The sequence below is a fragment of the Aliikangiella marina genome (assembly GCF_007004765.1).
GTDB classification, from domain to species: Bacteria; Pseudomonadota; Gammaproteobacteria; order Enterobacterales; family Kangiellaceae; genus Aliikangiella; species Aliikangiella marina.
Genome location: NZ_VIKR01000002.1, coordinates 806,252 through 921,594 on the forward strand (window position 1 = coordinate 806,252; position 115,343 = coordinate 921,594).

100 protein-coding genes (2 of these 100 running past the window's edge) are annotated in these 115,343 nt (G+C 42.0%); 72 read left to right on the top strand and 28 right to left on the bottom strand.

Features of this window, described 5'->3' with window-relative positions; translation table 11 throughout:
• A protein-coding gene (locus FLL45_RS09875; protein ID WP_142941850.1) for a hypothetical protein crosses the window boundary here: on the top strand, nucleotides 1-21 show its end. The gene continues 231 nt to the left of window position 1, outside the view; 21 of the gene's 252 nt are visible here — the last part of the coding sequence; its start codon lies off the left edge, out of view; its stop codon occupies nucleotides 19-21.
• 295 nt (nucleotides 22-316) lie between these two features.
• The gene (locus FLL45_RS09880) at nucleotides 317-622 is read left to right on the top strand and encodes a hypothetical protein (RefSeq protein ID WP_142941851.1); all 306 of its coding nucleotides are present in this window, start codon (nucleotides 317-319) and stop codon (nucleotides 620-622) included.
• A gap of 181 nt (nucleotides 623-803) precedes the next feature.
• On the opposite strand, the gene FLL45_RS09885 is transcribed toward FLL45_RS09880, so the two are convergent.
• Nucleotides 804-1,778, bottom strand: a complete 975-nt coding sequence (locus tag FLL45_RS09885) for a transposase (protein WP_142941852.1) — start codon at nucleotides 1,776-1,778, stop codon at nucleotides 804-806.
• A gap of 847 nt (nucleotides 1,779-2,625) precedes the next feature.
• Between FLL45_RS09885 and FLL45_RS09890 the strand changes: the two genes are divergently transcribed.
• The 7 genes from FLL45_RS09890 to dinB all read left to right on the top strand — a co-directional run bounded on the left by FLL45_RS09890 (nucleotide 2,626) and on the right by dinB (nucleotide 8,231).
• Entirely contained in the window at nucleotides 2,626-3,009 is a 384-nt protein-coding gene (locus FLL45_RS09890; RefSeq protein ID WP_185964399.1) for a DUF2750 domain-containing protein, read from the top strand.
• Nucleotides 3,010-3,310: 301 nt separating this feature from the next.
• Nucleotides 3,311-3,838 carry a hypothetical protein gene (locus FLL45_RS09895; RefSeq protein ID WP_142941854.1) on the top strand — a complete coding sequence of 176 codons (528 nt, stop codon included), beginning with the start codon at nucleotides 3,311-3,313 and terminating at the stop codon, nucleotides 3,836-3,838.
• A gap of 332 nt (nucleotides 3,839-4,170) precedes the next feature.
• Nucleotides 4,171-4,542, top strand: a complete 372-nt coding sequence (locus FLL45_RS09900; RefSeq protein WP_142941855.1) for a hypothetical protein — start codon at nucleotides 4,171-4,173, stop codon at nucleotides 4,540-4,542.
• 57 nt (nucleotides 4,543-4,599) lie between these two features.
• Nucleotides 4,600-4,812 carry a hypothetical protein gene (locus tag FLL45_RS09905; RefSeq protein WP_142941856.1) on the top strand — a complete coding sequence of 71 codons (213 nt, stop codon included), beginning with the start codon at nucleotides 4,600-4,602 and terminating at the stop codon, nucleotides 4,810-4,812.
• 198 nt (nucleotides 4,813-5,010) lie between these two features.
• The gene (locus FLL45_RS09910) at nucleotides 5,011-5,766 is read left to right on the top strand and encodes a DUF2306 domain-containing protein (protein ID WP_185964400.1); all 756 of its coding nucleotides are present in this window, start codon (nucleotides 5,011-5,013) and stop codon (nucleotides 5,764-5,766) included.
• A gap of 98 nt (nucleotides 5,767-5,864) precedes the next feature.
• Entirely contained in the window at nucleotides 5,865-6,968 is a 1,104-nt protein-coding gene (locus tag FLL45_RS09915) for a tetratricopeptide repeat protein (RefSeq protein ID WP_142941858.1), read from the top strand.
• A 204-nt stretch (nucleotides 6,969-7,172) separates the two neighbouring features.
• A complete protein-coding gene (gene dinB / locus FLL45_RS09920) occupies nucleotides 7,173-8,231 on the top strand; it encodes a DNA polymerase IV (RefSeq protein WP_185964401.1) in 1,059 nt (352 codons plus the stop codon).
• 47 nt (nucleotides 8,232-8,278) lie between these two features.
• On the opposite strand, the gene FLL45_RS09925 is transcribed toward dinB, so the two are convergent.
• The 3 genes from FLL45_RS09925 to FLL45_RS09935 form a co-directional block, all read right to left on the bottom strand.
• Entirely contained in the window at nucleotides 8,279-9,037 is a 759-nt protein-coding gene (locus tag FLL45_RS09925) for an SDR family NAD(P)-dependent oxidoreductase (protein ID WP_142941860.1), read from the bottom strand.
• A gap of 179 nt (nucleotides 9,038-9,216) precedes the next feature.
• On the bottom strand, nucleotides 9,217-9,603 hold the full coding sequence (locus FLL45_RS09930; RefSeq protein WP_142941861.1) for a hypothetical protein: 387 nt from the start codon (nucleotides 9,601-9,603) through the stop codon (nucleotides 9,217-9,219).
• Between the two features lie 474 nt (nucleotides 9,604-10,077).
• Nucleotides 10,078-11,079 (bottom strand): isoaspartyl peptidase/L-asparaginase family protein, encoded by a 1,002-nt coding sequence (locus tag FLL45_RS09935; protein WP_142941862.1) that lies wholly within the window; start codon nucleotides 11,077-11,079, stop codon nucleotides 10,078-10,080.
• Between the two features lie 407 nt (nucleotides 11,080-11,486).
• Here FLL45_RS09935 and FLL45_RS09940 point away from each other — a divergent pair, with 407 nt between their 5' ends.
• The 7 genes from FLL45_RS09940 to FLL45_RS09970 all read left to right on the top strand — a co-directional run bounded on the left by FLL45_RS09940 (nucleotide 11,487) and on the right by FLL45_RS09970 (nucleotide 22,053).
• On the top strand, nucleotides 11,487-12,887 hold the full coding sequence (locus FLL45_RS09940; RefSeq protein WP_142941863.1) for a sodium-dependent transporter: 1,401 nt from the start codon (nucleotides 11,487-11,489) through the stop codon (nucleotides 12,885-12,887).
• Between the two features lie 29 nt (nucleotides 12,888-12,916).
• On the top strand, nucleotides 12,917-14,317 hold the full coding sequence (locus tag FLL45_RS09945; RefSeq protein WP_142941864.1) for an amidohydrolase: 1,401 nt from the start codon (nucleotides 12,917-12,919) through the stop codon (nucleotides 14,315-14,317).
• Nucleotides 14,314-15,588, top strand: a complete 1,275-nt coding sequence (locus FLL45_RS09950; RefSeq protein ID WP_142941865.1) for an amidohydrolase family protein — start codon at nucleotides 14,314-14,316, stop codon at nucleotides 15,586-15,588. The genes FLL45_RS09945 and FLL45_RS09950 overlap by 4 nt, the downstream gene beginning before the upstream one ends.
• Before the next feature lie 29 nt (nucleotides 15,589-15,617).
• A complete protein-coding gene (locus FLL45_RS23005) occupies nucleotides 15,618-17,339 on the top strand; it encodes a Na+/H+ antiporter NhaC family protein (protein ID WP_246075805.1) in 1,722 nt (573 codons plus the stop codon).
• Entirely contained in the window at nucleotides 17,317-18,180 is an 864-nt protein-coding gene (locus tag FLL45_RS09960) for an MBL fold metallo-hydrolase (protein WP_142941866.1), read from the top strand. The genes FLL45_RS23005 and FLL45_RS09960 overlap by 23 nt, the downstream gene beginning before the upstream one ends.
• 405 nt (nucleotides 18,181-18,585) lie before the next feature.
• Nucleotides 18,586-19,401: a DUF4097 family beta strand repeat-containing protein gene (locus FLL45_RS09965; RefSeq protein WP_142941867.1), complete on the top strand. Its 816-nt coding sequence runs from the start codon at nucleotides 18,586-18,588 to the stop codon at nucleotides 19,399-19,401.
• 303 nt (nucleotides 19,402-19,704) lie between these two features.
• Nucleotides 19,705-22,053: a response regulator gene (locus FLL45_RS09970; protein WP_142941868.1), complete on the top strand. Its 2,349-nt coding sequence runs from the start codon at nucleotides 19,705-19,707 to the stop codon at nucleotides 22,051-22,053.
• A 3-nt stretch (nucleotides 22,054-22,056) separates the two neighbouring features.
• Here FLL45_RS09970 and ppsR read toward each other — a convergent pair whose 3' ends face one another.
• Nucleotides 22,057-22,875 carry a posphoenolpyruvate synthetase regulatory kinase/phosphorylase PpsR gene (gene ppsR / locus FLL45_RS09975; protein ID WP_142941869.1) on the bottom strand — a complete coding sequence of 273 codons (819 nt, stop codon included), beginning with the start codon at nucleotides 22,873-22,875 and terminating at the stop codon, nucleotides 22,057-22,059.
• 152 nt (nucleotides 22,876-23,027) lie between these two features.
• Here ppsR and ppsA point away from each other — a divergent pair, with 152 nt between their 5' ends.
• On the top strand, nucleotides 23,028-25,406 hold the full coding sequence (gene ppsA, locus FLL45_RS09980) for a phosphoenolpyruvate synthase (RefSeq protein WP_142941870.1): 2,379 nt from the start codon (nucleotides 23,028-23,030) through the stop codon (nucleotides 25,404-25,406).
• 230 nt (nucleotides 25,407-25,636) lie between these two features.
• Nucleotides 25,637-30,196, top strand: a complete 4,560-nt coding sequence (locus tag FLL45_RS09985) for a hybrid sensor histidine kinase/response regulator (RefSeq protein ID WP_142941871.1) — start codon at nucleotides 25,637-25,639, stop codon at nucleotides 30,194-30,196.
• A gap of 62 nt (nucleotides 30,197-30,258) precedes the next feature.
• On the opposite strand, the gene FLL45_RS09990 is transcribed toward FLL45_RS09985, so the two are convergent.
• Nucleotides 30,259-31,509: a DUF418 domain-containing protein gene (locus FLL45_RS09990; protein WP_142941872.1), complete on the bottom strand. Its 1,251-nt coding sequence runs from the start codon at nucleotides 31,507-31,509 to the stop codon at nucleotides 30,259-30,261.
• 527 nt (nucleotides 31,510-32,036) lie between these two features.
• Between FLL45_RS09990 and FLL45_RS09995 the strand changes: the two genes are divergently transcribed.
• The 5 genes from FLL45_RS09995 to FLL45_RS10015 all read left to right on the top strand — a co-directional run bounded on the left by FLL45_RS09995 (nucleotide 32,037) and on the right by FLL45_RS10015 (nucleotide 36,961).
• Nucleotides 32,037-32,957, top strand: coding sequence for a MerR family transcriptional regulator (locus tag FLL45_RS09995; protein WP_142941873.1), 921 nt, complete (start codon nucleotides 32,037-32,039; stop codon nucleotides 32,955-32,957).
• A 261-nt stretch (nucleotides 32,958-33,218) separates the two neighbouring features.
• Nucleotides 33,219-33,662, top strand: a complete 444-nt coding sequence (locus FLL45_RS10000) for a GNAT family N-acetyltransferase (RefSeq protein ID WP_142941874.1) — start codon at nucleotides 33,219-33,221, stop codon at nucleotides 33,660-33,662.
• 184 nt (nucleotides 33,663-33,846) lie between these two features.
• Nucleotides 33,847-34,683, top strand: coding sequence for a response regulator (locus FLL45_RS10005; protein WP_142941875.1), 837 nt, complete (start codon nucleotides 33,847-33,849; stop codon nucleotides 34,681-34,683).
• A gap of 336 nt (nucleotides 34,684-35,019) precedes the next feature.
• On the top strand, nucleotides 35,020-36,036 hold the full coding sequence (locus tag FLL45_RS10010) for a DsbA family protein (RefSeq protein ID WP_142941876.1): 1,017 nt from the start codon (nucleotides 35,020-35,022) through the stop codon (nucleotides 36,034-36,036).
• Between the two features lie 700 nt (nucleotides 36,037-36,736).
• The gene (locus FLL45_RS10015; protein WP_142941877.1) at nucleotides 36,737-36,961 is read left to right on the top strand and encodes a DUF6316 family protein; all 225 of its coding nucleotides are present in this window, start codon (nucleotides 36,737-36,739) and stop codon (nucleotides 36,959-36,961) included.
• 112 nt (nucleotides 36,962-37,073) lie between these two features.
• On the opposite strand, the gene FLL45_RS10020 is transcribed toward FLL45_RS10015, so the two are convergent.
• Together FLL45_RS10020 and FLL45_RS10025 are read right to left on the bottom strand one after the other, a co-directional pair.
• Nucleotides 37,074-38,033: a DMT family transporter gene (locus FLL45_RS10020; RefSeq protein ID WP_142941878.1), complete on the bottom strand. Its 960-nt coding sequence runs from the start codon at nucleotides 38,031-38,033 to the stop codon at nucleotides 37,074-37,076.
• A 146-nt stretch (nucleotides 38,034-38,179) separates the two neighbouring features.
• Entirely contained in the window at nucleotides 38,180-39,364 is a 1,185-nt protein-coding gene (locus tag FLL45_RS10025; protein ID WP_142941879.1) for an aminotransferase class V-fold PLP-dependent enzyme, read from the bottom strand.
• Nucleotides 39,365-39,675: 311 nt separating this feature from the next.
• Between FLL45_RS10025 and secA the strand changes: the two genes are divergently transcribed.
• Both secA and mutT read left to right on the top strand, forming a co-directional pair.
• Nucleotides 39,676-42,384: a preprotein translocase subunit SecA gene (secA, locus tag FLL45_RS10030; protein ID WP_142941880.1), complete on the top strand. Its 2,709-nt coding sequence runs from the start codon at nucleotides 39,676-39,678 to the stop codon at nucleotides 42,382-42,384.
• Nucleotides 42,385-42,474: 90 nt separating this feature from the next.
• Nucleotides 42,475-42,876, top strand: coding sequence for an 8-oxo-dGTP diphosphatase MutT (mutT, locus tag FLL45_RS10035; protein WP_142941881.1), 402 nt, complete (start codon nucleotides 42,475-42,477; stop codon nucleotides 42,874-42,876).
• 53 nt (nucleotides 42,877-42,929) lie between these two features.
• On the opposite strand, the gene FLL45_RS10040 is transcribed toward mutT, so the two are convergent.
• A complete protein-coding gene (locus FLL45_RS10040; protein ID WP_142941882.1) occupies nucleotides 42,930-43,367 on the bottom strand; it encodes a hypothetical protein in 438 nt (145 codons plus the stop codon).
• A 133-nt stretch (nucleotides 43,368-43,500) separates the two neighbouring features.
• Here FLL45_RS10040 and prfB point away from each other — a divergent pair.
• The 3 genes from prfB (at nucleotide 43,501) to FLL45_RS10055 (ending at nucleotide 47,267) form a co-directional block, all read left to right on the top strand.
• A protein-coding gene (gene prfB / locus FLL45_RS10045; protein WP_142941883.1) for a peptide chain release factor 2 occupies nucleotides 43,501-44,599 on the top strand; the annotation gives its coding sequence in 2 pieces (ribosomal slippage) (nucleotides 43,501-43,575 and nucleotides 43,577-44,599; 1,098 coding nt in all).
• Nucleotides 44,600-44,731: 132 nt separating this feature from the next.
• A complete protein-coding gene (gene lysS, locus FLL45_RS10050; RefSeq protein ID WP_142941884.1) occupies nucleotides 44,732-46,291 on the top strand; it encodes a lysine--tRNA ligase in 1,560 nt (519 codons plus the stop codon).
• Between the two features lie 175 nt (nucleotides 46,292-46,466).
• Nucleotides 46,467-47,267 (top strand): substrate-binding periplasmic protein, encoded by an 801-nt coding sequence (locus FLL45_RS10055; RefSeq protein WP_142941885.1) that lies wholly within the window; start codon nucleotides 46,467-46,469, stop codon nucleotides 47,265-47,267.
• Nucleotides 47,268-47,347: 80 nt separating this feature from the next.
• Here the strand turns inward: FLL45_RS10055 and FLL45_RS10060 are convergent, their stop codons facing one another.
• A complete protein-coding gene (locus tag FLL45_RS10060; RefSeq protein WP_142941886.1) occupies nucleotides 47,348-47,881 on the bottom strand; it encodes a hypothetical protein in 534 nt (177 codons plus the stop codon).
• Nucleotides 47,882-48,518: 637 nt separating this feature from the next.
• On the opposite strand from FLL45_RS10060, the gene FLL45_RS10065 reads away from it, so the two are divergent.
• The 18 genes from FLL45_RS10065 to lpxC all read left to right on the top strand — a co-directional run bounded on the left by FLL45_RS10065 (nucleotide 48,519) and on the right by lpxC (nucleotide 68,708).
• Nucleotides 48,519-49,235 carry a hypothetical protein gene (locus FLL45_RS10065; RefSeq protein ID WP_142941887.1) on the top strand — a complete coding sequence of 239 codons (717 nt, stop codon included), beginning with the start codon at nucleotides 48,519-48,521 and terminating at the stop codon, nucleotides 49,233-49,235.
• Between the two features lie 34 nt (nucleotides 49,236-49,269).
• Complete coding sequence (locus FLL45_RS10070; RefSeq protein WP_142941888.1) at nucleotides 49,270-50,016, top strand: zinc-dependent metalloprotease family protein; 747 nt, start codon at nucleotides 49,270-49,272, stop codon at nucleotides 50,014-50,016.
• A 468-nt stretch (nucleotides 50,017-50,484) separates the two neighbouring features.
• Nucleotides 50,485-50,940 (top strand): division/cell wall cluster transcriptional repressor MraZ, encoded by a 456-nt coding sequence (gene mraZ, locus FLL45_RS10075; RefSeq protein ID WP_142941889.1) that lies wholly within the window; start codon nucleotides 50,485-50,487, stop codon nucleotides 50,938-50,940.
• A gap of 3 nt (nucleotides 50,941-50,943) precedes the next feature.
• Nucleotides 50,944-51,885 (top strand): 16S rRNA (cytosine(1402)-N(4))-methyltransferase RsmH, encoded by a 942-nt coding sequence (gene rsmH, locus FLL45_RS10080; RefSeq protein WP_142941890.1) that lies wholly within the window; start codon nucleotides 50,944-50,946, stop codon nucleotides 51,883-51,885.
• Nucleotides 51,886-51,921: 36 nt separating this feature from the next.
• Nucleotides 51,922-52,260, top strand: a complete 339-nt coding sequence (ftsL, locus tag FLL45_RS10085; protein WP_142941891.1) for a cell division protein FtsL — start codon at nucleotides 51,922-51,924, stop codon at nucleotides 52,258-52,260.
• Nucleotides 52,257-53,993, top strand: a complete 1,737-nt coding sequence (locus tag FLL45_RS10090) for a peptidoglycan D,D-transpeptidase FtsI family protein (protein ID WP_142941892.1) — start codon at nucleotides 52,257-52,259, stop codon at nucleotides 53,991-53,993. Before ftsL ends, FLL45_RS10090 begins: the two co-directional genes overlap by 4 nt.
• Nucleotides 53,986-55,506: a UDP-N-acetylmuramoyl-L-alanyl-D-glutamate--2,6-diaminopimelate ligase gene (locus FLL45_RS10095; protein WP_142941893.1), complete on the top strand. Its 1,521-nt coding sequence runs from the start codon at nucleotides 53,986-53,988 to the stop codon at nucleotides 55,504-55,506. Before FLL45_RS10090 ends, FLL45_RS10095 begins: the two co-directional genes overlap by 8 nt.
• Nucleotides 55,503-56,891, top strand: coding sequence for a UDP-N-acetylmuramoyl-tripeptide--D-alanyl-D-alanine ligase (locus FLL45_RS10100; RefSeq protein ID WP_142941894.1), 1,389 nt, complete (start codon nucleotides 55,503-55,505; stop codon nucleotides 56,889-56,891). The genes FLL45_RS10095 and FLL45_RS10100 overlap by 4 nt, the downstream gene beginning before the upstream one ends.
• A 1-nt stretch (nucleotide 56,892) precedes the next feature.
• The gene (gene mraY, locus FLL45_RS10105; RefSeq protein WP_142941895.1) at nucleotides 56,893-57,975 is read left to right on the top strand and encodes a phospho-N-acetylmuramoyl-pentapeptide-transferase; all 1,083 of its coding nucleotides are present in this window, start codon (nucleotides 56,893-56,895) and stop codon (nucleotides 57,973-57,975) included.
• Nucleotides 57,976-57,998: 23 nt separating this feature from the next.
• Nucleotides 57,999-59,372, top strand: a complete 1,374-nt coding sequence (gene murD, locus FLL45_RS10110; RefSeq protein ID WP_142941896.1) for a UDP-N-acetylmuramoyl-L-alanine--D-glutamate ligase — start codon at nucleotides 57,999-58,001, stop codon at nucleotides 59,370-59,372.
• Nucleotides 59,369-60,541, top strand: coding sequence for a putative lipid II flippase FtsW (gene ftsW / locus FLL45_RS10115; RefSeq protein WP_142941897.1), 1,173 nt, complete (start codon nucleotides 59,369-59,371; stop codon nucleotides 60,539-60,541). Before murD ends, ftsW begins: the two co-directional genes overlap by 4 nt.
• The gene (gene murG / locus FLL45_RS10120; RefSeq protein WP_246075806.1) at nucleotides 60,538-61,647 is read left to right on the top strand and encodes an undecaprenyldiphospho-muramoylpentapeptide beta-N-acetylglucosaminyltransferase; all 1,110 of its coding nucleotides are present in this window, start codon (nucleotides 60,538-60,540) and stop codon (nucleotides 61,645-61,647) included. The genes ftsW and murG overlap by 4 nt, the downstream gene beginning before the upstream one ends.
• A complete protein-coding gene (murC, locus tag FLL45_RS10125; RefSeq protein WP_142941898.1) occupies nucleotides 61,644-63,104 on the top strand; it encodes a UDP-N-acetylmuramate--L-alanine ligase in 1,461 nt (486 codons plus the stop codon). Before murG ends, murC begins: the two co-directional genes overlap by 4 nt.
• Before the next feature lie 34 nt (nucleotides 63,105-63,138).
• Nucleotides 63,139-64,104 (top strand): D-alanine--D-alanine ligase, encoded by a 966-nt coding sequence (locus FLL45_RS10130; RefSeq protein WP_142941899.1) that lies wholly within the window; start codon nucleotides 63,139-63,141, stop codon nucleotides 64,102-64,104.
• Between the two features lie 21 nt (nucleotides 64,105-64,125).
• Nucleotides 64,126-64,920, top strand: a complete 795-nt coding sequence (locus tag FLL45_RS10135) for a cell division protein FtsQ/DivIB (RefSeq protein ID WP_142941900.1) — start codon at nucleotides 64,126-64,128, stop codon at nucleotides 64,918-64,920.
• A 30-nt stretch (nucleotides 64,921-64,950) separates the two neighbouring features.
• Entirely contained in the window at nucleotides 64,951-66,183 is a 1,233-nt protein-coding gene (gene ftsA, locus FLL45_RS10140; RefSeq protein WP_142941901.1) for a cell division protein FtsA, read from the top strand.
• A gap of 86 nt (nucleotides 66,184-66,269) precedes the next feature.
• A complete protein-coding gene (gene ftsZ / locus FLL45_RS10145) occupies nucleotides 66,270-67,403 on the top strand; it encodes a cell division protein FtsZ (protein ID WP_142942255.1) in 1,134 nt (377 codons plus the stop codon).
• Nucleotides 67,404-67,793: 390 nt separating this feature from the next.
• Entirely contained in the window at nucleotides 67,794-68,708 is a 915-nt protein-coding gene (lpxC, locus tag FLL45_RS10150; protein ID WP_142941902.1) for a UDP-3-O-acyl-N-acetylglucosamine deacetylase, read from the top strand.
• Nucleotides 68,709-68,853: 145 nt separating this feature from the next.
• On the opposite strand, the gene FLL45_RS10155 is transcribed toward lpxC, so the two are convergent.
• On the bottom strand, nucleotides 68,854-69,159 hold the full coding sequence (locus tag FLL45_RS10155) for a DciA family protein (RefSeq protein WP_142941903.1): 306 nt from the start codon (nucleotides 69,157-69,159) through the stop codon (nucleotides 68,854-68,856).
• Nucleotides 69,160-69,312: 153 nt separating this feature from the next.
• Here FLL45_RS10155 and FLL45_RS10160 point away from each other — a divergent pair, with 153 nt between their 5' ends.
• A complete protein-coding gene (locus tag FLL45_RS10160; RefSeq protein ID WP_142941904.1) occupies nucleotides 69,313-70,248 on the top strand; it encodes a M23 family metallopeptidase in 936 nt (311 codons plus the stop codon).
• Between the two features lie 251 nt (nucleotides 70,249-70,499).
• Nucleotides 70,500-71,606 (top strand): NAD(P)-dependent alcohol dehydrogenase, encoded by a 1,107-nt coding sequence (locus FLL45_RS10165; protein ID WP_210247153.1) that lies wholly within the window; start codon nucleotides 70,500-70,502, stop codon nucleotides 71,604-71,606.
• Between the two features lie 28 nt (nucleotides 71,607-71,634).
• On the opposite strand, the gene FLL45_RS10170 is transcribed toward FLL45_RS10165, so the two are convergent.
• Complete coding sequence (locus tag FLL45_RS10170) at nucleotides 71,635-73,347, bottom strand: GGDEF domain-containing protein (RefSeq protein ID WP_185964402.1); 1,713 nt, start codon at nucleotides 73,345-73,347, stop codon at nucleotides 71,635-71,637.
• A gap of 547 nt (nucleotides 73,348-73,894) precedes the next feature.
• Here FLL45_RS10170 and FLL45_RS10175 point away from each other — a divergent pair.
• From FLL45_RS10175 to leuB, 4 genes are read left to right on the top strand one after another with little or no spacing between them, the layout of a single operon-like run.
• On the top strand, nucleotides 73,895-75,106 hold the full coding sequence (locus tag FLL45_RS10175; RefSeq protein WP_142941906.1) for a 2-isopropylmalate synthase: 1,212 nt from the start codon (nucleotides 73,895-73,897) through the stop codon (nucleotides 75,104-75,106).
• Entirely contained in the window at nucleotides 75,100-76,503 is a 1,404-nt protein-coding gene (leuC, locus tag FLL45_RS10180) for a 3-isopropylmalate dehydratase large subunit (protein WP_142941907.1), read from the top strand. The genes FLL45_RS10175 and leuC overlap by 7 nt, the downstream gene beginning before the upstream one ends.
• Nucleotides 76,503-77,084 (top strand): 3-isopropylmalate dehydratase small subunit, encoded by a 582-nt coding sequence (gene leuD / locus FLL45_RS10185; protein ID WP_142941908.1) that lies wholly within the window; start codon nucleotides 76,503-76,505, stop codon nucleotides 77,082-77,084. Before leuC ends, leuD begins: the two co-directional genes overlap by 1 nt.
• Complete coding sequence (gene leuB / locus FLL45_RS10190) at nucleotides 77,084-78,139, top strand: 3-isopropylmalate dehydrogenase (protein WP_142941909.1); 1,056 nt, start codon at nucleotides 77,084-77,086, stop codon at nucleotides 78,137-78,139. Before leuD ends, leuB begins: the two co-directional genes overlap by 1 nt.
• Before the next feature lie 252 nt (nucleotides 78,140-78,391).
• On the opposite strand, the gene FLL45_RS10195 is transcribed toward leuB, so the two are convergent.
• The gene (locus FLL45_RS10195) at nucleotides 78,392-79,270 is read right to left on the bottom strand and encodes a flagellar protein MotY (protein WP_142941910.1); all 879 of its coding nucleotides are present in this window, start codon (nucleotides 79,268-79,270) and stop codon (nucleotides 78,392-78,394) included.
• Nucleotides 79,271-79,569: 299 nt separating this feature from the next.
• Between FLL45_RS10195 and rnt the strand changes: the two genes are divergently transcribed.
• Together rnt and FLL45_RS10205 are read left to right on the top strand one after the other, a co-directional pair.
• Nucleotides 79,570-80,178 (top strand): ribonuclease T, encoded by a 609-nt coding sequence (gene rnt, locus FLL45_RS10200; protein WP_246075818.1) that lies wholly within the window; start codon nucleotides 79,570-79,572, stop codon nucleotides 80,176-80,178.
• A 111-nt stretch (nucleotides 80,179-80,289) separates the two neighbouring features.
• Nucleotides 80,290-80,670, top strand: coding sequence for a hypothetical protein (locus FLL45_RS10205; RefSeq protein ID WP_142941912.1), 381 nt, complete (start codon nucleotides 80,290-80,292; stop codon nucleotides 80,668-80,670).
• 174 nt (nucleotides 80,671-80,844) lie between these two features.
• Here the strand turns inward: FLL45_RS10205 and FLL45_RS10210 are convergent, their stop codons facing one another.
• The 3 genes from FLL45_RS10210 to flgA all read right to left on the bottom strand — a co-directional run bounded on the left by FLL45_RS10210 (nucleotide 80,845) and on the right by flgA (nucleotide 82,469).
• Nucleotides 80,845-81,306, bottom strand: a complete 462-nt coding sequence (locus tag FLL45_RS10210; RefSeq protein ID WP_142941913.1) for a flagella synthesis protein FlgN — start codon at nucleotides 81,304-81,306, stop codon at nucleotides 80,845-80,847.
• Between the two features lie 80 nt (nucleotides 81,307-81,386).
• The gene (flgM, locus tag FLL45_RS10215; protein ID WP_185964403.1) at nucleotides 81,387-81,692 is read right to left on the bottom strand and encodes a flagellar biosynthesis anti-sigma factor FlgM; all 306 of its coding nucleotides are present in this window, start codon (nucleotides 81,690-81,692) and stop codon (nucleotides 81,387-81,389) included.
• 9 nt (nucleotides 81,693-81,701) lie between these two features.
• Nucleotides 81,702-82,469, bottom strand: coding sequence for a flagellar basal body P-ring formation chaperone FlgA (gene flgA, locus FLL45_RS10220; protein ID WP_142941915.1), 768 nt, complete (start codon nucleotides 82,467-82,469; stop codon nucleotides 81,702-81,704).
• A 180-nt stretch (nucleotides 82,470-82,649) separates the two neighbouring features.
• On the opposite strand from flgA, the gene FLL45_RS10225 reads away from it, so the two are divergent.
• The 13 genes from FLL45_RS10225 to flgL all read left to right on the top strand — a co-directional run bounded on the left by FLL45_RS10225 (nucleotide 82,650) and on the right by flgL (nucleotide 95,733).
• Nucleotides 82,650-83,576: a chemotaxis protein CheV gene (locus tag FLL45_RS10225; RefSeq protein ID WP_142941916.1), complete on the top strand. Its 927-nt coding sequence runs from the start codon at nucleotides 82,650-82,652 to the stop codon at nucleotides 83,574-83,576.
• Between the two features lie 15 nt (nucleotides 83,577-83,591).
• Nucleotides 83,592-84,398 (top strand): CheR family methyltransferase, encoded by an 807-nt coding sequence (locus FLL45_RS10230; RefSeq protein ID WP_142941917.1) that lies wholly within the window; start codon nucleotides 83,592-83,594, stop codon nucleotides 84,396-84,398.
• 426 nt (nucleotides 84,399-84,824) lie between these two features.
• On the top strand, nucleotides 84,825-85,223 hold the full coding sequence (gene flgB, locus FLL45_RS10235) for a flagellar basal body rod protein FlgB (RefSeq protein WP_142941918.1): 399 nt from the start codon (nucleotides 84,825-84,827) through the stop codon (nucleotides 85,221-85,223).
• Nucleotides 85,224-85,252: 29 nt separating this feature from the next.
• Nucleotides 85,253-85,672, top strand: a complete 420-nt coding sequence (gene flgC / locus FLL45_RS10240) for a flagellar basal body rod protein FlgC (RefSeq protein ID WP_142941919.1) — start codon at nucleotides 85,253-85,255, stop codon at nucleotides 85,670-85,672.
• An 18-nt stretch (nucleotides 85,673-85,690) separates the two neighbouring features.
• The gene (locus FLL45_RS10245) at nucleotides 85,691-86,371 is read left to right on the top strand and encodes a flagellar hook assembly protein FlgD (protein ID WP_142941920.1); all 681 of its coding nucleotides are present in this window, start codon (nucleotides 85,691-85,693) and stop codon (nucleotides 86,369-86,371) included.
• Between the two features lie 102 nt (nucleotides 86,372-86,473).
• Nucleotides 86,474-87,763: a flagellar hook protein FlgE gene (gene flgE, locus FLL45_RS10250; RefSeq protein ID WP_142941921.1), complete on the top strand. Its 1,290-nt coding sequence runs from the start codon at nucleotides 86,474-86,476 to the stop codon at nucleotides 87,761-87,763.
• A gap of 66 nt (nucleotides 87,764-87,829) precedes the next feature.
• Entirely contained in the window at nucleotides 87,830-88,567 is a 738-nt protein-coding gene (gene flgF / locus FLL45_RS10255) for a flagellar basal-body rod protein FlgF (RefSeq protein ID WP_142941922.1), read from the top strand.
• Nucleotides 88,568-88,623: 56 nt separating this feature from the next.
• On the top strand, nucleotides 88,624-89,412 hold the full coding sequence (gene flgG / locus FLL45_RS10260) for a flagellar basal-body rod protein FlgG (protein WP_142941923.1): 789 nt from the start codon (nucleotides 88,624-88,626) through the stop codon (nucleotides 89,410-89,412).
• 19 nt (nucleotides 89,413-89,431) lie between these two features.
• Complete coding sequence (flgH, locus tag FLL45_RS10265; RefSeq protein ID WP_142941924.1) at nucleotides 89,432-90,148, top strand: flagellar basal body L-ring protein FlgH; 717 nt, start codon at nucleotides 89,432-89,434, stop codon at nucleotides 90,146-90,148.
• Nucleotides 90,149-90,255: 107 nt separating this feature from the next.
• Complete coding sequence (locus FLL45_RS10270) at nucleotides 90,256-91,353, top strand: flagellar basal body P-ring protein FlgI (protein WP_142941925.1); 1,098 nt, start codon at nucleotides 90,256-90,258, stop codon at nucleotides 91,351-91,353.
• A 9-nt stretch (nucleotides 91,354-91,362) separates the two neighbouring features.
• Nucleotides 91,363-92,502 carry a flagellar assembly peptidoglycan hydrolase FlgJ gene (gene flgJ, locus FLL45_RS10275; protein ID WP_142941926.1) on the top strand — a complete coding sequence of 380 codons (1,140 nt, stop codon included), beginning with the start codon at nucleotides 91,363-91,365 and terminating at the stop codon, nucleotides 92,500-92,502.
• A gap of 22 nt (nucleotides 92,503-92,524) precedes the next feature.
• Nucleotides 92,525-94,513, top strand: coding sequence for a flagellar hook-associated protein FlgK (flgK, locus tag FLL45_RS10280; protein ID WP_142941927.1), 1,989 nt, complete (start codon nucleotides 92,525-92,527; stop codon nucleotides 94,511-94,513).
• Between the two features lie 5 nt (nucleotides 94,514-94,518).
• On the top strand, nucleotides 94,519-95,733 hold the full coding sequence (gene flgL, locus FLL45_RS10285; protein ID WP_142941928.1) for a flagellar hook-associated protein FlgL: 1,215 nt from the start codon (nucleotides 94,519-94,521) through the stop codon (nucleotides 95,731-95,733).
• A 17-nt stretch (nucleotides 95,734-95,750) separates the two neighbouring features.
• On the opposite strand, the gene FLL45_RS10290 is transcribed toward flgL, so the two are convergent.
• The 7 genes from FLL45_RS10290 to FLL45_RS10320 all read right to left on the bottom strand — a co-directional run bounded on the left by FLL45_RS10290 (nucleotide 95,751) and on the right by FLL45_RS10320 (nucleotide 101,224).
• Nucleotides 95,751-96,239, bottom strand: a complete 489-nt coding sequence (locus tag FLL45_RS10290) for a GNAT family N-acetyltransferase (protein ID WP_185964404.1) — start codon at nucleotides 96,237-96,239, stop codon at nucleotides 95,751-95,753.
• Nucleotides 96,226-96,555 (bottom strand): flagellar protein FliT, encoded by a 330-nt coding sequence (locus FLL45_RS10295; protein ID WP_142941930.1) that lies wholly within the window; start codon nucleotides 96,553-96,555, stop codon nucleotides 96,226-96,228. The genes FLL45_RS10290 and FLL45_RS10295 overlap by 14 nt, the downstream gene beginning before the upstream one ends.
• A gap of 8 nt (nucleotides 96,556-96,563) precedes the next feature.
• The gene (gene fliS / locus FLL45_RS10300) at nucleotides 96,564-96,986 is read right to left on the bottom strand and encodes a flagellar export chaperone FliS (protein ID WP_142941931.1); all 423 of its coding nucleotides are present in this window, start codon (nucleotides 96,984-96,986) and stop codon (nucleotides 96,564-96,566) included.
• Between the two features lie 29 nt (nucleotides 96,987-97,015).
• Complete coding sequence (fliD, locus tag FLL45_RS10305; RefSeq protein WP_142941932.1) at nucleotides 97,016-98,374, bottom strand: flagellar filament capping protein FliD; 1,359 nt, start codon at nucleotides 98,372-98,374, stop codon at nucleotides 97,016-97,018.
• Between the two features lie 255 nt (nucleotides 98,375-98,629).
• Nucleotides 98,630-99,058 carry a flagellar protein FlaG gene (locus FLL45_RS10310; RefSeq protein WP_142941933.1) on the bottom strand — a complete coding sequence of 143 codons (429 nt, stop codon included), beginning with the start codon at nucleotides 99,056-99,058 and terminating at the stop codon, nucleotides 98,630-98,632.
• Between the two features lie 95 nt (nucleotides 99,059-99,153).
• Nucleotides 99,154-99,942, bottom strand: coding sequence for a flagellin N-terminal helical domain-containing protein (locus FLL45_RS10315; RefSeq protein WP_142941934.1), 789 nt, complete (start codon nucleotides 99,940-99,942; stop codon nucleotides 99,154-99,156).
• A 457-nt stretch (nucleotides 99,943-100,399) separates the two neighbouring features.
• Nucleotides 100,400-101,224 (bottom strand): flagellin N-terminal helical domain-containing protein, encoded by an 825-nt coding sequence (locus tag FLL45_RS10320; RefSeq protein ID WP_142941935.1) that lies wholly within the window; start codon nucleotides 101,222-101,224, stop codon nucleotides 100,400-100,402.
• 489 nt (nucleotides 101,225-101,713) lie between these two features.
• Here FLL45_RS10320 and FLL45_RS10325 point away from each other — a divergent pair, with 489 nt between their 5' ends.
• Nucleotides 101,714-103,648 (top strand): hypothetical protein, encoded by a 1,935-nt coding sequence (locus FLL45_RS10325; RefSeq protein ID WP_142941936.1) that lies wholly within the window; start codon nucleotides 101,714-101,716, stop codon nucleotides 103,646-103,648.
• Nucleotides 103,649-103,658: 10 nt separating this feature from the next.
• Entirely contained in the window at nucleotides 103,659-104,672 is a 1,014-nt protein-coding gene (locus tag FLL45_RS10330) for a sulfotransferase (protein ID WP_142941937.1), read from the top strand.
• 27 nt (nucleotides 104,673-104,699) lie between these two features.
• Here the strand turns inward: FLL45_RS10330 and FLL45_RS10335 are convergent, their stop codons facing one another.
• From FLL45_RS10335 to FLL45_RS10355, 5 genes are all read right to left on the bottom strand, one after another.
• Entirely contained in the window at nucleotides 104,700-105,377 is a 678-nt protein-coding gene (locus FLL45_RS10335) for a cupin domain-containing protein (protein ID WP_142941938.1), read from the bottom strand.
• A gap of 77 nt (nucleotides 105,378-105,454) precedes the next feature.
• A complete protein-coding gene (locus FLL45_RS10340) occupies nucleotides 105,455-106,078 on the bottom strand; it encodes an acetyltransferase (protein WP_142941939.1) in 624 nt (207 codons plus the stop codon).
• Nucleotides 106,071-107,996 (bottom strand): class I adenylate-forming enzyme family protein, encoded by a 1,926-nt coding sequence (locus FLL45_RS10345; protein WP_185964405.1) that lies wholly within the window; start codon nucleotides 107,994-107,996, stop codon nucleotides 106,071-106,073. The genes FLL45_RS10340 and FLL45_RS10345 overlap by 8 nt, the downstream gene beginning before the upstream one ends.
• 70 nt (nucleotides 107,997-108,066) lie before the next feature.
• Nucleotides 108,067-109,161 carry a class I SAM-dependent methyltransferase gene (locus FLL45_RS10350; protein WP_142941941.1) on the bottom strand — a complete coding sequence of 365 codons (1,095 nt, stop codon included), beginning with the start codon at nucleotides 109,159-109,161 and terminating at the stop codon, nucleotides 108,067-108,069.
• A gap of 38 nt (nucleotides 109,162-109,199) precedes the next feature.
• Entirely contained in the window at nucleotides 109,200-110,321 is a 1,122-nt protein-coding gene (locus FLL45_RS10355; protein WP_185964406.1) for a DegT/DnrJ/EryC1/StrS family aminotransferase, read from the bottom strand.
• Nucleotides 110,322-111,373: 1,052 nt separating this feature from the next.
• Here FLL45_RS10355 and FLL45_RS10360 point away from each other — a divergent pair.
• The 3 genes from FLL45_RS10360 to FLL45_RS10370 form a co-directional block, all read left to right on the top strand.
• Entirely contained in the window at nucleotides 111,374-112,822 is a 1,449-nt protein-coding gene (locus FLL45_RS10360; protein ID WP_142941943.1) for a sigma-54 dependent transcriptional regulator, read from the top strand.
• 237 nt (nucleotides 112,823-113,059) lie between these two features.
• Entirely contained in the window at nucleotides 113,060-114,421 is a 1,362-nt protein-coding gene (locus FLL45_RS10365) for a sensor histidine kinase (protein WP_142941944.1), read from the top strand.
• Nucleotides 114,411-115,343, top strand: the 5' portion of a protein-coding gene (locus FLL45_RS10370) for a sigma-54-dependent transcriptional regulator (protein WP_142941945.1). The gene runs 420 nt beyond the window's last position; the window shows 933 of its 1,353 coding nt (coding positions 1-933); it begins with the start codon at nucleotides 114,411-114,413; its stop codon lies beyond the right edge, outside the window. Before FLL45_RS10365 ends, FLL45_RS10370 begins: the two co-directional genes overlap by 11 nt.

Consider the following 115,343-nt stretch of genomic DNA (forward strand, 5'->3'; position numbering starts at 1 on the left):
GGAGAGCGAGCATTCAATTGATTTAAAGAGTTGTTGTTTGAATACCTTGAGTCTGAGAAACCTAAATGGTTTTTAGAGTTTAATCTAGAGATACAGCCAAGTGCTTGGTGGGGTTTAGAAGGAAGTGGGGATGACTACTCAAAGTATAAATCCGTACCTAAAAAAGCTGATATAAGGATAGAGAAACATGTTCATCTCGCTAGTTAGTTTTATTGGTTGTAGAATTTTAAGGTAGTTTACATCACAAAAGCGACGTTCACCTTGATAAAATAGAGTAGTAAAAGCTGTCACTAAGATTGATTGAAAGGTTAGATAATTGGGAAGCATTAAAGAAAAGAATGAAATTGCTAAACGAGGCCTTTCTCTAGCTTCGGAGCTCGACAAACTCTCGAAAAAGTATCATGTTAAATCTGATATACATGAAATGCTAGCTTGGGAAGCTGATATTCTTAGAGCGAAGTCTCGTAATTTAGTAGAAGATTGCGGAGTCAAGGAGAACTTAAGACTCTCGGCTTTTCCAATTAATAGTGATTCGAATGCCGATAAAGAGCTATCGGATATTTCAGTAAAGGTAAAAAAATTTCATGATGACTATAGAATAATTAAAGACAGTCACTATTAGGCAAATGACTTATACAAATTTGCGAATATCGCCTGGTCGACAGTATCAAGGTGATTTAAATTAAACTACTCAAGTGAAAAACTTATTGGTTTAAAGCTTGAATTAGCGAATTGGTCGATTTTCAGGTAATCGATAACCTTCTCGTTTAAGAATAAATCCAAGGTTATGTTATCGTTGGTACTTAGGTAGTGGATAGATACAAATGCCGTATGCTCGATACACCTTTAACCCATTTTGATTTCAGTTTATCAGCAAACGATTGAATGAGATGAAGGGGCCCAACAGCGCGGTAGTAATTACGACCATAGTGATTAACTTGATTAAGCCAATTATCTTGGTTGATATTGAGCCGTTGAAATATCGGCTTTAAGTGAGTGGGAATTGTGGCTTTATCCGGATGAATGATTGATTGGCCGGTCCATTCAACCAGTTCAATATAGTCTTTTAGCGGCATTACCATGGTTCTTTGTCTGACCTTACCTGCAAGTGACTCTACTACTTGGTTTAATGTTTCTTCGGTCATCGAGCATACTCGTGATTGAATGCTGGTATAGTCACTCTCTTCCAGTTTATCGGTTATCCCTGCTCTAATGGGGTTAAGGTCGACATAGGCCATACACGTCAAAGCAGCCGATTCGTCTAACAAGGCTTGAGAGGTAAACCGAGACTCCCAGAAGTGTCCTTTGACAAAGTCTTCTTGATTACTGCGTTTAGCAATAGGCTCATTAATACAGCGCATGAGCCATGAGATTGAGCCCAAGCGTTGTCGATACTCAGCTAACAGTGTTTCATCATTGGCTATTGCTTGTAGTCTGAGTTCTCGCTGGAGTTTAAATTGAGGGTTATCTAGTTTACCAGGAAACAGTTGTAGCCAGCGCTCTGCGACTTCTAAATCACTCCACTGACACGGTCCGAGAGGGTCAGAATAAATCACTAGATGATAATGGTTATGCATCACGGCATAACTGTAAACTTCGATAGAAAAGATAGTAGCGAGTTGTAATATTCGATGTTCAATCCAAGCGCGGCGATGTTCATAGGATATCCCGGTCTCATCATCCACACCACATAAGAAAGCCCGTCGAACACAACGGGATATCAGGTGATAGTAACCGGCGTTTTGAGAATCAATCAGGTCACTGCGCTTGATGGCCATTATTGCTCCTTAATCAATGAATTCACATTATCAGGAAAAGAACCTCATAAAAGAAGGCGAGAATAACACCGAGACAACTCAGAGATTGAAGATTGATAGCGTGAGTGATTGTCGATATAGTGACTGTCAGTGATTGTTTTCTGTTGCATTTGGATTTCCTTCGGCCTCAGTCGCGATTACTGGGTCTAAATTTGTGTTAATTCTACCTGTCATATTAGGGATGCTATCTATAGTATTGGCAACACATATAGTAACTAAAAAACTGAGAGTTTTTTAAAAGAGTTGGCTAAGCGCAAAAGACTGCTTTGACAGGCTCTGTTCATCACAATATGCACAGAAACAATAAGTAGCGATTACTGTGGGGTGACATAAAAACTGTCACTTGATAATTAAGAGTTAGAAAAGGGAGTCCAGTTTTGGATGGAGCTGTTCCAATATTGATCGTATTCGCAATTGTAATTTTTATTATTAATTTTATAACTAATCTTGCGCAATTAGCCGTTTCAGTTCGTAGAACATTTAAAACGAATAAAGCATATAAAGTCTCGATGGCTAATGTTATGCTCATGGCTAGTGGGTGCATGGTTGGATTTCTTCTGTTAAATTCTATTGCAGAATACAAAATAGCAACATTGTCCATAGCGATGTTCTTTATATCGATATTGGTCTCCGTAAGAATATCGAAAACAACAGATAAATCATTGAAAGGGTAACCATAAGTAAGGAGCGTGGTGGATCACAACATCACGAAGGGGCCAGTTGTGCAGAAAAGTGATATTTGGAAAAGCGGTCAGTCAAAATACAAGTGATTCGTTTTTTAGTCGAGGGAAGTTAAATGCCATATAGGATGAATGATAAACAGTATGAAGCTGTATTGGCGCTGGACAGTGCCGAGCGATTTGAGCATTTTATTAGTAAGGTTGCAGATTGGGAACAATTGTGGGGTGTAAAAAGCGAAGAAGGCTGGCTTGTGCCAATTGCTCCAGAAGAGTTCGAGTATTTTCCATTATGGCCTCATCCTGAGTACGCGCAAAAAATAACTGATGAAAACTTCCCTGGTCATCAAGCTGTTGAGATTAGCCTAAATGAATTGTTAAGCCATTGGCTTCCACTTTTTGAAGAAGATAAAGTAAAAGTTGCTGTATTCCCGAACAAAGAATGGATGTTTTGGTGTATCGAACCACAGGGTCTGAAAGAAGAGTTATTAAATGAATTGGCAAAATATGAATAAAAAAGTGATAGAGTACAAAGCTAATTGTGCAGCATGAATTATCACTGACCTTTTCAAATGAGATTGACAGGCAAAGTGCATCACATTGCTGCCTTTAAGTGATTAATCTTGAATAAAATAATCCACCACTCGCTAACATTAGTAATCTAACACTTATACTTAAATGAAGTTGATGTATATGTGAGTATAAATAGCTGATTACTTGATTTTTTTTTCTTTATAAACATAACAAGTTGAAGCTAGGATAGTTTTATTCAGAGGCGTTAGTCATCATATTTAATACAGTAGAAAAGGACAAATAATGTCATCAAGGGAAGAAAGTTATTTCATTAGAGAAGCCAAATCTATTCTAGCTCGAGATGAGCTGATATTGACTTTTGGCTATTTTCGAAGTGCAGTGGCGAGATACGGTGCTGCTTCAATCATTAGTGCTGTTAAAGCAAATGGATATTTCCTAGCACAAACAGAATCGAATCTACTTGTGATTGAAACGCGAGCGCCTGCGTTTAGAAAACCTTTGATGGAGAATAATAGGAGTTATGTGATACCTATTTCAAAAATTAATAAAATCATTACAACTCCCGAATATTGTCAAGTAGAATATTTCGATGGCGATGTTTTGGTAATTCAGCCATTCACTTCAACAAAATACTTGTCTAAGCAGAGTGATTTTATAAATTGGCTTATCAAATCTGGCGGACAGGAGTGTTCTTTAGAAGAGGTAGAGAAGTTTGGCAGTAGAGAACACAATAGAGACAAGTTTGCCCTTTGGTTCATATTTGCAATTTGTAGCTTTATTCTTTTGTCTATCTTGTTGATACCGGTTTGATCGAAACACCCCTAATATGCAGAGTCGTCCATGCAACTACTAAGCATGAGTTGAGCAGCCGCTTTCAGGAAGCAAAATCAATATCAAATTCTAAAATTTCAACGTCTCCTTTATGGCAATTTTTGTCTAACGCCCCCCGTTAATATTCCTCTTTCCAAGTTGTGGCTCATACCATCAGTGTTAAACGTTCTTAACGTTAATATGTCAGATCGAGTCTGGGCTAAAACGACTAATAATATGTGAATAAGACACAAAACCCGGAATGTTGTTGTTTGTGCTCGTCACTCATTTTAAGATGTCGTGTTAGTTTGAAAAGAAGGTAGACTAAACGCGTGGCATTTAAAATTCATCAGCATCGGAAGTACTTTTTATTAAAGTATTCGGGCCGGGTTGATAAAGACTTGATTATCCAGTCCTATTCAGGTTTGTTTAATGAGCCCAACTTTAACAGTGAAAGCCATACGATATGGGATTTTACTCAATCCGTCCTTGATATGTCGCTGGAAGATATTAGAAATGTCGCGGAGGCGGTTGTTTCTGTATCAAATAAACGGTCAAATTCTGCGCGCTCGGCATTTATTGTTACCGATCCGAGTGACAAAGCGATTATTGAAACTTATATCACTGAAACATCACGATTCCCCGTTGAGTTTGAAATATTCGAGGATATTCGAGAAGGCGAAAGTTGGTTGATTGAATCATAGCGCTCATTCCATCGAATAGTTTTTAAGCTGAAGGGATAAGCCCCAAAATAGAATGCAATGAAACAAGTAACTAATGAAAAAGACGGCAAGAATGTCGACACCTCACAAACAAGGCTTTCTCCGGTCATTAATGCGCTTTTTATTGGCTTTCTCGTTGGAATAGTGACCTACAGCATATTCAACAATGCATTAAGCTTGTTGACCTTGATTCCACTCTATTTTATCTACAGTTTGGTAAAATCATCAAAAAACAATCGCGACCAATCTTAGTAACAATACTATTAGTTCTCGGATTCACGAACGATCCAACCAGATAAATAACCAATACGCTGAATACTGAATGTGCAATCTCAGTCAGCCGGTGTCATATTTTAAAATAAACCCAAATTTATACTCTCAAAAGGCGTCTTAGGAGGTTTTATCGCCTGAAAAGCGCAAAATCAGTTGTTTTTCACAATAGGATTAATGATGGAAAACACAAGTAGCGTTAAATTGTTTGGGGTAGTTTCTTTAGCGAGTGTGTCGGTTATAGCAACGTTGGTTGGCTTAAGCGATTTTCGTGTGGTTAATGCAATGATTGTCGTTCATGTACTTCTGGGAGGCCTGGCATTCTTAGTCGGCAGTATTGCTTTCATATCAACCAAAGGAAAATCAATTCACAAATTGACCGGGCGAATATTTTACATCGTAATGACTACCTCAGTCGCTTTTTCACTTATAGTTTCGATGCAACCCAATCACGTGAGTCCATCATTATTTCAAATAGGGGTGTTGACGCTTTACTTTTTGATTGGCGGAAATCGAAGCCTTAGTTACAAAAACGCAAACCATTGCTTATTAATTGATCAACTGCTCGCTATCACAGTAGTTTTAGTTAGTGTGATTGTCATGTTTTATTCGGTTGTTCTCGACGGAGTCTTTTTTCCTTTGCGAACGGTATTTGGCTCAATCGGAATCGTTTTCGGCGTTTTAGACTTGGTTGTTTTCAGCAGGCCCCAAGTAGCTGAGAAAAATTGGTTAATCTTACATCTCTCTAAAATGGTCGGTGGATATACCGCAGCAGTGACTGCATTTTTTGTTGCTCAGAATCTTTTAACCGGTTACTACAATTGGTTTGTCCCGACAGTATTTGGTTTGAGTTACATCGGTTATTGGTTGGTGAAGTTAAAAAGTAAGCGACCAATGACTAATCGAGTAATGAAAAAGATTAAATTAGCAAAATAAGTCAATTAGTTACTTGCAATACGTTTATTGAGAGGTTTTATGGAAACCATCAATGGAAAATACAACGCTGTTTCAATGTGTTCAGAGGTTAACAATTTATGCTACAAATTCAATACGGTTGGTCCACGAAATTGGCTTCTTGGGTTAAATTTTCGATACATTATTTACTCATGCCTTGTTTGGCTTCTCTTTGTTTCAACGCGACCGCGAGCGCTAGTGTCGAAGCCGCAGGTATCTATCAACAAGCTGAACAAGCATTGCTTGATAAGCAGTACCAAACTGCAGCGGCACTCTTTACAAAATTAGAGACTGATAGTCAGTTTAGCCGTAAGGCACAATTTGGAATAGCCAAAGCAGCTTTCTACCTTAATGAGCTTGATCGGGCAGAGGAAAAGATCGAAGCGCTTTTAACTCAGTCCAATAACAATCCTGAATATTTATTTATCGCTGGAAGAATTGCGGGTAAGCAAACTCAATCAGCAAGCATATTTACCAAGTTGGGTTATGCGAAAGATACCAAAAGATATTTTACCCAAGCGCTAAAAATAAATCCTCATCACCAAGCGTCATTGATTGGGTTGATTCGATTTCACCAACAAGCACCAGTGATGGCAGGTGGAGATAAGGCGGCGATCCCGCAGCTGATTGAACGATTAAATGCAGTAGATAAACGGGCTGCATTCCCTTTTCAAGCGCCCGAACTACTCGAGAACAATAAAATTAGCGATCTTAAGCTATTGTATGATAAGGCGTTAGACACAAAATCAACAGTCGATGTCGGCGTGTTTAAGTATGACTTTGCTTTGTTGTTATCAAGTTACAAAAATTATCGGTGGGCCTGCGATGCGCTGAATTCAATTGATCTGAATCGTTATGATGAGAAACCTGACTTTGCAGCGATGAGACTTTATCAAATCGCTAAATGTGCAGCAGAGTCTAATACGACTCTCGAGTTAGGGCTGGATAAAATTGTTGAGTATTCAAAACTGCCGAAAGACCAGCGTACAATTCCTAGCGACTGGATTCAATTTAGACAGGCACAGTTGACGTTTTTAATAAATAGTACTGTGGAAAACAAGCGAACGCTTCAATCGATCGGTAAAAAAACATCCGATAAAGACTTAAAAAAGAAAATAAACCAATTTTTAAAATCTGCTAGTGTCTCCGTTACCGCAAAGGCAGCACTCCGCGAAACGGGTTAACTGGGGATATTTGAGCGATGTCACGGTCAAGGTTTAATCCGAAACCTTGGCCGCCGTGATAGTTTTTTGCCATGAAAAGCATGGATTGTCATGGAAAACATCGATGGTTGCTTATTAAATTTGGTGACAAATTCATGCTGTTTTGCGCAATTAACTGTGTTAATATAACTACTTATACAAATAGTGTTTCGCAAAGCGTAGGTGATGCGCAAAATCATCCATATCGATATGGATTGTTTCTATGCTGCGATTGAGCAAAGAGATGATCCGGACCTAGCCAATATGCCTGTTGCCGTAGGGGGAAGTCCCGACGGCCGCGGTGTTGTTTCGACTTGTAATTATGCAGCGAGACGATTTGGAGTGCACTCAGCAATGCCGGCTGCACAAGCACGTCGGCTCTGCCCAGAGTTAATTTTTGTTAAAACGAATATGGTAAAATACAAAGCCGAATCAACCAAGATAAGGGAAATATTTCATCGTTATACCGAGCTTGTTGAGCCGCTTTCTCTTGATGAAGCTTATTTGGACGTGACTGATTCTCCGCATTGTCATGGTAGTGCAACTTGGATAGCACAATCCATTTGCAAAGACATTGCCGATGAAACGCGGCTGACGGCTTCAGCCGGTGTGGCGACGACAAAATTCTTGGCTAAGGTTGCAAGCGACTGGAACAAGCCTAACGGAATTAAAGTCGTTTTACCCGAAGAGCAAATGTCATTTATCGATCAGTTGCCAGTAAAAAAGCTTTATGGTGTTGGTAAAGTGATGACGGCAAAACTTGAATCGATGGATATTTTCGACTGTAAAGAATTACGCCAAGTTGAACTTAACGTGCTAATCAAAAAATTTGGCAAAACGGGCAAATATTTATATGACCTTTGCCGTGGGGTAGATAAGCGCCAAGTTAAGCCACGCTCTGATCGAAAGTCATTGAGTGTTGAAACCACGTTTAGTGAAAATTTAAGCGAATGGCAAGATTGCGAAAACACGTTACATCGATTAATTTCAAATTTATCGAGAAGGCTTGGCAAAACCGATAAGATTGAAAAAATCCGCAAGGTATATGTGAAAGTTAAATCTGAGAAATTTGAAATTCATTCTGCAGAATCGATTTCAATCGGCTTGGATATTCCGCTTTTGGTAAGACTATTGAAACGCTTACGAGAACAATACCCAGAGCCGATTCGATTGATGGGGATCGGCGTTCGTTTTCCACAAACGCCGCCCAAAGACCAATACCAACAAATCGATATTCCTTTTTAGGAGAATCGCATCAAGCAAGTACTTTTTTGCTGGCTCTAACTAATCTTTTATCGCATTCGTTGAGCGCCATCAATCCGAATGACCGTACCATTTAGCATTTGGTTTTCATTGATATGTTGGACTAAGCTGGCAAATTCGTCGGCATCACCAAAACGCGGTGGAAATGGAATTTCCGCGGCAAGTTGCTGGCGAATTTCGTCGGGAACTTGCGCCATCATTTGCGTATCAAATGTTCCTGGAGCGATGGCCATACATCGAATTCCAGAACGAGCGAACTCTCTCGCTAAAGGAAGCATCATACCGACGATGGCGGATTTAGTTGCGGAGTATGCGACTTGTCCGAGTTGACCCTCAAACGCTGCGATGGAGGCGGTATGAATGATAACGCCTCGCTCATTGTTGACCGGATCATTATTTTGCATGTGGCGTGCAGCAGCTCTGGTGAGTAAGAACGAGCCGACAAGATTGATATTGACGACTTTTTGAAAGTAGTCAGCAGGCATCGGGCCTTTTTTACTAATGACACGACCAGCGCCCAAAATTCCGGCACAGCCAACCGCCAAATTGACTTTGCCAAAATGCTCGGCTGCCTTATCAACTGCTGCGTCAACTTGCGCTTCATTGCTGATATCCGTCTGGATAAATAACAGTTGTTCAGGGGCTTGAGCAGCGATCGCTTCGCCTTGTTCTGCGTTTAAATCAAGTATTGCTGCTTTTCCACCTTGGTCAACGATTCGTTTAGCCACGCCTAGGCCGAGGCCTGATGCACCACCACTGATAACCGCGACCGTATTTTCAAAAGACATAAGTAATCCCCATTGTGAATGTTGGCCGCTATTGTACCAAGATGATTAGCCTTGACTAGGGCGAAAGGTCGGACTTTAGTTGGATTTTAGCTGATGATTAGGATTTTCTTGGATGCGAAGCAAGCACCTCCTTTTCAAAAAGGTGCTTCGCAAAAGTTTTCCAGGTTAGCGGTTGTTGGCTAGCCGAAAATACTCATAATTTGCATTCTGTCATCATGACGATTTCTTCCAGGCATCGAACCTTTGTTGGTCCTTTGGAAAATATCGTTAATATCATCAATGGTGTCTTCAAGACGACAGTAATTATTTTCTTTGAGTGCTTGCATCATACTCGATGCGAAGTAATCAAATTCTGTGTGCCACAAATGCGGTGTATTCGGCTGCTTCATTCGCCGGTTGATTCGTCCGAGAATACCATAAAGCCTCGGCGCATCATGTGAACGACAGTACTCTTGAATGACTTCCTTCATCATATTGAATTGTGACGAAGTAATTTTGATGGCTTCTTGATGACCAAACTGGGGGTGCATGGTCTTCAGTATCGTTGGAATTTGCTGAACTGACATATTCAACTCCGTGTTAATTGCTCCCAAAACTGGCTATTGAGGAACTCAATACAGTTGTTTTCCCTAGTTCCAGACTACCATTTGACTATAGGTAAACCTTTCTACAATCACAACATTTATAATCAAACAGTCTCACCGAGGACCGTTAATAGCTTTAGTTGGTCTAACTTCTCATAACTAAACACCATTAAACATCTCGATTATAAATGAGTTGTGTAAACACCATTTACGAATCTTGTAAACCGTGTGTAATTAACCATTAGTCGAAAAGACCTTATTTCACAAGGGCTCTAGGTATATTTAATTTATACGTAGTTGGTTGAAATTCGATCAATATTGCCAAGAATGTAGCAAAAGCCGCTGATTTAAGGGGCTTATGCTACTGACGAAGAGAGTAAATCGCTTGATACTTTGGGAAAGTAACAATTTGTAAATCGTCGCTTTAATTAACCGGTGGCGACTTATAGCGTGTGGTTATTTGGGGCCATAGATTCCGGTAAATACGCTGCCGCTTTTGTCGATATATCCGCGATACATGCCTGGGGTGTTAAATGAAAACACAGGGTCGCCTTGTGGGGACATGCCGACAATTCCGCCATCTCCACCCATATTTTTGAGTTTGTCAAAAATCACTGCGTCTGCCGCCGCTTGGAGTGAAACACCCTGATAAAGTACTCTCGCACAAATATCGTGGGCGACTGCAGCGCGTATAAAATATTCTCCATGCCCGGTTGCTGAAATAGCGCATGCCTTATTGTCTGCATAAGTTCCTGCGCCGATGATCGGTGAGTCGCCAATTCGTCCGAATTTTTTATTGGTCATTCCACCAGTCGAAGTGCCTGCCGCGAGATTGCCATGCTTGTCCAGCGCCACCGCGCCAACGGTACCGTATTTAAAATTTGGGTTAGTTGGTGCTTCAATACGCGCATTTTTTTCTTTGGTAAGGAGGTTGTCAATCTGCTTTAAACGGCGAGGTGTGTGAAAGTACTCCGGAGCCACAAATTCTAGCTGCTGCTGTTTGGCAAAAGTTTCCGCGCCTTCGCCGCTCAGCATTACATGCTTTGATTCGGTCATAACTTTTGCGGCGAGTAAAATCGGGTTTTTTACTCGGGTAACGCCAGAAATCGCGCCAGCATTTAATGTTTTACCTTCCATGATCGATGCATCGAGCTCGTTGGTTTTGTGATGCGTAAATACCGCGCCTTTGCCCGCGTTAAACAAGGGAGAATTTTCGAGAACGATAATTGTCGCTTGAATTGCATCAATACTTGAGCCGCCTGATTCGAGGATTTGGTAACCTGCCCGCAGAGATTCCTCGAGTTTAGCGTGATACTGAGCCTCGATCTCTGGAGTAAGGTTTTTCTTTAATATTGTCCCTGCACCGCCGTGAATAGCGATTGCAATGGGGGAATCTTTGGCGAGCAAATGGGAATTCATGCCAAAAAATATGAGAGTAAAGAAGAGTAGAAATTTCATTATTTGAGTGCTTTTGGATGATTTTGAGCCCAAAATTAACGTCTGTGTGGTTGAAAATCAAACGATTTACATAAAGTTCTTGGACACACGTTGGTCGGAGCTGTTGTTGAATTGAAAATAATTGCTTTTTAAACTTGTCGGCTACCCTCAATCTATGGTTTTATGCTGTGTTTAGGGCGGTCGATGCACGGTTAATCAGTAAAATGGCTGCTAATTACAAAAATAAATCAGCGACACGCAGCTAAACAGCCGTAAATCGGTTTTTCTGAGGGTGTTACCTTTATAAAATCGAGCTTCTAACATCCTGTCTTAGCGCTGGCTCAGCAGTCAATCCCCCTGAGCGAGCATCGTCGCAGAAATGAAAAAATTAATATAACAACATAACGATTAATACAACAGGAAACAACATGGCAACTCAACGCGGTGGTTTTAGTACCAGACTTGGTTTTATATTGGCTGCGGCAGGCTCAGCCGTCGGTTTAGGAAATATCTGGAAGTTCCCTTTTGAAGTCGGTGAAGGAGGCGGTGCCGCATTCGTCGTAATGTATTTGGCGTTTTGCTTTATTCTTTGCTTTCCGGTAATGGTTGCGGAAATTTCGATTGGACGAAAAACACGGCGCAACGCAGTCGGCGCGTTTGAGGCTTTAGGTCATAAAAAGTGGTCAATCATCGGTTATATGGGACTGGCAAGCGGCGTATTAATCTTATCTTTTTACAACGTCGTCGCAGCGTGGGCATTCGGCTATTTTGTCGACATCGTGATGGGGACTTTCTCGGTTGGCCCAGAAGCATTTGGCGCATTTGTTGGTGATTGGGTGAAAGTTGGTGCTTACGGACTGTTATTTATGGGTTCTACAGCCTACGTCGTGTCTCATGGTATTGCTGGAGGTATTGAAAAAGCTGCACGCATTTTAATGCCGACATTATTTGTCATGATAGTTGCGCTTATTGTTTATTCATTAACTCTGCCTAATGCAATGAAAGGGTTAGAGTTTTATTTGGTTCCAGATTTTAGCGAAATTAACGGTAATGTTATTTACTCTGCGCTGGGACAAGCATTCTTTTCACTTTCATTGGGGATGGGAGCATTAATTACCTATGGTAGTTATTTATCTCGCGATTCCAATATCGTTAAATCAGCAGCCCAAATTACCTTAATGGATGTCGGTGTGGCATTCTTGGCTGGGTTTATGATCTTTCCATTTGTTTTTTCTCAAGGTATTCAGACTGATGGTGGACCCGGTCTTATCTTTATGACGCTACCGGGAGTTTTTGAGTCGTTAGGGTCGGTCCTTGGAATTGTCGTTGGTGCTTTCTTCTTCTTATTGCTTTCATTTGCTGCATTCACTTCGACGATTTCCTTGCTAGAAGTTCCGACAGCTTACATGGTAGATGAACATAAAGTTGAGCGCTCTAAAGCAACTTGGCTAATCGCTTTAGTCATTTTTATTGTCGGTATTCCGTCTTTGTTATCAAATGGAGCGGTTGAGGCTCTTACCAACTTTATTAAACTGCCAGGTAGCGAGGGTTATACCAACTTCATGGATTTTGTTGGTGTGATTGCGAACGATACGTTCTTACCGCTTGGTGGATTTTTAATCGCGATTTTCGTGGCTTATATCTGGCGTAAAGAAAACTTTGATGCTGAATTATCTGAGGGCGATGTTGAGATCAAGGGAAGCTGGTTGCAATCTTATGTGAATTTTGCGGTCAGTTATGTTTGTCCGGTGCTACTGTTCTTAATTTTTATGGTCACAGTGCTGGATAAATTCTTTGGCGTTCAAATTCTCACTATGTTGTTCGGTTAGGAATACATTTATTTAACTCGGAGAATCCTTTGAATATTAAATTGATTGTCGGCTTAACAGCGAGTTTATCGCTGTTAGGCTGTGAACAAAAAGTTGAAAAAAAGCCGATTGAGTTAGAGCCAGAAAAGCCCCTCTATCAATCAACTTACCAACCGTTACCTTCAGAAGAATTTGTAATTGTTAATGCAACGATTCTGGACGGTTCCGGTAAGCAATTTGATAATGCAACCTTGTGGGTGAAAGCGGGCAAGATTCAAGCGGTTGGTAACGATGTAAAAATACCAAGCGGTATCAAGTCGTATGATGGTAAAGGAAAATGGGTGACTCCGGGTTTAATTGATGTTCATTCACACTTGGGTGTATACCCATCACCCAGCCATGAAGCAAATGCAGATGGGAACGAAATGACAGGACCAAACACAGCAGGCGTTTGGGCTGAACATGCTGTGTGGACTCAAGATCCGGGGTTTGATTTAGCTTTGGCGGGTGGAGTGACTTCGCTACAAGTTTTACCAGGATCGGCCAACCTCTTTGGTGGACGGACCGTCACCTTAAAAAATGTTCCCTCGATTACCATGCAGGGAATGAAGTTTCCTGGCGCGCCTCATGGATTAAAAATGGCGTGTGGTGAAAACCCGAAGCGAGTATATGGTAGTAAGCGACAAAAGCCGATGACTCGGATGGGGAATGTTCTTGGTTATCGAAATGCTTGGATTAAAGCCGCGGAATACAAAAAGAAATGGGATGATTATTATCAAGCAGCTAAAGAGGGCGAAGAAAAAGATAAACCCAAAAAAGATCTTCAACTTGAAACCTTGGCTGAAGTTTTAAATGGCAATATCTTGATCCACAACCATTGCTATCGTGCCGAAGAAATGGCCATCATGATCGATATTGCCAATGAGTTTGATTACCAAATATCGACCTTCCATCATGCGGTAGAGTCATACAAGATTGCCGATTTGTTAGCAGAGAAAGATATCTGTTCTGCGATGTGGGCTGACTGGTGGGGATTCAAGCATGAGGCATATGATTCGGTCAGAGAAAATATCGCCATGGTTGATAAGGCCAATGCTTGCGCAATAGTTCACTCCGATTCAGCGATAGGTATTCAGCACTTAAATCAAGAGTCAGCAAAGGCCATGGCGGCCGGTAACAAGAGAGGTTTAAAGTTAACCGCAAAAGATGCCATTCGATGGACGACGAGTAATGCGGCCAAGTCTTTGGGTATTGAAGACAAGGTTGGAACCTTACAATCGAATATGATGGCTGATGTTGTCCTTTGGTCTCAGAATCCTTTTAGCGTTTATGCCAAAGCGGAGAAAGTTTTTATTGATGGTGCTTTAGTCTTTGATCGCGACAATAAAAGCGCCAACGCAGTGAGCGATTTTGATTTGGGGGTAACAGACCCTGCAGGAGAAAGATTATGAGGTTGATTAAATCAAGTCTTGCGTTAAGTTTGCTTGCTTCGTTATTCACTTTTCAGGCAAATGCCGAAAACTATCTAATTAAAAATGCGACAGTTCACACTGCGACTGCAAAAGGTACGCTGAAAAATGTCGATGTTTTGGTGCAAAATGGACGTATCGTTAAAGTAGGTCAAGAGCTGGCGGTGGCAGGCAAAGCTACCGTTGTGGATGGAACTGGCAAACATGTTACGCCTGGATTGATCAACGCAGCGACCAGAATGGGATTGGTCGAAATAAGTGCCGTCGCGAATACGGTAGATGCTTCGACGAAACTTGAGAATATGGGGGCGTCTTTTAATATTTCTCCCGCAATAAATTTTCGATCGACACTGATTCCACAAAATCGTATTAATGGTTTAACTCGGGCAATTGTTTTGCCGGGTAACGGCAAGTCGATTTTCGCCGGTCAGGGTGCAGCGATAAAACTAACGGATACGCTAGAAGGACTGCTCAGTGATAACGTTGCACAAGTTGCAGCTTATGGCGAGAGTGGTGCGGGTCAAGCTGGTGGTTCGCGCGCCTCAGCGATGAAGCAACTCGATCAAGCACTGTCCGATGCAGACTATTATCGTAAAAATCAAACGCGGTTTATGCCCGGTACAGACTTTAAACTTAGTCAGTCCACTAACGATTTAAAAGCCTTGTTTCCTGTTCTCGATAGAAAAACACCACTCGTTATTTCTGCACATCGCGCGGACGATATCCAACGGTTAATAGCCCTGGCTAACAAACACAATATTAAAATTGTAATTTCTGGTGGCGGCGAAGCTTGGCTGGTTGCCGATGACTTAGCGAAAGCAAAAGTGCCCGTTATTATGGACCCGATGCAAAATTTACCACGCTTTGAAAGTTTGGCAGTAAGACTCGATGGAGCGGCAAAGCTCTATCGTGCTGGAGTAAAACTTTTATTCACCGGGGGTGGCAGCCACAATGGCTATTTAGTGCGTCAATCAGCCGGAAATGCGGTCGCTTATGGCTTGCCTGCTGAAGCAGCCATCGAAGCGATGACGATTAACACAGCCGAGGTTTTTGGCATTACCAATTACGGTCAAATTCGAGTGGGGATGGATGCCGATATTGTGCTTTGGGATGGAGACCCTCTAGATGTGACTTCGAATCCAGACTTAGTCTTAATCCAAGGTAAAAACATTCCGTTAGTTTCAAGAGCGACACGTCTTCGTGATCGCTACTGGGAATTAAAAGGGAACCACGAACAAGCTTACCAATATTAAAAAATTAAAAACGATAAGGTCAGTCATTAATGAGTAATAACACCAAACCACCAAGTTTACTTGACGCACTAATACCAGTAAGTTCGCTAATTTTGATGTTGGCCACTTCGGTTTATCTGTATCAAGATAACTCTTCTTATGGTGCAAACCAAATAGCGCTGTTAATCTCAGCCGGTATCGCGTTAATAGTCGGATATAAAAATGGTTTTACCTGGAAAGAAATGGAGGCCGGAATTGTAAAAGGCATTTCCATGGCACTTGGTGCGATTTTAATTTTGTTGATGGTTGGCTCATTAATTGGTACATGGATTCTTGCGGGTACCGTGCCGACAATGATTTATTACGGATTACAAATACTTGATCCAAGTATTTTTTATGCGGCAGCCTGTGTTATTTGCGCGTTGGTCTCAATCAGCATTGGTAGCTCATGGACGACTGCCGGTACTATTGGTATCGCACTTATCGGTATCGCTGTTGGCTTAGGGCTTTCTCCGGCGATTACAGCGGGGGCAATAATTTCTGGTGCTTATTTTGGTGACAAAATGTCGCCTTTGTCTGATACGACTAATCTCGCGCCGGCAATAACAGGCACTGATTTATTTACGCATATCCGACATATGGCGTGGACTACCGGACCGAGTATTCTTATCGCCGTAATTTTATTTGCGATTGTCGGTTTAACAGAGTCAACCTCCACAAGTTCAGATAGTTTAGCCGCAACACTGACTGTTATTGAATCTAATTTTTCAGTGTCGCTCTTATCGCTAATTCCCTTGTTCGTGGTTTTGTTTTTGGCCTACAAGAAAATGCCGGCATTTCCAACGTTATTTGTGGGCGCGTTATTAGGCGGTTTATTTGCGGTCGTTTTTCAATCAGCCTCCACGGAAAAGTTTGCAGGGGACTCAAGGTTGCAGTGTGTCGCAGACAGCCAAGTGTTAGCAATCGATAAATGCTCGATAACGGATTTATCGATTGAAAATGGATTAGCGACAGGCGCGATATCAGTTGATTTAATGACTGTACCCAAAGATGCTCTGTCTGCTGAGATTAGCTTAGATTCCGGTATCGATGAAAAAGTGATTTCGGTTCAGCATAATGGTGAAACGATCGACGTTGAAGTGTATCGCCGCAGTTACATCGTGAATGCCATTGATTCTGTTTGGCGAGCAATGGCCAGCGGGTTTAGCGCAAGTACTGGGGATGAAAATGTTGACTCATTGTTATCGCGTGGTGGCATGGAAAGTATGCTTAATCCAACGGTCTGGTTAATTCTTTGTGCCATGGTATTTGGCGCAGTTCTAGAAACTGTCGGTTTGCTGCAACGATTGGTCACATCGGCTTTAACGCTCGTTAAGGGAACCGGCTCATTAGTGGTAACTGTTATCACCACCTGCATTGGGGTAAATATTATTGCAGCCGATCAATATATTTCCATTGTTTTACCGGGGCGAATGTATCGTGCTGAATTTAAACGTCGTCGGCTTCACCCTAAAAACCTTTCTCGCGTTTTAGAAGACTCAGCGACTATTACCTCGCCATTAATCCCATGGAATACCTGCGGAGCATTTATGGCGGGTACTTTAGGTGTGTCGACATTCGTGTATTTACCTTTCTGCTTTTTTAATTTAGTTAACCCGATTATTTCGATCATTTACGGCATTACAAACTTCAAAATTGAAAAAATGGATGATTCCGATTTAGATCCAGAGTCTGCGGTGGGAGAAAAAAGTGAAGCAACTATTCTCAATTAATGGTAACTCACAGAAACTTGATGGCGGCGCGATGTTTGGAAATGCGCCCAAGGCGATGTGGCAAAACTGGGTTGAGGTGGACGAGCTGAATCGAATTGACCTGACTTGTCGTGCGCTTCTCATCAAAGAAAAAGATCGGAACATATTGCTAGAAGTCGGGATCGGGGCTTTTTTTGAGCCTAAACTAAAAGAGCGTTTTGGTATCGTTGAGCCGCAACACGTGCTCCTAGAATCTCTCGCAGAGCATGGTTTGACTCACGAAGATATCGATGTCGTTGTGTTGTCACACCTTCATTTTGATCATGCAGGCGGACTATTGAGCGAGTGGCAGCAAGGGCAGGAACCGAGCCTTCTCTTTCCCAATGCAAAAATTGTGATTGGCAAACAAGCCTGGGATCGCGCTAATCAACCTCATTCAAGGGATCGAGCCTCATTTGTTCCTGCGCTGCAGGCTTTATTACAGGAAAGAGAGGAGGTGTACCTGGTAGAAGGCGAGACTCATGAAGTTTTAGGCCCTGACTACCGGTTCCATTTAAGCCATGGCCACACGCCAGGGATGATGCTCACTGAAATTGCAATGCCTTCGGGGCCCGTCGTGTTTTGTGCCGACCTTATTCCCGGCTCTGCATGGGTTCATTTGCCAATTACAATGGGCTACGACCGCTATCCAGAAAAATTGATTGATGAAAAAGCCGCTTTGTTGGCCGATTTGCTGGCTCGACATGGAAGGCTATTCTTTACCCACGATGCGAAAATTGCGCTGGGAACCTTAGCTAAGAATGAAAAAAACAAATTTTATGTAGAAAATGGGCAAGAAAAGCTTAAGGCATACAGTGATTAATTGGTTTATCTAACTGAAAAATAAGGAAAAAATAATTTATTTGGTTTTTTTTAATAATATCCTGAACTAATCCATATTCGGTGAGTCATAGATTATAGAGAATGTAACTCCCCTTCGGTTGTTAGTTAGGCAATCGGATGAACTTAAAGAACGACCCCATCGAACTTTAAGTCAGAATCTCCGATAAAGTTGAGCCATCTATTTTAGATGGCTTTTTTTTTGCTCTTCATTCATCTTTATAACGATTTTTGACAAATTTTTGGTCAAGAATACCAACCATTTGCCGCTGAACTGCGTCCAACACAAGATAAAGCGCTATATGTTACGTGGCACAAGAATTGCTGACTAAGGTAACTCAATCGCATTAAGTTTTAATGAAACTAACAAAACCAAAAGGAAAAGCTCATGCTAGATTCTAAAAAATTGATCCTTGCATCCATGACGGGACTCGTTTTAAGCGGCTGTATAACTGTTCGTGCCGATAGTATTAACTATGAAGCTACTGAAACGCTGAAGCTGGAGGCAAGTGATTTAGAGCGTCTAGATATCGAGGCAAGTGCCGGGTTTTTAAAAGTCGAGGGTGAAGCAGGGCGCACAGATATTGAGGTCACAGCTGTAATTGTTGTCGACCAAGAGTATTACAAATTGAGTCTTGAACGAAGTGGTAACCGCGCGATTTTGGTCGCCGATGCTAACACCAAGAATTGGTCGAGTTGGGCGGGAGATAGTCCGCGTATCGATCTGACTGTTAAAACACCTGATAATTTACAATTAGATATTGATGATGGGTCGGGGTTTATTAAAATTACTGACATCAAAGAATCGGTTTGGATAAAAGATGGTTCTGGCGATATCGAAGCAAGTAATCTGGCTGGAGACGTCGAACTCAAAGACGGTTCGGGTAGTGTGGAATTGACTAATATCGGTGGTAGCTTACGAATAGACGATGGCTCTGGCGATCTGGATATCAGCCAAGTCGGCGCCGATACAGAAATAGATGATGGTTCGGGCGAAATTAACCTTAAAGATGTCTCGGGGAAAGTGAGCATTGAAGATGGTTCTGGTGATCTTACGGTGATTAATGCTGTGGGTCATGTGACTATTGACGATGGGTCCGGCGATATTCGGGTTAAGCAACTAGAGAATGGGCTCACCGTGCTAGAGTCTGGTTCTGGCGGATTATCGATAAAAGATGTCAAAGGCGATATTTCGACGGATTAATCATCGTTATCTCGATTTTTGTTTATAAAAAACAATAACTTAATTCATTTAAATTGCCGTTTATTGCTTATCACAGTAAACGGCAATTTGCTTTCCGATTCGGGAAATTAAGCAACTATCATGGCAGATTTAATATTTCGGCTTATAATTAATCAGAATAAATAATTTTTCAGTGCAGACAAGAACTTATTAGCGCACTAAGTAGGCCCAAAACGCTGAACATTATACTAGACTTCCTATGGAATAATTGGGTTGAACAATCAAACAAAAGGAATTGGCTGAGTGATGCAAAACGAGCGGTAAATGACTAAGCGGTCTCAAAAAAGTTATCTGAGTGTACGCGATCGTCTTCTAGTGAGACTGTTGCCAGTGACTTTTATCGCCATTATCGTACTTTTTGGTATTTTCAAATTTATAGACTTTCAAACTTCGTTGAGCAAGTTAAAAGTCAAACAACAAAATCTTGCCAGTAGTCAAAGTCATGTTTTGAGCGATGCGATTTGGAAATGGAATGAATCGCAGATCGACAATATTCTTAAAGGCTTCGAGGTATTTCCTGAGTTTCAACATGCGTCGGTGGTCGATGAAGAAGGTGTGCTGATTGCCGAAATTGGCGCCAGTAAACCTGAATCTTCTAGCTTGATAAAAGTAGAACAGCCTATCTTCGTGTTGCGTAACAATGAGCAATTAAAGATTGGTGAGTTATTGCTGGAGTTTCACACAGACCAGTTAGAACAGGAAATACTTAACGATATCTTACAAACGGCCGTGCAAATTGTTTTGGTATTACTGGTAATCACTTGGGGAGTAACAATCGGCTTTAAATATTCGGTGGGTGACCCATTGAATAAACTGCTTGCCTCTATCAATAAAATGAAAAGCTCTCGCTCACCGCACCCTGCAGAAAAAGTAAACAACGACGAATTAGGCACTGTAGTCAGTGCATATAACCAAATGCTTTTCTATCAAAATGAAATTAAAGAATCGCTCAACTACGAGCGAGAGTCTTTAGAACAGAGGGTTCAACAGCGAACCAAGCAGCTCGCGATAGAAAAAAGAAAAGCAGAAGAAGCAAGCGAAGCGAAATCGAAATTCTTAGCGATGATGAGTCACGAGATTCGAACGCCAATGAATGGCGTAATAGGCATGACAAATTTATTGTTAGAGAGCCCGCTTAACCATGAGCAACGCGAGTACGCTGAAACTGCGAAAACTTCCTCAGAGGCGTTGCTTACCATCATCGATGATATTCTTGATTTTTCGAAAGTTGAAGCTGGCAAAATGGTGCTGGTTAATAGTCCGTTTAATTTAAAAGACACTTGCGAACGGCTGTTGAAAATGATGACGCCGATGGCACAGGAGAAAAATATTGATTTATTATTTTTCTTTGATGAACAAAAGGACTATCGAGTTAATGCCGATGAAGGGCGGATTAGTCAGGTTATTTTGAACCTACTGAGTAATGCACTTAAATTTACCGAGAAAGGCGAGATAAGATTAAATCTAAATTGTAGTGTTGTTGACGGGGTAGATAACTTTCGGGTTGAAATAAAAGATACAGGGATCGGGTTTTCGAAAGATGTAGAGCAAAAACTGTTTTCTCCATTCAAACAAGCAAGTCGCCAAACGGCTATCAATTATGGCGGTACCGGGTTAGGCTTGGCGATCAGTAAACGCCTAGTTAACCTGATGAAGGGAAGTATCGGCTGTGAGAGTGAGCCAGGTTGTGGTAGCAGTTTTTGGTTTTCACTGCCGATGAAAAAAAGCTCATCGCTGCCGAATCGTTCCAATTCATTGCCACTGAAAGGAATAAAAGTGTTAATTACCGATTCACAGATTAATAGTGCCCGCTTTTGTTCCAATTGGCTCACTCAAGACGGTGCTGTTTGCGAACTAGTTACCTCTCAGGAGCAGCTAGTGACCTATCTCGAGGAGCCGAGTCAAAATGATGTATTGATCATTGAGGATGTATTGCTTGATGCACTGGATATCACTGCAACCAGAAAGTTTTTGAGGCAATTTAACTATAAAGTACTCATTTCTTCGGAACATCAATATTCGCAACAAGAAGTTGATAACCTTGGAATCGATTTATCGCTTAAAAGACCGTTGATTAGCTCTGATATTAAAAACAAGATTGTGACAGCTCTCGATTTAAGTGTTACCAATAATCATAGTTCTGCGGTTGAAGGGATAGGTGAAAATCAGCGCGCAGATGGACAGCCCGCTGAAAAATCGATAGATGACTCGCCCATCAAGTTATTAGTTGCAGAGGATAATATTATTAATCAAAAGGTTGTCGAAGGCATTCTCAAAAAAATCGATGCAGAGGTCACGCTTGTCGACAACGGCCAGAAAGCAGTTGATGCGCTGAGTCATACATCTTTCGACGTTGTATTAATGGACATGCAGATGCCAGAACTCGATGGTATTGAGGCGACTCAGAAGATAAGAGACAGTGGACTGTCGCTTAATGATATTCCAATTATTGCATTAACAGCTAACGCGATGAAAGAGGATCACGAAAGGTGCATCGATGCGGGGATGAATGATTACCTAACTAAACCAGTTAAAGCTGATACTTTGATCGAAAAAGTTAAATACTGGGCGCATCAATCATCTTCTCAGTCGGAGTCGTCTGGGGAGACTTAATTTTTAAAATACGTTTCTTTTTATCCCTGTCGCCGCTAATATTTTTGCCGAAAGCTCTTCAACCGAGCGACTTGTTGTATTGATGAAAGGGATTTTTTCTCTTCGATATAACGATTCGACTTCTCTCAATTCGTATTGACACTGTTTTAATGAGGCGTATCGAGAATTAGCACGTCTTTCCGTTCTAATTTCGTGAAGCCTTGCAGCGTTTATCGTGAGTCCAAAGATTTTGTTTTTAAACTTTTTTAGCTCGGGAGGCAGACGCAGCTTTTCCATATCATCCTCGGTAAACGGGTAGTTAGCTGCTTTGACACCAAATTGCATTGCCATATAAAGCGATGTCGGCGTTTTTCCGCATCGCGATACACCGACCAAAATGACGTCTGCACTTGCATAATGGCGCGTTGTTACGCCGTCGTCATTGTTTAACGCAAAGTTAACCGCCTCAATCCGATGATCGTAAGCTTGCTCATTGCTCAAAGAATGGGTTTTACCCACTCGGAAACTTGAAGATTCACCGAGCTCAGTTTCGAGAGGACCGATAAAGGTATGAAAAAAATCGAGTACTAAAGCGCCACTGGATTGAATTTTCGCGCGTATTTCGGGTGTGACGATAGTGTCAAAAACGATCGGTCTTAGCTGAGTCTCTTCTTCTGCTTTGCTGATCATTCGACAGGCTTCCTCCGCTTTTTCGACAGTGTCGATAAAGGGAATGGTCAATTCCTCAAAATCAACCGCTTCGAACTGGGATAAGAGAGATTGGCCGAACATTTCGGCAGTTATACCCGTTCGATCTGAGATAAAAAACACCTTCCGTTTCATATTTTGGCGCCTTGCAGTAGAATAACGACTTTTCTAATAGCCGAATTTAAACATGCTGGAAGAATATCGGCAAATTTAGCGACATTTTTAAGGCTTTGGCGCGACAACCAAAGCCGAAAAGAATACAAAACCCAAATCAGGAGTAAATAGCTGTGCAAGAACATGTGCTTTGGTACGACGGTCTAGGAATGAACGATGTTGATCGAGTCGGAGGGAAGAATGCTTCTCTTGGCGAAATGATCAGCAATCTAAGCAACATGGGGGTGAGTGTCCCAAATGGATTTGCGACAACGGCGTCAACTTTTAGAGATTTCATGGCGCAAAGTGGTCTACATGACAAAATCCAAGCCGAACTCGCAGAACTTGATGTCGATGATGTCGAAAAACTAGCCGAAGTTGGCAAGAAAATCCGCCAGTGGGTTATTGATACACCATTCCAACCCGAGTTAGAGGCAGAAATCGAAAAGGCTTACTTAACCTTGAAGGGTGATGCGAATGATGAGTTTGCGGTTGCCGTTCGCTCATCAGCGACCGCGGAAGATTTACCCGATGCTTCTTTCGCTGGTCAACAAGAGACCTTTCTGAATGTGAGAGGCTGGGAAAACGTCAAATTGGCCCTTAAAGAAGTATTTGCTTCATTATTTAATGACCGTGCCATTTCTTATCGGGTTCATCAAGGCTTTGAGCATGCTGAAGTCGCTTTGAGTGCCGGGGTTCAAAAGATGGTCCGCAGTGATATTGCCGCATCCGGGGTTATGTTTACGATTGATACTGAGTCAGGATTCGACGATGTTGTGTTTATTACCGGGGCTTATGGTCTAGGGGAAACTGTTGTTCAAGGAGCGGTAAACCCCGATGAATTTTATGTTCATAAACCCACGCTTAACGCCGGGAACCCGGCAATTGTCAGAAAGACACTCGGTGGCAAAGCAATAAAAATGATATATACCGATGACGATGCCCACGGTAAATCAGTAGAAACTGTCGAAGTCGATATGCAGCAGCGACAACAATTTTGTATTTCGTCGGACGAAGTGGCTGAGTTAGCCAAGCAAGCAATGATTATCGAAAAACATTACCAAAGACCGATGGATATAGAGTGGGCTAAAGATGGCGCTGATGGACAGTTGTATATCGTTCAAGCTCGCCCAGAGACGGTGCGTAGTCGTGATGATAGTAGAGTCATCGAGAGGTATGTGCTTGCTGAGACTTCCACAGTGGTCGCAGAGGGCCGTGCTATCGGTCAAAAAATCGGTAAAGGCACGGCAAAAGTGATTTCTGATTTATCAGAGATGGCGCAAGTTAAAGAAGGTGATGTTTTGGTCACTGATATGACAGATCCTGACTGGGAGCCGATCATGAAGCGTGCTTCTGCGATTGTCACCAATCGTGGTGGACGAACTTGTCATGCGGCGATCATTGCTCGAGAGTTAGGCATTCCGGCAGTCGTAGGCTGCGGTGATGCGACGAGCAAAATTGGTCAAGGACAGGCAGTAACTGTATCTTGCTCGGAAGGTGATACCGGCAATATTTATGATGGTTTATTGGAATTCTCTGTCAATAACAGTGAAATCAGTGATATGCCAGAATTACCATTCAAAATAATGATGAACGTGGGTAATCCTGACCGTGCTTTCGACTTTGCGCGTTTACCCCATTTTGGAATCGGCCTGGCTAGATTAGAGTTTATTATTAATCGAATGATAGGCGTGCATCCGAGAGCATTGTTAGAGTTTGATCAACTCGAAGATGACGATCTTAAAGCAACAATCTCTGAATATATGGCTGGATATAGTGATCCGGTTAGCTTTTATGTTGATAAATTGGCAGAAGGGATCTCAACCTTGGGCGCAGCTTTTTCTCCTGAGAAAGTTATTGTCAGAATGTCAGACTTTAAATCGAATGAATACGCTAACCTCGTTGGCGGCCATTTGTATGAGCCCGAGGAAGAAAATCCGATGCTTGGGTTTAGAGGTGCCTCGCGTTACATATCAGAGGAATTTGAAGCTTGTTTTGAACTCGAATGTCGCGCGATTAAGCATGTCAGAGAAACAATGGGGCTGACTAACGTTGAGGTGATGATCCCATTTGTACGAACCGTTGACGAAGCAGCGCAAGTTATCAAACTTCTCGCGAAAAATGGTCTTGTGCGCGGAGAAAACGGCTTAAGAGTTATCATGATGTGTGAGTTACCGTCTAACGCGTTGTTGGCAGATGAGTTCCTTGAACATTTTGATGGCTTTTCAATCGGTTCAAATGACCTCACTCAGTTGACACTCGGGCTAGATCGCGACTCTGGCATAATCTCCCACCTTTTTGATGAACGTAATGAGGCCGTTAAGAAGTTATTGAGCATGGCGATACAAGCCTGTCGTAAAGCGAATAAATACATCGGAATTTGTGGTCAGGGTCCTTCAGATCATCCCGATTTGGCCAAATGGTTGATGGAGGAGGGGATAGATTCGGTCTCTCTTAATCCTGATTCAGTCTTGGAAACGTGGTTATTTTTGGCAAATAAAACTGCGGAATAATGGTTTAATCGATGAAATAACCAAAAGGGGCGGTTTTTCCGCCCCTTTTTTATGAATATCTCGATAGTTTAATTCTTGAGCTATACTAAAACTTGATAAAAACTAACTCTTCATGGCTTTGAATTGAGATTGGGGACAGGTTTATCAAGGCTTCGGAACTGACATTTTATAAGGACCAGATACACCGTATTATTGCGTGGTGGTGTCTCGTTTTAGTGTTGTCCTGTCCAATGCCGAGCAACGCCGGTCATTCCTTCCAACGAATTGAATTTACCCATTTAGGATCTGCGCAAGGGTTATCGCAAGCGACGGTCTTTGACATGGTCCAAGACAGCAAAGGTTTCGTTTGGTTAGCGACGCAGCAAGGCGTTAACCGTTACGATGGCTACGAGTTTAGAAATTATAAATTTGTCCAAGATGACCCATCCTCGCTATCGAATAGCTTCGTCCTAAGCTTGCATATTGACTCTTTCGACCGACTTTGGGTGGGAACACGCGGTGGCTTAAATTTATTCGACTACGATACCGAGACGTTCACTCGCTTTACTCATGATGTAGATGATGAAAGCTCGTTACCTCATGGTCGGGTAACAGCGTTAGCTGAAGACTCGTCTGGAACACTCTGGGTCGGAACCGGTGGCGGCGGTATTGCCAGTGTCGACTTGAAGAATCTCACCATGCGCCGTCTCAACCTAGACAGCGATTCCCAACTAGCGCAATTGGATGGTTTGGTATTCAACCCATTCGTAACAGATTTGATGCTGGATGAGGTTGATAACTTATGGATAGCGAGTGGAGATGCACGATTAATTCGCTCGAATGGGGTGGGTGGGCTGATGCAGTACAACACAACCTCAAAAACCTTAAAGCCGATTAGATTTGAGAATAAGCAGCAAGAGTCGATTAAACCTAACAGCATTACAGCGCTCTATTCCGATAATTCAGGCACGATATGGGTTGGGTCAGAGGACGCTGGGTTGTTCACGGTTAATCAAGATAGTTTAACTGCCAATCAGTATTTTGATTTCGATGAGGTTGGCAGAAGCACGGTAAGCACCATACTCAAAGAGGCGCCAACGACGCTCTGGTTTGGAACGGTCGATGCGGGGCTATTTAAGTACGATATTGATAACCACAGCAAGAGAAACTACCGCGTTGAAGACTCTTTAAGCTCCAATATTAATGAGAATGAAGTGGTTTCATTGATGCTAGATTTTAGTGGCGTTTTTTGGGTTGGCACTTGGAACGGAGGGGTTAATAAAATCGATTTTAAGTCCAGTCAGTTCCATAAGCATTTAAGGGCACGGGGCGAAGCTAATGATGCATTACAGGTCATCAGAGATATATCCGAAGATAGTTCAGGCAACATCTGGTTGGCGGCTTGGGATAGAGGGGCTATCAAGTTTAATCGTCAAACTGGCGAGACGTTAAGTCCGCCCGAGATATCGGCAGAAAAAACCGGAAGGATTAATGGTGTTCAGGTCGATCCGGACGATGTTCTGTGGATTGCAACCGATAAAAATGGTTTGTTTCGCTATGACATAAAAACAGGTGTAAGCAATGTATTTAGGAACATTAAAGACAATGATAATAGTCTGGCAATTGACCAGGTACTGTTTACTGTTGATGGCGAAGTCGATCAGCTTTGGATAGGGACTCGAGGGGGTGGTGTCAACTTGTTGCAGAAGAGCACCGGTACCATTACTCGTTTTCCCCAGATCATCGGTGAAGGTGCATCGGTTTTGAGTAGTCATATTGGCTATTTGTTTTACGAAAATGATCAACGACTTTGGGTTGGTACCGAAGGCGATGGATTGTATTTATATAATCCATCGTTGAATCAAGTCATTGCCTATTATCGAAATAGTAAATTTGACGGCTCATTGTGCGGAAATAATATTAATGGCGTTCTGAAAGACGCGAACCGACAATATTGGATCGCGACTGCGGTAGGGTTGTGTAAAGTTCACTTGGGTGAAGGCGATTCGCCATTTGAAACGCTGACTTTCGAGCTCATTGATGATGACCAAAAGTCGATTGGTGCAATTGGAGGAATCGTTGAGGATGATCAGCAAGTATTGTGGATAAGTACTATCGATGGAGTAAGTTCACTCAGTGCTGATAGAAGTGAATTTAAGCACTTCTCCGCAGTTAGGGGCGTTATCGATCAAGGATACTTTATTAGAGCGAAGCATCATGCGAAAAATGGAAGTATTTTCTTTGGCAGTAGCTCAGGATTAACCGAATTTCTGCCTTCAGAAATTGTCGACGATTTAATACCACCCAAGCCGGTGATTACTAAATTGATGTTATTCAATCAAGAGCAAACTATTAAAGCGGTTTCTCCGACTTCGCCATTAACTAAAAGTATTGTTGTCACCGATAAAATATCTTTGACTCACAAACAAAATGTCTTTTCATTTGAGTTTTCAGGGCTTCACTTCTCAGCGCCAGATTTCAATCAGTATCGCTACCATTTAAAAGGTTTTAATGATAACTGGCTCGAGACTGACGCCAATAATCGACGCGCAACTTACACTAACCTTGATCCAGGCACCTATGTGTTTGAAGTAGTTGCAAGTAATCAAGATGGCACTTGGAGTAAAGAAAAAGCGTCTATCGAAATAGAAGTATTCGCTGCACCCTGGTTAAGCTGGTGGGCGAAAACAATCTATGTATTAGTTTCCCTGGGATTGCTACTGTTATTTTATCGACAAAAAATTAAAGCTGATGAGCTTAATCAAGCGTCGAAAATTGCTAAACTTGAAATGGATTATGCGGTTAAATCAAATGAACTTAAATCCATGTTTCTCGCCAATATGTCCCATGAAATTCGCACACCCATGAATGCCATCATTGGTTTGAGTGGACTCGCGTTGGGAATGTCGATGGATGCCAAGTTGCGAGATTATCTTAATAAAATTCAGAGTTCATCCAATGCTTTACTCAGAATAATCGATGATATCTTGGATTACTCTAAAATAGAGGCCAACAAACTAGAGCTAGAGTACAAACCTTTTTATCTTGAGGAAGTGGTTCGAGAAGTCGTTAACGTTATCTCTCCGAAAGCGAATGAAAAAGGTTTAGAAGTCATTGTGTCTAATTTAGAAACGATTGATTTTAAACTGCTGGGTGATCAACTCCGTGTCAGACAAGTGCTAATCAATTTAGTGAGTAATGCGATCAAATTTACCGATGAAGGTTTTATCGAACTGCATTTTGATAAGCGAGTTAAATCCAAAGGGAAAGTAGAGATTAAAGCCTCGGTAATTGATACAGGGATCGGACTAACTCAAGCACAAATAAGTAAAATTTTTACGCCTTTTACCCAAGCGGATATGACCACAACTCGGCGCTATGGTGGTACCGGATTGGGGTTGTCTCTTAGTCGAGATCTCGTCAATTTGATGGGGGGCGAGATCAATGTTTCAAGCTCATTGGGAAGAGGCACCGTTTTCAGTTTTAACTTGATGCTTGATTATGATTTACAGGCGGATGTTTTATATCAAGATAAAAAACCATTTTTGCAGCAACTGAATGTATTGGTCATCGAAGATAATCCAGAAACTTTAGTTACCTTGATAAGAATGCTTGAATCTTTTGGCATTCAAGCAATGCCTTATTTAGCATCAGATATCAGCCCAAGACAATTGCGGCTTAGTAAAATCGATTTTGAACAATTTAATTTAATCATGGTAGATGCGACACTACCTGGCGCCGAGTTTTCTGACATCGGTGCGTACCTGCGTCAAACGATAGCGAGTGACAAGACACATGTATTGTTAATGACCGCTATGTCCACCCACATCACATCCAGTGATTATAATATTTTCGATACGATTATCGAAAAGCCGGTTACGCCCTCTGAGTTACATGACGGGTTACTAAACAGTCTTGAGATTAGAAAACCCAAAGTTTCCGATGTTGATTTAAGTGATGAAGAACGACATCGATTATTGGCCAAGCTGGCCTCAAAACATATTCTCGTGGTAGAGGATAACGCGATCAATCAGCAAGTTGCTAGCGAGCTGATTAGCTCATTGGGAATTAAAGTCGATTGTGCGGATAATGGTCGACAAGCAATCGAAAAACTCAAACAGCAACGTTATGATATGGTATTTATGGATATTCAAATGCCAGTACTTGATGGTCCCTCAGCAACTAAAATTATCAGAGAACAACAGCTTGTTGTTGAGCAGCCTATCGTGGCTATGACCGCTCACGCTATGGTGGGCGACCGGGAAAAATGTTTACAAGCTGGCATGGATGACTATCTTTCCAAGCCAATCAAACCTGATGCGCTTTACCAATGTATTCAGTCTTGGCTGCTTAAAGATGAAAAGCCACTTATGGGAATGCTCTCTAATTTACTCAGAGAACTAGTTAATACCATGAGCGAAGAGGAGTTAATGTTGAATCGTGATATTGAAACTCCCGATAGTGAGCGATTGGTCGACTTTGATCGAGGGTTACAGAGTTTGGATGGAAATCGTCAATTATTTATCGAAGTTCTAGAAATGTTTGTTCAACAGTATCGTTCGCTTGGTACTTTAGAAAAGCTACTCGAAGTCGAATCTCAAGAAACGTTAGGCCGCTTTTTTCATACATTGAAAGGATTAGCTGACTCCATTGGGGCGATGCCTTTAAAACGCTTATGTGAGGCAATCGAACATCAGGTAAACAATGAGGGCGTCGTTGATCACAAGGGGATTGAAAACTGCTTGTACACGCTAGTTGCTGTGTGTCACCAGCTTGAAGATTATCTAGACGCGCACGCCACTCAAAATTAAGTTAAGTGGCGTGAAAACAGACCGAGCAATGGTCAGACTGTGTCTAGTTGTACTGAAGCCACTTAATGACGTTTCATCGGTTGAAGCTTAAAATAAGTCAAAGATCGCCACAACCATTCTAACGGCCCAAATCGAAATTTTTTCAGCCACCAGGGTGACCAGACCATTTGCAGGGCGAGAACCAATATAGCCACCAAAACCATTTCAAAACGACTTAGCATACTAAACAAACCCAGACCAAAGCCATAAAACAAGCTGGTACATATAAGCGATTGTGTAATGTAATTCGTAAACGCCATTTGTCCGACTGCTTGCAGTCGCTGCTTGAGTTTCTTAAATCCTTCACTTAAGAAAAATAAGTTGAACATGCCAATGTACCCGATTGCCATTAACAGACTTCCTAGATAATTGTATTGTGCTAACTTCATTTGCACTGTCTTGGCGTCTAAAAAACCACTTTGGTTGAGCGCATAGGCACTGTAGGTCGCCATTGCTAACCCTGGTAGAAGACACCAATAGATGAGCTTCCAATAGAATTGTTTGGAGCGCTGTGCACTGAATATACCGAGTTTGTAAAATGCCATACCCAACAGCATACAGCCAGTAATTCGGAAAATACCAAATCCGATAAAAGAGAACATGTGAGCCATTGCTTCAATGCGTTGGGCAAAACTCTCAGACCAAGTACCCTGATAAGCGGCAATTTCTTTAGCAATCACTTCTTCGCTTGGAATAAACAGTGATTGCATCTGAGCTGCATCTTCTGCGGGCATAGCAAGATAACCCAGCAGCATGAAACCGCTCAGCAGAAGTATAAGCACTAGGCCTGATACAATTTGAAAGCGCGGAGACTTCTTCCACATTAAAAATACAATCAGCGCAAACAAACCGTAAATATTTAAAATGTCGCCGTACCAAATCAAATAGCCATGGAGCAATCCAAAAAGGATTAACAAGACGCTTCGGCGATAATGGTACTTGGCAGCGGACAGTCCCTTAGCTGAAGCCTTCTCTGCCATGACAACAATTCCTGCGCCGAATAGCATTGAGAAAATCGTATAAAATTTTTGCTCAAAGAAAATGTGAGTGATAAACCAAGTGATTTGGTTTAACCCACTAAAGTCGCCATTGATTGTTGGATTAAAATAAGTGGCGAATAAATTCCCAAAGGACTGAATATTCATGATGAGAATACCCAAGATAGCGATGCCGCGAATAAGGTCGAGTGAGACCATTCTTTCGCTACTTGTAATTGGGGCCACAAAATCACTCGCTGAAGATTGCGGATACGATGGTTGCCGAGCTTCTTCCATATTTTTGTTTCCTTTTTATTAAAATTGTTATTTCGAGTCGGTTAGCTGTTATAAATGATCAAATTGTCATCTTAAAGGTAATGTTATACAAAATGTTATACAAGATGTAAGTATCCATTTAGTGTTGATCGTAATAAATCGCAATAAACAGAATAACGTTGAAGACATTATTTGTTTTTCGTTAACAACTAAGATTCGCTAAGGGAGCGAGAGGATGACCATAAATTGATTGAAAACAGTGGCTTCCAACAATTTCTTGTCTAATTATTAGTCGTGTTTTCACGAGACTATTCTGCTGTGAATGAGCGTTTTGATTGATTCAATGATTTTGTATCAATCGTGTCTACCTGCAGCAAGTTGATACAAAAGTTGCCAGAATCTTAGACAGAAAAACTGAAATTTTGGCCGATTTTGAATATCCCCTTGTTTTATAAGGGTTATAAGCGATTTTTTCTTGATTTGAACGATGATCCACTTTTAGACAAACGACGTAACTATAGATACAACAAGCAATAGGTGTATCGGTTATGTTATCTGACAATCAAAGTTTTTCCATCGGAACGGTAGCGCGTATCATTGGTGTCTCAACTCACACGCTGAGAGCTTGGGAAAAGCGCTATGATTTAAATCTTGCTCAACGTAACGCCTCGGGACGCAGAGAATACCCAGCTGGCGAAATCGAAAAGCTAAAGATGATAAAGAGTGTGCTTAAACTTGGATATAAGATTTCTGACGTTGCTCATCTGTCAATCAATGAACTTGCACAGCTCAAATCGAACGAATCATCACCTAGCGAAGGCGGCAGTAGCCAGTCTAAAAAGCGCAGAGTGCTGATTTATGGCAAGAAATTATCACACCTCGTGTTCCAGTCAAGAACCAATATCCGTTATCAAGTGTTCGACGAATTGATTGATTTGGCCGACCTTGTAGAAAGCGAGAGTGCGATCGTTAACGGCGTGGTGCTTTCATTCAACAAAGTCGACGCTGAGATCGAGGAATTGATCTACACCATTAAGCTTGGGTTTAAACGCCAGCTACCATTAATCGTGTTCAGCGAAACGCCACTACCTTCGGAGATCGCCAAGCGACTGTCTGATTCGCATATTGAAACGATCGATGAGGGATTCGATCTTGATATCGTGAAAGAGACGTTGCGTCCAGAAAGGTTTGAAGTCGAGAGTAATGCGCAGCCCAAATCGTCATTGAATAAAATTCAGGTAGGTAAGCTGCTTGACCATAAGAGTGACGTTTATTGCGAATGCCCCAACCATTTGGCTGACGTTTACACGAAATTGGATGAGTTTATTACTTATACTAAGAATTGTGAGATTCTGTCGCCTAAAGATGCGGCGGTTCACCAACACATCAACCAAAAGTTGCAAGAGATCCAAGGCAACTTAACCCAACTGGTGTGGGATGTTGCTGAGCTCGATGGGATCGATTTATAACATTTTACCTCCAAAAAGTTTAATCCCCTCTTAGGCCTTCACAAGAAGGCCTTTTTTTTAACTTACTAATAACCCTCTAGAATAACTCTAACTTGTCGCTTATCGTGATATTTGAAGCAGCAATCGCAATGTTGTTTCCTATCTAAATACCGTTGACAACATGGATAATTTCTTAAAGGACATTGCAGTTGATATACGTTTTTAAATATTCTAAAAACCGGCGTAATATTAACCAGCAAGAAATTTACTTTGGAGCAGCGCATGCTAGTGAGAAGTGTTAAGTCCTCTGACGTCAAAGAGTGGTTACGGATGCGAAATAATCTTTGGCCAAATTCAGTGGAAGACAATCCGGATGAGATTACCCAATATTTTGAGCAATCTTCGGATAATCATTCACGTGTTTTTGTCGCTGAAAAGGAACCTGGCACTTTGGTAGGGTTTCTCGAATTGAGCATTAGAAGTTATGCCGAGGGATGCTTGCAAGGCTCGATTCCATACATTGAAGGTTGGTATGTCGATGCTGGCTATCGTAGAAAAGGAATTGGGGCGATGCTTGTGGCGAATGCAGAATCCTGGGCTGTTTCTTGTGGATATCGACAGATAGCCAGTGATACAGAGACAAGTAATCAGGTGAGTATCTCAGCGCATAAAAATCTTGGTTATCTTGAGGTTGATAAAATCGTCTGTTTTAAAAAGGACTTGTAAGTGATTGGCAAATGAGTATTGGCGGTCAATTGTGCCAGTCTGATCGGGTCGTTGTTCTACGCGAAATAGTCAATAATCGACTACACTCATAGCTAGAAAGGTGTATTTGCGCGCCTTATCGAGGGATTGACATAAAAACTTGAGGCAGTCCCTCGCCCTGACCAACTGTTTGTATAGGACTGCTATGGCCGTTTTAAAAATTGCTGTGATCGATGATGCAACTATGATCAGAGATTTGATCAAAAAATTTGTACGTCAGAATTTTCCTGAGGCAAAAATTTTTGACGCTGTGAACGGGCAAGCCGGAATGACGCTCCTCAAAAGGCAACCTGTCGACCTTATTTTATGTGACTGGGAAATGCCAGAGATGAGTGGAGAAGAATTACTGCGTTGGGTAAGAACCCAAGAAAATATGCTTGATACGCCGTTCATCATGGTGACCAGTCGGGGTGATAAAGAGTTTGTGATAAAGGCCATCGAAGCAAAAGTTAGCGACTATTTAGTTAAACCATTTAACAATAAACAATTTTTAGAAAAAATTCACCGAGCTTTCAAGAAGCATGGAATTCAGGTTCCTGAGAGTGCATTGTTGAGTAAACCACCAACGGGCAGAGGAGGGGATTCGCTGGCTGTGTTAACGGCACACTCTTCCGCAGTGCCGAAAGCGAATGAATCGCCGGTTAAAAATCTACCCAAAAAGCCGTTGCCAAAAGGTGCGGCAATTGTTAGAACATCGAGTGGCGAAATCAAATGCGCGCTGAAACAACTCGACCTCAAAAGTATGCTCGGAGTATTCAAGGCAAGTACTTTTATGCCGACTTTGTTAGAACAAGTCTCCTTGGACTTAGAATTTAGTCGCCGAGATGAGCAAAAGATTGTTCGGATGAATGGTTTCGTACAAATGCTAAAAAGTAATGAAGAGCGTCCCGATAGCAACTTGGCGATACTCAAAGTATTTTTTATGGACGAAGATCCGCAGAAACGGGCCTTGATTTCTGAGTATGTTGGACAATTTAATTAAGCATATAGCTCACATTCTATTACCCTGACAGACTGGTTAGCGCCTTTGCCTAAGTGGCAAAGCGCATCGACATGGTCCCCAAAAATAAACAAGAAACAATCCTTAACTTAATCTTAAGTTTAATTTCCTTACTAATTTTCAATAGGTTATCAATAGTCTCGAGCGTGAACCGCAATCAACCTACCCAGGCTGAGACAATCTGCAACGCATCAAAAATGGTCTAGCAAAGATTGAAACAATTTGTTGAATCAGCCGGTCATTACTAGTATCGTGCAGACGGAGTTTTCATCCCTTGTTAGAAACCGAATTTGAAAGACCTTGAATCTGGAGTAATCAGTGAAATTGCATTCATTTAAGCTGCTTGTCTCATTTGGACTGGCCATTTGTTTATTTGTTACCTCTTCGGTAGTTGCGCATGAGGAAAGCATTGCGACGATAAATGGTGAAAAAATTACCTTGGAAATGCTCCAAGGTGGTAATCAAATGGAGATTTATGAGGCAGAGCAAAAAATTTATCAAATTCGCATGGGGCTTTTAAAGCAGGCTTTAATCTCTAAGCTGGTTAAACTTGATCCCAGAAGTAAAGGTATGGATGAAAACGAGTTTATCGCGTTGTTTGTGGTAAAACCTAAAAACATTACCGATTTTGATGTCATGAACTTTATCATGCAAAGAAATATCGACGAGTCAAAAATAAATAACGCCTTAAAAGCAGAAGTAAAACAATACTTAGAAAGTCAAGATTATATGCGTCAAATTGACGCGTGGTTTTTCGAACAAGCGAATAAGTACGACGTGCAAATTAGTTTGGCAAAACCGAGAGAACCAAGATTTGATGTTAAGGCTGGCGACGCGCCTTATTTAGGTGGCAAAGATGCAAAAGTAGAGATCGTGGAGTTTTCGGACTTTGAATGTCCTTATTGTGCAAAAGCAACGGACGTTATCCGTTCACTCAATCAGCGTTACGGCGATAGAATCAAAATTGCTTACAAGCATTTTCCGTTAAACTTTCACCCAAATGCTCAAAAAGCTGCAGAGGCCGGAGTTTGTGCAAAAATGCAGAGTAATGAAATGTTTTGGAAGCTCCATGATGAAATGTTTGCAAACATTAAGAATTTGTCGGTCGGCGCTTTAAAGGACAAGGCCAAAAAAATTGGTCTCGATTATGAACAGTTCAATACCTGCCTATCGAGTGGAAAATATGCGGCAAAAGTCCAATCTGACATAGCAGAAGGAATGCGAGTTGGCGTTTCCTCAACACCAGTCTTCTTCGTCAATGGTCGCATGATCAAAGGTGCTCAACCTATTGAAGTGTTTATTGAGAAAATCGAAGAGGAGCTACGAGCCAAATGAGGCAGACCTCGTCAGGCGATGTCGCTTTTTGTTTAATTAAAAGCGACTCGCCTTTGAAGAGTAAAATCATTGCATCGAAATCATTGCACCTGAATCATCACTCAGTAAAGTTTGACAGTCGACTGTTTTGCTTGACGAACGGTGTTATCTGAAAAATATTTCCTTACTATTCTAGTTTGCTGCAGCGTGTTATCAAAACTCGCCCATTACGAAAATTTACAGTTTTTATCAGTCACTGAAGCGACCTTTAAAACCATTCGGATATGAGATTAAAAGGTAAATATTTGTGGTTCGCTAAGCATTGAAATCTCCAAGCAGTCCACGAAACAATTTGTACCTTCCGATTTCTTGTATAACCGATTGTATTTAAAGAAAAAATAGCTTGTTTGAACTGACTGATAGGCTCGAATCGGTCATTCGGTTGAAAAGCTGACAAAATCGCTGAAATAGCGGTTTTCGTGGGCAATTCATCGAATGACATTAATATTGCTTGTTTAACCCAAATCCAAGGTTTATCAATAAAAAGTGTGCAAATTGCCACTTGAAAAACTTGATTAATAAACTTATAAAGAAATGAATCAAAGTCAGACGATGCTTTGATTTGTGAGAAATAACTTACAAGCTAAAGAGATATTTGCCATGCCAATTGGGGGCAAAGATCGCTATGATATACGAGTAACGAAATAAAAGGATTTTTAAAGTGAGTCGTGCATTATATCGAAAAAGTGACCCGCTAAACGCGACTTTTTCGAAAAGTAACCGAATCATAACCAACGGTCGTGGTTTTTTTTACAAAATCCGCGGTGGTAAAATGAATGGCCCGTTTGCAACCAGAGATGCGGCCGAAAATGACCTTTGTACCTTTATCAAAGTGCTTCAGATAGAAGCAGAACTCGATCCTAGAAATTTCCAATTAAACTCTTAACCGGCTTCAGCGACTGAATCAATAATTAGTGGTTGAGAGTCAGCGTCCAATCGCTAGTTGTGAAGTCTGTTATTGTGTGGGTCGCCATCCACTATTGACCATCAGTTTGATATTATTTGATGTCGGACTTTTCATCTTGCTGTGTTTTAACGGGTTGACGATTCCAGATCTGGACGCAAGCTGCGCTCGTGACCACCAATACAATACCTAAACAACTTACTAAGTCGATTGCTGGAAAGGTGATTATCTCTGGCCACCATCCCATATAAGCTGCAAGCATGGCAGTAGCAAAGCTTGCTATTGGTGTTAATGCAATCATCGCGCTGACTTCTACCGCACGCCAATATTTCATTGACTGAGCAAAGCAACCGTAAGCGATGATGGTATTAATGGAACAAAAAAGTAATATTGAATATTGCTCGAAACTGTATCGATGTAATTCTGTTAATCGCGATTGAGGAAATAATATGATCACACCTAACGCAAAGATGAATAAAAGGATGTTGGCTGGCGATAACACTTGGTTAAGCCACTTTTGCATCAGTGCGTATACACACCAACAAAATGAAGACAGTTGAACGAATATGATTCCCCAAATAATGTTTGTGGAATACCCGATGCCGGTGATGTTTTTGTGAAAAAACAATAAAAGGCCGAAAGCGAGAAAACTAAAAAAGATTGCTTGTATCCCGGAAATACGCTCTTTAAAAAATATTAGCCCGCCTAAAGCCAAGTAAAATGGGGCTGTTTGGAAATTGAGTTGTGCTTCTCCGGGACCCAAGTAATCGAGGCTCCAAACGAAAGTGACGTAATTTGTGATAAGAAAAACGCCAGCGATCGATAAGATAGCCCATTGCTTAAACGTTAACAGTTTAAATTGTCCCAGTTGTCCCACCAGCCATTGACTCACCAGGCTGAAGACTAAGGCGATCAAAAATCTGACCCAGGTCAGTGAAATTGCATCGATAAACCCACCGGAAACCTTTAATGCTACTGGCAAAACGCCCCAGAAAATTACTGCAGTCGATATGAAGATTAATCCCAATTTAAATTGATGGTTTGAATAAGTCATTAACGGGTGGCCGATACGATCATTGGAAGCAGCAAGGTAGCAGGATGTTACGGTAAATTAGACTAGCAAGCCACCTTCTCATCTTCGGATATGAATTAGCAATAAATGATATGGACAAAATCTATGAGTCAGCGTTGCTGCATCGGCTAGGCTAAAAATTGTGCGACTTGGCTCAATGCTTTTTGTAAACGAATGATATCCGACTCATCATTGTAAATGCCAAAGGAAATTCGTACACAATGTTTAAACCCCAATGCATTAAGGAAAGGTTGAGCGCAGTGGTGTCCTGCTCTTACTGCGACGTTATTTTCGGCACAAACTGAAGCAACATCATGTGAATGAAAGGTGTCACTGGCAATTGTAAGAATGTTGCCGCTATGTGGGTGGGATATTTCTTTGAAATTTTCAGCGTCAATGATTTTTCTGGCTTGTTGCAGTAGCCCATGTTCATGGTTTTGCAGTTGCTCTCTGTCTATTGCAGCAAAATAATCGAGCGAGGCAACCAAGCCGGCAACGCCTAACATATTGATGCTACCAGCTTCGAGTCTTTCGATTCTATCGGTAAGATAATATTCATGGTTAGTGACTCGGTTGACAATCCCTCCGCCAAGCGTGAGTGGTTCGATATATTCTGGGTGTTTAGTGATCAAGCAGCCGATACCGGGTGGGCCGTAGATTTTGTGACCAGAAAAAGCAAAATAATCACAATCAATCGCGCTAAAATCGATTTGCTGGTGGGCGATAGACTGTGCACCGTCTACCACAGTAATGGCGCCCTGTGATTTTGCCAGTTTAATCATTCGTTCGATTGGGTTAGTCACTCCAGTTAGATTGCTAACATGGCTGCAGGCGAGTACCGCGCAATGTTTAAAAGTAGACTCATTGAGCCAGCTCTGACTAATTTCTCCGCGCTCATCGATTGGAATCATAATAAGTTTGGCGCCTGTTAAATGGCTTAGCCGCTGCCAAGGTAGTAAATTGGCATGATGTTCGGTTTGGGTGACAACGATCGTTTGGTCGTCTTTGATATTATTTTTCAAGCCATGAGCAACTAAGTTGAGAGACTCGGTGGTGCTCTTGGTCAGCGCTACCTGCTCTGGTGAAGCGTTCACCAAATTCGCAACGGCAGCCCGACACTGACTCACGAGTTTTTCGGCATTTTCACTAAATGAGTACATGCCTCGGTGAGGATTTCCATGCCCATTGGTTAGATAATCGTGAATAGCATTAATGACGATTTGAGGTGTTTGGCAACTTGAAGCGGAATCAAGATAACTCAGTTGTTTGTTACTCAGTGCAGGAAAATCCTTACGCCATGGTGATTCGCTCATTATCTCCGGTCTCAATATGATTAGGTCAATTGCTAGCTAACTGTAATCAACTCGACCGAGAATGGCAAAATTCTATAAAAATGCCGGTTAGTTGTTGTGATTTGGGCTTTTGTCCCCATAAATAGAGGCTAGCAATATGGATTAGCGGTAGTTTTGCAGCGGTTTACAAGGTACAATTCCGCGGTTCATTTTAACCAAGTAAAGTAGATACCCTGGTCAGGTCAATTTGACTAATCGGTTTTTCTTCTAGTTGAGCTGAGTCCAGGTTAGAAATTTATTAAACCAATAAGAATATCAGGAAGTTAGTGCCCATGTTCGGGAATATCCTTGCCAAAGTATTTGGTAGTCGAAATCAACGCGTTATCAAGCAGCTCAACAAACGAGTTGTCAAAATCAATGCTCTCGAAGAAGAAGTTGCCAAGTTATCTGATGAAGAGCTGGCGCAAGCGACAGAGAAATTCAAACAGCGATTGGCGGATGGCGAAACTCAAAATGATATTCTAGACGAAGCCTTCGCGGTAGTCAGAGAAGCGGGTAAGCGAGTGCTGAATATGCGTCATTTCGATGTTCAGCTTATTGGTGGAATGGTACTCAATCAAGGCAAAATAGCCGAGATGCGCACCGGTGAAGGTAAGACGCTTGTTGCGACGCTGGCTGCCTATATCAATGCGCTCACAGGCCGAGGTGTGCACATCATCACGGTCAACGACTATCTTGCTTCGCGTGATGCTGAGTGGATGGGACCTCTATATCGGGCTTTAGGCCTAACGGTTGGGGTTATATTGTCGGGGCAAGACACTGAAACAAAACGCGCGGCTTACGCCTGTGATATCACTTTCGGAACCAACAATGAGTTTGGCTTCGATTATTTACGCGACAATATGGCCTTTGCGACGGAAGATAAAGTCCAAAGAGATTTGCACTATGCCATTATTGATGAAGTTGATTCGATTTTAATCGATGAAGCGCGGACGCCATTAATTATCTCCGGTGCTGTGGAAGATAGTTCAGATCTTTACCGTCAAATCGACAAACTTATCCCAGAATTGAAACCACTTGAAGATGACGAAGATCAGAGAAGCGGAGACTACTCCGTTGATGAAAAAGCCAAGCAGGTCTATTTGAGTGAGCGTGGCCAAGAACACGTTGAGGAATTGCTGACTAAAGCTGGGCTTCTCAGTGATAGTCAATCGCTTTACAGCGCGCAATCGATATCATTGTTACACCACGTTAACGCCGCATTACGAGCCCATGTTCTATTTAAAAATGATGTTGATTACATCGTAAAAGATGGCGAAGTCGTTATTGTTGATGAACATACCGGTCGTACGATGCCTGGGCGTCGTTGGTCAGATGGTTTACATCAAGCGGTTGAAGCTAAAGAAGGCGTTAATATCCAAAATGAAAATCAAACGCTCGCGTCTATTACATTCCAAAACCTGTTCCGTTTATACGAAAAGCTTTCTGGTATGACTGGAACCGCTGATACCGAAGCTTTTGAGTTGAACTCAATCTATGGATTGGAAGTTATCGTAATCCCAACCAATAAGCCGATGCTACGAAAGGATTTGGGTGACTTAATTTTCTTAACCAAGCAAGAAAAATATACAGCGATCATCGAAGATATTCTGCAACGTCGAGAGCAAGGGCAACCGATTTTGGTGGGTACAACTTCTGTTGAATCATCAGAAATACTCTCTAAAGTCCTCAAGCAGAAAAAAATTAAACACCAAGTACTTAATGCTAAGTTTCACCAAAAAGAAGCTGAAATTATTGCTCAGGCGGGTCGACCGGGTACTGTGACGATAGCGACCAATATGGCCGGTCGTGGTACTGACATCGTCTTGGGTGGAAGTCTGCAAGCCGATTTAGATGCACTCAATAATCCGTCAGATGAACAAATCGCTGAGGCGACCAAAGAGTGGCAAGAACGTCACGACAAAGTTTTAGAGGCAGGTGGGCTAGCAATCATCGGTACCGAGCGACACGAGTCTCGCCGCATCGATAACCAATTGCGTGGTCGTTCTGGCCGTCAAGGCGATCCAGGTTCAAGTCGATTTTATTTATCGCTAGAAGACGATTTAATGAGAATCTTTGCGTCGGATCGCATGGCTGCAATGATGCAAAAAATGGGTTGGGAAGAAGGTGAAGCTATTGAGCATAAATGGGTTTCCCGCGCGATTGAAAATGCTCAGCGTAAAGTCGAAGGACGTAACTTTGATATCCGTAAGAATCTGCTTGAGTATGATGATGTCGCGAATGACCAACGTAAAGTTATTTATGAGCAACGAGCCGAGCTCATGTCCACGGATGACATTTCTGATACGGTTCGTTCGCTACGCTTAGATGTTGTTTCCAATGTTTTTGCTCAATACATTCCACCGCAAAGTATCGAGAACATGTGGGACGTTGAAGGGTTGCAAGAGAGACTCAAGAGTGACTTCTTAATTGATTTACCGATCCAAAAGTGGCTAGATGAAGATGATTCGCTTCACGAAGAAACTTTGCGTGACAAGATTATTGAGAAGCTTGCTGCGGAGTATGAAGCGAAAGAAGAGCAAGTGGGTGGCGTTGTGATTCGTCACTTTGAAAAGTCGATTATGCTGCAGCATCTTGATAGTCATTGGAAAGAGCATTTGGCGGCTATGGATCACCTTCGTCAAGGAATAGGCCTACGTAGTTATGCTCAGAAAAACCCTAAGCAAGAGTACAAGCGCGAGGCTTTTGAATTGTTTGCAGAGATGTTAGAAAACGTCAAGTACGACGTTATTTCTCTACTTTCAAAAGTCCAAGTTAGAGATTCTGATGACGTGGATGCTGTTGAAGAGCAGCGCAGGCGAGAAGCTCAATCTCAGGGTGTCCAGTATCAACATGAGCAAGGTAGTGCTATGCCTCCGCAAGAAAACGAAACCGCGCAGCAAACGCCTTATGTTCGCGAGGGACAAAAAGTTGGTCGTAACTCACCGTGTCCTTGTGGCTCTGGAAAGAAGTACAAACAGTGTCATGGTAAATTAAATTAGATTTAACTTGTATTACCAACCAAAAGGCAGAATCATTCTGCCTTTTTTGTTTTAAGCTCCTAACTTCCAAAAGAAATGTCGATAATCAGTATGAAGCATATCCAAGTTGTTGCGGCAGTCATTGTAAAAAACGATCATGTGCTTATTGCCCGTCGCCCGCTAGATAAACATAAAGGGGGCTATTGGGAATTTCCTGGTGGTAAAATCGAAACTGGGGAGTCTCATGAAGAGGCGTTAGTTCGTGAAATAGCCGAAGAAATCAACATCCGAATCGAAGCACCACAATTGTTTGAGCGAATCGATTTTGATTACCCTGAGAAAAGTGTTTCGTTAAACTTTTTCTTAACAGAAGCTTTTTCCGGAGAGCCTGAAGGGTTAGAAGGGCAAGCCATAAAGTGGGTCGCTTGGCCGGAATTAGCGAACTATCAATTTCCTGAAGCGAATCAACCTGTGGTAAAAAAATTACAGAATTGGTTCAGCGAAAAGAGTTGATAGCGCATTAACTTTGTCGGATTGCTCAATAACCAGAGTGGTGAAATTGGCGCTTAGTTTTTCTGTTGTTTCATCACTTTTTGAAAATCTGGAGTGACTTCAAAACAGTAATTATTGGTTCCTTGCCAGCTAATTTGAGTTACAGTTCCCGTTGGACTATAGGTCACCAGTCGGCTGCAAGCATCGTCGGTACCACCCAAATCGAACAAAGTTAATCCAATGCCTATCGCGCTATTTCTGCTTCTGCTTCCTGTCCCTATTGACACCGAGGCGTTGCCTGGTTCACTACTTTTGTTGATCCATTCGGCGTAGCGCTTGTCTTCTACTTGGCTTTGTTTGGTTGGCAAACCCCAATAAGTAATTAGTTGGTCAATATGCAGTCCTTGCCATGCTCGTAGTCGCTCATCGACTTTTTCAGGCGGCACGCTGGCGCAAGAAACGATGCCAAGCGAAGAAATTGCGATGATTAAGCATTTTAATTTTTGCTGCATGGTTTTACTCCCGAGGTTTTATTCCAGTTTAGTATGCTTAAACTTGGATATCTGCCAACAGATACTAGGCTATTAGCTCGACTTTTAGTAGAATACCGGCCTTTAATACTATCTGACAACCACCGAAACAGCGATGATTGAAGTCACATCTATCCGTGAAAGAATAAAGGAACTCCAAGCGCGAAAAATTTCGCTCAGGGGGTATCTTTGACTACGATACCAAAAAAGAGCGGTTAGTCGAAGTCGAGCGAGAGCTAGAACTACCTGAGATTTGGAACGAACCAGACCGCGCGCAGGCGCTTGGCAAAGAAAGATCGGGTTTAGAAATCGTTGTAACCACCATTGATAAGTTAGATGCCGGGCTCAATGATGCCGATGATTTATTGCAAATGGCGGTTGACGAGGACGACCAGGATACCGTCGATGAACTCGTCTCAGACCTTGATGATTTAGATAAGGATTTAGCGACATTAGAATTTCGGCGTATGTTCAGCGGTAAAATGGATACCGAAAATGCCTATATCGATATTCAGTCAGGCTCTGGCGGAACAGAAGCACAAGACTGGGCGAACATGCTGCTACGAATGTATTTACGGTGGTGTGAAGATCACGGGTTTAAAGCTGAGTTGATTGAGTGTTCCGACGGTGAAGTCGCTGGAATTAAAAGTGCGACAATCTATGTACAAGGTGATTATGCGTTTGGTTGGACTCGCACTGAGACTGGCGTTCATCGACTCGTAAGAAAGTCGCCGTTTGATTCCGGCAATCGCAGGCACACGAGTTTTGCGAGTGTTTTTTGTTATCCAGAAGTGAAAGACGATATTGAGATAGAAGTTAATCCAGCCGATTTAAGAATCGATACTTATCGCGCGAGTGGGGCCGGCGGACAGCATGTCAACAAAACCGACTCGGCAGTAAGAATTACCCACCTGCCAACAAATACAGTCGTTCAATGTCAAAATGATCGTTCGCAGCATAAAAACAAAGATCAAGCGATGAAGCTTTTAAAAGCCAAATTGTATGAACTTGAAGTACAAAAACAGAATGCAGAGAAGCAACAAATGGAAGATGCTAAATCTGACATCGGATGGGGAAGTCAGATTCGCTCTTATGTACTTGATCAGTCTCGGATAAAAGATTTAAGAACCGGCTATGAGTCCACTAATACTCAGGCCGTGTTAGACGGTAATTTAGACGGGTTTATCGAAGAAAGTCTAAAAGCAGGTCTATAACGTAATTAAAAGTAAATTGGTGTAGTGCCATTTCGTCATGTTTTGCTAGGCAGTAATCAATTATAGTTAATGTGAGAGAGTTAAGAGCAAGCAACCGGTTAAGAATTAAAAACGATTAAGAAGATTGAAATTATGAGTAATGATGCTAACAACCCTGAAGTAACCACAAGTGCTGAAGACAACAAGCTCATCGCTGAAAGAAAAGCGAAGCTAGAAACCATCCGAAAGCAGTGTGATTCAAATGGTCATCCAAACCATTTTAAACCGGAGAATTACGCTAACGATTTACAGGATGAATTTGGCGACCAAGACAAAGAGTCTATCGAAGGACTTAACAAGATCGTCAGCATCGCGGGCCGTGTCATGGCTAAAAGAGGACCTTTCTTTGTTGTCCAAGATATGACAGGACGAATACAAGCTTATGCGACAAAAGACGTGCAAAAAGCGATGAAGGACAATTGGGGGGGCTTGGACATCGGCGATATTATCGGTGTTAAAGGCCAGCTTAAATTGTCAGGTAAAGGCGCATTGTATGTGGCGATGGACGAGTATTATTTGTTGACTAAATCGCTTAGGCCACTGCCCGAGAAATTTCACGGCCTTGCAGATCAGGAAACGAAGTATCGCCAGCGCTATGTTGATCTCATTACTAATGAAGAAACTCGTAAAAACTTCTTAGTAAGAAGTAAAGTAGTCGAGGGAATCCGACGCTTCTTGGTTGATAGAAACTTTATGGAAGTGGAAACGCCAATGCTACAAGTTATTCCTGGTGGTGCGGTGGCGCGTCCTTTTGTTACCCATCACAACGCGATGGACATCGATATGTTCTTGCGGATTGCGCCTGAGTTATATCTGAAACGCTTGGTCGTTGGTGGGTTCGATCGCGTTTTTGAAATCAATCGAAATTTCAGAAATGAAGGTTTATCGACTCGTCATAATCCAGAATTTACGATGCTAGAGTTTTATCAAGCTTATGCGGATTACAACGATTTAATGGACTTAACCGAAGAAATGTTGCGCACCGTAGCACACGATGTACTGGGCACGACAACCGTTGTTAATACGACGAAAGATGCAGACGGAAATGTAACGGAAGAAGTGAGTTATGATTTTGGCTCAAAGTTTGAGCGTCTATCGATGGTTGATGCAATACTAAAATATAATCCCGAATTCGACGAAAATGTTTTCCGAAACCCTGAAGAAAACTTTGAACAAATTCGGACCTATGCTAAACAACTGCACGTCAAGGAACCTGAGGTCGAGGGTGTTTGGGGTGCAGGAAAATATATCACAGAGATATTTGAAGAGACTGCTGAGCACCAATTAATTCAACCAACCTTTATCACAGAGTACCCTTGGGAAGTATCACCGTTGGCACGTCGTAACGACGATAACCCCTTTATCACTGACCGTTTTGAGTTCTTTGTCGGTGGCCGAGAAATCGCCAATGGGTTCTCGGAGCTGAATGACGCCGAGGACCAAGCCGCTCGCTTCCGTAAACAGGTGGAAGAAAAAGACGCTGGTGATGATGAAGCTATGCATTTTGATGATGATTACATCAACGCATTAGAATACGGCTTACCGCCGACGGCTGGTGAAGGAATTGGCATTGACCGATTGGTGATGCTGTTTACTGATTCGCCGACCATTAAAGATGTTATTCTATTTCCTCATATGAAACCGCAGTCTTGAGCGTAACAAAGCACGTTTGACGGGGTGTCGTTGTTAAAAATTTGATAAATATGAGATTTTCGTAAATACTGCTATGTAGTGGCCCTATTAAGGGCCATTATCAGTCAGGGTTGTTAGATTATTACCAGCTAAATTAAGTAATTAGCCAGTTTGGCTCTCCAAATAGAAGAATTTAATGATAAAGCAGTTATTGGTGTCACTTCTATGTTTAACCTCATGGTATGCAATGGGGAGCGCTCAAGCTGATTCGCTCGATCCTGTCACTTCTGAAGAAACCTGCCAATTAAAATACGCTTGGACCGAGTTTCCGCCTTTTATGGTCCCTGCCAAAAATAAACCAACCGGTGCCCAAATTAAATTGGCTGAGTGGGTGGCCAACGAAATGGGCTGCCAGGTAAACTTTATCAATCTCAACTGGAAAGAGAGTATTGCCGCCATTGAGTCTGGTGATATTGATCTAATGGGAAGAGCATCGATTACCTCAGAACGAAGTGAGTTCGCTCGTTTTTCAACATCTTACCGCGATGAAGTTTTAGTGCTAACTGTACGCAAAGGCGAGTCGCAAACGCTACAGTACCGAAATATGGAAGATTTGTTTAAGCGCGGTTTTAGGTTAGGAATTCTGCGCGGTGGTTATTTTGGTGAAGAGCTGGAACCTATTTTAGCGAAGCCTGAATTTGCAGATAATATAATTAAGCATGCTAAAGAAGGTGAGTTACTGACGTCGCTTAAGAACAAAGTTATCGATGGTTTTTTTGAAGAGCCATTTATCATCGATAATGCTGTGATGACCCAATCGCTATATTCAGAGTTTGAGGAGTACCCTATTGAGATGTTGGTGGGTAAAGTTCACTTTATGTTTAGCAAGCAGACCGTTTCGGATAATCAGGTCAAGCGTTTTAATGAAGCGTTGAGTCGTGTACAAAGTAGTGAGCGGTATAAAACCCACTGGTATTGGTCGACTATACAAAAATAAAAAAGCTGGCTTAGCCAGCTTTTTTATTGCTTTTAATTATCGGAATTTAAAGCCCTTGTTTAACTTCACTTTTTGGTAGTTTACACTTCATAAATGTTTTTAATACGGCCACTCCAGCGGCTATGTTTTACTCGAAATTCTCGATAACCATTTCGCGGTGTTTTGAAAACTAAAGTATATTTAAATGTTTTCATACCAGCGTGAATGTTTTCAGATTGAATGACTTGAGCATTTCTCAAACCATAATCTCGTTTGATTTCTCGAATCGCTTGATAAACATTATCAACTGGAAAATCATAGTATCTAATATCATCAAGCGCGCCGTATCGAACAGGCTTTCGTTGTGCTCTATGACAAGAGCCTCCGCCCAACTCAATAAAATACTTCTGTTCGGCAACAAATTTACCGCGCAATTTATGTCCCCAAGAGTCGTAGCATTTAAACAATTTAACGCCTCTCGCATATTGCGGCTGGCGCCAATTGCGATCGTGGTCACGATAAATCTTGGCTTGCGTAGCTTTGTTTTTTATTTGAACGTCTGCAGATTTTTTACCATCAAAAGCAACAGCGCTAAATGCTGGAAGTAATAAAAATAAGCACAATAGTTTTTTCATGGTTAGCGACCTCTTTTGGTTAATGCTGAGTTCAATTATCCGGGCTACGGCTGAACGAAAAATGAATGGATAAAAAGTCGGTAATATTTACTTAAATCGACATGATTTAACACCTCAATGGGAGACTATATGACCCGCTGGTTGGTCAACATTCAAATTGTTTTTTATCGATATGATGTATCATCTCTATCTATTAGTTTGAATTGGTGGATGAAAAATATACATATAGCGAGATTAAATCGATTTTAATAACGCTGTTCTGTATGCATTGTTGCGATCGTTTAGCTGACTCGTAACAATTTCATGTAGCGTTTCTTGCCATAAAGATATTTGCAGAAATATTGCTATCACCTATTGATAAAAACTTAGTAGTGCGACTAACACATTTAATAAAAGTAACAACTCGAAAAATAGGTGCTTCACAAATTTAATTTAGCAACACTCAATCACGTTTCAGATACGAGTGATGGGGTTGCCAAAAAGTTTTTATTAGCTCTCGAAATTTTAAAGCCCACTTGCCAAGTAAATTTTGGCGAGCTGATTTGTTGTGCATTAAATCCTTAGCTAAACAAAAAGAAAAATATCGAAACTCAAATTAGAACTATGAAATAAAAATGTTCAACTTGGAGGGGAACAAATGAAAAAGTTAATTGGTTTAATTTCAATTCTATTAATTGTTGGTATTGCATTGTTATGGAGTTTTTCACAAACGCGGTTAGAGCAAAATGGGCTTGAATCAGATGAATCATTCGATAAACGTGCTAAAGAAAGCGTTAAGCAAGCTAATCTCCTCGAGCAAAAGGAGACTAAACCTGCGACAGAGATTTCTAAAACTCAAGCCAAAGAAATCGAGCCTATCGAGACTGTTGGTGCTGAAATCAGCGGCGAGTTTAACGGAATATCGAGACCATCAACAGTTGCAAAAGAAATTTTGGATAAGGCGGGTGTGTTACCCAAAGACCTTCAAGGGGAAGCATATGTCGAGTTCGACCTCGAAGCGCTTAGACAATTGGAAGTTGGTGACACATTTAACTTAGAAATACCACAGACTTCGGAGATGTTTTCTGCCGAAGTCACTAAAACAAACATTTTCGATAATGGTGATAAAAGTGTGTTTGGTCGGTTGGTTGGGTCGGATGGAAATCTTCATACGACTGTTCTAACCGTTGGGGCTGACGCACTTTACGGTCAGTTTACGACGACTTCTGGCAATTATGTTTTCGAGTCACTTGGCCAACATGGTTGGTTAGCTGCAAAGCGTGACCTTTACCGGAACCATGTCGAATTTGAGGCCGTTGAGATGGGCGCTTCAGCCAATGGCTCTCATCAATTCGCGGCTGATAAAAAGCAGTAGAACAAAATAAAACCTTAAGGAGGTAAAATAAATAATGAAAAATATAATAAGAAAACTCGGGTTAGCGACAGCATTGTGCACTTCAATGTTTGTTCAAGCTGAAACAATTGATATTGGAATTATGTATGATAATAATTCAGCGGCAAAAACCGGTAATATAAACACAAAGATCAATCAACTTATTTCTTTTAGTAATCAAGTATTCAGCCAAAATGGAATTGATATCACTCTTCGCTTGGTCGGTACGAGAAATCTCGGTAATTATCAGATTACGCCATCGAGCAGTTGGCTGAATGCAGTAACCAACAGTTCTTGGGTTAATGGGATCCGTGATGACTGGCGTGCTGATATGGTGGCTGTTCTCGGTGTCGGAGAGTCCGCCGGGCAACCTGGGCTAATTTCTTGTGGAATTGCTTGGGTTGGACAAGGTTCAAATGGAAACTTATACAGCTCACAGAGCGGTAAGATGTATAGCATTACAGCCGTTGATTGCGGTGCGACGACATTTGTCCATGAATTGGGTCATAACATGGGCAATGCGCATTCCCGCAAACAAGGAGACACAAGTGGGGGAGTGTATGTCGATGGAATGGGTCATGGTGTGCAAAACTTATTTGCAAGTATCATGGCTTACCCACATGTATTTGGTAGCGCAACCCAATATGACTATTTCGCCAATCCGAACTGGAGCGTGAGTGGCCAGCCCTATGGCATTAATGGTCAAGCCTATGGTTGGAAAACGATTAATGCGACTAAGAGAAGTATTTCTCGTTTCAAGTAAATAAATACGCTCTACTGCTTTGCGAAAAGGCTGACAACCGCGGTTGTTAGCCTTTTTTTTGATTCTCACTATGACCGATAGGAATTGATTTTATATAGAATAAACATATCGTTTTTAATATCAATATAACTAAACTATTAACTGACAAGAATCAACACCACTTACCGAGCCAAATCCATCCAAAATCGCGTTTTTTACTCCACATTCCCTCAAAACTTAAAGTATTACTTTAAGTTTGTATCTTAACTTAATGAATTAACTTCTTATTCGTAAAACAGCTAAAAGAACAGTGTTTTAAAATAGGCTAAGTCTTTGTGAAATAAGCATAATTTTGAGATTTTTCTCTCTCTTTTCGCTTGACAAAAAGGGCATCCACTACCTATAGTGCAAGGAAGTGGAGAAAAGTGTAGTTTTGTGCAACAAAGTGGTTTATCTGATCAATAGGCCACCAAGTAGCAGGTAAAAAAAGTGTTTCGTGGAGCTAACTCAATCAATTTGGACTCAAAAGGTCGCATTGCGGTACCAGCAAAGTATCGCGGTGCGATTGTTGATTCTGCGCGCTCCCATATGGTCGTTACCTGTGATCCGTATGATAACTGTTTATTGATTTTTCCCCTAGAACATTGGGAAGCAACTGAAACAGACCTACAATCTCTCTCCAACTCGAAACCACTCCACCGTCGCTTAAAGCGAATTATGTTAGCCCACGCAACTGAAGTAGATATGGACTCTAGCGGGCGCCTGTTGATTCCAGGTGTATTGCGCGAAAGAGCAAATTTAAACAAAGAAGTTATGTTGATTGGTCAGGGTAAAACCTTCCAATTATGGAATGAAGCTGAATGGAACCGACTCACAGAAGAAGATTTGGATGTGCTGTCGAGTGACGAGCTTGATTCGGATGAACTACCAGATCTGTACTACTAGGCCATGCAAAAAACACACGAACACATTACTGTCTTGCTCCACGAGGCGGTCGATGGCTTAGATGTAAAGCCCGACGGGATATACATCGACGGTACCTTTGGTAGAGGCGGCCACAGTCGATTGATTCTCGAGAAGTTAGGGCCTGTGGGGCGATTGATCGCTATTGATCGTGACCCGCAAGCCGCCCAGTCGGCAGCGGAGTTGCAAAAAGAAATGAGTGGTGAAAAACAGTTTGAATTTTATCATCAGAATTTTGCCAGTATTGTGCCATTGCTAGAACAGAAAGGTTTGTTAGGAATGGTAGATGGAGTTTTGTTGGATTTAGGTGTTTCTTCGCCACAACTCGACCAGGCAGATAGAGGGTTCAGTTTTTTAAAAGAAGGGCCGCTCGATATGCGAATGGATACTTCAAAAGGGATATCCGCCGCCGAATGGCTCGCGGTTGCTGAAGTCGAAGAAATGAAACGAGTATTAAAAGAGTATGGTGAAGAGAAATTTGCCTTGAGAATTGCAAGAGCGATAGCAGAGTATCGACAAGAGAAGACTATTACAACGACTACAGAGTTGGCAAAGATTGTTGATCAAGCTTGCCCGGTGAAGGATAAACATAAGCATCCTGCAACGCGCAGTTTTCAAGCGATTCGTATTTTTATAAATGATGAGCTGGGGGAATTGAATACGACTTTAGCGGTGACGCCACAAATTTTAGCAAAGGGAGGAAGACTTTCTGTGATTAGTTTTCACTCTTTAGAGGACAGAATAGTCAAAAGGTTTATCCGTCGAAAATCACAAGGTGACGTGTTACCAAAAGGATTGCCAGTTATGGACAGCGAGTTGAATAAAGAATTTAAAGCTATCGGCAAAGCAATAAAAGCAAGCAAGTCGGAAGTGAATCAGAACCCGCGCTCGAGAAGCGCTGTGTTACGCCTGGCTGAAAAATTATAGCGAATAGATTAATTAAAAAAAATAAGTTAAGGATAGATGAAAAATAACAAGCAAAAAAAATCAGTCGAACAACCGCCATCATTGTTGATGGCGATTGTTAACGATTTGCTCATTCGTCACTGGTTGGTGAGTGGGCTTGCTTTGTTGTTAGTAATTTCATCCATGCAACTGGCAAAAACGAGTCACCAGGCTCGCAAACTTACTGCTGAGTTTCAAAAGTTGAGAAAAACTGAGCAAGACCAACAAGTCGCCTTTGAGTCTTTAAGGTTAGAGTTAACCACGCTTTCAGAAGCCGATCGAATTTCTAGTCTTGCGAAAAAAGAGCTTGGTATGGTGGAAGTCACCACTAAAAATGAAAAGGTGATTTCGCTATGAGCCAAGCAAGAAAGCCCAATAGTATACCGTTAAGCAGTGGCCGCTTTTATGTGTTGCTTGCAACATTAGCCATCGCTTTTGTTGGTTTATTCGCGCGCGCTGTTTATTTGCAAGTTGATGCAGCGAAAGTGCTCAATAACCGAGCAGACTCAGCGAGTGTTAGAAATAAAAAAATTGATACACACCGCGGAATTATTACTGATAGAAATGGTATTGAACTCGCAGTCAGTGTCCCTGTGAAGTCCGTTTGGATGGATGTGACTGAAGTTATGAAAAAATCGCCACTGCTTGACGAAGAAGACTGGAATAGACTTGCGGTTATTGCGCGCAAAACGCCACAGCAGTTTAAGCAGTGGATAGTGAAAAGAAAAGGCCGAGAGTTTGCTTATGTTGCGCGTCACCTAGACCCTAAAACGGCGAGCGTCGTTAAGACTTTAGATTTGCCTGGAGTTTACCTAAAAGATGAGTTTCGTCGTTATTATCCATCGGCAGAAATTACTGCACACTTGATAGGTTTTACCGATGTCGATGATCGAGGCAGGGAAGGGCTAGAGCGCTCCTACGATGATTTATTAAGTGGCAAAGCTGGAGAAGAAATAGTCAGGTTGGACTTACAGCGCAGAGTCATTGAGCAGAAAGAAATCCTTAAAGAAGTAGAAAAAGGACAAAACTTAAAACTCAGTATTGATAGCCGTATTCAAGCGCTAGCTTATAAGGCATTAAAAACAGCTGTTCTAAAGCACAAGGCGAGTTCCGGAGCCTTGGTTATGTTGGATGTGGACACTGGGGAAGTTTTAGCGTTACTAAGCCAGCCTTCCTATAACCCGAATCGGTTTGATTCACGACGACCTCAATTTACTCGCAATAGCGCTTTTGTTGACAGTTTTGAGCCAGGGTCAACCGCAAAGGTTTTTACGGTAGCGAGTGCGCTTGAATCTGGTGTCGTTAAACCGTGGACTAAGGTCGATACCAAACCGGGCCGGATGAAATTGAATGGTTATTGGGTTAAAGACGGAAAAAACCATGGCCTGTTAGATGTGTCAGGCGTATTACAGAAGTCGAGTAATGTTGGGGTTACAAAGTTAGCGAAAATGATGACTGATGAGGAGTTTTTGAGCACTTTTTATCAAGTTGGATTCGGTGCTGATACCGCCAGTGGTTTTCCTGGTGAGAGTTCAGGTCGGATGAATTTCAGAGAAAATTGGAGTGACATAGAAAAAGCAAATGTTTCATTTGGTTATGGCTTTATGGTGACTCCTGTTCAGTTAGCACAAGCGTACGCGGTTTTAGGATCGTATGGTGTAAAACGTCCGCTAACTCTATTAAAACGCGAACAAATCCCTCAAGGGGAACAAGTTATTTCCCGACAAACGAGTCAACAAGTTGTTTCAATGATGGAGACGGTTGTTGGTGAAGGGGGAACCGGTCAAAAGGCAGGTGTCTATGGATATCGAATTGCCGGAAAAACTGGTACCGCACGCAAAGCTGATAATGGTGGCTACGGCGATCAATACGCTGTTTTCTTTGCAGGTTTAGCTCCTGTTAGCGACCCCAAGATTGCAATGGTTGTATTTGTCAATGAACCGAATAGTGAAGAGTACTATGCGGGTGACGTGGCGGCCCCAGTATTTGCGAAAGTGGCTGAAGAGACATTGCGATTGTTAAACGTAAAGCCCGATCAATATGAACGCGTTGCGGATAATGAAGTAGCAAAAGGAGACTCAAATGGCTGAGCGTCTTTTGCATGAAGTTTTGAAGGATACTTCCAGTGAGCAGGTAGCAGCTGACCGACTGTCACAGTCGGTTGGCTCGCTCGTTTTAGATAGTCGTTTAATAAAGCCAGGAGATACCTTTGTAGCCCTCAAGGGTTTTTTGACTGATGGCAGAAAATTTATTAAGAGTGCGTTGGAGAAAGGTGCAAATTTAGTGATTGCTGAAGGACTCGATAGAGAAGAGTTTGAAGCAACGATCAGTGAACTGTCTTGTGAAGATAAGATCATATGGGTTGATGATTTACAGCGACAAATTAGTTTAATTGCGAGTAATTATTATGAGCATCCATCGCAAAATTTAAAGACGATCGGCGTAACTGGAACTAATGGTAAAACCAGCGTTTCCTATTTAGTTGCGAAGACATTACAGCGACTTCATTTTGAATGCTTTTTACTCGGTACGCTGGGCGTCGGACAGAGTAGTAACTTAGAGGATTGCGGAAACACAACGGCGGATGCAATTACCATGCAACGAATTCTGCAACAGGCAGTTAATACTGGTGCTCAGTTCGCTTCAATGGAAGTTTCGTCACACGGTTTGGATCAAGATCGAGCTGCGGCGGTTAGATTTAACACCGCGATTTTTACGAACTTAACTCACGATCACCTAGATTACCATGGCACCATGGAAAATTATGGCGAAGCAAAACGTAAACTTTTTTTGTCGCCCGAACTCAAAAATGCGGTAATCAATGTCGATGACCGTTTTGGACGAAAGTTAGCTAAAGATGAAGTAATTAGCGCGACTAAATGGCTTGTAACAACTAAGTTACCGACTTCTGGTTCTAATTTGAATCGCTGGATATGGGCAGAAGAGGTGGTCTATTCGCTCGAGGGATTACATGCAAAAGTCTACACCCCTTGGGGAAGTGGTAGAGTTGACTCACCTTTAATTGGTCAATTCAATTTGTCCAATATATTAATTGTGATTGCCGCGCTTGGCAGTATTTTAAAAGATGTTAACCCGATATTACTGGCGTTAAAAAGTGTTCATGCTGCGCCAGGAAGAATGCAAAAATTTGGTCATAAAAATACGCCGCTAGCTGTTGTTGACTATGCACACACGCCAGATGCGCTAGAGCAGTCGTTGTTAGCCTTAAGAGAGCATTGTGTTGGCATGATTTGGTGTGTTTTTGGCTGTGGCGGTGATCGAGACAATACTAAAAGGCCACTGATGGCTCGTGTAGCGGAAAAGCTAGCCAATAAAGTCGTTGTTACATTTGATAATCCTCGAACTGAATCGAGCGAGGCGATTAAAGAAGATATATTTGGCGGTTTTAGAAAACCTGAGCGAGTCGAATATATTGAAGATCGTGAAATAGCGATCACAACCGCTATCGCTAAAGCCAAACCCGGCGATGCGGTGCTGATTGCGGGGAAAGGACATGAGGATTACCAAATAATCGGAACCGAAAAGTTTCACTTAAGCGATTTAGAAATCGCTGCAGAGCAGATTGAGGAGTACAAGGCGTGATTGAAGCGACCCTCTCTCAAATAAGTGAAGCGATAGGTGGCCAACTTGTAGGTGATGATTTATTGGTTTCAAGAGTATATACCGACAGTAGAGATGTTTGTGATAAGGGCTTATTTGTTGCTCTCAAAGGCCCTAATTTCGATGCACATAATTTTCTCGCTAAAGTTAAGGAACAAGGGGGCGAGGCTGCGGTAGTCGAACAACGTTCAGCGGTAGATATTTCGCAGATTATTGTGAAGGATACGCGAATTGCTTTGGGACAAATTGCCAAATTTAATCGTTCTCGGCTAAAAGCAAAGTTTGCCGCTATAACCGGTAGCAATGGAAAAACGACCGTTAAAGAGATGTTGGCATCGATCTTACAAAACGTCGGTGAGACTTATGCGACCCAAGGAAATTTCAACAACGAAATTGGCGCGCCATTAACATTGCTTCAAATGAATGAGTCGCATGAATTCGGCGTGATAGAACTTGGGGCAAATCATGCGGGGGAAATTGATTACACTGCTTCGATAACTCAACCCGATGTCGCTGTGATCAATAATGTTGCTGGTGCGCATTTAGAAGGGTTCGGTGATTTGCAAGGTGTCGCTAGAGCTAAAGGTGAAATTTATACTCAGTTGAACGCGGACGGTGTTGCGATAGTCAACAATGATGATGACTTTGCTGCTTATTGGGCACCTCGAATTAAGCAAAAGATGATCAAGTATTCGATGAAAGGTGACGGTGATCTGCTAGCTAAAAATATATCCTTAGACGAAAATTTAAAGCCGAGTTTTGATTTGGATTACATGGGAAAAAGTCAACGAGTCAACTTATCGTTAGCCGGTGAGCATAATGTGAATAATGCATTATCAGCCGCTGGCTGTGCATTGGCGCTGGGAGTGTCACTAGAAAATATAGCCATTGGTTTGTCTCAAGCTCCACATGTTACTGGACGCTTAATGATCGAAGAGTTAGATAATGGATGTCGTTTAATCGATGACACTTACAATGCCAATTTAGATTCTATGAGGGCTGCAATTAATGTATTAGCAAGCTACTCGGGACGCAGAATTTTAGTCGTGGGAGATATGGCTGAGTTGGGTGAATATGGACGTCAAAGCCACGAAGAGATAGGACAAATAGCGAATCAAGCAAAGCTTGATGCTTTGTATTCTTGTGGCGTACTAACACAATTTTCGCATTCTCGGTTTGATGGTGAAGGTAAACATTTCACAAACCAGAATGAACTCATAAAACAATTAAAACAAGAGGCGAATGCGAATACGACAATTCTTTGTAAAGGATCTCGTAGTGCGCATATGGAAAGAGTAATTCAAGCACTGATGGATGATTCTGAAACAAAGAATGAGAGTGTCGCTTCTCCAGAGGGGGAAAAATAAGATGTTGTTATGGTTGAGTGAATACTTACAGCAGTATTATTCGGGGTTTAACTTATTCGGTTACCTCACGATGCGAGGAATCTTGGGCGTACTGACAGCGTTTTTAATTTCATTATTGCTTGGGCCGTTTATGATTCGAAAATTATCCGGTAAGCAAATTGGACAAACCGTGAGAGATGACGGACCACAAACTCACTTGAGTAAGGCCGGAACTCCAACAATGGGGGGCGCGCTGATCCTAATTGCGATCGCTGTTTCCACACTGTTGTGGTCTGATTTACAAAATAGATTCGTTTGGGTTGTATTACTGACCACTTTAGGATTTGGTTTGGTCGGTTGGGTTGATGACTATCGAAAGCTTATCTACAAAGATCCTAAAGGCTTAGCCTCTCGTTGGAAATATTTTTGGCAATCAGTGGTTGGATTAATCGCCGCTGTTTATCTTTTTTACAGCGCGCAAGTTGATGCTGAAACAACGTTAATCATTCCGTTCTTTAAAAATGTAGCGATAAGTTTGGGATTGTTTTACATCTTGTTGAGTTATTTTGTCATAGTCGGCACCAGTAATGCGGTTAACTTAACGGATGGTTTAGATGGACTTGCGATACTGCCAACGGTATTAGTGGCTGGCGCTTTAGCTATCTTCGCTTACCTTACCGGTAATATTAATTTCTCAAGCTATTTATCAATTCCCTACATTCCTGGAACCGGAGAATTGATTATATTTTGTGGAGCATTGTGCGGTGCTGGGCTGGGATTTTTATGGTTTAACACCTATCCAGCACAAGTTTTTATGGGCGATGTTGGTGCGCTCGGTTTAGGCGCTGCTTTGGGCACTGTTGCAGTGATAGTTAGACAAGAGTTAGTGCTATTTATTATGGGAGGAATATTTGTGATGGAAACGATTTCCGTAATTTTACAAGTTGCCTCTTTTAAATTAACAGGTCGAAGAATATTTAACATGGCGCCACTTCATCACCACTATGAGCTTAAAGGCTGGCCAGAACCAAGAGTTATTGTGCGCTTTTGGATCATTTCAGTCGTTTTGGTTCTTATTGGATTGGCGACATTAAAGATTCGATAGAATAGTAACAAATAGGAAATATTGTGGATAAATCGCAGCAGAAATTAGTAGGCGTGTTTGGACTGGGGATGTCCGGGCTTGCTGCTGCGCGATATTTACAAAGAACCGACCAGCAGTTTTTTGTTGTTGATACAAGAGCAAAACCACCAGGTGAAAAAGAGCTAGCCTCGTTAAATAACTGTTTTTCTCATTATTTCGGTGATATTCCTCAAGAGTTGCTGAATAGTGCAAACATGATAATTGTCAGTCCTGGAATCGATTCAAACATTGCTCCGTTGAATCAAGCTAGAAAAAATGGCGTAGATATCGTTGGTGATGTTGAAATTTTTGCGCGACAAACTAAAGGAAAGATTGTTGCTATTACCGGCTCAAATGGAAAGAGTACTGTGACCGACTTAACCTATCAATTACTCAAAGCTGCTGGTGCGAATGTTGCTATCGGCGGTAATTTCGGCGTTCCTGTACTAGATTTTCTGCCCCTAGACCAAGCTGATATCTATGTATTAGAGCTATCAAGTTTTCAATTAGATACCACTCGATCGCTCAAAGCTGAAGTGGCGACGGTACTCAATATTAGCGAAGATCATATGGATCGTTATACCGATCTAACAGCTTATCAAAATTCTAAATTAACTATTTATCAAGGTGCAAAAAAATGTGTTGTTAATTTAGATGATAAGCAAACCGATTATCGAGGTGATAGAAATCGTAAGCAAGATAATGAAATAAGCAATGTGGTTGAGTTTAGCCTGACAAACCATGACGCAAAATATCACACAGAAATGGTTGATAAACGCATAGCTTTGCTAAATGAAGAGCAAGTAATAGTCTATGCCGATCAGCTAAAAATTTCAGGCGCTCATAATCTAAGTAATGCTTTAGCCGCAATTGCGTTAGTGAAAGAGTTAGGATTTAGTTTTTGTGATTCAATGAATAAGTGCTTAAGAAATTATAGCGGACTAGCGCATCGGTTTGAGCTTGTTGAAAGTGCCAATAATTGTGTATGGATAAATGATTCGAAAGCCACCAATGTCGGTGCGACTTTGGCTGCACTGAATGGCATTCAACCAACCGTCAAGTTTGTTATTCTTATCGCTGGAGGTGACGCAAAAGGTAGTGATTTGACTCCCTTAAAGCACGTTTTGAATACCAAGGTTAATAAACTTATCTTGATTGGCAAAGATGCGAAATTGTTTGCAGAAATGGTGCCGGAAGATCGAGTTTATTTTGCCAAAGATATGCCTGATGCGGTTCAATATGCGAGCAAATTAGTTACTCAACAAGTTGATAGTGAGTCGCTTGTACTATTGTCTCCTGCTTGTGCAAGTCTAGATATGTATAGCAGCTATGTTGCACGCGGCGAAGCTTTCATTGATGCAGTGAGGGCTTGCGCATGAACCAACTCAATTCGCAAGTTTGGTACGACAAGGTATTAGTATCTACGGTGCTTATTTTGATCGCTATCGGTATGATTATGGTGACCTCTAGCTCACTATATTATGCCGAAAATGGAATTAAGAGTGGCGAAAACCACTTTGTGATCCGTCACCTAATTTACTTACTTATTGCCTGTGTTAGTGTGAGCGTCGTTTTAACTCAACCGATTGAACGTTGGCAGAAGTATGGTCCTTATTTGCTGGTCCTCGGATTGTTTTTACTCGTGTTGGTCTTATTTGCAGGAAGAACCGTTAACGGCAGCCGCCGTTGGTTAGCGATAGGTCCGCTTACTTTTCAAGTATCAGAAGCAATCAAGCTATTTGTCATAGTATATCTTGCTGGTTATCTGGTTAGAAGAACCGATGAGCTACAAACTCAAATTAAAGGGTTTGCGAAGCCCTTATTAGTTTTAGCGCTAATTACTGGGCTGCTTCTATTAGAGCCTGATTTTGGCGCATCTGTTGTTATATTAGCGACGTCTTTAGCAATGCTGTTTTTAGGTGGTGCGCGACTGTGGCAGTTTATTGGTTTATCTGGAGCAGTCGCAGGAATTTTGGGAATCATTGCCGTGAGTCAACCCTATCGAATGGAGCGACTTATGACATTCCTTGATCCTTGGGCGGATCCTTTTGGTAGCGGATACCAATTAACACAATCGTTAATTGCTTTCGGTCGAGGGAGTTTGTTTGGGCAGGGATTGGGCAATAGTTTGCAAAAACTATCTTATTTACCAGAAGCTCATACTGATTTTATTTTCGCCGTATTAGCGGAAGAACTCGGGTTAATTGGCGTTGCGTTTGTGCTCTGTTTGTTTTTTGTTTTCTTTTATCGAGCCATGCAAATCGGCCGAAAAGCGTTAATTTTGGATAACCCCTATGCAGCCTACTTAGCTTATGGCATTGGTTTTTGCTTAACTTTTCAAGCGCTGATCAATATGGGAGTGACGAGTGGCGCATTACCTACTAAAGGTTTGACACTGCCATTTATTAGTTATGGTGGAAATAGTTTGATCGGTTGTGGAACTGCGGTCGCAATCTTATTGCGAGTTGATTATGAAAACCGTTTAAAGGAAGCAGGAATAGTAAAACAGTCTCCTAAAAAGAAAGATAAAGGGGGCAAGAATAAGTGATTAGTCAACAAGACAAAATCTTAATTATGGCCGGCGGGACTGGGGGACATATTTTTCCTGGCCTAGCAGTCGCCGAGGAACTTGAATCGAGAGGCTGGCAAGCGATTTGGTTAGGGTCAAAAGGTGGAATGGAAGAAGAGTTGGTTGCTAAATCTAACATCGAACTTAATTTGATTTCTGTTTCGGGTCTCAGAGGAAAAGGTGTGATTGGTTGGTTAAAGGCACCTTATAGTCTTAGTAAAGCGGTTATTGAAGCGATAAAAGTATTGAAAAAGATTAAACCCAAAGTTGTCGTAGGCTTTGGTGGTTTTGCCTCTGGTCCGGGCGGCGTAGCGGCATTTCTAACTGGTACGCCTTTAGTGATTCATGAGCAAAATGCGGTTGCAGGGATGACTAACAGAATTTTATCTAGGCTAGCGAAAAAGGTTTTTCAGGCGTTTCCGGGGGCTTTTATTAGGGCCGATAAGGTTGAGACGGTTGGCAACCCGATAAGACAGTCAATTGTCGAACTACGCAATAAGAAAGAGACTCCTGTAATAGAGCCGAAAAAGTTGATTAATGTTTTAGTCGTGGGTGGTAGCCGAGGCGCTTTGGCCCTAAATCGACTACTACCAAACCTTTTCAAAAATTTGTTTGAACAAGAATTGATTGGTATTCGTCATCAAGTTGGTAAAGGCCGAAAAGAAGAGTCAGAAAAATTCTATTTAGCTGAAAATATACAGCCAGGGGAAAGGTTGGAAATTAAAGAGTTTATTGACGATATGGCAGAAGCAATGGATTGGGCTGACGTCGTAATATGCCGAGCAGGCGCGTCAACTGTGTCAGAAATTGCAGCAGCCGGACTTTGTGCAGTGTTTGTACCGTTTCCTTATGCTGTTGATGACCATCAAACGGCTAACGCTAACTGGTTAGTCGCGGAGCAGGCGGCAATCTGTATTCAAGAAAGAGACTTGTCAACTGATGAAACTAAAGCAAAGTTAACCGAGTTGATTTCTTCGCCAGAGCAGATCGCAGCGATGGCGAAAAAGGCGAAGCAAGTTGCATATTTGACTGCAGCGACGAAGGTCGCTGATTTTTGCGAGGATTTGAGGATGAAGGCCGCATGAAACATTTAAACGAGCAAATCGCCAATACAGTCATTGAAATACCCGAAATGCGGCGTATTCGAAGAGTGCACTTCATCGGAATTGGTGGTGCAGGTATGTGCGGTATTGCAGAGGTGCTGATTAACCAAGGTTATTCAGTAACCGGTTCTGATCCGAGCGACAATCAAGTGACTAGAAGACTCGAAACTCTGGGCGCAGAAGTGTTTCATCAGCACACCGCAAATAACGTCTTGGGTGCTGATGTGGTAGTGGTGAGCACGGCGATCCCGCCTGATAATCCAGAAATGGAAGCGGCGCGTTCGCGGAGAATTCCGATCGTTCCTCGCGCAGAAATGCTCGCAGAATTAATGCGATTTAGACATGGTGTCGCGGTAGCTGGTACACACGGAAAGACAACGACGACGAGTCTATTAGCAACGCTTTATGGAGACGCAGGACTCGATCCAACTTTTGTGATCGGTGGTTTACTTAATCGCTTGGGGGCGAATGCTCGATTGGGAAGAAGTCGATATTTTATCGCTGAAGCAGACGAAAGCGACGCATCGTTTTTACATTTGCAACCGATGGTCTCGGTAGTCACAAATATCGATATGGATCATATGGATACCTATGATGGCGATTTCGAAAAAGTAAAACATACTTTTATCGAATTTCTACATAACCTTCCGTTTTACGGACTTGCTGTTTTATGTGGCGACGATGAAGGAGTTCAACAAATTATTCCAAAGTTGATGCGGCCCTATGTGACTTATGGGTTTAACGATGGCGTTGATTATCAAGCGGTTGATTTTAGACAAGATGGCGGACACTCTTTTTATAAAATCAAGCGCAAAGGCAAACCGGGCTTAGTCGAGATTCAACTCAATATGCCAGGCAGACATAACGTTTTAAATTCATTGGCGGCTTTTACCGTAGCCAATGAAGATGGCGTAAGAGCGCCTGCGTTAATGGAGTCTCTGAAAAACTTTGGTGGTATTGGGCGGCGTTTCCAATTTTGCGGTGAGTTTGAGACGAAAGCTGGAAAGTTACAGCTGGTTGACGATTACGGACATCATCCAACTGAAGTCGCCGCAACCATTGCTGCGGTTCGAGACGGTTGGAAAGATAAACGTTTGGTGATGGTGTTTCAGCCACACCGATATACGAGAACGCGAGATTTGTTTGAAGACTTTGCATCGGTTTTATCGAAAGTTGATGTGTTGATCATGTTGGAAGTATACGCAGCTGGCGAAGCACCCATAGCCGGTGCTGATGGGCGGAGTTTGTGTCGTTCAATTCGTCAACGAGGAAAACTTGATCCGATATTTATTGAAGATCAGTCTGAGTTAAATGCAACCTTAGCAGCAGTGGTTAAGGATGATGATTTGATCGTTACTCAGGGGGCGGGCAATGTTGGCGGAATAGCTAAGTCATGGTCCCAAGAAAGCCTCAGTTTTATCGACAAGTTTAAAAGCTAGTAAGCCCAGGATTTTTTAGGAAATAAGTATTTAAATGAGTTTAAGCCACTTGAAATCGAATAGAGCACCTGAAGATTACGGCAAAGTAGCTGTGTTATACGGTGGTGAATCGGCAGAGCGAGAAGTCTCATTAAATTCTGGCGAAGCGGTCTATCAAGGCTTAATAAAGTCTGGAATAGATGCGATAAAAATTGACCCCAGCGACAACTTTTATCAGCAATTAATAAGCAACAAGATTGACCGAGTGTTTAATGTGCTACACGGACGTGGCGGAGAAGATGGTGTTGTTCAAGGTTTTTTAGAAACGTTGAAGATTCCTTACACCGGGTCAAATGTCGTCGGCGCCGCTATTTCTATGAACAAGTTGTTGAGCAAACAGGTGTGGCGACAACTGGGAATTTCAACGGCACATTTTGAAGCTGTCGAAAAGCAAGATAGTTTTGGCGTGAGTGAAGCGAGAAGGCTGTTGGCAAAACTGGGGCCTAATTTATTTGTTAAGCCAGTAAAGGAGGGGTCGAGTGTAGGAATGTCAAAAGTCTCCACCCCGGAGGAGCTAGTGGATGCGGTGACGCTTGCCCATCAATATGACTCAGAGGCGCTAGTCGAGAGTTTTATTGCGGGTAAAGAATATACCGTTTCGCTCGTTAAAGGTGTGGCACTACCGAGTATTAGCATGCAAACACCGCGAGAGTTTTATGATTATGAGGCTAAATATCAGTCAAACGAAACTGAGTATTTTTGTCCAAGCGGACTGTCATGGGAAGAAGAAAAAAGGATTGGCGAAATCGCCTTACGAGCATTCACTAGTTTGGGATGTTCAGGTTGGGGAAGGATTGATTTTATTCGTGACGGTAGAGATGGTGAATTCTTAATCTTAGAAGCGAATACCGTACCCGGAATGACCACGAGCTCGTTAGTTCCCAAAGCGGCTAATGCACTGAATATCAGTTTTGAAGAGTTAGTTTTATCGATTTTAGATACCAGTTTTGATTCTAAGTGATAGAGAGAAAACGAGAAAGTAATGACAAAAAAAATGGCTGTCAGAAAAAATAAACCAAAGCAGAAGCGCTTTGAGTTTAAAGCGCCGCGATTGAGTAAGGCAATTGCGCGTGCGACTGCCGTGTTGACTGTGTTACTTGGCTTAGGCTTTGCCGTTTATCAAGGCACCCAAGCGTACCATGATATTTGGCCGGTTAAACAAGTGATGGTTGAGAATGACCTTCGCTATGTCAAAGAGAGTGACTTAGCCAAATTTGTTATGTCACAAGACGTAAAAGGAATGCTCGCGATTGATATCAAGCAACTGCAATCTAAAGCGGTTGAGATTGATTGGGTAAAAGGTGTTGAAGTCAGAAAAGTATGGCCAGATCAACTGTTGTTTTCTGTATCCGAGCTACAGCCTGTCGCAGTTGTCGATGGGGGCATATTGACTCGCGAGGGCACCAAGATAGCAAAGGACGATAGAGAGTGGTTGTTTAGTAGCTTACCCAATCTCTCTATCGCTTCTACCGATAAAGTCACTAATCAAGACTATTTAAAAGTTTGGCAAGAATTTAAACAAATTAAACGGCAACTTGAGTTGTTAGCATTAAATTTAGACGCTCTAAAAGTCGATGAAGTGAAAAACTGGCATCTCAGTTTTGACAATGGTTTGCAAATGAATTTAGGGCGTAAAGATAGGGCCGAGCGGATTGCTAGATTAGTTAAAGTTTATGCTTCTATCAAAGAAGTGAAGCGAATCAAAAATATTGATCTTCGTTACCACAACGGAATATCCGTTGAATGGTTAGCTGCTGACGAAGCATTGAATAGTTAAAGAATTTTAGGGCAAAGAGAGCCGTAAATTATGTCTAAGATACAAGAAAAAAAATTAATTGTTGGTTTGGATATCGGTACTTCCAAAGTCGTTGCAATCGTGGGTGAAATTAGCCCCGAAGGTAAAACCGATATTATCGGAATTGGAAGCCATCCCTCTAACGGATTAAAAAAAGGTGTGGTGGTAAATATCGAATCGACTGTGCAATCAATTCAGCGTGCAGTGGAAGAAGCTGAGTTGATGGCTGGCTGTCAAATACACTCGGTATTTGCCGGTATCGCTGGTAGCCATATTCGCAGTTTAAACAGCCATGGCATCGTTGCAATTCGTGATAGCGAAGTTAATGCCGGAGATGTAGAACGAGTAATTGATGCAGCTCGAGCAGTCGCTATTCCGGCCGACCAACGGATACTCCACATTCTTCCGCAGGAATTTATTATTGACAATCAAGAAGGCGTTCGAGAGCCGATAGGAATGTCAGGCGTTCGACTCGAAGCAAAAGTTCACATGGTAACAGGGGCGGTCAGCGCAGCACAAAATATTGTCAAATGCATTCAGCGATGCGGCTTAGAAGTCGATGACATTATTTTAGAGCAGCTGGCATCTTCTTATTCTGTTTTAACAGAAGATGAAAAAGAATTAGGCGTCTGTATTGTGGATATTGGTGGCGGCACCACAGATATTGCAGTGTTTACTGAAGGCGCTATTCGTCACACCGCGGTTATACCGATTGCCGGCGATCAAGTGACCAATGATATTGCTGTTGCTTTGCGGACACCAACGCAACATGCCGAAGATATAAAGATTAAATATGCCTGCGCGCTTCGACAACTGACGTCACTCGAAGACACAATTGAAGTGCCCGGTGTAGGCGACAGAAACTCGCGGAAAATGTCTCGCCAAACACTCGCCGAGGTTGTCGAGCCTCGCTATGAGGAGCTTTTTACATTAGTTCAAGCTGAACTGAGAAGGAGTGGTTTCGAAGAGATCATTCCCGCTGGAATTGTGTTGACCGGTGGTTCTTCAAAAATGGAAGGACTGATTGATTTAGCGGAAGAAGTATTTCACATGCCGGTGCGCTTAGGTGTGCCGCAAGGTGTTCATGGATTGGTTGATGTGGTTCGGAATCCGATCCACGCAACCGGTGTGGGATTGCTGTTATATGGACAGCAGCAAAATGTTACACGCAACGTATTTGACGAGCAGGAAAATGGATTTGGTCGTCTAATAAAGCGAATGAAGCAGTGGTTTAGTGGATTTTAAATGGGACTTAACTGCGACATTTATAGTTTTTTATTTTTAGTTTTAATCGGAAGTAGCAAAAACGAAGGGGAAACAACATGCCTAATATGTTTGAATTAGTCGACAATTGTCGAGATAACGCGGTCATTAAGGTCGTCGGTGTTGGTGGTGGTGGCGGTAACGCCGTTGAGCATATGCTCAAAGCCAACGTGGATGGTGTCGAGTTTATTTGTGCCAATACTGACGCGCAGGCACTTAACCGTTCAATGGCAAAAACTACGATTCAGTTAGGAAGTGCGATCACTAAAGGATTGGGGGCAGGAGCCAATCCTGAGATCGGTCGCCAAGCTGCAATTGAAGACAGAGAGCGTATCGCGGAAATGATGAGCGATACCGACATGGTTTTTATTACCGCTGGAATGGGTGGTGGTACTGGAACTGGCGCTGCGCCAGTGATTGCTGAAGTGGCCAAAGAAATGGGAGTATTGACCGTTGCCGTGGTGACTAAACCGTTTTTCTTTGAGATGAAAAAGCGAATGCAAGTTGCTGAAGAAGGTATCGAGCAACTCCGCCAGCATGTCGATTCATTGATTATTGTACCGAACGATAAGGTGCTTAATGTCATGAAGGGCAAAAAACTAACGGAAGCATTCAGAGCGGCAAATGATGTGCTTCATGGCGCTGTGCAAGGTATCGCCGAATTAATGACTTGTCCTGGTCTTATCAACGTGGATTTCGCCGACGTACGCACTGTTATGTCAGAAAAGGGTACCTCTATGATGGGGAATGGCGTGGGCTCTGGTGAAGATCGTGCTAAACGAGCGGCTGAGCTCGCAGTTTCTAGCCCGCTTCTTGAAGATGTCGATTTAGCCGGCGCTAAAGGTATTCTGGTGAATATTACTTCTGGTGAAGATATGAGCATTGACGAATTCTCTGATGTTGGTAGCGTCGTTCAAGAATTTGCTGCTGATGATGCAACCGTTGTTATCGGTACTGCGATTGATCCGGAACTGAATGATGAAATTCGTGTCACAGTAGTGGCGACAGGTATTGGCCAGCAGGCAGCACCAGCTCCACAAGTGAAAGTTGATAACACCAAAAAAGCGGATGGCAGTAACAATTATCCTGAATTAGATCGTCCAACTATTCTGCGCCAACAAGCAGCAACTCCAAAGCAAGCGGTTGGCAGCGATATGGATTATTTAGATATTCCGGCGTTTTTGCGTAAACAAGCCGATTAATCTGGCTTAAAATTACCAGCAAAGACTGGATACCAACAGGATGGTTGATTGAAAGGTCAACTCTTGAGAGTTTGTCAGTATCGGTGGTCTCCCTTCACCGCCGGTATTGCTTTTGCTGGATAATTTTCTGCGACTCGGATGAGAAGTAACTCGAATCGCGATGTTTTTGAAGATATATCAAATATAAGTGACGACTGGATTACATTTTTGCGTAAAATTAGCCAAATCTGGGAGTTACGATTATTAAATAAGCGGTTTTTCGTGTCATAGCGACGAACTTTATGATAACATTCGGCAAATTTTGGAATAACTCATCCGATGAGTTCAAAATTTGTTCTCAATGTAGAACGCGGCAAGAACATTAGTAATTAATTGGAGATACTCTCAATTATGATTAAACAGCGTACCCTGAAGACCGCAATTCGTGCGACAGGTGTGGGTCTCCATACGGGTGATAAGGTTTATCTGACACTGCGTCCAGCGCCAGTCGATTCAGGTATTATCTTTCGCCGCGTAGACTTAGATCCAGTTGTCGAGATTTGTGCGGCGCCAGAAAACGTGGGCGATACCACGCTTTCTACGTGTTTGATCAAGGATGACGTTAGAATTTCAACTGTTGAGCACTTGCTAGCCGCGATGGCGGGCTTGGGCATCGACAATGCATATATTGATGTTTCTGCACCTGAAGTTCCGATTATGGACGGCAGTGCAGGACCTTTCGTATTTTTAATCCAATCTGCGGGTGTCGAAGAGCAAAATAAAGCAAAACGATTTATCCGGATTAAAAAGCGCGTCGAAGTTTCTGAGGGTGACAAAAAGGCGATTTTTGAGCCGTTTGATGGTTTCAAAGTGTCTTTTGGTATCGATTTCGATCACCCTGTATTCACCAGTAGCTCAAAATTTTCTGAAATCGACTTCTCCGCAACCTCGTTTGTGAAAGAAGTTAGTCGTGCCCGAACATTCGGTTTTATGAATGATATCGAGCACTTACGTTCGAAAAACCTTGTCCAAGGTGGCAGCATGGATAATGCGATCGTTCTTGATGAGTATCGAGTACTCAATGAAGATGGTCTGCGTTACGACGATGAATTCGTCAAGCACAAAATTCTTGATGCCATTGGTGATTTGTATCTTCTCGGTAATAGCCTTGTCGGCGCATTTACTGGAATCAAGTCCGGTCACTCTTTGAATAATATGCTCTTAAGAGCATTGGTCGCGGATGCTGATGCATGGGAAGTAGTGACTTTTGAGGATGCAAGCGCAGCCCCAATTTCATATATTATGAAACCTGGCTTAGCGATATAATCCAAAAATCTATGAAAAAACCGGGAAAGTCCCGGTTTTTTTAGTTTTGGTTTCTGAGATATTTTTAAGAAATTGTGAAGTTGGACAAGATTTCTAGAAAAATCAGCAATTTATCCTACACTTATCAAGTAAATTCGCTAAAGGATTATCTTGGTTGGACGATAACTTCAATGTTAGATAGACCAAAGTAGCCATTTTCACGAAAATAGCTCAGTAAATCAGGAAGTTGGAACCTGATTTTATTTGACCAAGCCGGACTGTCGACGGCAATTACTAGGACGTTTTTACGCAAATTTATTACCCGGCAATGCTTTGCAAGTGTTGCATTAAGTTTGCCATGTAAGGTATTGTTTAACGTCTGAATTTTGGACAGTTTGTCTAACAGGGCTTTGATTTCGCCACCTGGTTCGGAAATCAAGTTATTAACATTGTGGGTAGAAGGACGACTCATAGTTATAAATTCAATTAGAAATCAGCGGATTGAGCCGATAAAATGGCGCGTTTTCCTGAGATGATTGATTAATTAATGGATTGTAAGAGGTCGGTAGCCTCTTTGACAATAATTATTAAAAAACAATTCGAAATTAAAGAGATAGAGTAGTCCATGAGTATTACAATTTTACAGCGCTCGCCGCAAGGCATGCGGTCAGTGAAGCTAAAAAATCGCTACTTGTACACTATTGTGAGCCTCCTAGTGCTATGTCCATTAGTCGCTGGAGTGAGCGGTTACTACATTGCTATGAAGCAGTCTGACGCGGCTTACGTCGAGCAAGTAACAATAGACAACTGGAAAAATGAACTCGCCGAGCAATGGCAAGAGTTAGAACAAGCCAAACAATCTTCGCAACAGCAACTTAATGCTTTAACCGCCAAAATGGGCATGATGCAGGCTCATATTCGTCGCTTAGATGCTGCGGGTGAAAGAATCGTTAGCGTTGCCGGCCTCGATGCCAAAGAATTCAACTTCGGCGAAGCGCCAGCAATTGGTGGTCCAGAACGTCCTGCTGCGGAGAGCGATATCGATATCAGCAACTTACTGAGTTCGCTCAATGAAATCGATTACCAACTCGATTCTAGAGAACAGCAATTAACTGTTCTTGAATCTCTTTTGATGGACAAGCACATGGGGGTTGAGCGGTATATTTCAGGTCGACCAATTCGCAAGGGGTGGATGTCTTCTTACTACGGTGAAAGAAACGACCCATTCACCGGCAAACCTGCATGGCATGCAGGTGTTGATTTTGCTGGCAAAGAGGGTGACAAAGTGTTTTCTACTGCTGCTGGCGTGGTGACTTGGGTCGGCGATCGATTCGGTTACGGTTTATTGGTTGAAGTTAACCATGGTGATGGATTAGTCACTCGCTACGGACACAACAAGGAAATTTTAGTCAAAAAAGGCGACGTGGTAGAGAAAGGCCAAGCAATTTCACTGATGGGCAACACAGGCCGCTCAACAGGCGCTCATGTTCATTACGAAGTGTTGAAAAACGGCCGCACGGTTAACCCGCTTCCCTTTATTAATCGGCGGAGTAAAGGCTAGTCAGACCATAACCGTCAAATTCGTTACAAGGAAAGCCCGGCAGAAGCCGGGCTTTTTGTTTTTAGGTGGTCAATCACACGACTGCTGGTAAAGTTTTTACACATCATTTGGTCGATTTGACCTAAATTCTCAGAATATCAAGGCCATTTGCCTGGTATATATTTTGCTAACTTTGATTGGTTACTTTTATTGAAATATAAATTGTGAGCGAAAAAACACGGGTGGAGTGTTTAAGTTTAGGGAGCAAAAAAATGAAATTACGCTACAAAATTTTGAATAGTGTTATGGGGGTAATAGTACTCGCTACGGTCGGTTTGGTGGTAACACTCAGTTATACAACCGATTGTGAGGCAATAAAAAAGGTTACTCAACAAGATGATGGAATGCGAGCAATTGCTCACTACTGTTATGGTGCAGCTGACCAATTGAAGTTAGAAAAAGTCGCTAAACCAAGCCCAAGTGACAAGCAAGTGCTGGTTAAAGTGCACCGAGCGGCTGTTAACCCGCTCGATTATCATATGATGCGCGGAGCGCCATATTTTATCCGCTTAGGCCGCGGAATAGGGCACCCCGAACGAAACGTTATGGGCGCTGATTACGCAGGAGTCGTAGAAGCTGTCGGCAGTAATGTGAGCCGATTTAAACCGGGTGATAGAGTCTTCGGCGGTTCCCGAGGTGCATACGCGGACTATATTATGGTGGCGGAAGACAGTGCGATTGCGTTGATTCCTGAAAACGTTTCTTTTGAACAGGCATCCGCAGTCGGGGTTGCTGCTTCGACTGCTCTCCAGGCGCTTCGCGATCACGGTCAATTAACAAGAGGTCAAAGTGTTCTTATCAATGGTGCATCTGGTGGTGTTGGAACATATGCTGTCCAGATTGCTAAATCAATGGGTGCTGAAGTCGCGGGTGTTTGCAGCACTCGAAATGTAGAGCGTGTCGTTGCTATTGGCGCAGACAGAGTATTTGATTATAAAAAAGAGAGCTACATCGATAGTGGTGAAAAGTATGATTTAATTGTTGATATGGTGAGCAATCATTCAATCAGTGACAATCGTAAAGTGTTAAAGCCGGGTGGTCGTTACGTTATGGTTGGCGGTTCAAAAGGTAATTGGCTCGGTCCGCTGGCCCAACCTATCAGTGCCATGATCCAAAACTCATTTGTGGATGAAGAGTTAATATTTTTTGTGGCCAGTTTGACGCAAGCTGATACCCAAGTATTGGCTGACATGATGGCTCAGGGCTCAGTCACCTCTGTGATCGATCGCGTTTACGAACTTGAACAAGTCGCCGAAGCGATCAGTTACTCGGAATCAAGGCGTGCACGCGGTAAAATTATTATCAGAGTATCTGATTAATGCCGATCTAGTTACGCCCAGTGAAACGTTAAACCGCTGGTAACTCAGCGGTTTGCACTTGATTTCGACCCGAATTTTTTGCCTTATAGAGAGCTTTATCTGTCCTCTCGATGAGGGATCTATTTGATTCTTCTTCATGGGATATTGAGATGCCAATACTCACTGAGCAGTATATCTTTTCACCCTTGATCTCAAAGGCTTCGGACGCGAATCTCTTGCGGATCCGTTCGGCAACATAGGTCATATTTTTATCGTCGACATCACTCATTATCACCGCAAATTCTTCGCCGCCCATTCTGACTGCTAAGTCATCTTGCCTGATAGCCGATTTAAGGATATCGGCTAACTTAACTAACACCTGATCACCCGCTAAGTGGCCATGTTTGTCATTAAACATTTTGAAATTATCAATATCGAGCAGCAATAAGCCAAAGGAAGACTTAGAGAGACGCAGTAGTTCTACTTTTCGATCAAATGCGCGTCGGTTGGCAAGTTGAGTTAATGAGTCTAGTCTTGAAATTTGCTTATAGTGGTGTTCACTCAATTCCAATTGAGCAGCCTGCTCGTTCAACAATCTGATTCGGTAAGCAAGCGCAAGCGACAAGAGGACACTCTCTAGGGCGGCGCCAATAATAAGCGGTAATTCGATCCATTCATTCAGGGTGAAAACTCCCAACCAGTAGTTCAGCCACAAGAACCCTGCAAAAATATAAATAGTCCAAGCGATGATAAAAATACGAGCCGTTTGACTGCCTCGATACCACGCATAAATTGAAATGAAAAGTGCAATTAGCGGAAGTTGGCCGAATACAATTAGCACTAAGTTAAGTGCCCAATTAGGCGGTATAAATATGGCGATAAATGTGAGCGCGGTAAGAATGCCCAAAAGATACTGACAGAACTTCAAAATGTTCGGTGTATGCTGCCGAAGGTTGCAAAAATAGTACAAGAAGTACATCGACAAAGTCGTTATCACCATCACTAAAATGTTGAGACAATAATTAACAACATCCCAATTAAAGTGAGCGAAAATCCGAGCATGTCCATGGGCAAAAAACTGGTAGATTAACGTCGAGAGAATGGCTCCTGAGTAAATAAAATAAAGTTTGTCATTTAAATTTCGGCCAATCACGACATTATAGATCACCATAATCAGTAACAGGCCATAGCCCATTGCGTAGATAAAATTCAAAACAGCGCTGTGATTAAAAAACTCGTGATTGGTTTTTAAATTAAATTGCAAATGAAACTTATTAGAGGCTTCTACTCGCAAAAAATAAATTCTTTGCATGGTTTCGGTTGAAATTTTAAAACTAATAAATCGACTGCGTATAAAATTGTCAGAGTGCTTTGATTGTTCGTCGCTATCAATCACTTGCCAGCTGCCATCATTTTGCGGTCGGTACAATTTTGCTCTTGTTACACCGCTAGAAGCGAGTTCAAACCACAAACTGTCTTCTCTAAAGGCAGATGGTTCGACGGTAACTTTTAACCAAGCTACTTTCGGCGTACTTCCCGCCCAAAAATCCTTTTGAAACAGGTCTTCTTTTATCCAGCCGTTAGCAGATGACTGCCACTGATCGCTAAACTCAATATTTTCAAAGTCAATCTCTGGGGAAACAGGAAGCTGATATTCGATTTTGTAGGTGTGCGAGGGTATTGATACCGTGCGCGCTACGGTGTCGTGAGTAAAACAAAAATTGAGTGTAATAAATATTAGAATAGCCCTATAACTATTCATGACCATGCTTTCTTAATATTGTTTTTGGCTTGTTTAAGAGTTTAGCAAAAGATTGAGATATTTGATGAAAGAATTGTAAACGAGAAGTTGATATTGTGTGGTGATATCGGTGTTTGTCTAACCGTATAATTAACTTTTGTTGTTGTTCTCGCACTAATTGTCGTTCAATATCGAAAAGTTATATAAGATTGACGTTACGGAAATCTTGGATTAGATTGGATTACATGAAAACGAAGCCGCAATCAATTACAACAATTCTCCTCCTCATCTGTTGATGGGGTTTTTGTGTTGCGCGCAAGAATATTGAAAACCCCGAAGCGAAATCTTCGGGGTTTTTTTGTTGAATTTATTTTTATGACTAACAAGTAACAAAACACTGAGATTAAGAAAAAAGACCGATGAATAGATTAAATCGCCAAATTATTAACCTCCTCATTCTCTTAGCATATAGGAGATGGCGGGATATGGTTGACTAAATGACACAAAACACACCAAAGAAACCCGCCAAATAAGCGGGTTTTTTACTTTTTAAAGGTTGCAAATTGAAATGAGTGATAACAAGCGAATAATAATTTTTGATACAACGTTGAGGGACGGTGAGCAGTCTCCCGGTGCAAGTATGACCATCTTTGAGAAAATTCAATTAGCACACCAACTGCAAAAACTCGGCGTTGATATTATCGAAGCAGGTTTTCCAGTGATTTCAAAAGGTGATTTTGAAGCTGTGAATCAAATCGCTCGGCAAGTCAAAGGTCCTAAAATATGCGCTCTTGCTAGAGCGAAAGCACAAGATATCGAAGCGGCTGCTGCCGCTTTAGAGCCGGCAACCAATAAAAGGATTCATACCTTTATTGCGACCAGTGATATCCACATGAAATATAAGCTAAAAATGACTCGAGAGCAGGTAGTTTTACAGGCGGTTGCGGCAGTTAAAAAAGCTAAAACATATGTCGATGATGTGGAGTTTTCCGCAGAAGATGCGGCAAGAAGCGACCCTAACTTTCTGTTTCAAGTACTGGAGGCCGTTATTAGCGCAGGCGCGACTACGGTGAATATTCCAGACACTGTGGGCTATTCAACGCCTTTAGAGTTCGCCCAATTAATTAAGTCGATTAAAGACAATGTCCCCAATATCGAGAGCGCGGCAATTAGTGTGCATTGCCACAACGACCTTGGTCTAGCGTCAGCGAATAGTTTAGCTGCGGTAGAAGCGGGAGCAGAGCAAGTCGAGTGCACGGTTAATGGGATAGGAGAGCGTTCAGGCAACTGTGCGCTCGAAGAAATTGTTATGGCCCTCAATACACGTAGTGATGTTTTTGGTCATAAAACTCGCATCGACACAAAGCAATTAGTGCCGAGTAGCAAGATGGTTGAGTCATTTACCGGAATAAATGTTCAACCTAATAAAGCAATCGTTGGCCGTAATGCATTTGCGCATGAAGCCGGAATTCACCAGCATGGTGTAATCGCTAACAGAGGAACCTATGAGATCATGAGAGCTGAAGACGTTGGATTTGAAAGTAATGAATTTGTTTTGGGTAAACATAGCGGGCGCCATGCAATGAAGCTTTGGCTAAGTCGAAACAATATTCGCTTGGCTGACGATGAAGTCGCTGCGTTGTCAGAAAGCGTTAAGTCGCTATGCGATCAGAAAAAGCGAATCACTGACTCTGATGTTTTTGCGATTTTAAAAGAAACTCAGCAAGAAGCTGTCGCCATGGCAGAGCCGACGCATTTTATGGAGACCCGTCGATGGTAAAAACGCTATTCGATAAAGTTTGGGAGGCCCATTTGGTGACGCAAGAGTCGCGTGATACGCCAGCGATTCTGTATATTGATACTCATTTAATTCATGAAGTCACTTCACCACAAGCGTTTGCTATGCTGAGAGAAAAAAAGCTCAAAGTACGTTGCCCGCAAAAAACTTTTGCAACGATGGATCACTCAACACCAACATCCAAGCCCGATTCTAATGGTAATTATGTTTTTAATGGAGAGAAAGAAAAGCTTCAAGTCGAGCAGCTCAAGAAAAATTGTCAAGAGTTTGGCATCTCATTGTTTGAATTAGGCGATGATCGCCAGGGAATTGTGCATGTGGTTGGGCCCGAGCAAGGGATTACCCAACCGGGTAAAACCATAGTTTGTGGAGATAGTCATACCAGCACGCATGGGGCATTTGGAGCGCTCGCCTTTGGTATCGGAACGAGCGAGGTTGGTTATACTTTAGCGACTCAATGTATCCCTCAACGAAAACCGAAAACCATGGGCATTGAAGTCAAAGGCAAACTTGCACCTGAGGTTTCAGCGAAAGACTTGATCCTCGCCATCATCGCCAAAATCGGGATAGGTGGGGCAACCGGTCATGTCATTGAATATTATGGAGAAGGAATAAGCGCGTTAGATATGGAAGCGCGTATGACCATCTGCAATATGTCTATTGAAGCGGGTGCAAAAGCCGGCATGATTGCACCGGATCAAGTAACCTTTGACTACTTAGCAGGGAGACCCTACTCACCTAAGGGAGATAGTTGGGATCGCGCCGTTACTGCCTGGTCGAATCTATTCACCGATGAAGGCGCTAAGTTCGATAGCTATGTCTCGATTAATGCCGCAAATGTTAAACCAATGATTACCTACGGAACTAATCCTGAAATGGCGATACCGATAGACGAGAAGATTCCAGAGAGTGCGACTCAACAGGCGCTAAATTATATGGGGTTTGTCAAAAATGAAAGCTTGGTGGACAAAAACGTCGATGTGGTTTTCGTTGGTAGTTGTACCAACTCTCGAATTACCGACCTTCGTGTCGTTGCTGAAGTTCTTAAAGGCCAACGAGTTTCTGAGAAGACGCGAATGTTAGTCGTACCAGGCTCGCATCAAGTGAAAGCACAGGCAGAGGCAGAAAACCTTGATCAAGTTTTTATTGAGGCCGGGGCGGAATGGCGCGAACCTGGCTGTTCAATGTGTTTAGGAATGAACGGCGATATTATTCAACCCGGGCAAATTTGTGTAAGTACCAGCAATCGTAATTTTGAAGGCAGGCAAGGCAAAGGTGGTAGGACAATATTAGCAAGTCCGAGAACTGCAGCGATGGCTGCTATCGCTGGGAAATTAGTCGGCGCTTCGGCACAACCGCTATGCGAGGAGTATGCCTGATGGAGAGCTTAAAACAAGTTGAAACCATTGCCGCAGTCCTTCCGATAGAGAATATCGATACTGACCAAATCATTCCAGCGGAATATCTAAAAATTACCACTAAAGAAGGTTTAGGTCAGCATGTGTTTTCCAATTGGCGTTATGATTCAGAAGGTGGACTTGAGCAAGGCTTTGTCTTGAATTGTAGGCCGACTAATTCGGCAAAAGTTTTGATCGCTGGTGATAATTTTGGTTGTGGCTCCTCGAGAGAACATGCTCCTTGGGCATTAACTGACTTTGGAATTAAGGTGGTCATTAGTTCTTCAATCGCGGATATTTTTCGTAACAACGCAGTTAAGAATGGCTTGCTACCGATAGTGGTTGATAGTAACACTCATCAGGAACTACTTCAGAGCAACGGAGAAAGAATCAAAGTCGACATAGTGCAGCAATCAATCCATGTAAATGGCATGATTTATCAATTTAAGCTCGAACCATTTACTCGTTATTGTTTTTTAAATGGTCTTGATCAGTTGGATTTTCTTTTTAAACATGAACAACAAATTAGTGACTTTGAGTCACGACAGGAGTGCTTTCTCTAATGGCTATTAAAATCGTATGTTTGCCAGGTGATGGCATCGGTCCTGAGGTAACTCAGTCGACGATCGCGGTACTCAAGGCGGTGGGCGAAAAATTTCGAATTGAGTTTGATATAGCAGAGTACCCGATTGGTGGAATCGCGATTGAACAGTCGGGAACGCCATTACCTGATCAAACCTTGGCAGCTTGCAAAGAGGCCGACGCGGTTTTTCTTGGCGCTATCGGTGGGCCGCAGTGGGAAAACCCAGAAGCGTCGGTAAGACCTGAGCAGGGTTTATTAAAATTAAGGAGCGAATTAGGTGTTTTTTCAAATATCAGACCACTGAAAGTATTCCCTTCGTTAATATCGAGCTCGCCGCTAAAACCTGAGCGGTTAGCAGGCGTCGACTTTGTAGTTGTTAGAGAGTTGACCGGTGGAATTTATTTTGGCGAAAGAACGCGTCAAGATGATTATGCGACCGATGAATGTCGTTATTCAGTGGGTGAAGTCGAGCGAATCGCGCGAGTTGCCTGTGAAATGGCAATGCAAAGAAATAAACGGGTTACTTCGGTCGACAAAGCGAATGTATTAGAAACATCTCGACTCTGGCGCGAGGTTGTTACGCGTGTGGTTAAAAATGAATTTCCTGAAATCAATCTTGAACATCAATTAGTTGATTCCTGCGCAATGAAACTGATTCAACAACCCGCTCATTTTGACGTAATTCTGACTGAAAATATGTTTGGAGATATTTTGTCTGATGAAGCGAGTGTACTCTCGGGTTCGATGGGGTTATTAGCCAGCGCCTCCATTGGAGATGGTGTTGGTTTGTTTGAGCCTATTCACGGTAGCGCTCCGGATATCGCAGGCCTTGGAATCGCCAATCCTTACGCGTCGATTTTGAGCGCCGCGATGATGCTTCGGTGGCTAAATTTAGAGTTGGCTGCTAAGGCCGTGGAGGATGCCGTTCTTGATGCAATTGATAATGGAACACTGACTCGAGATCTAACCATTAGTAATAGCATGCGAGAAGCATCAACAAAAGAAGCAACTCAAGCTGTCCTAGAAGCGATATAAACAGTAAGCGCTTAATATTTCGCTTGGGTGATTAGATTTTTAATTTTTGTTCTAGCGCTGGTGTCAGAAATTTTTGTATGGGTTAAGCAACAAGCGGAACTGAGTAACGCTCCTTTATTTTTGGGACAAGTCAAAATTTTACGTAACTTTGGCGCAAGAATGAGTCGAGTCATTGCAAACGCATCGGATTAAAACTCCCTTGCGTACTTGTCTCAATGTCAATTGAGTAGTCGGTACCGAATCGCGCGCCGCTCAGTTTTGTGCGATCCGAATATAAACACGACGATTTTTCGCTCGACCACTTGCCGTTCGGTTAGAAGCAACGGGCTGCTTTTCACCAACGGCGATTGTGCGAAAACGATTATCAGGTACACCATCTAGTTTGAGTATTTTTAAAGTAGAGTCTATCCGTCTCTGGGCGAGTTTTTCATTATAGTATCGCGAACCTTTGCTATCGGTATAACCACTAACAAAGACAACTTCGACACTTTCATCATATTTTATGTATTGGGCGAGAGCGTGTAGTTTAGATTTATATCTTTCTCGTATTGAGGCTCTATCGAAATCAAACATTAGCGTCAGTTTGGTTAATTCGTTGATTTTGTATGGGACTAGTGAAGCGAGGCAGTCGAGGAATTTGTCATATTCAGCCTTAAAGCCCACAGAGGACAATGATACTGAGACTTGATCTTCGATATCAGAGAAATCTTGATAGTAAAACGTTGGAAAACGGCCGACTTCTAGTTCATTTAAAAGCCGCCAAGTTGCTAGTTCTTCACTTTGAAAAATATGCTTACCAGACTTTATTTCTATTTTCCCCAGTTCGCGACTAGATTGCATTGGCTGCCATGCCGGAGAAATGGCTCTGACATCAGCGACTTTAACGTTCCTAATGGGTTGTCTTTTGTATCCGAGCTTGAATCCAAGCTTTTCTCCTTTGCCTGCGACCTTTTTAAAGTTTGCGTCACCATACATAGGAATTGAGTGATTGAGTTGGCAAGATAGTGGATTTCCTAAAAACTGCCAACTCGATTCGCCCATCGGTGCTTCAAACTTCTTAAAACTGGCTGAAACGTAACAACTACTCGAAGCTATCAGCATAGTGAAAAGGACTTTTACTGTGTTGTTCATGAGGTATATTCCTGATGCTATTAGGCCTATACTGACAGCAGAAATAGGCGCTTTGATAAACTCGAAGGTTGAGCTGCATTGGTTATGTTATCGGCTTCAAAAATCCCGACTTAAATCTTTTTATATGAGTCTTATCGGCCGGTCTGAACCTCATAAGATGCATATTTCGGGGTGGTATAGCCTTAATAGGCAAGCAGTGCTAGAATCGGCCAGAACTCAATGACAAGCTGAATTCGTCTCAAGGTATCAAAGTCGTTCTAGACCTTCTCAGCTTTAAGGATCACAATTCAATGACAATGATGAGCCGGCGTTTTCGGGGATTTTTCCCGGTGGTTGTCGACGTCGAAACAGCAGGGTTTAACGCTGCGACTGATGCACTTCTCGAAATTGCTGCAGTTTCTCTCCAATTTGATGATCAAGGTTATTTAAGACCGGCAAACCGTTGGCACTATCATATTGCCCCTTTTGAGGGGGCCAATATTGAACAATCCTCTATTGAGTTTAACGGGATCGATCCCTTTAACCCGCTTCGCGGGGCGGTCTCTGAGCGCGACGCGTTAAAAGAGATATTTACTGGAGTCCGCGCCGAGCAAAAGGAAGCGGAATGCCAACGTTCAGTTTTGGTCGGCCATAACCCAGGGTTTGATATGGGCTTCTTACTGGCTGCGTCCGATCGAATAAAGGCAAAACGCAATCCTTTTCATCCATTTACCACATTTGATACAGCAACTTTAGCCGGACTCGCACTCGGTCAGACGGTACTTGCCAAAGCTTGCGAGGTCGCTAATATTGGCTTTGACAACGAGCAAGCTCATTCTGCTTTGTATGATACTGAGAAGACTGCGGAACTATTTTGTTTTATTGTTAACCGGTGGAAGAAACTCGGTGGTTGGCCTTTGGGAGATTAGCTTCAAATAGGCATCAAGTTTTTTAAAGTGCACAAATTGAGTAAACTTGGATTGAAGAAAAACGCCCATGAAGAAAGCACCGCAAAGAAACCTGTAATTAATTTCTAGCTGATGAAAAACTTAGTAATAGCAATAATATTTATACCGTTACTTTTTGTGATTTCGCCTCGAGTTCTTGCTGATAAAGAATTGGAAGGTGTTTGGAAACACGCGAATAAACCTGCCCGGATTGTGATAACATTCAAGTCGAAAATTGGTTCGGCTGCGGTTGTGGAGCATAGAAACAATTCGAAGGCTGACGGCTTGAATATTATTCATTCAATTAAGAGAGTCAACACCGAGTCAATGACTTGGCAAGGCAAGATGTATTCAGCGGCGATAGATGATTATGTTGCGGTAACACTGGCTCTGCAAGACTCCCATACACTGGTTGTCATGCTCAAAGCTGACAACCGACAGACAGAAGAAGTGTTACGACTTTTGAAAGAGTAACTGGGTAAAAGAGTGACTGCGTAAAAAGGTAACCGCATAAAAGAGTGACTGCCTAAAAGGGTAACCGCATAAATGAGTACCGGCGACTAAATTATAAAAGTCGGGTAGTCCAAATTCATGACTAATATATCAGCCTCAATAAGTGATAATTCGCTGTTACACTCCGAGTGAAAATTAGGCTGACACAGAGCTGTTGTAGTAGCGTACCGTTGACTGATTGCCTTTAGCATTATAGACGTTGTTGTCAGGATCAAATCCTTTAATCAAGTTAAATGTGCGCCGAGAAGAGTCGTTCAATAATTTAATCAAGCGAGCATTGACTTCGTTTTTAATACTACATTGTTTGATCAGATCGAGTAGTTTTTGCCATTCTTGATTCAAGTTTGGCTGGTTTTCGCAAAATAGTTTAAATTGATTCAGCTGCGCAATTAAATTACCAGCATCGTCGAATAATTGGGGAACTTCATGCTGATTTATGCGGCTAACAACATCACCTTTTTCTTTGATGTAGTTAGCGAGCTGGTCAAAGTTTCTCTGCTCCAAAGCTTTCTGTTCTGCTTTTAAAATATCGTGCAGGGATTGATAGTCTTGAATCCAAACGCGAATGAGCGTCTGTGCGATTTGACGATTTTTCATGCTGTTATCCTAATCAAAAATGTTCCAAGTGATAAACGCTGAGTATTGATCGATTAAAAAATCTGAGCTTTTATCCGTTGTTAGTAACCATAATAAGAAGATTCAAAATCCAACATTTTGTTGGCAACTCTCTCATAATCAATATCGTACTCACCTTTATCCATCTTTTCTTTTACTGGGGAAACCCTGTCAGGATCAACTACCGGAGCAGCTTTCATCTGAGCCACTAATGCACCAATTTTTGACGCAGCACCAGTCAAACTTACCGAGTCGTCGCTTTCGGCTGCAGCGGAAGAAGCGTCGCTTGAAGCCGACTTTTTCTTCGCTTTATCTGAGCGACTCAAGTTCGTTTTGGTGTGTCCTGGTACCAGGCTTTTAATGTCCATAACCATTGCTTAATTGGATCCCGCTATTGTGACGTTTAACTGGTTTTTTCCGACGACGGTTGCGCCGAAAGTTTTTCGAGAACTAGAGTTACGCACCTGCGCAACTTCGCCAAGCACTGCATTGCTGAGGGCGACGCCTTCAACATTAATACTTAGGAAGTCATTCTTCGCAGTAACGGTCACTTTATCTCCTCGACAAACCAAACAAACACTATCTTGAAAAATGGTTGCTCCAGCGCGCATTGTGCGCCTCGGGCTTGCATTGATTATTTGATTCAAATCTGTCATGGGGATTTTTCTAACATTCAGAATTTCCACACGACTTTTAGTTAGGTCACTCTGGCTAATAAGCTCGCCAGAAGCCACATTTCGATTAAGCACCCATACTTCTTGATATTGGGTAATCTTAGCTGAGACAAAAATCTTCCAAGTGATAGGTCCACCGCAACGGATGCCTACAGTTGTTTTACCTGTGCGCCTGCTAGTCTGCGGTAGAAATGCTTCTATTTCTGATGAGCATTTTGCCAGACGCATGCGAGGGTCAATTTGGCCGATTGTAATCTCAGTATTTACCTTATCGGCAGCAACCTGCTTTTCCTCAAGGAATATTTTTGCCGCTTGGCGAATTTTTTCTATATCCTGAAACTCTCGAGCATCAACTGCACTGTTAAAACCCAGTAAAGACGCAGTAAATAAGCTAAAAAGGCAAAATCGCGGAATCAGCGGTATTTTATTTGAGCAGTTCCCAAAAACTGCTAAAAACGTAATTAATTTCATGATTTTCCTGTTGTTTTACGAATTTTGGCTATACTTAAATTCTGGAAAGCGCGAACTTTTATAACCGATTCGTTACCGTCGAGTGATTAACTCAAAAGCGCGTTATTTACGTCACATATGTAAAGCAAAGCAATTTGCATGCCTGAGAAGTAAAAAATTTATTAAAAAGGAAGGTTTCTGATGTCAAGTATCCTTGATTCAGTCAATCAAAGAACCCAGATGGTGGGTCAAAATCGGCTCGAGCTACTTTTGTTTAGACTTCGAGGCAAACAGGTTTATGGTATTAATGTTTTTAAAGTTCGCGAAGTTTTACAATGCCCCGAGCTAACTGAGTTACCACAGCGAAATCCTGTCGTGAGAGGGGTTGCCCACATTCGCGGCGCGACTATATCAGTTATTGATTTAAGTTTGGCTGTTGGTGGGCCATCCTTAGGAGATGTCAAAAACTGTTTTGTGGTAATCGCAGAATATAATCGGAAAGTTCAAGGGTTTTTAGTTAAGTCCGTGGAGAGAATCGTTAACATGAATTGGAGCGACATTCATCCACCACCCAAAGGCGCCGGCAAGACCAGTTATTTGACTGCGGTCACTGATATCGATGGAGAAATCGTTGAGATTATCGATGTTGAAAAGATACTAGCTGAAATTACCCCAAATGACGATGTCGTCAGTCAGGAGTATGTTGAGGAGAGTATCGCTAAAGCACCGCAAGACAAAGTGGTACTAATCGCTGACGATTCATCGGTCGCGCGTGGCCAGATTAAAAGAACCATAGAGCAGCTCGGTTACAAAACTCACTTATGTAAAGACGGTAAGGAGGCTCTCGATTATTTAGAAGGGATTGTCAATGATGGGCGAGAGCTAAATGACGAAGTCCTGCTACTGATTTCAGATATTGAAATGCCCGAAATGGATGGCTATACCTTAACTGCAGAAATTAGAAATAACGAGAAACTAAAACATCTTTGGGTAATGCTCCATACATCACTCAGCGGAGTCTTTAATGAAGCCATGGTGCAAAAAGTTGGCGCCAACGACTTCATACCCAAGTTCAATCCGGATGAGTTAGCGCAATCTGTACAGAAAAGAATGGATTTAGAAGACTAGATAAGTTCTCAATTCATGGAAATCTCATCTAACGATTACCAGCGCTTTAAAGTTATTCTCGAAAAACAAAGCGGGATATTACTTGGTGACAACAAGCAATATCTCGTGGTTAGTCGACTAAGTAACTTTATTCAAGAAAAAGGCTTGGTATCCATGTCGAAGCTATTGGACCAAATATCGGGTCCTTCTGGCCGCATGTTGCTTAAACAGGTCATTGATCGAATGACCACCAATGAAACTTTGTGGTTTCGTGATAAGTATCCTTTTGATTATCTAAAATCAACAATCGTACCTTCAATAAAAAAATCTCAACCCACACTAAGAATTTGGTGCGCTGCTTGTTCGACTGGCCAAGAGCCTTATTCGATTGCCATGCATTTGGATGAAATAGGCGCTTTGATGAGCACTGAAATATATGCGACCGACTTGTCAGAGCGAGTGATCGATAAAGCCAAAAAAGGCATTTATCAACAAATCGAACTAAAACGAGGAATGCCCCAGGACAAGCTTAAAAAATTCTTTACTCCCCATGACGGTGAGGATTGGCAAATCAACACAAAACTGCGCGGTAAAGTAAGGTTTCAACCATTGAATTTGTTAGAGACACCTTATCGCATGGGTAAGTTTGATGTGATTTATTGCCGTAATGTTCTTATTTATTTCTCGAATGAAAATAAAACTAAAGTTATCAATGGCTTAATTGACAATTTAAAACCTGGTGGGTTCTTGTTTTTAGGCGCTTCCGAAGCCCTAACCCGTGGTTCCCATCCGATGAAAATGGTTCGTTGCAATCCTGGCTTGGTCTATCAAAAAGAAGCCTAAGGATTCTTTTTTCGAATCCGCTCTCTAAATCCAAAAGAAAAAGCCCACAACCTATTGCCGCTTTTTGCGGAGTCGGCTTGCCGCTTTTAAAGATCACATTGCCAGATATCAAGATTAAGTTGCTGTCTTATTGTCTGGCACCATAAATCACCCCAAGCCCAGCAAAACAGCGGATTTTAGCGACGACTGACGAATAAGTACCGCAATCCCCTGAGCGCGTATGTGTTTGACATCTACTAAATTTAATTAATTTTTTCAATGAGTTAGGCGAGATGTTGCTCGAGTTGGTGATTTTCCCCGTGGCCATCAATAAAACCTTCCGTTTGACTTTAATTTGATTGGCACAAGGATTGCAAAATAAGCACTGGAATAAATGTAAGGGCGGTCAGAGGCCAACATTTAGGTTGTGAGTAAAAAGGAAAATCAATGTCGATAAACTTTAACAGAGCATTTGGAGTCCATGAATCTGCACTTGAAATAAGAGCAGAGCGAGCGCAAGTGCTCGCGGAAAACTTAGCCAATTCAGATACCCCAAATTTTAAAGCAAGAGATATAGATTTTTCCCAAGCTCTCTTACAAGCGCAGTCAAATCGAAAAAGTGGTTTAACCCGAACGAATGAACTGCATATGGATAGCAAGATCGGTCGGGAAATCCCTGGTCTTTCTTATCGCATCCCTTTTCAACCTGACACAGGTGACGGAAACACTGTGGACGCACAAATAGAGCAAGCGAAGTTCGCAGAAAACGCGATGCAATATCAAGCAACTTTGCGATTTCTTGATGGAAAAGTGAAAGGTTTGATTCGAGCAATTAAAGGCGAATAGTCGCATAGGATTTTTGGAGAAGAATTAAAGTGAGTTTGTACGACATTTTTAACATTAGCGGTTCGGGGATGGCGGCACAGAGCGTTCGCTTAAATACGACAGCAAGCAATATTGCCAATGCTGATAGCGTTGCAAGCAGCAGCGGTGAGGTATACAAAGCTCGACATCCAGTATTCCAGACGGTGATGAACGGGCTGAGTACGAGCAACGGTGCGCCTGATGGTGGTGTCTCAGTCGTCGGTGTTATTGAGAGTCAAGCAGAGGCTATCGCCCGATACCAACCGCAAAATCCATTGGCTGATGAGCAAGGTTTTGTATACGCGCCAAATATTAACTTAGTCGAAGAAATGGCAAACATGATTTCGGCGTCTCGTTCTTACCAAACCAATGTGCAAGTCGCTAATTTGACTAAGAACTTACTCAACAAAACGTTAACACTGGGTCGCTAATAGCGAGAGGCAAAGACAATGACAAATTCTATTAATCCAAGCGACTACGCTGATATCGGTCTCCGAGTCAACAATGGTCCGGTGCAAAGAGAAATCAAAAAAGAGTTGGGCCAGGCCGATTTTCTTGCATTGCTGACGACTCAGCTGGCGAATCAAGACCCTTTGGCACCGACCGATAGTAAAGAGTTTATTTCGCAAATGACGCAATTCGCCAGCTTAGATGCAGAGCAATCGATGGTTAATCAGTTAACCGAGCTGTCAACAGCGTTGACGTCTAATCAAGCACTGCAAGCTTCCGCGCTAGTAGGACGCAATGTACTTATTGATGGAAACGAGAGTTATCTTCATGAAGGTGGGGTCATAGCAGGGCAGCTTAACTTGGATGCTACGACAACCAATATCCGTTTCGAGGTTCGCGATCAATCAGGACAAACTGTGCGGAGTATCGCTGTTGGCACGCAAGAAGCTGGAGATTTGGATTTTATCTGGGATGGAAACAATGACCTCGGTGAGAGAATGCCGCCTGGTGTTTATACGGTGGCGGCTTTTGGACAAGTCGGTGGGGCATCTGAGCAGTTAAGAACTTCAGTAATCGCGAGAGTAGAAAGTGTAAACCTTGGCGGTGCAGATGGACAAATTGTATTGAACCTTGCCGGGTTAGGACAAATTGGATTTAACGATGTAAAAGAAATTGGTTAAAGATTTTTTTACGATTGAATATTAAATAGATTGAATAAACAGATTGAACAAATAAATTGAAATCGAAAAAAGTAGTTTCGGTAAAAACAGGAGAGAGTAGTTATGTCATTTAATACAGCACTTAGTGGATTAAACGCCGCTCAAGCCGATTTGAATGTGACGGCGAATAATATCGCTAATGTCAGCACAACGGGGTTTAAAGAGTCTCGCGCTGAGTTTGCCGATATATTTTCGACTAGTTCATTTGGTGCGTCTGGTACCGCAATTGGTAATGGTGTTTTGTTGGCGAATGTTGCCCAACAGTTCAACCAAGGGAATTTAGAATTTACCGCAAATACTTTAGATTTAGCGGTTTCAGGTGAAGGTTTTTTTATACTTTCGCCGAGCGATACTAACACTAACGCGATCTTCACGCGCAATGGTGAGTTTGGTGTCGATTCTAACGGATTTGTTGTTAATAATGCGGGCGCCCGTTTACAAGTATTCCCGGTTAATGCCGACGGTACCGTTACAGCGACAAGTTTATCAAGTACGATTCCGTTACAGTTACCACAAACTCAAGGTGTACCAACTGTGACATCAGCGGTCGATATCGGGGTAAACTTGCCCGCTAATGGCTCGATATTAAACCCGCTTGCTTTTGATCCGCTCCAAGCTTCGACATTCAATGCTTCAACATCACTCACCGTTTTTGACTCTTTAGGCGAAAGCCATGTTGTTACTGCCTATTACGTTAAAGTTGCCGACAATCAATGGGCAACTTATTACAACACGACAGATGATGTCGGGGCGACTTTGCCAATCGACATTACTGGCGGAATTGCGGGTGCAGGCGGACAACTCTATCACTTAACTGACTTTGATAATTCAGGTGGTTTCCAAAGCAACACTCCCGATCCTATTATTACCACGGCGATTGATTTTGGAAATGGCTCTGACCCAACCCAAACGATTAACTTTAATTATGCGAACAATGGTACAACACAATTTTCGTCTCCGTTTACGGTGAATGTGCTTAATCAAAATGGTTTCCCGATTGGCCGACTAACAGGAGTCGAAATTTCCGAAACGGGTGTGGTAAGAGCAAACTTTAGTAATGGTCAAACTAATGCGATTGGAAAAATTGCTTTGTCGCGCTTCCAAAATGCTCAAGGCCTCTCGCAAATTGGTAACAACTCATGGGAAGATTCGGTTGAATCAGGAACGCCACTGGTTGGCGAAGCATTGACATCAAGCTTTGGTCAAATTCGATCGGGCGCGCTAGAAGTTTCAAATGTGGACTTAACTGCGCAACTGGTTAACTTGATTTCAGCACAAAGAAACTTTCAGGCAAATGCCAAAACCATAGAAACGAATAATACGATTACTCAGGCAATTATTAATATTCGTTAATGACTTTGCGAGTTAATCAAGTGGTTAACTCGCGCCTTCGTTACTTCCTTTTTTCTAGGTACTTCAATGGATAACTTGCTTTACATTTCAATGGCTGGTGCGCGTGAAACTTCAATGGCGCAAGCAACCTCGGCAAATAATTTGGCTAACGCGAAAACGACTGGTTTTAAAGCGGACCTCGCTCAATTTAGAGCGATGCCAGTTTATGGCGATGGGTTGCCGACTCGAGCGTTTGCGATGGCAGAGCGACCAGGTTTTAACTTTGACCAAGGGTCTCTAGTGAGTACAGGAAGAGACTTAGATGTATCGATTCGCGGAGAAGGCTGGTTTGTTACGCAAACTGAAGACGGTGAGGAACGTTTAACTCGTCGCGGTGATTTGAAAGTGACCGCTAACGGAGAATTGTTGAACGGTTTAGACCAACCTATTTTAGGCGATGGTGGCCCGATCGCTTTACCACCATTCGAAAAACTCGATATTGCGCGAGACGGTACTATCACCATCCGTCCACTCGGTGCTGAGGCGAATGCCATCGCTATCGTTGATCGGATACGCATGGTTAATCCTGACCCTACGACGCTTGACAAAACAGAAGGTGGACTTTTTAAAAGCCGAGATGATGAGCCATTTGCCGCTGATGCGGCGGTTCAATTAGATAGTGGCTTTTTGGAGTCAAGTAATGTCAGTGTCGTTGAAGAACTCACTAATATGATTTCACTTTCTCGCAAGTTTGAAGTTCAAGTGAAGCTAATGGCATCAGTTGAAGAAAATGGACGCGTATTGGATCGATTATTGCAACCATAAAAAACAACGTATTAATAAATTTTAAGTTAGAAAGATTTTTAAAGAGGTAAATCAAGATGCATCCGGCACTTTGGATTTCAAAAACAGGTTTAGAAGCGCAAACAAAAGATCTTGCCGTAATTTCGAACAACTTAGCAAACGCGGGAACCGTTGGGTTTAAAAAGTCTCGAGTTGCTTTTGAAGACCTCTTTTATCAAAACCTTCGCCAGCCAGGCGCCGACTCTTCAGCTGATACCCGCTTACCTTCCGGGCTGCAGTTAGGGACTGGAGTAAAAGTGGTAGCGACGCAAAAAATTCATTCACAAGGAAATTTCCAAACCTCGGATAACCAATTGGATATGGCAATCCAAGGAGCGGGGTTCTTCCAGGTTTTACTGCCAGACGGAACTAACGGTTATTCTCGAGCTGGTAATTTTACCTTAGATGAAAATGGGCAAATTGTTACCCAAGGAAGCGGCTATGTTTTGCAGCCAGCGATTACCGTTCCGCAAGGTGCGACGAGTTTGGATGTCTCAATTGATGGAACGATTTCCGCCCAAGAGCCTGGACAGGCAGCACCAACCAATTTGGGTCAGCTCCAGTTGGCCAGTTTTATTAACCCAGCAGGATTACAGCCGGTTGGAGAAAATCTTTATATCGAAACCGGGAGTAGCGGAGCGCCAGTATTAGGAACACCCGGTTTAGACGGTCTCGGTCAGTTACGCGGTGGCCAACTGGAAACTTCGAACGTTTCAACCGTCGAGGAACTTGTTTCACTAATTGAGACGCAACGTACCTATGAAACAAACACCAAAGTTTTATCTGCGGTTGATCAGATGCTTCAATATGTGAATCAAAACCTTTAGTCATTGAGTGAATTGGATTATGAAATCTAAAAAGCCTAGTTACTTATCCAGCCTATTAAAAAGTTTGCTCGCTATGTCTAGTGTTGCAATTGTCAGTGGATGCGCGAACTCTTTTAAAGACATGAAGGAAAATGATCCTTATTGGGCGCCGGCCTTGCCGACGGTAAATGATTCAAGAAACTCAGAAACAGGTTCGATATACAATCCGGCATCGGCACAAATGTTGTTTCAAGATAAAAAAGCTTTGCGAATTGGTGACATTGTAACTGTTGTGTTGACCGAGAATACTAATGCGAGCAAAACCGCTGATACTGAAGTGACAAAAGATTCGCAAATTACCATGCCCCAAGTTTCAGCTTTTGGACGAGATCTAAATATCGGTGGAGATAATCCGTTGGTTGTGACAGTTCCCGCGCAAAATCGTACTTTTGCCGGTGAAGCTGATAGTACTCAAACGAATCGTTTACAAGGCACGATTACCGTCACGGTTCATCAGGTTTATCCGAATGGAAATTTAATGGTAAAGGGTGAGAAATGGATCTCATTGAATCAAGGTAGTGAGTTCATACGTATCGCAGGGATTATACGACCAGAAGATATTGATAAAGATAACCAGGTCATTTCTACCCGCGTGGCTAATGCAAAAATTTCTTATGGTGGCGAAGGGCCGCTAGCTGATGCTAATCGCCCTGGCTGGTTAACACGATTTTTTAGCTCTGATTGGTGGCCATTTTAATTTTATTATTTAATGGTGATTCTCCAGCGAATAACTAAAAATTTGATGACTAGATAAAAGAAAAAGACGGACTTAAAAAGCAAGACTGACAGCAAGAGAAAGTATTGATGAAGTTACTCAAAGTTATATTCATAGTGTTTGCCGCACTGCTGAGCCAGCAGGTCGCAGCAGAGCGCATCAAAGATATCACCAGTATTCAAGGTGTAAGAGAAAACCAATTGATTGGATATGGGTTAGTCGTCGGACTCGATGGAACTGGAGAGAAAACTCGTTATACCGAACAGACTTTTAGAACGATGCTGGCTCGATTTGGAATTAATGTGCCTCAAGGTAGTCAATTGAAACTAAAAAATACTGCAGCCGTAGCTGTTCACGCATCATTACCCGCTTTTGCGAAAGTCGGACAAACTATTGATATCACCGTGAGCAGTTTAGGTGAGGCGAAAAGTCTCCGTGGCGGTACCTTATTGATGACGCCTTTACGGGGAACCGATGGAAAAACATATGCGATCGCTCAAGGAAATCTAATCGTCGGTGGTTTCGGTGCGCAAGGTGCTGACGGCTCTCGAATTTCTGTCAATCATCAAACGGTTGGAAGAGTGCCCAATGGCGCAACGGTTGAACAAACTGTCGCATCAAATTTTTTAACTAACGATTACTTAGTTTTTAATCTCAATAAACCAGACTTTACAACAGCCGTTAGACTAGCAAAGGCCATTAACGATCTTGTTGGTAGTCAAACAGCGAAGCCAATCGATCAGACATCAATTCAAGTCAATGCGCCTAGAGACCCCGCACAAAGAATTAATTATCTTTCTGTAATCGAAAATATTACCGTAGCGCCTGCGGAGTCAATCGGCAGAATTGTGGTCAATTCGCGCACTGGTACTATCGTCATTGGTAAACATGTCAACCTAAAAGAGGCTGCAATAGCGCATGGTAATTTGATCGTTAAGATTAAGGAAAGCCAGGACATTAGTCAGCCTGCACCACTGAGTCTTCAAGGTACCACAGTTGCTGCGCAAGATAGTCAAGTAGAACTAGAACGCGAAGACTCGAGAATGTTTCATTTTAAACCGGGTGCTACATTACAGCAGCTCGTAGAGGCCGTTAATGCGGTAGGAGCGGCGCCAGGCGATGTGATGGCGATCCTTGAAGCCTTAAAGCAGGCGGGCGCTATTAGTGGAGAGCTTGTCGTTATTTAAGAGATCCCTATGCCAATTGTTAACTCGCCAAATTTAGAACAAGCCAGTATCTATTCGGATATCAACTCGCTTGATCACATTCGTCGTCAGGGGCAGGTTGATCAAACAGGGGCGATTAAAAAAGCGGCAAAAGAATTTGAAGCTTTTTTTATGAATATGATGCTCAAGTCAATGCGACAAGCGAGCGAAGTTATCGGAAGCGATTCTCCACTGTTCAGCCAACAGGAAAAAATGTACACCGCAATGCTTGATGAACAGCTCTCAGTCGATCTTTCTCAAGGCGGACATTTAAAAATTGCTGACTTAATGGTTGAACAGTTAACCAGACAAAACAGCAAGGCGGCGGGTACGTTTGATACCGACTATCATCTGAATAAAATTAAGCTTTCAGCGACTTCTCAAAAATTAAGTGAACTCTCAAGAAATCAAACTAGCACAATATTACCTGAACAAGGTCCTGAACAAGCGACGATTGATGAGACACTTTTCCGCACCAATCAAGGTCAATTGACCACGAGCTTCAGAGGTTTAATCACGCAGGCTCAAGAAATCACGGTAAACGGCGTAAGTAGCGATAGTAACAAAAGCAATGACAGCAGCCATGATAGTGACATTGATAGTCAACTAGCTGAAAGTTCAGCCGTTAAGCCTCAAAAGAAAGCACTGTTTGAGCGAATGGGTGATTTTGTTAATGAGTTAATGCCTTATGCCGTTGAAGCCGCTAAGAAACTCAATCTCGACCCACGAATTTTGGTTGCCCAAGCTGCATTAGAGACCGGCTGGGGTAAATATATTATGCATGATAGTCAAGGCCAGCCAGGCTTTAATCTGTTTGGTATTAAGTCGAACAATAATTGGCAAGGCGAAAGTATCGAAATAAACACGTTAGAGGTCGAAGACCAAGCGTTTAAAAAAGTTAATGCTAAATTTCGCAAATACGAAAGCTTCGCTGAGTCCTTTAAAGATTATGTTGATTTTATCATTTCGAATCCGCGCTACGAGCAGGCGGTTAACTCAACAGAAGATGCGAGTAATTACGTGAAAGCATTACAGGATTCTGGATACGCTACGGATCCAGACTATGCCGATAAGATTTTGAGAATTTTTGGGGACCAACGATTTCAAAATGCAACGGTAGGATTCAAGTAATCCAAAATAGTGAGAGTTTGATATGGGCATATTTGATATTAGTATTTCTGGATTATTAGCGAACCAAGCGGCAATTCAGACCACATCTCACAACATAGCAAATGCTAATGTTGAGGGATACTCTCGCCAACGGATCGATCAAATTCAGCGTAATCCGCAGTTCATCGGTGGTAACTATTTCGGAACGGGTGTTGAGGTAGGAACGGTCAAAAGAATATTTGAGCTGAGCCAACAAATGGAACTTCAGTCCACGACAGCGGACTTTAATTTATTTGACTCATTTCTCACTCAAGCGAACCGAGTGGATAGTTTACTGGCAGACAGTGATACAGGAGTAAACAATGCGATTCAACAATTCTTTACTGCATTGCAGGGGGTAGTGAACGATCCCGCTTCGGTGCCTGCCAGACAAGTCATGTTAAGCCAAGCGCAAAATATGACGGCTCGATTTGATCTGGTACATAATCAGCTCGAGGCTCAACTTACCGAGATTAATGGAAGTATTGATTCGCTAGCGAAAGAGATTACCACTTTGGCAGATTCAATTGCCAAACTAAACCTTCAGATTACGGGATCGTCTGGCAGTGCACCACCCGACTTACTCGACCAACGAGATAGAGAAATTGTGCGATTAAGTGAATTAGTTACGGTGCAAACATTAGAGCAGTCAGACGGCTCGTTAAATGTCTTTATTGGAACCGGACAATCATTAGTCGTTGGAGCCCTCTCCAATTCTCTGGTTGCTTCAGTTGACCCAGTTAATCCTCGAAGTCAAATTTTAAGTCTTACTTCGGGCTCCTCAAGTATTGAAGTCACTAACAACGTTACCGGCGGGAAGTTAGGTGGCTTACTCAATGCGGTGGATGAAATTATTGAACCAGCGTTTAATACGCTTGGGCGAGTGGCTATTGGTATTGCAGAAAGTTTTAACTTACAGCATCAGTTAGGTATTGATCTCAATAATCAATTGGGTGGTAATTTTTTCACCGACATTAATAGCGCATCGCTAGAACTTAACCGAGTAATCAACTCAACTTTAAACACTGGAAATGCACAACTAAGCATTACAGTCGATGACCCGTCTTTGCTAAATGATCGAAACTATGAACTGATTTTGTCAGGTGGAAACTACAACCTTGTGGATGCCGATAGCAATGCGGTACTCGCCACTTTTGCACCACCTGCAGTTGTTCCTGATACGGTTACCGTTGCTTCCGAGGGATTTACGATTAACTTTTTGTCAGGCGCTGCGAACAATGGCGACACTTTTGCGATTCAACCAACGCGAAATTTTGGCCGAGATATGGATGTATTGATTACCTTGCCAGAACAAATTGCTGCAGCTTCGCCGGTTAGGGGAGAACAATTGATCAGTAATATCGGCTCGGGTTCGATAACTGGTATAACGGTGACTGACACTGCTACAGCACAATTTACAACAACCCCTGGTGCACTAGCACCGCCTCTCCGGATTGAATTTGACGCTACACCGGGTGAGTTTTCTATTTATGATATGACAACCGGAACCCCTGTTTTGTTAGCCGGCGGCATTGCGGGTTACGTACCGAATCAAGACAATAATATGCTAGCACTCGCAGGGGCGCCATTTAATTCATATGGCTATGAAATTACTATAAATGGTGATCCGCAAGCGGGTGATAGTTTTGATATCAGTTACAACACCAACGGAGCAGGGAATAATGACAATATTCGTTTACTTGGTGATTTACAATTAGCCAATACACTGGACAATGGCAACACGAATTACCAGCAGGCATTTGGAAGAATTGTCAGTACAGTAGGCGTAGCAACCCAATCGGCAAGAATTAAACGAGACTCGTCAGAAAGTTTATTATTCCAAGCACAAGAGCGCAAAGCCGCAACGTCTGGCGTAAATCTTGATGAAGAAGCTGCAAATTTAATTAAATTTCAACAAGCTTATGAAGCCTCGGCACAAGTCATTCAAGTAGCGCGAACTTTGTTTCAAACAGTTCTCGACTCAGTGAGATAGTCAGCATGCGTGTTTCTTTCCAACAAATGACCAACGCAGGGGTTCGCGAGTTACTCTTGAGGCAGTCTGAAGTGCAGCGGACTCAACTTCAGTTAGCCACTCAAAAGCGTGTGATAAACCCATCAGATGATCCGGTCGCAGCAACATCAATTAGCTTCCTAAAAGCCGAGATCGAACAGTTAGAACAATTTAATCGAAATGCCGACGCGGCCCTTTCCAGCAATCAACTTGAGGAAACCGCGCTTGGTACAGTGACAAACATTTTATTCAGAATTCAAGAGTTGACGGTTTCAGCAGGCAACGGTGTCTATGCGGGCTCTCAACTAGAGGCAATCAAAATAGAGTTGGAAGAGCGGCTTGAAGAGGTATTGGGTCAAGCAAATACTCAAGATGCAAAAGGTGATTATGTTTTTTCAGGTAGTATCGTCAAATCGCAGCCATATACCGTTGATGCTTTAGGCAACGTTGTTTACAACGGCGATCAAAATCAGCGAAACTTGCGAATTAGCAGTGGTACATCTGTCGCAATTTCCGACTCGGGTTTTGAAGTATTCTCCAACGTTAAAAATGGTAATGGCACTTTTTATACTACGGGTGATATCACTAATGCGGGTAGTGGTGTAATCACGCGAGGCGGATATAATGGTGCTTCGCCATTTTTGGCTGAACCTTACGACATTACATTTGCGTTGAACGCGGGTCAATTAGAGTACACGGTGACAGGACGAACCTCTGGAACTGTTGAAGCTGGACCAGCAGTTTATCAAGATGGCGCAGATATTAACTTTCAAGGAATCCAGATCAATATTTCTGGTACGCCACAGGCTGGCGATTTGTTTACCGTCGAACCAAGCCAAAGTGAAGATGTGTTCACAACCATCCAAAATCTCATAACCGCATTGGATGGCTTTGTTGAGTCCGACAAAGGAAGAGCCGATCTCAGAAATGTATTAGAAAGTAGCCAAGCAACATTGGAACGACATATTGATAATATTGATGGTGTCAGAGCAAAAGTCGGTGCAAGACTCAATGCAATTGATACTGAATATGGAAGTAACTTGTCTTTGCTAGTGACAAGCAAGTCATCTTTGTCAGATGTCGAAGACTTAGATGTCGTTGAAGCTTCGACCCGACTGTCGGAACAATTAATCGTTTTAGAGGCTGCTCAGGCGAGCTTTATTCGAGTTAGAGATTTAAATTTATTTAACTTTCTAAGATAACACGCAAGCATCTTGGGTCAGTCTAAAAATTTACGCGCAGTAATCGAGGTTGGTACCAGACCACAACTTTCCCAAAATTTTCCGGCTAATTCGTTTTGAGCCGAGTAATTAACCTCATAATAACTCACCTGTTGTTCTTTGAAGATAGACTCAATAAAACTAACAATGCTAGCCCCGGCTTTTTTTTGACGAAACTCATCATCTACCCAAATAGTTTGAATGAGCCCAAAGGAACGGTACTCGGTAAAGTTATTCGGATTAGGCAATATCTTGAGAAAAGCAAATCCAATTCTTTGTTGATTATCGGAAACAGTAAAAATAAGACTTGAGTCGTTAGCAAGCTCCAAAGACAGCCAATGTCGAATGTTGTCTTCAAATTTATCGTTGACTTGAAGTTCTGCCTTTCCATTAGCGGATTCAAATTGATGTAATTGAATGGTTTTTTGAGTAAGGTAGTCTAAGTCTTCTCGCGTTGCTTGGCTGAAGGCTAGCTCAGGATTGTTCATCGTCATGTATTTGTGAGTAAGCTTTGATAGCGTGTGTTCTTTTTTTTAGGTCAATGACTTCTCGAGTCGATTGGTTTTTCGCTTGCTGTACTTGTTCCGACAGGTTTCTATCGGTTTCTATAATTGTCTTAATGCTTTGCATCACTGTCAGTCTCTCAGACTCATCGATGGGCGAAGCAAAAATCGCTTCCAACTGATTTTGTCTTGAAGCGAGCAAGGCTTCCAGTTCATCCCAATCTTCTTCATCGATGAGGGCTTGAAAGCCATTTGTTTGAGAAATGATGTTATCAAGAGATTTGGTCGCTGAGTCAGTCACAACAAATCCTAAGCTAAATTACTGCGCGCTTGTTGGTTAGTCATCTGTCTGACCTCTTCTTCGATGCCATCCCAGCCCGACTTCACTTCTTTTAAAAGTAGGGTAACTTCATCAAGCTTTTCAATCGAGTTTTCTGCATGAGCTTGCATGAGTGTATCGATCATATAGTCATAAAGCCGGTATAGCTTTTCAGAAAGATCACCACCTTGCTCCATATTTAAAGAGTTTTGCAAACCGGCGATAATTTTTATCGCCCAATTGATGTGGTGGCCCTTTTCTTCAATCTTATTACGCTGCATAAAGCCTTTAGCTTTAGCAATTTTTTCTAAAGCTCCTTCAAAGAGCATTTGAATTAAGCGATGAGGGCTTGCTTCAAATATTCCACTTTGTGTACTGGTAGATTGATACTGTTTTAAACCATGTAAACTCATGTATATTCCTCAAAAAGCTTGGATATTAATTACTCGTTTTGACCTGAAAGTGCACTAAATTGCTGCTCTAAAAACGAGCCTGTAAAGTTGAAACTCGATACGATTGTGTCAGTTGCCGCAAATTTTTTCCTTAGCGAAAATTCGAGTTGTGCAATTCTAAAGTCGAGTTGATCGCGATCGTCGGCAATCCTTGTGAGAGTAGATTGGAGTGAGTCGGTTCGGCTATCTAACAACCCTGAAAATTCGGTATATGGGTCAATCGCGGCTTCGAGCTGTGTACCCAATCCATCGGCCGCATAAAATATGTTACCCACATCACTAAAGGCAGAGTCTAACGCTGACTCGAGCTCGCTGGCGTTAATTTGCAGTGTTCCATCTTTTTGGGTTCTTAAACCAACTCTTGAAAGAGAGTTAAAGTCGGTAGTTATCGAGGCGACTTCTGACGATAGAATACTGCTGATAGAGCTGCGAATGTTACGCAAGGTTGCATCACCAAGAAGCGCGCCTTCAGCTCCCTCTGTTGCAGAACCAAGCGCATTAACAGTTGCGATGAACGAATTATAATCTTCGACGAACTGTTCAATGTTAGACTTTACTGTATCAGGATCTTTAAGCACTGATACGGTAACCGTTCCAGCAACCGCATCATCAGCGAGTGTAATATCAACGCCTCGAACAGGATCTTGAAATGTGTTAGTTTCACTACTTATGGTTAAACCGGCAATTGTAATTTGTGCATCTAAAGCCGTGCTATCTTGATTGAGAGTGCCACCATTTCCATCAGATATAGCGGCTAAGTTAGCATTGTCGTTAGTTACTGAGAAATCATTGATTGCGCCGGTATCACTTCCCCGATAAATTATTTTTGTGCCACTATCACCATTGACCAAGGTTGCAGTGACACCAAAATTATCGGCGGCAGTATTGATTGCGTCGACGATATCTAACAGGCTATCACTAGCACCGACATTTATGACAAAGCTGTCACTGTTCGCATTTTGAAAAGTTAAGTTGCCAGTTCCAAGAACCGTACTAGAATCACCAGCAATGGTGCTGGTGCTAAGTTCTGTTATTGTTGCTGTTTGCACAATAGTAACATCAAATTCACCTTCACTAGAGTTACCGTCAGCAACGGCAGTTAACTGAGTATCATCGGCTGATGTTGCAGTTCGTGCATTAAAGTTTTCTTCATTGAGGTTTTCTAAAGAGTCTTGCAATGCTGAAAGCGAAGATTTTAGTTGACCGACACCAGAGATCTCGACGTTAGTTCGAACTTCCAGGCGAGCGAGAGAAGACTCTTTCGGGGCTCTTTCAGCATTCACTAATGCTGCAATTATCGATTCAACATCGATTCCTGAACCTAATCCTGCTGCTGTAATTAAACCCATATCGTTACCTATCGATGACTTTTTGAAGTCACGTTGCTTTGTACTAGTAGTTTATCGGCCTGCAAATATTCGACTTTAAATTATTATCAAAATTATCTATATGATTTTAGACTTAAAACAGCTCTTTTTTTATAGAAAATTTGGATAAGAATTCACTTATTGATAGTTAAAATTCTTGCTGGTTGTATATTGAGAATATCAGCAATATACATACCAGAATGTGTGGGCATTAAAAAAGGGGTCGAAACCCCTTTTTTAAGCTTTTTCCTGTAAGAGAACACCACTAGCCAATATCCCTTCCTCGCTTAAATCTTTCAATCTTCTAGAGAGATTGAGCAATTCCTCAGGAGGAAACTGGCGGATTAACTCGTCAGTTGCTTTATCTACGACTTTTACAACAGTAACACCAAGCTCATCGTCGACACGGAATTGAAGACTGCGACTGATCTGCTGATTGAATTCTTGAAGATCTTCAATCTCAGTTTTAGCTTCTTCTAATTGACGAGTGTTTGAGTCTGCTTTTGCGTTTCTATTGACCGGTTGTTGAGCTATTTCGACAACCGTTGAGTCATTACTTCTGTCGATATCGCTAGTTGAAGGTTGTGCATTAGCTAATGACAGCAAAGACTTGCCGTTATCTCTTAAGACTGGTTGAAAATTGCCAGACAATTCTTCAATAGCCATAGCAAATTACCTCCTTTGAACAGACAAAGAAACTATGGAAAACTTCGATAATTTCTTTGCCATGTCTTAATTAGCTCTTAGCGTTAAGCTTCAACTTACTGTAACAAGGACAGTACTGACTGACTTGACGCATTCGCCTGAGCTAATACGGAGAAACCGGCCTGCTGAAGTACCTGGTTTTTAGCCAAGTTAGCGGTCTCAACTGCATAGTCAGTATCACGGATACGAGATAGTGCTGCTGAAGAGTTCTCAATGTTAGCATTTAGGTTATTCGCTGCAAAAGTTAATCGGTTTTGCGCCGCACCTAAAATACCTCTTTGCGTGTCAACGGCCGTAATAGCGGTATCAACTGCAGCTAAGCCTGCAGAAGCATCGGTACCGCCCGTATCAAAAGCCGCACCATCAGTTGTTGCGATAGCGATCGTAGAACTACCATTGGTATCAACGGTGATGTTTGTGGCGTTCGCAGAGAAAACCGCGCCACCCGCAAACTCAGTATCGCCAACAATACGCGTTATTTCAGCGTCTAGCGCAGAGAATTCAGCATCCAATGCCGTTTGACCTGCTGCTGTTACCTGACCACTTGATGCCTGTACCGCGATGTCACGCATACGAAGTAAGATACTACTGATTTCTTGAAGTGCACCCTCTGCCACCTGGGCAAAAGAGATACCATCGTTAGCGTTTCTTGCTGCGATTCGTGCACCACCGACTTCTTTAGCTAACTGACTCGCGAGTACCAGACCAGACGCATCATCTCGCGCACTGTTGATACGGAAACCAGATGATAATCGAGAAAAAGTCGTAGATAGTTCGTTATTGGTTTTAAATAAGCTTTTTTGAGCGCCTAAAGACGCCACGTTAGTTTGGATTACATTACCCATGATAAATCTCCTAAACCTTTGATATCTAAATTAAATTAGATTTACAAAGTGCTTAAAAAGTAAGACAGCTAGCGGCCTGAGAAACCGTTTTACTATCCGCGTATATTACAAAAGTGATGAATATTGCTCTGAGAAGCACCTTTCCATCGATAAATCGGTGTTCCCGCAAAGAAATGAAATCTGAGAAAAATCATCGCCTGAGAAACAACAATTTGCTGTCCGCAAGATACTGAGAATATTTTGCGTTCAAAAGATGTATCGGCCCTGAAAAAGGCGAATTTAATTTACTTTGAAAAAAAAATGAAGAAAATAGGTGTTTGCCACCTAATCTATTGAAAATTAAGTGAAAATAATTTTAATGATTTCGTAGCAAGCTAAGGAGGAGAGAAGGAGCGTACTCCCTCTCTCAGGCACCTAAAGTTGTCGTACGGTAGGGGCGTTTTCGGGAATCATGTCATTACCCTTGTAGAAGTGATAGTACGTTCTGAGATGAGGCGTTTGCCTGCCCCAGGACGCTTAATCCGGCCTGTTGCAGTACCTGGAACTTGGCGAGATTGGAAGTTTCAACGGCATAATCGGCATCCCTTATTCGCGAGCGTGAGGCCGAGGCGTTCTCGATAATGCTGTTTAAGTTTGAGACCGTTGATGATAATCGGTTCTGGAAAGCACCCAGTCCGCCACGTGCGGTGTCAATAGCGATGATATCTGCGTCAATATTCGTCAGAACGTTAGAGGCATTCGCTGCTGTATTGATATTGCTTGGCGCGTTACTGGAGTTTAATCCAGTGACATCAGGTAGGGTAACGGCGATAGTTTCGCCAGCGTTTATACCGACCTGTATGTTGATGGTAGCACCGGTATTCAATACATCGGTATTACCAAATTGGGTTTGGTTGGCGATACGAGTTATCTCAGCTGAAAGGGCTTGATATTCTGCATCCAGAGCACCTTTTTCAGGTCCAGAGTCCGCGGTTTGTCCGGATGATGCTTGCACCGCTAAATCACGCATTCTCAGAAGGATATTAGTAACTTCTTGTAATCCGCCCTCTGTTACCTGGGCGAGAGAAATACCATCATTGGCATTTCTCGCTGCGACCGTAAGGCCGCCGATTTGAGATGACAGTTGGTTGGATATGAATAGTCCAGATGCATCATCTTTGGCGCTGTTAATTCGGAAACCCGATGATAATCGTTGGAAGGTGGTTGATAGGCCACCATTGGTTCCAATCAGATTTCGTTGGGCGTTTAGTGAGGCTACATTAGTCGAGATAACGTTTCCCATTTTTTTGACTCCTAATCTAACGCTTCAATACGGGCGGTCAGAGTTTTAAATGCCGTAAATTCGAAGCTATAAATAATTAATAAAAAAATATTTGGGAAAGAAACACTGAGAATAATTCTTTCGTAAAAGAATCAACCATCTGAGAATTGGTGATTAGACTTTAATCTCGAGCTGAGAACTATCGATTAAAGTTGAGGGGGTTGAGAAGTCCCGCTCAATTAACTTATCGACTGTGAAAATAGCGACTTTAAAATATTTTTATTTTATTTCACTTATTTATTGGGTGAGCCATAGAGCGTTGGTATGGATTTTGCCTTATTTCATTGAATGAACTGTGGATTACTAAACCAATCAAGGCTAAAGTGTTAATAGATAGGTCTTTTTAGTTTCCTGACTCATCGTCATTACGCATTACTTTTAATTTGCTGTTGATGGCGAAGTTTGATGATAACGCGAGCGACGTCTCGCCTCGATAATTAAAGAGCGATTATGCCAAAGAAGAGAAATAAGCGAGTAAAAAGTAAGGCAAGTCAAAAAAGTTTACACAAAAAGGCCCGAGGTGGATTGCAAGTAACTTCAGGCTCGGAATTCGTTTTAGAGACTTTTGAGGGATATGTTTACGGAGGTAAGCATACACAGGCACTCGGTTATTTGTTGAATTTGCTGGGAACATTCGAAGAGTTTATGCTGATTCAACATAAAGAAGAGCCCTATCAGCTATTTCAACTCAGAAAGCAGCGTTGGTCGACAAGACTTGCCTCAGCTTGTTGTGCACTTTTTGTCAATCCAAATTGGAATTTTGATGATGAGCAGTACTTTTATTTAAGTCGATTCCATGATTGGTATGGAAAGATCTTTGAGTTATCGCAAGCCGGAGACTCAAACTATGTATTGGATTTAATAAATAGCACAAAATATCGCTCTGATGAACAGATGCTAAAGCGTTTCTATCTGCATCTTACACTTAATTCACCCGTTGAAATTTATCGAATGCTTAACCTAAATAGAGACTTAGCATTACCGATCATTCTCTCTTTAGTCGGCGATAGTTGCACCTTAATTACCCGACACGAAGACAATCGAAGCGTTTTGATTCAAAACTTTGATGCATTAACGAGCGAGTCCAATTTACATCAACAATATCTTGGTGCAATTCATAAATCTTGGATGCTTTGCAGTTATGCCATCGATGACCGAAAGCACCTAGTCAAACTTGGCATCAATAAGTTAATTCGTAAACTATTAAGCTTTGTTAAAGAAAGTAGTCTGGCTACAAAAAAAACGATAAGACCCAGTATTGCAGTTTTAATCGAAGTCTGTCGGACTAGCCATGTGATGTATCGCTGTTATGGTGACCGTATCAAGTCGTTAAGGGAAACTTTCGATGTTACGATTTACGCAAATAAAGACGACATTGACGAAACCGTTGCGGGATTAGCGGATAGCGTGGTTTATGTTGATATTAATAGTGAATCGATCCAAGCTGTTGCGGATAAAATCAGGACGGCCGATCACGATATTATTTATTACCCCAGTTTAGGCATGGCAAATTGGACTGTATTTACAGCGAATTTGAGGCTAGCGCCGGTTCAATGTATGTCTTTAGGGCATCCTGCAACGAGTTGTTCTAGTCAAATGGATTTTGTAATACATCCCAAAGACGTTTTAGCAGACCCGTATTGTTTTACCGAGAAGGTTGTTGTTGGTGACTTTACGCCAAACTATATCGCACCAAAAATTGATGAAGAAATTGAGTTTATGGAAACTAATGACGATATCGTCAGAGTGGCGATAGTTTCTAAATATATGAAGATTAATTTGTTAATGATTGAAGTCTGTAAAGAGTTGTTAAAACACTGTAAAGCAAAAATTGAATTTCATTTCTTTCCTGATACTAAGGGGTTATTGCTCGACTATATTACCCAAATAGTGAAAAGTGAATTGCCCGCAAGTGGTGTCTTTCCGACTATGTCTTACAAGAACTATATGCAGTTTTTAAGTCGTTGTGATTTACGGATTGGGACGTTTCCTTTCTCAGGAACAAATACGACGATAGACTGTTTTTCCATGGGAGTACCAACCATTGCATTCGATGGACCAGAAGTGTCAAGCCATTTCGATAGCGTTGTAATTAACCGTCACTGTCCAGAAGTTCATGATGATCTAGTCGCGTCGACTGTCGAGGACTTGATTTCCAAATGTGTACGAATGATTGATGATGAAGCCTTTCGGCTTCAGATTTCAGAAAAAATTAAAAGTATTGATATTGATAAAACAATATTTAAAAGTACTTCAAGCAATTCACAAACCCAATTCGCAGACACGATTTTGTGGGCGTACCAAAACATTGAAGAAATAAGAAACTCAAGTGAACAGGTTTTTGAAGCTGATTTAGGCCCGACTCTTGAAAAAATTGCGCCTTAAGGACCTTTAATTGTTTAATTGGATTAATAAACGCACTCGCCGTTTTAAGCGTAACAATGAACTCGATCAATATCTCGAAGAATTGACAGATATACTCTGTTCTGCCGAAAACCAACTACCTGTATCGAAGCGTAATGCTGACTGTCCAGTTGTGTTTATTGTGGGGCCGCCACGGGCAGGTACCACGTTATTAATGCAGGTTATTGCTCAATCAGGTTGTTTTACTTACCCGACCAATTTTTTATCTCGGTTTTATGGGGCGTTAGAAATTGGATACAAAATTCAACGGATACTTTTTGATGGGCAGTTGCAGTATCGTGATGAGTTAAATCTTAATCAACAGCCCCTCGACTTCGAGTCTGACTTAGGTAAAACTACTGGGGCATTATCGCCAAATGTGTTTTGGTATTTCTGGTATCATCACTTTCAATTTGGCGAACTATCTTATTTATCAAAAGACCAATTCCACCGCTCAAATACCGAACGTTTTAAGCATGAGCTGGCTAGGCTTTATGCCGTTTCTTCGCAGCCAATTGCGATGAAGGCAATGATTATTAACTGGAATGTTTTAGATTTTGCAGGGCTTTTACCTAATGCAGTTTTCTTGAGAGTTAAACGGGAAACACCTTATGTTGCTAACTCTATTTATGAGGCAAGAAAAACGGTCATGGGAAGTTATGCCAATTGGTGGTCATTTAAGCCGCCAGAATTTGACCAGTTAAAAAGCCTTTCTCCAAAAGAGCAAGTTGCGGGGCAATGTTTATCCATTGAGTATGCATTAGACGAGGCCTTTTCGAAGTTAAAAAGTACTCAAAAACTTGAGTGTCACTACGAAAAAATTTGTAAAAATCCCCAAGGTTTTATTGATGAGTTATGCCAGTTAATGAACGCTGAAGACACAGATACGAACAAGGTAACTTACCCACGGTTTAGCATGTCTAATTCGATGGATAAAGCTTTAGAAGACGAATGGCAGACTCATTTAAATCAGGTTGCTAGCAAAGTTAGCTTTGCTAGCAAATAACATTGACTCATAAAATAAGGTTACCGCTTACTCTGTCATGTGGGTGCCATTGAACATTGGATGATTGTTTTCTAGAGAGCCAATAGAGCTAAATACGTGGAGGGGTAAAACGATAAGGTGCTCACCGTCGGTCTCAAAATGATGAGGGCACATTTTCTCTAGGACAACAACTTTCCCAGGGTAGAGGTCCTCAACGATATTTTTATCATTCATACCGACAATACTTCGGCCGGTCCCCTTTAAAATATAAGCAACTCGAACCGTTGAATGAATATGGTGCGCTTGTTCTGATGAAAATGGTGGAATATCTAAAATTTGTAAAGTTGGATCGCCCAAGCGAGCAGGAGAGAACACTTGTTTAGTGGAACATCCGTTAACGTAGGGTAAATTTGTTTTAGTCACTATTTCTGAGCTTTTATTTTCCGGCATATAGCCGCGAATAACGGTCGCGACGTGAAAACTTTCTACTTGTTTTTCTCCGCGCTGCATGAAAGCAGTGGTTTTATCTTCTGATATATAAAATATACAGTCACCTCGCTCGACTGTTAACTGATGGTGGCCGACGTATACCGTGTAAAAATAGAGATCATCTTCACGAGCTTCAACCACGGCTTTGTTATTGGGTTCGAAATATTGAACGCCGAATAACGATTTCATATATTCGTTGCTCATTTCCTGCTGGTTATTAACTTTTGGATGTCCCATCAAAACTCCCCTTATTTAGGTGCGGTTTAACGTTAGTTTTACTCATTATCGGCAAAAAATTTACCGAAATTAATTTTTCATCTAATTTTTTTCGCAGGAGCGCCAGCAAAAACTGAATTTGCCTCGGTATCCCTTATCACGGTGGAGCCTGATCCTATCAGGCCATGAGCTGCAATATGTAAGTCCGGATTGATAGTCGTATTACTACCAATGAAGCAATTTTTTTCGACTCTAGTGCCGCCAGTAACCACTACGTGAGGTGCAAGTACCGAATTTTCTCCGATCAGTACATCGACTCCGATAGTGCTACTTTCTTCAATTAAAACGTTGTTTTCAATAATCGCGCCTGTTTGAATAACACTATAGGGTTGAATGACAACACCCTTGCCGATTTTACTCCTTGGGTACTGGATGACCGTTGGGTGAATTAGCGTAGCAAGAGTTAAGTTTTGAGCAGCACAAGTTTTTGCAAGCGCTTTTCGCTTAGCCATATGTGATATGCATATAATGAGCTGTGCCTGATGTTTTGTTTGGAGTTCATCTAGAATTTCGGTATTTCCGAGAACGGGTAAATCATCCACGATTGTTCCTGGAGACATAGTATCATCCGCAAATCCAAGCACCTTAAACTGACAAACTTCTGCCAAGCATCGAGTAAACCGACCGAATCTTCCTCCGCCGATAATGATAAGATTATTCATGCTTATTAATCACTCCGATAAATGCGAGTACCGTCCGCCTGAATTTGAGCGGCGAAATTGTCAAAGAATATTCGTTTAATGGCATTTCATTTATTTGGTCCATGATGCTCTCATAAGAAGCAATTTTATTGCCAAGTTTGTGCAACAATAAATAAATTGGATTATTCAACCCGCTAGAGATTTTTTTTGGTATCGAAAAAAACACAAGGCAGTCGCCTTTATTCATTGAATCTATAGTTGACTGATTAACGGCTACATTCTGTAATGCCCCCAACTGGATTTTGTTGCCAGAGTCTTTGTGAGCAACAATGCCTCGCTCGAGGAAGTTCTCGGAGAAGCTTGGCGTCGGAAAGTTAAATAACTCGAAGATCATTAAAACTTGTTGCTTGAGTGTACTAATAATTAGCTCTTCTGATAGATTGTTTCGTTTCATAGGGGCTATTTTATTAAATAGCTCGGATATTTGGGGACGATATCGTTCTGGAATGATTTGACTGAGACATCTTTCTAAACTGACTTGTTCGTTAGTTTTTAATCGGTCGTAGTATTTCAAACTCCATAATATTTTTAAAATATCGTGGCTGACTCCTTGAAAAGAAAAAATGGAAGCGCCTTCTTTAATCCTTTGTGGTTTTCCGGTTGAAGTACGAGATATCGTCTTAAATGTAACGCTGGCGGGAATTTTGTTGACCTGCATAAAGTGTTGAGTTACTTCGCTCGGTGATAACCTGTCTGAATCTTGATTTTGTGTGTCGATAATGACTCCCACCTCATTGTCGAGTGCTTTATGTTTCGTTGGTACTACGATAAAAGGTAAACTAATTTCAAGTTGTTCTTTGAAATTTTCTTCTAACTCTGCAGGGTGGAGCGACTCTCCGCCTCGATTGATAATTTCTTTTTTCCTGCCTTGTAAAACGAGATAGTTACCCCTTAAAACGCCAATATCTCCAGTGTGCAACCAGTTATTCTCACTAATTGTATTTTGGGTTTCCTCTTCATTACGCCAGTAACCCTGCATATTATTAGGGCCTTGGACTAAAACTTCCCCATCTGCAGCAATCTTTAGCGCTGTTCCCTCGAGTGGTAATCCGACTGGTGGATAATCCCATAGGTATTCTTTGACAAACAATGACTTTGTCAATTCTGGCATGACAAATGAAAAGTTGACTGCCTCAGACAAACCATAACCTTGTCTAAGTTTTGGACCATATTGGTCATAAAATCTTTTGGCGAGATCTTTGCTTAATGGTGCTGCCGCAGTTATTAAGTATTTTAATTGATTGGGCCATTGGGGTTTAGAGTCTAAAAGCTGCTCAAGAAGTGCAGGGACGATTGAAGCTGTTGTAACTTGTTCAGCGTCGAGTAGTTTAAAGTAGGTATCAGCCTCAAAGGAACTGAGTAGGACCAGTGGACAGTTTGAAAGGTAGCACCCGATAAGCGACATCATCAATGCGTTACAATGATAAAGCGGTAAACAGGTTGCGTGTGACTGATTTGGCGAAAATTGATGTAGCTTCGAGACAGCTTCAGCGTTGTGAGTTACGGCCTGAATATTCTGAATTACGCCTTTTGGGCTGCCAGTTGAGCCCGATGTATAAATGATGAATCGATGATCTTTACTCGATTTAATAGTGCTTGTCCTGGGCTGGTATTTTATCACGCCATGTTTACGAAAAAATACGCCGTCGACGTCGGCATGCTCAATGATGTATTGCTTTTGATGCTCGGTAAGACTCGGAGTAATTGGCACCGAAACAGCCTGTTTTTTAAAAACTTCGATTAAGATTAATGCGAGGTCGAGACCATTTTCTAAATCAATGCAATAGCGCTTTCCAGGCTCTATGATCTCGAACAATCCATTTGGAATCGTTTTACTAATGAGACCTCGAGAGGATGTGTAAGCAGTTATTGAAAACAAATTAACCTCGTAGATTTAAAACAATGCTTCATTTGACTCGGACATTAAAATCGACAAATGAAAATACGGATTATTTCTTACGCAGATAAAGCGTATCACCGGAACAAAATGCTGTAGACAGCTCAAGAGTCGCGAGTAATTCATTACCGGCTCTTTGAGGTCCATCACCGAATGCCCAAAGATAATCGTCAATCAGAATCCATCCACCGCTGGCTACCAATGGAGTCCATAATTCAATATCCTTTTTAACCTGATCATATCGATGATTGCCGTCAATGTGCAACAAAGCGATTGTTCCATTAAGTTTAATTGAACCTAAGTTTTCGCTGACCGCTTCGCCTTTTTTCGAAGCAATTAAATAATCAGTGTGCGCATCAGCGGATTTTTTTTTGATGTAGCCTATATTGTCTTGCAAAGCGGCATTAGCCATAAAAATAGAGAAAATGTTGTCAAACCTGATAGAATCGATTTGTGAGTTAAGTAGTTCAGCTGATTTGCCTTGATGATCTGACTTTTCATTGAACCAATGATCAATGCAGAGTACGTTCCCTAGTTGATATTTCTTGGCAAGCCAACTCAACGTGATCGCAGAGCGTCCGTATAATGTGCCAATTTCAATGATATCCCCGTCAGGTAAAACTCTCGCCACTTCACATAAATCGAATAACTTATCTTCATCACACTGTCCTGGAATATCGAGGAATTTTTTGTGAAGCCCGCTGTACTCAAACTCAGTCAGTGATGATTTAACAGTAACGTTTGAGGCTAAATAGTTTACGTAAGCGTATTGAGTTACCGCGTTTGCCCATTTTTTACTTATCGAATGTTCATCCCATATAGCTTCGAAGGGATGAGGTTGGTTCAAAAAAAGTTCAAAGTTTAGAAGTCCTGATTCACTCAGCTTATTTAGGCTTACCCAAACTCCAACATGTGGAGTGTATACATGAGTTATTTCGAGCCTTCTTGCGAGATTGCTGAATGCTTCTTCAAAATTGTCAGCGGTTATGTAAGGTAAGTAATAACAATCCTTTATTGCAGACGTTTTGAAAGATACAGCTGATGAAGCAAAACTAATTTTAAAGCCCAATGTCCTCGCATAACGCGCAAACCGCTGCGCTGAGTCCATTTCTTTTGGAAAAATAAGTAAATGATTTTTTTCGCTCATCGGCTAACTAATTGGGTCGGTTAAAGTTCAGATAGTGACTAAATCGCAATATCGTGGTTAACAATTAAAAATTCCGACAAAGTATTACAAACCCTATCGACGTCTTGTTGCGTCATTTCCAAGTGGAATGGAAGTCCCAAAAGCGAATTTGCGACCTGCTTGGCGTGTTTCAAATCACTGGCACATTTTAGGTGTTGAAAGCCCGAATGTTGGGGAAGAATTGGACAATACCACCTTCTAGTTTCGATATTTTTATTAGCCAAATATTCTTGCACGTCTTTATTAAGCACATTATTGCCAAATGTAATAACGAAAGTACTTAATACGTGTTGTGATATATTCGGTTGCGTATTGACTGGGAGTTTGAGCTCATTGATTTGATCGAGATATTTGCTGAGTAACTTTAGTCGAAATGCTTTTTGTTGTTCCCAAAGTGAGAGGCTTGCTAAGCCGACTGCAGCGTGATACTCGCTTTGTTTGGCGTTGCATCCTCGGCTTTGATCGACATTTTTAGTCTTTGCATCGATACCAAAATTGCTTGATTGTTTGCACCAAAGGTTATGCGCCCGGTTGTTAGAAACTATCAGCCCCCCCTCACCGGTAGAAAAACTTTTGGTCGCATGGGTGCTGAATACAGTGATGGTCTTGCAACCGATATTTTGATTACCGAATGCACCAGCAGCATCGACGATTACCGGTATATCGGTTTCCGCTACGAATTCGTCCCAGGCAACTTGATTGACTGGTAAGCCGAAAGTAGCAACCGGAATTACTGCGTCGAAAGCCTGATGCTTTAGCGCGTCGCATGCAATTTTCGGTGTTAATTGCCATGAGTCCGGATCAATATCAGAGATGATTGGCTGATAGCCGAGGCTCGAAACCGCAGTCGCGGTAGCCGGGAAAGTAAGTGCAGGTACTAAAATTTTTGCACCACGCTTTAAGTTTAAAGAGCTTATTGCCACTTCAAGTGCGCTTGTGCCACTTGAGGTAGTCGCAACGAAAGCGTCAGTAAAGTGGCGCTCGAGTTCTTTAGTGAGCTTTTGATTGAGTGGACCGAAATTTGTATACCATCGGTTTTGGTCTATTTGCCTTAAAAAAGGCAAGAGCATCTCTGCATCGGGCAGTCTTGGTTTTAACAGGTGAACTTTATTTTTTTTCATAAATTTCGTTACCTTAAGCCGTGACATTCAAAAGAGTTTTAGAACTTTCTCATTTCTAAGCGTTGCTTTGAGTATACGGTAAATAGTTGATTATTCAATAAATAAACAAAAAACATGCCAAAAACAACGGATGAAAAGTGCGTCGTAGCGTGCTCGCTCGCGTTAAAAAAAGTTTCTGACAGTTATAACTATTTTTCCAACTTTGGAGGTTAGCAGTTGGCTGACTTTAACTATTATGTATGAACTTAATGACTCACTGAGAAAAGAAAAAAATCGTTTATCAATAAAGTTGGCACACCCATTGCTTTTAGTTAACTAGCCAACATAAATGTGAGCGTTGAAAAATCATTACCCATGATAGATCTCCTTATGCTTATGTCGGTCACGTTCTTCGGAACATTGCTATAGCTTAAGGCTTAGGTTGCTGAGAACAGCTTATTTCAAGGGCTACAGCGCGAAGATTAAAGGCGAGTGGTTGCTGAGAACAACCACATTGCACTTAAACTTCAGTCGTACGGTAAGGGGTCGTAAAGCGACCCCTTTCTCTTTTCTGCAAGTCTGATTTTTTCTTCCGGTAAATTACTTGCCGCAAACTAAGGCAAATGTTTGCCACTCTTATTTCCGCTAATTGAGATACAAGCCAGTTGAGTGAAGCAGTAGACTCAACGATAAGGCTGTCGAAACAAATGAATAATCTGGAATAGAATAGAAGCGGGTCAAGATGTCGGCATTTTTTTGACTAATCGAAGAATTACCGTGATTAAATGTATGAAAAAATGATGATTTTTATTTGTAAACGAATTGTAAATAGGAAGTAAACTTTGATTACTTTTTTGTAATGCTTCGACCAGTTTAACTTTTTTACGGTCGCAACTACTTGATTTTATGAGAAAAAAAACACTGTATAAAAACTATTCTTTTTTATAAGAAATTATTTAGTGACAATTCTTTGACAAATAAAATACCCTCTACTAAAACTTAGGCTATATGATTAATTTTTATATGTTTTTGGTCAATTGTTGTTCGATACCAGGTTCTAAGGGATGGTAAAAATGGTAGAAAACAAAAAGCTGTTAATAATCGATGATAATAAAGAACGTAGTCACGACTTAAAAACAGTCTTTGATTTTATTGGTGAGGAATGCCAAGAAGCAAACAGCAAAAATTGGCAAGACGTTTTTTCGCCAGTCGATTCACTTATTGGTGTATTGATAGGTGAAGCTTCTCATTATCGAGACATTGTCGGCTTGATAGAGAAAATAAGCTCACTCGATTCCACAATGCCTGTATTGCTGTTAGATGATGTTCAAATGACAGGTAACATTTCTCAAAAGCTATCCCGCCAAATTGTTGGAAGACTCAGCTGGCCATTAAAACAAAGCGAAGTACTTGAAGTTATTCATTCTTGTCAGTATTGCAGAGATAACCAACATGCTTTCAGTGAAGAGAACAAATCACTTGAGTTATTTCGAAGCATGGTCGGCCAAAGCGAAGCCATGCAAGAAATTCGAAAGCTTATTGAACAAGTCGCCTCAACTGACGCGAGCGTGTTAATTACGGGTGAGTCTGGAACAGGGAAAGAAGTCGCTGCTCGGAATCTACATTATTTGTCCGATCGTTCAGATAAACCTTTTGTTCCGATCAACTGTGGCGCAATTCCCGCCGAACTTTTAGAGAGTGAATTGTTTGGTCATGAAAAAGGGGCTTTTACTGGCGCCTTGACCGCGAGAAAAGGACGCTTCGAACTTGCGCAAGGTGGCACAATTTTTCTCGATGAGATTGGCGATATGCCACTGCCAATGCAGGTGAAGCTGTTAAGAGTTTTGCAAGAGAAAACGTTTGAGAGAGTTGGTAGCAACCAACCAATCCAAGCGGACGTTAGAATCATTGCGGCAACCCACCGAGAGTTAGAACAAGAAGTAAAGGAAAACCGATTTCGAGAAGACCTCTTTTATCGCTTAAACGTTTTTCCGATCGAAATGCCTGCGTTACGTGATCGAGCAAGTGATATTCCTCTGTTGGTTAACGAGTTAGTTGCTCGTCTTGAAAACGATCAAAGAGGTTCTGTAAGACTCAGCCCTAATGCCATTCAATCGCTCATGCAAAGTCCATGGCCAGGTAATGTTAGAGAATTGGCCAACCTTATCGAAAGATTGTGTATTCTTTATCCCTATGGCGTTGTTGACTTAAAAGACTTACCGACAGACTATCAAAACAAAGAAGGAATCGATTCTTATCCTGAACCAGAGCTCGCTGAACGACGCGCCAAAGTTCAAGAAACTACAGCGGTCGCTCCGTTAGCTGGCCCATCTCCACTGGCGAACCTTCCAGAAAGCGGTGTTAATTTAAAAGAGTTTGTAGCAAAGCTGGAAATTTCTTACATCGAGCAAGCTCTCGCAGAAGAGGACTGGGTTGTTGCGCGAGCAGCAAAAAGATTAGGTATGCGCAGGACCACCCTCGTTGAAAAAATGCGTAAGTACGATCTCCAAAAGGCTAGCTAGCCGCGCTGCTTTTCCCGGCAAATAATTGACACATCCCCGTTTACTTTTTATAAAAGCGCTCTATCTATCTGAAAAATAACAATAATAAAAATAGGCACACTAATTGCTTTATCTCTAGTTAAACAGTCAATAGGAAAATTTATTGACGCTCTTGAGTATCCTACGAGCTAACGAACTGATGGTTCAAAGTTCACAGGCTCGTTGAAATACAATAGAAAATTTTACAGAGAGGTAGCGATGCCACAAGCGAGTAGTCAGGCGACAAATCACAACCTATTGTCTCAACAGGCAAAAATAAATGCTGTTAACGGAAAAGCAAAGTCATTCGATAACGATTTCGATTCTGCCAGCAAAAATTCAACAAGCAACAATGCAGATGAAGTGGTTTTAGAAAATGGTGTTCAATTGAAGTCAGTTATGTCTGAACTAAACAGGCTCTCTCAATCATTCGTTCATTCCTATCAGTCTCTTGAGTCACAAGTTGAAAAACTCAACGGGCAATTACAAAGCGAAGTTGCAGAGAAACGAAACGCTATTGAAGAGAACCAGCAGTTACTGGTTGAAAAAGCCTCTTTATCTGATCGATTACAAAACTTGTTAGCAGTTATGCCTGCTGGCGTGGTCGTTATCGACGGCAAAGGTTTAGTCAGAGATTGCAATGCCATGGCTGTCGATATTCTTGGCCGTCCGCTTCTGGGAGAAAGTTGGTTAACGGTAATTAATCGCGCGTTCGATCCTCAGGCTGACGATGGCCACCAAGTCTCCTTAAAAGATGGTCGCAAGATACATATTGAAACGCGAGCACTGGATTCTGAGCCTGGCCAAATAATTGTTTTAACCGATCTCACTAAAACGCGTCAGCTTCAAGCAGAGCTGAGTCAACAACAAAAACTATCTAGCATGGGTAAGATGATTGCCTCTTTAGCACATCAAATTAGAACACCACTTTCTGCGGCAATTTTATACGGTTCGCATCTTAAAAATGAAGATCTTGGCAAACAAGTCAAACAGCAATTTAGTGACAATTTAATGGAACGTCTTCATTTTATAGAGCGTCAAGTTAATGACATGCTTAATTTTATGAAGGGTGAAAGAAAACAAAAAGCTGAATTGTCGGTGACTGATTTGTTTATGCAGTTACAAATGATGAGTGAAGAATTACCGCAAAATGTTCAGTTTTCTATTAGCGATAATAATTATGGTAATGCTTCGATTATGGGAGATAAGGACTCATTGTTGGGAGCCTTAATGAATCTAGTGGTTAATGCCTGTGATGCCTGTTGCGATAAAGATGACATAAAAATAACTGTCAAATTTGTGATATCACATCGATTAGAAATTTCTGTTGAGGATAATGGTCACGGAATTTCAAAAGCAATAAAAGATAAGATTTTTGAACCTTTTGTGACGAGTAAAAGTAATGGTAATGGCTTGGGGTTAGCGATCGTGCACGGAGTAATTATCGATCATGGTGGACAAATAAAAGTAGAGTCTGAAGAAAGCAAAGGAACTCAATTTTTTATTTGTTTACCTCTGCATAAATCTTTAAGTGCAGTTAGTAACAGAGAAACTCAAGCGGAGGTGAAACATGAACTCTAGTGTTCTTGTTGTAGAAGATGATCAGGTACTCAGGGATGCGTTATGTGCAAGCTTAGAAGTCAATGGTTACCAGACCATTCCTGCCGATTGCGGTGAGTCTGCATTGAACTTACTCAGTGGTGATAGCTTACCCGATATGGTGGTCACTGATATTCAGATGGGAAATGTGAGCGGTATCGATCTCTTAAGAAATTTGCGCCGCCGCAGTACCAATCTTCCCGTCATCCTAATGACTGCATACGGTGATGTCTCTGACGCTGTTGAAGCGATGCGGTTAGGTGCGTGTGACTATCTGCAAAAACCATTTGAAGCGGGAAAGCTTACTCATCTTATTGAGAACTATTTACCTAAGACAGTAACGTCACAAGTTATTATCGAGGACCCTGCGAGTCAAGCGGTCTTTGGATATGCAGAGAAAATTGCTAAAACGGATTCGACCGTTTTGTTACATGGACCGAGTGGTGCAGGCAAAGAAGTTATGGCACGATTTATACACCGCAACTCTTCCCGCAGCGAGTATCCGTTTGTTGCCATCAATTGTGCTGCAATTCCTGAAAATATGTTGGAGGCAACATTATTCGGTTATGAGAAAGGCGCATTTACCGGTGCACATCAAGCAAACCCAGGAAAGTTCGAGCAAGCTCAAAATGGAACCTTACTATTAGATGAAATTTCTGAAATGGACCTTGGGTTACAAGCCAAAATTTTACGGGTTATCCAGGAAAAAGAAGTTGAGCGACTGGGTGGCAAAAAATCAATAGATTTGGATGTCAGAATTATCGCAACGACAAATAGAGATCTTAAAAGAGAAGTCGCGGAAAAACGTTTTAGAGAGGATTTATATTATCGACTCAATGTTTTTCCAATTAAATGTTTACCGCTGAAAGAAAGACCTAAAGATATCATACCTTTATTCGAAAGT

What these genes read in the sequence shown, in the direction of transcription:
- FLL45_RS09885 (WP_142941852.1), bottom strand. Translation starts at nt 1,778, where the DNA reads ATGGCCATCAAGCGCAGTGACCTGATTGATTCTCAAAACGCCGGTTAC.
- FLL45_RS09890 (WP_185964399.1), top strand. Translation starts at nt 2,626, where the DNA reads ATGAATGATAAACAGTATGAAGCTGTATTGGCGCTGGACAGTGCCGAG.
- FLL45_RS09895 (WP_142941854.1), top strand. Translation starts at nt 3,311, where the DNA reads ATGTCATCAAGGGAAGAAAGTTATTTCATTAGAGAAGCCAAATCTATT.
- FLL45_RS09905 (WP_142941856.1), top strand. Translation starts at nt 4,600, where the DNA reads ATGAAACAAGTAACTAATGAAAAAGACGGCAAGAATGTCGACACCTCA.
- FLL45_RS09910 (WP_185964400.1), top strand. Translation starts at nt 5,011, where the DNA reads ATGGAAAACACAAGTAGCGTTAAATTGTTTGGGGTAGTTTCTTTAGCG.
- FLL45_RS09915 (WP_142941858.1), top strand. Translation starts at nt 5,865, where the DNA reads ATGCTACAAATTCAATACGGTTGGTCCACGAAATTGGCTTCTTGGGTT.
- dinB (WP_185964401.1), top strand. Translation starts at nt 7,173, where the DNA reads ATGCGCAAAATCATCCATATCGATATGGATTGTTTCTATGCTGCGATT.
- FLL45_RS09925 (WP_142941860.1), bottom strand. Translation starts at nt 9,037, where the DNA reads ATGTCTTTTGAAAATACGGTCGCGGTTATCAGTGGTGGTGCATCAGGC.
- FLL45_RS09930 (WP_142941861.1), bottom strand. Translation starts at nt 9,603, where the DNA reads ATGTCAGTTCAGCAAATTCCAACGATACTGAAGACCATGCACCCCCAG.
- FLL45_RS09935 (WP_142941862.1), bottom strand. Translation starts at nt 11,079, where the DNA reads ATGAAATTTCTACTCTTCTTTACTCTCATATTTTTTGGCATGAATTCC.
- FLL45_RS09940 (WP_142941863.1), top strand. Translation starts at nt 11,487, where the DNA reads ATGGCAACTCAACGCGGTGGTTTTAGTACCAGACTTGGTTTTATATTG.
- FLL45_RS09950 (WP_142941865.1), top strand. Translation starts at nt 14,314, where the DNA reads ATGAGGTTGATTAAATCAAGTCTTGCGTTAAGTTTGCTTGCTTCGTTA.
- FLL45_RS23005 (WP_246075805.1), top strand. Translation starts at nt 15,618, where the DNA reads ATGAGTAATAACACCAAACCACCAAGTTTACTTGACGCACTAATACCA.
- FLL45_RS09965 (WP_142941867.1), top strand. Translation starts at nt 18,586, where the DNA reads ATGCTAGATTCTAAAAAATTGATCCTTGCATCCATGACGGGACTCGTT.
- FLL45_RS09970 (WP_142941868.1), top strand. Translation starts at nt 19,705, where the DNA reads ATGACTAAGCGGTCTCAAAAAAGTTATCTGAGTGTACGCGATCGTCTT.
- ppsR (WP_142941869.1), bottom strand. Translation starts at nt 22,875, where the DNA reads ATGAAACGGAAGGTGTTTTTTATCTCAGATCGAACGGGTATAACTGCC.
- FLL45_RS09985 (WP_142941871.1), top strand. Translation starts at nt 25,637, where the DNA reads ATGCCGAGCAACGCCGGTCATTCCTTCCAACGAATTGAATTTACCCAT.
- FLL45_RS09990 (WP_142941872.1), bottom strand. Translation starts at nt 31,509, where the DNA reads ATGGAAGAAGCTCGGCAACCATCGTATCCGCAATCTTCAGCGAGTGAT.
- FLL45_RS09995 (WP_142941873.1), top strand. Translation starts at nt 32,037, where the DNA reads ATGTTATCTGACAATCAAAGTTTTTCCATCGGAACGGTAGCGCGTATC.
- FLL45_RS10000 (WP_142941874.1), top strand. Translation starts at nt 33,219, where the DNA reads ATGCTAGTGAGAAGTGTTAAGTCCTCTGACGTCAAAGAGTGGTTACGG.
- FLL45_RS10005 (WP_142941875.1), top strand. Translation starts at nt 33,847, where the DNA reads ATGGCCGTTTTAAAAATTGCTGTGATCGATGATGCAACTATGATCAGA.
- FLL45_RS10020 (WP_142941878.1), bottom strand. Translation starts at nt 38,033, where the DNA reads ATGACTTATTCAAACCATCAATTTAAATTGGGATTAATCTTCATATCG.
- FLL45_RS10025 (WP_142941879.1), bottom strand. Translation starts at nt 39,364, where the DNA reads ATGAGCGAATCACCATGGCGTAAGGATTTTCCTGCACTGAGTAACAAA.
- secA (WP_142941880.1), top strand. Translation starts at nt 39,676, where the DNA reads ATGTTCGGGAATATCCTTGCCAAAGTATTTGGTAGTCGAAATCAACGC.
- mutT (WP_142941881.1), top strand. Translation starts at nt 42,475, where the DNA reads ATGAAGCATATCCAAGTTGTTGCGGCAGTCATTGTAAAAAACGATCAT.
- FLL45_RS10040 (WP_142941882.1), bottom strand. Translation starts at nt 43,367, where the DNA reads ATGCAGCAAAAATTAAAATGCTTAATCATCGCAATTTCTTCGCTTGGC.
- lysS (WP_142941884.1), top strand. Translation starts at nt 44,732, where the DNA reads ATGAGTAATGATGCTAACAACCCTGAAGTAACCACAAGTGCTGAAGAC.
- FLL45_RS10055 (WP_142941885.1), top strand. Translation starts at nt 46,467, where the DNA reads ATGATAAAGCAGTTATTGGTGTCACTTCTATGTTTAACCTCATGGTAT.
- FLL45_RS10060 (WP_142941886.1), bottom strand. Translation starts at nt 47,881, where the DNA reads ATGAAAAAACTATTGTGCTTATTTTTATTACTTCCAGCATTTAGCGCT.
- FLL45_RS10065 (WP_142941887.1), top strand. Translation starts at nt 48,519, where the DNA reads ATGAAAAAGTTAATTGGTTTAATTTCAATTCTATTAATTGTTGGTATT.
- FLL45_RS10070 (WP_142941888.1), top strand. Translation starts at nt 49,270, where the DNA reads ATGAAAAATATAATAAGAAAACTCGGGTTAGCGACAGCATTGTGCACT.
- rsmH (WP_142941890.1), top strand. Translation starts at nt 50,944, where the DNA reads ATGCAAAAAACACACGAACACATTACTGTCTTGCTCCACGAGGCGGTC.
- ftsL (WP_142941891.1), top strand. Translation starts at nt 51,922, where the DNA reads ATGAAAAATAACAAGCAAAAAAAATCAGTCGAACAACCGCCATCATTG.
- FLL45_RS10090 (WP_142941892.1), top strand. Translation starts at nt 52,257, where the DNA reads ATGAGCCAAGCAAGAAAGCCCAATAGTATACCGTTAAGCAGTGGCCGC.
- FLL45_RS10095 (WP_142941893.1), top strand. Translation starts at nt 53,986, where the DNA reads ATGGCTGAGCGTCTTTTGCATGAAGTTTTGAAGGATACTTCCAGTGAG.
- mraY (WP_142941895.1), top strand. Translation starts at nt 56,893, where the DNA reads ATGTTGTTATGGTTGAGTGAATACTTACAGCAGTATTATTCGGGGTTT.
- ftsW (WP_142941897.1), top strand. Translation starts at nt 59,369, where the DNA reads ATGAACCAACTCAATTCGCAAGTTTGGTACGACAAGGTATTAGTATCT.
- murC (WP_142941898.1), top strand. Translation starts at nt 61,644, where the DNA reads ATGAAACATTTAAACGAGCAAATCGCCAATACAGTCATTGAAATACCC.
- FLL45_RS10130 (WP_142941899.1), top strand. Translation starts at nt 63,139, where the DNA reads ATGAGTTTAAGCCACTTGAAATCGAATAGAGCACCTGAAGATTACGGC.
- FLL45_RS10135 (WP_142941900.1), top strand. Translation starts at nt 64,126, where the DNA reads ATGACAAAAAAAATGGCTGTCAGAAAAAATAAACCAAAGCAGAAGCGC.
- ftsA (WP_142941901.1), top strand. Translation starts at nt 64,951, where the DNA reads ATGTCTAAGATACAAGAAAAAAAATTAATTGTTGGTTTGGATATCGGT.
- ftsZ (WP_142942255.1), top strand. Translation starts at nt 66,270, where the DNA reads ATGTTTGAATTAGTCGACAATTGTCGAGATAACGCGGTCATTAAGGTC.
- lpxC (WP_142941902.1), top strand. Translation starts at nt 67,794, where the DNA reads ATGATTAAACAGCGTACCCTGAAGACCGCAATTCGTGCGACAGGTGTG.
- FLL45_RS10155 (WP_142941903.1), bottom strand. Translation starts at nt 69,159, where the DNA reads ATGAGTCGTCCTTCTACCCACAATGTTAATAACTTGATTTCCGAACCA.
- FLL45_RS10160 (WP_142941904.1), top strand. Translation starts at nt 69,313, where the DNA reads ATGAGTATTACAATTTTACAGCGCTCGCCGCAAGGCATGCGGTCAGTG.
- FLL45_RS10165 (WP_210247153.1), top strand. Translation starts at nt 70,500, where the DNA reads ATGAAATTACGCTACAAAATTTTGAATAGTGTTATGGGGGTAATAGTA.
- FLL45_RS10170 (WP_185964402.1), bottom strand. Translation starts at nt 73,347, where the DNA reads ATGAATAGTTATAGGGCTATTCTAATATTTATTACACTCAATTTTTGT.
- FLL45_RS10175 (WP_142941906.1), top strand. Translation starts at nt 73,895, where the DNA reads ATGAGTGATAACAAGCGAATAATAATTTTTGATACAACGTTGAGGGAC.
- leuC (WP_142941907.1), top strand. Translation starts at nt 75,100, where the DNA reads ATGGTAAAAACGCTATTCGATAAAGTTTGGGAGGCCCATTTGGTGACG.
- leuD (WP_142941908.1), top strand. Translation starts at nt 76,503, where the DNA reads ATGGAGAGCTTAAAACAAGTTGAAACCATTGCCGCAGTCCTTCCGATA.
- leuB (WP_142941909.1), top strand. Translation starts at nt 77,084, where the DNA reads ATGGCTATTAAAATCGTATGTTTGCCAGGTGATGGCATCGGTCCTGAG.
- FLL45_RS10195 (WP_142941910.1), bottom strand. Translation starts at nt 79,270, where the DNA reads ATGAACAACACAGTAAAAGTCCTTTTCACTATGCTGATAGCTTCGAGT.
- rnt (WP_246075818.1), top strand. Translation starts at nt 79,570, where the DNA reads ATGAGCCGGCGTTTTCGGGGATTTTTCCCGGTGGTTGTCGACGTCGAA.
- FLL45_RS10205 (WP_142941912.1), top strand. Translation starts at nt 80,290, where the DNA reads ATGAAAAACTTAGTAATAGCAATAATATTTATACCGTTACTTTTTGTG.
- FLL45_RS10210 (WP_142941913.1), bottom strand. Translation starts at nt 81,306, where the DNA reads ATGAAAAATCGTCAAATCGCACAGACGCTCATTCGCGTTTGGATTCAA.
- flgM (WP_185964403.1), bottom strand. Translation starts at nt 81,692, where the DNA reads ATGGACATTAAAAGCCTGGTACCAGGACACACCAAAACGAACTTGAGT.
- flgA (WP_142941915.1), bottom strand. Translation starts at nt 82,469, where the DNA reads ATGAAATTAATTACGTTTTTAGCAGTTTTTGGGAACTGCTCAAATAAA.
- FLL45_RS10225 (WP_142941916.1), top strand. Translation starts at nt 82,650, where the DNA reads ATGTCAAGTATCCTTGATTCAGTCAATCAAAGAACCCAGATGGTGGGT.
- FLL45_RS10230 (WP_142941917.1), top strand. Translation starts at nt 83,592, where the DNA reads ATGGAAATCTCATCTAACGATTACCAGCGCTTTAAAGTTATTCTCGAA.
- flgB (WP_142941918.1), top strand. Translation starts at nt 84,825, where the DNA reads ATGTCGATAAACTTTAACAGAGCATTTGGAGTCCATGAATCTGCACTT.
- FLL45_RS10245 (WP_142941920.1), top strand. Translation starts at nt 85,691, where the DNA reads ATGACAAATTCTATTAATCCAAGCGACTACGCTGATATCGGTCTCCGA.
- flgE (WP_142941921.1), top strand. Translation starts at nt 86,474, where the DNA reads ATGTCATTTAATACAGCACTTAGTGGATTAAACGCCGCTCAAGCCGAT.
- flgF (WP_142941922.1), top strand. Translation starts at nt 87,830, where the DNA reads ATGGATAACTTGCTTTACATTTCAATGGCTGGTGCGCGTGAAACTTCA.
- flgG (WP_142941923.1), top strand. Translation starts at nt 88,624, where the DNA reads ATGCATCCGGCACTTTGGATTTCAAAAACAGGTTTAGAAGCGCAAACA.
- flgH (WP_142941924.1), top strand. Translation starts at nt 89,432, where the DNA reads ATGAAATCTAAAAAGCCTAGTTACTTATCCAGCCTATTAAAAAGTTTG.
- FLL45_RS10270 (WP_142941925.1), top strand. Translation starts at nt 90,256, where the DNA reads ATGAAGTTACTCAAAGTTATATTCATAGTGTTTGCCGCACTGCTGAGC.
- flgJ (WP_142941926.1), top strand. Translation starts at nt 91,363, where the DNA reads ATGCCAATTGTTAACTCGCCAAATTTAGAACAAGCCAGTATCTATTCG.
- flgK (WP_142941927.1), top strand. Translation starts at nt 92,525, where the DNA reads ATGGGCATATTTGATATTAGTATTTCTGGATTATTAGCGAACCAAGCG.
- flgL (WP_142941928.1), top strand. Translation starts at nt 94,519, where the DNA reads ATGCGTGTTTCTTTCCAACAAATGACCAACGCAGGGGTTCGCGAGTTA.
- FLL45_RS10290 (WP_185964404.1), bottom strand. Translation starts at nt 96,239, where the DNA reads ATGAACAATCCTGAGCTAGCCTTCAGCCAAGCAACGCGAGAAGACTTA.
- fliS (WP_142941931.1), bottom strand. Translation starts at nt 96,986, where the DNA reads ATGAGTTTACATGGTTTAAAACAGTATCAATCTACCAGTACACAAAGT.
- fliD (WP_142941932.1), bottom strand. Translation starts at nt 98,374, where the DNA reads ATGGGTTTAATTACAGCAGCAGGATTAGGTTCAGGAATCGATGTTGAA.
- FLL45_RS10310 (WP_142941933.1), bottom strand. Translation starts at nt 99,058, where the DNA reads ATGGCTATTGAAGAATTGTCTGGCAATTTTCAACCAGTCTTAAGAGAT.
- FLL45_RS10315 (WP_142941934.1), bottom strand. Translation starts at nt 99,942, where the DNA reads ATGGGTAATGTAATCCAAACTAACGTGGCGTCTTTAGGCGCTCAAAAA.
- FLL45_RS10320 (WP_142941935.1), bottom strand. Translation starts at nt 101,224, where the DNA reads ATGGGAAACGTTATCTCGACTAATGTAGCCTCACTAAACGCCCAACGA.
- FLL45_RS10325 (WP_142941936.1), top strand. Translation starts at nt 101,714, where the DNA reads ATGCCAAAGAAGAGAAATAAGCGAGTAAAAAGTAAGGCAAGTCAAAAA.
- FLL45_RS10335 (WP_142941938.1), bottom strand. Translation starts at nt 105,377, where the DNA reads ATGGGACATCCAAAAGTTAATAACCAGCAGGAAATGAGCAACGAATAT.
- FLL45_RS10340 (WP_142941939.1), bottom strand. Translation starts at nt 106,078, where the DNA reads ATGAATAATCTTATCATTATCGGCGGAGGAAGATTCGGTCGGTTTACT.
- FLL45_RS10350 (WP_142941941.1), bottom strand. Translation starts at nt 109,161, where the DNA reads ATGAGCGAAAAAAATCATTTACTTATTTTTCCAAAAGAAATGGACTCA.
- FLL45_RS10355 (WP_185964406.1), bottom strand. Translation starts at nt 110,321, where the DNA reads ATGAAAAAAAATAAAGTTCACCTGTTAAAACCAAGACTGCCCGATGCA.
- FLL45_RS10360 (WP_142941943.1), top strand. Translation starts at nt 111,374, where the DNA reads ATGGTAGAAAACAAAAAGCTGTTAATAATCGATGATAATAAAGAACGT.
- FLL45_RS10365 (WP_142941944.1), top strand. Translation starts at nt 113,060, where the DNA reads ATGCCACAAGCGAGTAGTCAGGCGACAAATCACAACCTATTGTCTCAA.